This is a genomic window from Mesorhizobium sp. Ca11 (assembly GCF_020165275.1).
Lineage (GTDB): Bacteria > Pseudomonadota > Alphaproteobacteria > Rhizobiales > Rhizobiaceae > Mesorhizobium.
Genome location: NZ_JAIUHU010000007.1, coordinates 1 through 114,773 on the forward strand (window position 1 = coordinate 1; position 114,773 = coordinate 114,773).

Annotated in this window: 98 protein-coding genes, 1 tRNA gene and 1 riboswitch (1 of these 100 running past the window's edge); of the genes, 51 read left to right on the forward strand and 48 right to left on the reverse strand. The window is 64.3% G+C overall.

What is annotated here, in order from left to right; all coding sequences use genetic code 11:
* Positions 1-93 precede the first annotated feature (93 nt).
* Positions 94-4,116 (reverse strand): SEL1-like repeat protein, encoded by a 4,023-nt coding sequence (locus LB538_RS14160; RefSeq protein ID WP_224523423.1) that lies wholly within the window; start codon positions 4,114-4,116, stop codon positions 94-96.
* A 449-nt stretch (positions 4,117-4,565) separates the two neighbouring features.
* Here LB538_RS14160 and LB538_RS14165 point away from each other — a divergent pair, with 449 nt between their 5' ends.
* The 7 genes from LB538_RS14165 to LB538_RS14195 all read left to right on the forward strand — a co-directional run bounded on the left by LB538_RS14165 (position 4,566) and on the right by LB538_RS14195 (position 13,524).
* Complete coding sequence (locus tag LB538_RS14165) at positions 4,566-5,030, forward strand: MerR family transcriptional regulator (protein WP_095766190.1); 465 nt, start codon at positions 4,566-4,568, stop codon at positions 5,028-5,030.
* A 232-nt stretch (positions 5,031-5,262) separates the two neighbouring features.
* A complete protein-coding gene (locus LB538_RS14170) occupies positions 5,263-7,059 on the forward strand; it encodes an acyl-CoA dehydrogenase (protein ID WP_224523424.1) in 1,797 nt (598 codons plus the stop codon).
* A 51-nt stretch (positions 7,060-7,110) separates the two neighbouring features.
* A complete protein-coding gene (locus LB538_RS14175) occupies positions 7,111-8,283 on the forward strand; it encodes an acyl-CoA dehydrogenase family protein (protein ID WP_224523425.1) in 1,173 nt (390 codons plus the stop codon).
* 33 nt (positions 8,284-8,316) lie between these two features.
* Entirely contained in the window at positions 8,317-9,525 is a 1,209-nt protein-coding gene (locus LB538_RS14180) for an acetyl-CoA C-acetyltransferase (protein ID WP_140845687.1), read from the forward strand.
* Positions 9,526-9,539: 14 nt separating this feature from the next.
* Positions 9,540-11,759 (forward strand): 3-hydroxyacyl-CoA dehydrogenase NAD-binding domain-containing protein, encoded by a 2,220-nt coding sequence (locus tag LB538_RS14185; protein ID WP_224523426.1) that lies wholly within the window; start codon positions 9,540-9,542, stop codon positions 11,757-11,759.
* 229 nt (positions 11,760-11,988) lie between these two features.
* Entirely contained in the window at positions 11,989-12,630 is a 642-nt protein-coding gene (locus tag LB538_RS14190) for a helix-turn-helix transcriptional regulator (RefSeq protein WP_140845691.1), read from the forward strand.
* 9 nt (positions 12,631-12,639) lie between these two features.
* Positions 12,640-13,524 carry a thermonuclease family protein gene (locus LB538_RS14195; protein ID WP_411909015.1) on the forward strand — a complete coding sequence of 295 codons (885 nt, stop codon included), beginning with the start codon at positions 12,640-12,642 and terminating at the stop codon, positions 13,522-13,524.
* Here the strand turns inward: LB538_RS14195 and LB538_RS14200 are convergent.
* Positions 13,487-15,136 (reverse strand): lysine--tRNA ligase, encoded by a 1,650-nt coding sequence (locus LB538_RS14200; protein WP_224523430.1) that lies wholly within the window; start codon positions 15,134-15,136, stop codon positions 13,487-13,489. The genes LB538_RS14195 and LB538_RS14200 overlap by 38 nt on opposite strands.
* Positions 15,137-15,348: 212 nt before the next feature.
* Here LB538_RS14200 and LB538_RS14205 point away from each other — a divergent pair, with 212 nt between their 5' ends.
* Positions 15,349-15,762: a tellurite resistance TerB family protein gene (locus tag LB538_RS14205; protein WP_095765904.1), complete on the forward strand. Its 414-nt coding sequence runs from the start codon at positions 15,349-15,351 to the stop codon at positions 15,760-15,762.
* A 78-nt stretch (positions 15,763-15,840) separates the two neighbouring features.
* Here the strand turns inward: LB538_RS14205 and LB538_RS14210 are convergent, their stop codons facing one another.
* Positions 15,841-16,692, reverse strand: a complete 852-nt coding sequence (locus LB538_RS14210) for a transporter substrate-binding domain-containing protein (protein WP_411909016.1) — start codon at positions 16,690-16,692, stop codon at positions 15,841-15,843.
* Positions 16,693-16,941: 249 nt separating this feature from the next.
* Between LB538_RS14210 and LB538_RS14215 the strand changes: the two genes are divergently transcribed.
* From LB538_RS14215 to LB538_RS14225, 3 genes are all read left to right on the forward strand, one after another.
* The gene (locus LB538_RS14215; RefSeq protein ID WP_095765903.1) at positions 16,942-17,673 is read left to right on the forward strand and encodes a LuxR family transcriptional regulator; all 732 of its coding nucleotides are present in this window, start codon (positions 16,942-16,944) and stop codon (positions 17,671-17,673) included.
* Positions 17,674-17,771: 98 nt separating this feature from the next.
* Positions 17,772-18,410: an acyl-homoserine-lactone synthase gene (locus LB538_RS14220; protein WP_095765902.1), complete on the forward strand. Its 639-nt coding sequence runs from the start codon at positions 17,772-17,774 to the stop codon at positions 18,408-18,410.
* An 11-nt stretch (positions 18,411-18,421) separates the two neighbouring features.
* The gene (locus LB538_RS14225) at positions 18,422-19,171 is read left to right on the forward strand and encodes an enoyl-CoA hydratase-related protein (protein WP_140845695.1); all 750 of its coding nucleotides are present in this window, start codon (positions 18,422-18,424) and stop codon (positions 19,169-19,171) included.
* Positions 19,172-19,291: 120 nt separating this feature from the next.
* Here the strand turns inward: LB538_RS14225 and ppk2 are convergent, their stop codons facing one another.
* Positions 19,292-20,197, reverse strand: coding sequence for a polyphosphate kinase 2 (ppk2, locus tag LB538_RS14230; protein WP_224512977.1), 906 nt, complete (start codon positions 20,195-20,197; stop codon positions 19,292-19,294).
* A 185-nt stretch (positions 20,198-20,382) separates the two neighbouring features.
* On the opposite strand from ppk2, the gene LB538_RS14235 reads away from it, so the two are divergent.
* The 3 genes from LB538_RS14235 (at position 20,383) to LB538_RS14245 (ending at position 23,571) form a co-directional block, all read left to right on the forward strand.
* Complete coding sequence (locus tag LB538_RS14235; protein WP_224523434.1) at positions 20,383-21,648, forward strand: ATP-binding protein; 1,266 nt, start codon at positions 20,383-20,385, stop codon at positions 21,646-21,648.
* Positions 21,649-21,756: 108 nt separating this feature from the next.
* Positions 21,757-22,479, forward strand: a complete 723-nt coding sequence (phoU, locus tag LB538_RS14240; RefSeq protein WP_095765899.1) for a phosphate signaling complex protein PhoU — start codon at positions 21,757-21,759, stop codon at positions 22,477-22,479.
* Between the two features lie 87 nt (positions 22,480-22,566).
* The gene (locus tag LB538_RS14245; RefSeq protein ID WP_140542054.1) at positions 22,567-23,571 is read left to right on the forward strand and encodes a magnesium and cobalt transport protein CorA; all 1,005 of its coding nucleotides are present in this window, start codon (positions 22,567-22,569) and stop codon (positions 23,569-23,571) included.
* A gap of 135 nt (positions 23,572-23,706) precedes the next feature.
* On the opposite strand, the gene LB538_RS14250 is transcribed toward LB538_RS14245, so the two are convergent.
* Positions 23,707-24,225 carry a GcrA family cell cycle regulator gene (locus LB538_RS14250; protein WP_095765897.1) on the reverse strand — a complete coding sequence of 173 codons (519 nt, stop codon included), beginning with the start codon at positions 24,223-24,225 and terminating at the stop codon, positions 23,707-23,709.
* 357 nt (positions 24,226-24,582) lie between these two features.
* On the opposite strand from LB538_RS14250, the gene LB538_RS14255 reads away from it, so the two are divergent.
* From LB538_RS14255 to LB538_RS14265, 3 genes are all read left to right on the forward strand, one after another.
* Positions 24,583-25,782 (forward strand): aspartate aminotransferase family protein, encoded by a 1,200-nt coding sequence (locus LB538_RS14255; protein WP_224523436.1) that lies wholly within the window; start codon positions 24,583-24,585, stop codon positions 25,780-25,782.
* A gap of 16 nt (positions 25,783-25,798) precedes the next feature.
* Entirely contained in the window at positions 25,799-26,710 is a 912-nt protein-coding gene (gene argF / locus LB538_RS14260; protein ID WP_224523437.1) for an ornithine carbamoyltransferase, read from the forward strand.
* Between the two features lie 124 nt (positions 26,711-26,834).
* Complete coding sequence (locus tag LB538_RS14265) at positions 26,835-27,863, forward strand: Hsp33 family molecular chaperone (protein WP_140845700.1); 1,029 nt, start codon at positions 26,835-26,837, stop codon at positions 27,861-27,863.
* 51 nt (positions 27,864-27,914) lie between these two features.
* Here LB538_RS14265 and apaG read toward each other — a convergent pair whose 3' ends face one another.
* Positions 27,915-28,307, reverse strand: coding sequence for a Co2+/Mg2+ efflux protein ApaG (gene apaG / locus LB538_RS14270; protein WP_095765893.1), 393 nt, complete (start codon positions 28,305-28,307; stop codon positions 27,915-27,917).
* Between the two features lie 343 nt (positions 28,308-28,650).
* On the opposite strand from apaG, the gene LB538_RS14275 reads away from it, so the two are divergent.
* Positions 28,651-29,796 (forward strand): ceramide glucosyltransferase, encoded by a 1,146-nt coding sequence (locus LB538_RS14275; protein WP_224523438.1) that lies wholly within the window; start codon positions 28,651-28,653, stop codon positions 29,794-29,796.
* Positions 29,797-29,878: 82 nt separating this feature from the next.
* Here LB538_RS14275 and LB538_RS14280 read toward each other — a convergent pair whose 3' ends face one another.
* A complete protein-coding gene (locus LB538_RS14280) occupies positions 29,879-31,069 on the reverse strand; it encodes an O-succinylhomoserine sulfhydrylase (protein ID WP_224523440.1) in 1,191 nt (396 codons plus the stop codon).
* A 56-nt stretch (positions 31,070-31,125) separates the two neighbouring features.
* Positions 31,126-31,203, reverse strand: a riboswitch (SAM riboswitch).
* A gap of 116 nt (positions 31,204-31,319) precedes the next feature.
* On the opposite strand from LB538_RS14280, the gene LB538_RS14285 reads away from it, so the two are divergent.
* Complete coding sequence (locus LB538_RS14285) at positions 31,320-32,414, forward strand: 2'-deoxycytidine 5'-triphosphate deaminase (RefSeq protein WP_224523443.1); 1,095 nt, start codon at positions 31,320-31,322, stop codon at positions 32,412-32,414.
* 177 nt (positions 32,415-32,591) lie between these two features.
* Here the strand turns inward: LB538_RS14285 and LB538_RS29170 are convergent, their stop codons facing one another.
* From LB538_RS29170 to chvE, 5 genes are all read right to left on the reverse strand, one after another.
* On the reverse strand, positions 32,592-32,714 hold the full coding sequence (locus LB538_RS29170) for a hypothetical protein (protein WP_263481479.1): 123 nt from the start codon (positions 32,712-32,714) through the stop codon (positions 32,592-32,594).
* Between the two features lie 186 nt (positions 32,715-32,900).
* On the reverse strand, positions 32,901-33,896 hold the full coding sequence (gene araD1, locus LB538_RS14290) for an AraD1 family protein (RefSeq protein WP_224523445.1): 996 nt from the start codon (positions 33,894-33,896) through the stop codon (positions 32,901-32,903).
* A gap of 197 nt (positions 33,897-34,093) precedes the next feature.
* The gene (gene mmsB / locus LB538_RS14295; protein WP_224523446.1) at positions 34,094-35,389 is read right to left on the reverse strand and encodes a multiple monosaccharide ABC transporter permease; all 1,296 of its coding nucleotides are present in this window, start codon (positions 35,387-35,389) and stop codon (positions 34,094-34,096) included.
* Positions 35,386-36,918 (reverse strand): multiple monosaccharide ABC transporter ATP-binding protein, encoded by a 1,533-nt coding sequence (gene mmsA / locus LB538_RS14300; RefSeq protein WP_224523448.1) that lies wholly within the window; start codon positions 36,916-36,918, stop codon positions 35,386-35,388. Before mmsA ends, mmsB begins: the two co-directional genes overlap by 4 nt.
* A 187-nt stretch (positions 36,919-37,105) precedes the next feature.
* Positions 37,106-38,176 carry a multiple monosaccharide ABC transporter substrate-binding protein gene (chvE, locus tag LB538_RS14305; RefSeq protein ID WP_095765887.1) on the reverse strand — a complete coding sequence of 357 codons (1,071 nt, stop codon included), beginning with the start codon at positions 38,174-38,176 and terminating at the stop codon, positions 37,106-37,108.
* A gap of 293 nt (positions 38,177-38,469) precedes the next feature.
* Here chvE and LB538_RS14310 point away from each other — a divergent pair, with 293 nt between their 5' ends.
* Positions 38,470-39,459, forward strand: a complete 990-nt coding sequence (locus tag LB538_RS14310) for a LysR family transcriptional regulator (protein ID WP_224523451.1) — start codon at positions 38,470-38,472, stop codon at positions 39,457-39,459.
* A 102-nt stretch (positions 39,460-39,561) separates the two neighbouring features.
* On the forward strand, positions 39,562-39,897 hold the full coding sequence (locus LB538_RS14315) for a protamine-2 (modular protein) (RefSeq protein WP_095765885.1): 336 nt from the start codon (positions 39,562-39,564) through the stop codon (positions 39,895-39,897).
* Between the two features lie 249 nt (positions 39,898-40,146).
* Here LB538_RS14315 and LB538_RS14320 read toward each other — a convergent pair.
* Positions 40,147-40,220, reverse strand: a tRNA-Gly gene (locus LB538_RS14320).
* 137 nt (positions 40,221-40,357) lie between these two features.
* Between LB538_RS14320 and LB538_RS14325 the strand changes: the two genes are divergently transcribed.
* The gene (locus LB538_RS14325; RefSeq protein ID WP_181166832.1) at positions 40,358-40,627 is read left to right on the forward strand and encodes a DUF6460 domain-containing protein; all 270 of its coding nucleotides are present in this window, start codon (positions 40,358-40,360) and stop codon (positions 40,625-40,627) included.
* Between the two features lie 12 nt (positions 40,628-40,639).
* On the opposite strand, the gene LB538_RS14330 is transcribed toward LB538_RS14325, so the two are convergent.
* Positions 40,640-41,542 (reverse strand): histone deacetylase, encoded by a 903-nt coding sequence (locus LB538_RS14330; RefSeq protein WP_224523453.1) that lies wholly within the window; start codon positions 41,540-41,542, stop codon positions 40,640-40,642.
* Between the two features lie 123 nt (positions 41,543-41,665).
* Between LB538_RS14330 and LB538_RS14335 the strand changes: the two genes are divergently transcribed.
* Positions 41,666-43,000, forward strand: coding sequence for an MATE family efflux transporter (locus LB538_RS14335; RefSeq protein ID WP_224523454.1), 1,335 nt, complete (start codon positions 41,666-41,668; stop codon positions 42,998-43,000).
* On the opposite strand, the gene LB538_RS14340 is transcribed toward LB538_RS14335, so the two are convergent.
* Entirely contained in the window at positions 42,993-44,084 is a 1,092-nt protein-coding gene (locus tag LB538_RS14340) for a quinone-dependent dihydroorotate dehydrogenase (RefSeq protein ID WP_224523456.1), read from the reverse strand. The two genes, LB538_RS14335 and LB538_RS14340, sit on opposite strands and share 8 nt — an antisense overlap.
* The gene (locus tag LB538_RS14345; protein WP_224523457.1) at positions 44,081-44,428 is read right to left on the reverse strand and encodes a DUF952 domain-containing protein; all 348 of its coding nucleotides are present in this window, start codon (positions 44,426-44,428) and stop codon (positions 44,081-44,083) included. The genes LB538_RS14340 and LB538_RS14345 overlap by 4 nt, the downstream gene beginning before the upstream one ends.
* A gap of 112 nt (positions 44,429-44,540) precedes the next feature.
* On the opposite strand from LB538_RS14345, the gene LB538_RS14350 reads away from it, so the two are divergent.
* Positions 44,541-44,972 carry a hypothetical protein gene (locus LB538_RS14350; protein WP_224523459.1) on the forward strand — a complete coding sequence of 144 codons (432 nt, stop codon included), beginning with the start codon at positions 44,541-44,543 and terminating at the stop codon, positions 44,970-44,972.
* A gap of 127 nt (positions 44,973-45,099) precedes the next feature.
* Positions 45,100-45,759, forward strand: a complete 660-nt coding sequence (locus LB538_RS14355; protein WP_095766186.1) for a response regulator transcription factor — start codon at positions 45,100-45,102, stop codon at positions 45,757-45,759.
* A gap of 97 nt (positions 45,760-45,856) precedes the next feature.
* On the opposite strand, the gene LB538_RS14360 is transcribed toward LB538_RS14355, so the two are convergent.
* Together LB538_RS14360 and LB538_RS14365 are read right to left on the reverse strand one after the other, a co-directional pair.
* Positions 45,857-47,116 carry an MDR family MFS transporter gene (locus tag LB538_RS14360; RefSeq protein ID WP_224523461.1) on the reverse strand — a complete coding sequence of 420 codons (1,260 nt, stop codon included), beginning with the start codon at positions 47,114-47,116 and terminating at the stop codon, positions 45,857-45,859.
* Positions 47,117-47,221: 105 nt separating this feature from the next.
* Complete coding sequence (locus LB538_RS14365) at positions 47,222-47,878, reverse strand: O-methyltransferase (protein ID WP_224523463.1); 657 nt, start codon at positions 47,876-47,878, stop codon at positions 47,222-47,224.
* Between the two features lie 84 nt (positions 47,879-47,962).
* On the opposite strand from LB538_RS14365, the gene LB538_RS14370 reads away from it, so the two are divergent.
* Complete coding sequence (locus LB538_RS14370; protein WP_224523465.1) at positions 47,963-48,601, forward strand: TetR family transcriptional regulator; 639 nt, start codon at positions 47,963-47,965, stop codon at positions 48,599-48,601.
* Between the two features lie 13 nt (positions 48,602-48,614).
* On the opposite strand, the gene LB538_RS14375 is transcribed toward LB538_RS14370, so the two are convergent.
* Entirely contained in the window at positions 48,615-52,100 is a 3,486-nt protein-coding gene (locus tag LB538_RS14375; RefSeq protein ID WP_224523468.1) for a PAS-domain containing protein, read from the reverse strand.
* Positions 52,101-52,334: 234 nt separating this feature from the next.
* Here LB538_RS14375 and mscL point away from each other — a divergent pair, with 234 nt between their 5' ends.
* Positions 52,335-52,757, forward strand: a complete 423-nt coding sequence (gene mscL, locus LB538_RS14380) for a large conductance mechanosensitive channel protein MscL (protein ID WP_224523470.1) — start codon at positions 52,335-52,337, stop codon at positions 52,755-52,757.
* 111 nt (positions 52,758-52,868) lie between these two features.
* A complete protein-coding gene (locus LB538_RS14385; protein WP_224523472.1) occupies positions 52,869-54,035 on the forward strand; it encodes a pyridoxal phosphate-dependent aminotransferase in 1,167 nt (388 codons plus the stop codon).
* Between the two features lie 11 nt (positions 54,036-54,046).
* Here LB538_RS14385 and hemA read toward each other — a convergent pair whose 3' ends face one another.
* Positions 54,047-55,324 carry a 5-aminolevulinate synthase gene (gene hemA, locus LB538_RS14390; protein ID WP_224523475.1) on the reverse strand — a complete coding sequence of 426 codons (1,278 nt, stop codon included), beginning with the start codon at positions 55,322-55,324 and terminating at the stop codon, positions 54,047-54,049.
* Between the two features lie 278 nt (positions 55,325-55,602).
* Between hemA and galE the strand changes: the two genes are divergently transcribed.
* Together galE and LB538_RS14400 are read left to right on the forward strand one after the other, a co-directional pair.
* On the forward strand, positions 55,603-56,598 hold the full coding sequence (gene galE, locus LB538_RS14395; RefSeq protein ID WP_224523477.1) for a UDP-glucose 4-epimerase GalE: 996 nt from the start codon (positions 55,603-55,605) through the stop codon (positions 56,596-56,598).
* 98 nt (positions 56,599-56,696) lie between these two features.
* Complete coding sequence (locus LB538_RS14400) at positions 56,697-57,953, forward strand: D-amino acid dehydrogenase (RefSeq protein ID WP_224523478.1); 1,257 nt, start codon at positions 56,697-56,699, stop codon at positions 57,951-57,953.
* Positions 57,954-58,159: 206 nt separating this feature from the next.
* Here LB538_RS14400 and LB538_RS14405 read toward each other — a convergent pair whose 3' ends face one another.
* From LB538_RS14405 to LB538_RS14435, 7 genes are all read right to left on the reverse strand, one after another.
* Complete coding sequence (locus LB538_RS14405) at positions 58,160-59,512, reverse strand: FGGY-family carbohydrate kinase (protein ID WP_224523480.1); 1,353 nt, start codon at positions 59,510-59,512, stop codon at positions 58,160-58,162.
* On the reverse strand, positions 59,509-59,823 hold the full coding sequence (gene rhaM, locus LB538_RS14410) for an L-rhamnose mutarotase (RefSeq protein WP_181181204.1): 315 nt from the start codon (positions 59,821-59,823) through the stop codon (positions 59,509-59,511). Before rhaM ends, LB538_RS14405 begins: the two co-directional genes overlap by 4 nt.
* The gene (locus LB538_RS14415; RefSeq protein ID WP_224523482.1) at positions 59,823-60,824 is read right to left on the reverse strand and encodes an ABC transporter permease; all 1,002 of its coding nucleotides are present in this window, start codon (positions 60,822-60,824) and stop codon (positions 59,823-59,825) included. The genes rhaM and LB538_RS14415 overlap by 1 nt, the downstream gene beginning before the upstream one ends.
* Positions 60,821-61,798, reverse strand: coding sequence for an ABC transporter permease (locus LB538_RS14420; protein WP_095765870.1), 978 nt, complete (start codon positions 61,796-61,798; stop codon positions 60,821-60,823). Before LB538_RS14420 ends, LB538_RS14415 begins: the two co-directional genes overlap by 4 nt.
* On the reverse strand, positions 61,795-63,336 hold the full coding sequence (locus LB538_RS14425) for a sugar ABC transporter ATP-binding protein (protein WP_224523483.1): 1,542 nt from the start codon (positions 63,334-63,336) through the stop codon (positions 61,795-61,797). Before LB538_RS14425 ends, LB538_RS14420 begins: the two co-directional genes overlap by 4 nt.
* Before the next feature lie 184 nt (positions 63,337-63,520).
* Positions 63,521-64,516 carry a rhamnose ABC transporter substrate-binding protein gene (gene rhaS / locus LB538_RS14430; RefSeq protein ID WP_224523485.1) on the reverse strand — a complete coding sequence of 332 codons (996 nt, stop codon included), beginning with the start codon at positions 64,514-64,516 and terminating at the stop codon, positions 63,521-63,523.
* Between the two features lie 54 nt (positions 64,517-64,570).
* Positions 64,571-65,380 (reverse strand): DeoR/GlpR family DNA-binding transcription regulator, encoded by an 810-nt coding sequence (locus LB538_RS14435; RefSeq protein ID WP_040986229.1) that lies wholly within the window; start codon positions 65,378-65,380, stop codon positions 64,571-64,573.
* Positions 65,381-65,568: 188 nt separating this feature from the next.
* Between LB538_RS14435 and LB538_RS14440 the strand changes: the two genes are divergently transcribed.
* The 3 genes from LB538_RS14440 (at position 65,569) to ggt (ending at position 71,028) form a co-directional block, all read left to right on the forward strand.
* Entirely contained in the window at positions 65,569-67,671 is a 2,103-nt protein-coding gene (locus LB538_RS14440) for a bifunctional rhamnulose-1-phosphate aldolase/short-chain dehydrogenase (RefSeq protein WP_224523487.1), read from the forward strand.
* An 89-nt stretch (positions 67,672-67,760) separates the two neighbouring features.
* A complete protein-coding gene (gene rhaI, locus LB538_RS14445) occupies positions 67,761-69,053 on the forward strand; it encodes an L-rhamnose catabolism isomerase (RefSeq protein ID WP_224523488.1) in 1,293 nt (430 codons plus the stop codon).
* Between the two features lie 238 nt (positions 69,054-69,291).
* Positions 69,292-71,028 carry a gamma-glutamyltransferase gene (gene ggt / locus LB538_RS14450; protein WP_224523490.1) on the forward strand — a complete coding sequence of 579 codons (1,737 nt, stop codon included), beginning with the start codon at positions 69,292-69,294 and terminating at the stop codon, positions 71,026-71,028.
* 4 nt (positions 71,029-71,032) lie between these two features.
* On the opposite strand, the gene LB538_RS14455 is transcribed toward ggt, so the two are convergent.
* From LB538_RS14455 to LB538_RS14465, 3 genes are all read right to left on the reverse strand, one after another.
* Positions 71,033-71,380, reverse strand: a complete 348-nt coding sequence (locus tag LB538_RS14455; protein WP_224512899.1) for a hypothetical protein — start codon at positions 71,378-71,380, stop codon at positions 71,033-71,035.
* Positions 71,381-71,593: 213 nt separating this feature from the next.
* Positions 71,594-72,949, reverse strand: coding sequence for a sigma-54-dependent transcriptional regulator (locus LB538_RS14460; RefSeq protein ID WP_224523492.1), 1,356 nt, complete (start codon positions 72,947-72,949; stop codon positions 71,594-71,596).
* Positions 72,946-74,811: a sensor histidine kinase gene (locus LB538_RS14465; protein ID WP_224523493.1), complete on the reverse strand. Its 1,866-nt coding sequence runs from the start codon at positions 74,809-74,811 to the stop codon at positions 72,946-72,948. Before LB538_RS14465 ends, LB538_RS14460 begins: the two co-directional genes overlap by 4 nt.
* Positions 74,812-75,048: 237 nt before the next feature.
* Between LB538_RS14465 and LB538_RS14470 the strand changes: the two genes are divergently transcribed.
* A complete protein-coding gene (locus LB538_RS14470; RefSeq protein ID WP_224523495.1) occupies positions 75,049-76,383 on the forward strand; it encodes a dicarboxylate/amino acid:cation symporter in 1,335 nt (444 codons plus the stop codon).
* A gap of 132 nt (positions 76,384-76,515) precedes the next feature.
* A complete protein-coding gene (locus LB538_RS14475; RefSeq protein WP_224523496.1) occupies positions 76,516-77,097 on the forward strand; it encodes a histidine phosphatase family protein in 582 nt (193 codons plus the stop codon).
* A 262-nt stretch (positions 77,098-77,359) separates the two neighbouring features.
* On the opposite strand, the gene LB538_RS14480 is transcribed toward LB538_RS14475, so the two are convergent.
* The 3 genes from LB538_RS14480 to LB538_RS14490 all read right to left on the reverse strand — a co-directional run bounded on the left by LB538_RS14480 (position 77,360) and on the right by LB538_RS14490 (position 79,254).
* On the reverse strand, positions 77,360-78,103 hold the full coding sequence (locus tag LB538_RS14480) for a pseudouridine synthase (RefSeq protein ID WP_224523497.1): 744 nt from the start codon (positions 78,101-78,103) through the stop codon (positions 77,360-77,362).
* A 97-nt stretch (positions 78,104-78,200) separates the two neighbouring features.
* A complete protein-coding gene (locus LB538_RS14485) occupies positions 78,201-78,683 on the reverse strand; it encodes a hypothetical protein (RefSeq protein WP_224523498.1) in 483 nt (160 codons plus the stop codon).
* A gap of 130 nt (positions 78,684-78,813) precedes the next feature.
* Entirely contained in the window at positions 78,814-79,254 is a 441-nt protein-coding gene (locus LB538_RS14490; protein WP_095765859.1) for a hypothetical protein, read from the reverse strand.
* Positions 79,255-79,607: 353 nt separating this feature from the next.
* Between LB538_RS14490 and LB538_RS14495 the strand changes: the two genes are divergently transcribed.
* Complete coding sequence (locus tag LB538_RS14495) at positions 79,608-80,627, forward strand: NAD-dependent epimerase (protein ID WP_224523500.1); 1,020 nt, start codon at positions 79,608-79,610, stop codon at positions 80,625-80,627.
* Between the two features lie 127 nt (positions 80,628-80,754).
* On the opposite strand, the gene LB538_RS14500 is transcribed toward LB538_RS14495, so the two are convergent.
* Positions 80,755-82,065: an MFS transporter gene (locus LB538_RS14500; RefSeq protein ID WP_140687893.1), complete on the reverse strand. Its 1,311-nt coding sequence runs from the start codon at positions 82,063-82,065 to the stop codon at positions 80,755-80,757.
* A gap of 245 nt (positions 82,066-82,310) precedes the next feature.
* On the opposite strand from LB538_RS14500, the gene cyoA reads away from it, so the two are divergent.
* The 7 genes from cyoA to LB538_RS14535 are packed head-to-tail and all read left to right on the forward strand — an operon-like array spanning position 82,311 to position 89,179.
* Entirely contained in the window at positions 82,311-83,492 is a 1,182-nt protein-coding gene (gene cyoA, locus LB538_RS14505; RefSeq protein ID WP_224523502.1) for a ubiquinol oxidase subunit II, read from the forward strand.
* A gap of 10 nt (positions 83,493-83,502) precedes the next feature.
* The gene (gene cyoB, locus LB538_RS14510; protein WP_224523504.1) at positions 83,503-85,500 is read left to right on the forward strand and encodes a cytochrome o ubiquinol oxidase subunit I; all 1,998 of its coding nucleotides are present in this window, start codon (positions 83,503-83,505) and stop codon (positions 85,498-85,500) included.
* Positions 85,501-85,509: 9 nt separating this feature from the next.
* Positions 85,510-86,136: a cytochrome o ubiquinol oxidase subunit III gene (gene cyoC / locus LB538_RS14515; RefSeq protein WP_224523506.1), complete on the forward strand. Its 627-nt coding sequence runs from the start codon at positions 85,510-85,512 to the stop codon at positions 86,134-86,136.
* Positions 86,133-86,507: a cytochrome o ubiquinol oxidase subunit IV gene (cyoD, locus tag LB538_RS14520; RefSeq protein ID WP_224523508.1), complete on the forward strand. Its 375-nt coding sequence runs from the start codon at positions 86,133-86,135 to the stop codon at positions 86,505-86,507. Before cyoC ends, cyoD begins: the two co-directional genes overlap by 4 nt.
* Positions 86,504-87,310 carry an SURF1 family protein gene (locus tag LB538_RS14525; RefSeq protein WP_411909017.1) on the forward strand — a complete coding sequence of 269 codons (807 nt, stop codon included), beginning with the start codon at positions 86,504-86,506 and terminating at the stop codon, positions 87,308-87,310. The genes cyoD and LB538_RS14525 overlap by 4 nt, the downstream gene beginning before the upstream one ends.
* Entirely contained in the window at positions 87,310-88,656 is a 1,347-nt protein-coding gene (locus tag LB538_RS14530) for an ATP-binding protein (protein ID WP_411909018.1), read from the forward strand. The genes LB538_RS14525 and LB538_RS14530 overlap by 1 nt, the downstream gene beginning before the upstream one ends.
* A complete protein-coding gene (locus LB538_RS14535; protein WP_210239569.1) occupies positions 88,646-89,179 on the forward strand; it encodes a response regulator transcription factor in 534 nt (177 codons plus the stop codon). Before LB538_RS14530 ends, LB538_RS14535 begins: the two co-directional genes overlap by 11 nt.
* Before the next feature lie 15 nt (positions 89,180-89,194).
* On the opposite strand, the gene doeB is transcribed toward LB538_RS14535, so the two are convergent.
* The 10 genes from doeB to LB538_RS14585 all read right to left on the reverse strand — a co-directional run bounded on the left by doeB (position 89,195) and on the right by LB538_RS14585 (position 98,969).
* A complete protein-coding gene (doeB, locus tag LB538_RS14540) occupies positions 89,195-90,199 on the reverse strand; it encodes a N(2)-acetyl-L-2,4-diaminobutanoate deacetylase DoeB (RefSeq protein ID WP_224523510.1) in 1,005 nt (334 codons plus the stop codon).
* 4 nt (positions 90,200-90,203) lie between these two features.
* Positions 90,204-91,382: an ectoine hydrolase DoeA gene (gene doeA, locus LB538_RS14545; protein WP_224523512.1), complete on the reverse strand. Its 1,179-nt coding sequence runs from the start codon at positions 91,380-91,382 to the stop codon at positions 90,204-90,206.
* Positions 91,383-91,418: 36 nt separating this feature from the next.
* The gene (locus LB538_RS14550) at positions 91,419-92,411 is read right to left on the reverse strand and encodes a cyclodeaminase (protein WP_224523514.1); all 993 of its coding nucleotides are present in this window, start codon (positions 92,409-92,411) and stop codon (positions 91,419-91,421) included.
* Positions 92,408-93,406, reverse strand: a complete 999-nt coding sequence (gene eutB / locus LB538_RS14555) for a hydroxyectoine utilization dehydratase EutB (RefSeq protein WP_411909019.1) — start codon at positions 93,404-93,406, stop codon at positions 92,408-92,410. The genes LB538_RS14550 and eutB overlap by 4 nt, the downstream gene beginning before the upstream one ends.
* Before the next feature lie 5 nt (positions 93,407-93,411).
* Complete coding sequence (eutA, locus tag LB538_RS14560) at positions 93,412-94,188, reverse strand: ectoine utilization protein EutA (RefSeq protein ID WP_224523912.1); 777 nt, start codon at positions 94,186-94,188, stop codon at positions 93,412-93,414.
* Between the two features lie 5 nt (positions 94,189-94,193).
* Positions 94,194-94,853, reverse strand: coding sequence for an ectoine/hydroxyectoine ABC transporter permease subunit EhuD (ehuD, locus tag LB538_RS14565; RefSeq protein ID WP_095765847.1), 660 nt, complete (start codon positions 94,851-94,853; stop codon positions 94,194-94,196).
* Complete coding sequence (gene ehuC, locus LB538_RS14570; RefSeq protein WP_095765846.1) at positions 94,853-95,512, reverse strand: ectoine/hydroxyectoine ABC transporter permease subunit EhuC; 660 nt, start codon at positions 95,510-95,512, stop codon at positions 94,853-94,855. The genes ehuD and ehuC overlap by 1 nt, the downstream gene beginning before the upstream one ends.
* A gap of 205 nt (positions 95,513-95,717) precedes the next feature.
* Positions 95,718-96,569, reverse strand: coding sequence for an ectoine/hydroxyectoine ABC transporter substrate-binding protein EhuB (ehuB, locus tag LB538_RS14575; protein WP_095765844.1), 852 nt, complete (start codon positions 96,567-96,569; stop codon positions 95,718-95,720).
* 95 nt (positions 96,570-96,664) lie between these two features.
* Entirely contained in the window at positions 96,665-97,450 is a 786-nt protein-coding gene (gene ehuA, locus LB538_RS14580) for an ectoine/hydroxyectoine ABC transporter ATP-binding protein EhuA (RefSeq protein ID WP_263482391.1), read from the reverse strand.
* A 133-nt stretch (positions 97,451-97,583) separates the two neighbouring features.
* Positions 97,584-98,969 (reverse strand): PLP-dependent aminotransferase family protein, encoded by a 1,386-nt coding sequence (locus tag LB538_RS14585; protein ID WP_095765842.1) that lies wholly within the window; start codon positions 98,967-98,969, stop codon positions 97,584-97,586.
* Between the two features lie 82 nt (positions 98,970-99,051).
* Between LB538_RS14585 and LB538_RS14590 the strand changes: the two genes are divergently transcribed.
* The 7 genes from LB538_RS14590 to LB538_RS14620 all read left to right on the forward strand — a co-directional run bounded on the left by LB538_RS14590 (position 99,052) and on the right by LB538_RS14620 (position 109,661).
* Positions 99,052-99,537 (forward strand): Lrp/AsnC family transcriptional regulator, encoded by a 486-nt coding sequence (locus LB538_RS14590; protein ID WP_224523516.1) that lies wholly within the window; start codon positions 99,052-99,054, stop codon positions 99,535-99,537.
* Between the two features lie 415 nt (positions 99,538-99,952).
* Positions 99,953-101,446 (forward strand): NAD-dependent succinate-semialdehyde dehydrogenase, encoded by a 1,494-nt coding sequence (locus LB538_RS14595; RefSeq protein ID WP_224523518.1) that lies wholly within the window; start codon positions 99,953-99,955, stop codon positions 101,444-101,446.
* A gap of 34 nt (positions 101,447-101,480) precedes the next feature.
* Positions 101,481-102,860, forward strand: coding sequence for an aspartate aminotransferase family protein (locus LB538_RS14600; RefSeq protein ID WP_224523520.1), 1,380 nt, complete (start codon positions 101,481-101,483; stop codon positions 102,858-102,860).
* Positions 102,861-102,882: 22 nt separating this feature from the next.
* Positions 102,883-103,983 carry an alcohol dehydrogenase family protein gene (locus tag LB538_RS14605; RefSeq protein WP_224523522.1) on the forward strand — a complete coding sequence of 367 codons (1,101 nt, stop codon included), beginning with the start codon at positions 102,883-102,885 and terminating at the stop codon, positions 103,981-103,983.
* A gap of 366 nt (positions 103,984-104,349) precedes the next feature.
* Positions 104,350-106,899: a caspase family protein gene (locus LB538_RS14610; protein WP_224523524.1), complete on the forward strand. Its 2,550-nt coding sequence runs from the start codon at positions 104,350-104,352 to the stop codon at positions 106,897-106,899.
* A 424-nt stretch (positions 106,900-107,323) separates the two neighbouring features.
* A complete protein-coding gene (locus tag LB538_RS14615; RefSeq protein ID WP_140844080.1) occupies positions 107,324-108,415 on the forward strand; it encodes an OmpA family protein in 1,092 nt (363 codons plus the stop codon).
* Between the two features lie 85 nt (positions 108,416-108,500).
* Entirely contained in the window at positions 108,501-109,661 is a 1,161-nt protein-coding gene (locus LB538_RS14620) for a caspase domain-containing protein (RefSeq protein WP_224523526.1), read from the forward strand.
* 15 nt (positions 109,662-109,676) lie between these two features.
* Here the strand turns inward: LB538_RS14620 and LB538_RS14625 are convergent, their stop codons facing one another.
* Complete coding sequence (locus LB538_RS14625) at positions 109,677-110,237, reverse strand: DUF6931 family protein (RefSeq protein ID WP_224523528.1); 561 nt, start codon at positions 110,235-110,237, stop codon at positions 109,677-109,679.
* Positions 110,238-110,498: 261 nt separating this feature from the next.
* On the opposite strand from LB538_RS14625, the gene LB538_RS14630 reads away from it, so the two are divergent.
* Positions 110,499-111,032, forward strand: a complete 534-nt coding sequence (locus tag LB538_RS14630) for an OmpA family protein (protein WP_224523530.1) — start codon at positions 110,499-110,501, stop codon at positions 111,030-111,032.
* A gap of 320 nt (positions 111,033-111,352) precedes the next feature.
* On the opposite strand, the gene LB538_RS14635 is transcribed toward LB538_RS14630, so the two are convergent.
* The 3 genes in view from LB538_RS14635 to LB538_RS14645 are tightly spaced (at most 11 nt apart) and all read right to left on the reverse strand, a layout consistent with a single transcriptional unit that may run on beyond the window.
* A complete protein-coding gene (locus tag LB538_RS14635) occupies positions 111,353-113,794 on the reverse strand; it encodes a M23 family metallopeptidase (protein WP_224523533.1) in 2,442 nt (813 codons plus the stop codon).
* Positions 113,791-114,279 carry a DUF1036 domain-containing protein gene (locus LB538_RS14640; RefSeq protein ID WP_224523535.1) on the reverse strand — a complete coding sequence of 163 codons (489 nt, stop codon included), beginning with the start codon at positions 114,277-114,279 and terminating at the stop codon, positions 113,791-113,793. The genes LB538_RS14635 and LB538_RS14640 overlap by 4 nt, the downstream gene beginning before the upstream one ends.
* Before the next feature lie 11 nt (positions 114,280-114,290).
* Positions 114,291-114,773, reverse strand: the 3' end of a protein-coding gene (locus LB538_RS14645; RefSeq protein WP_224523537.1) for a serine/threonine-protein kinase. The gene runs 2,061 nt beyond the window's last position; only the last 483 of its 2,544 coding nucleotides appear in the window; its start codon lies beyond the right edge, outside the window; the stop codon is at positions 114,291-114,293.

Here is a 114,773-nt window from a genome sequence, read left to right on the forward strand (position 1 = left end):
TAAAACCCCCCCCCCCGCGCCGAAACAAAAACCATCTCAATCAGTTAACAGGCAAATGTGTGGCAGGGCGTCGCATATGCGACGCGTCCACCGTTATTTGTGCGCCAGGAGCGCCTTGACGAGCGGCGCGTCGATCTCGCCCGTCGGCTTCATCTTGTTGTCGGTCTGGAAGGCCATGATGGCGGTCTTGGTCTTGCCGCCCATAACGCCGTCGGCGCCGCCGGCATCATAGCCGTTCTTGTTGAGGATCAGCTGGATGTTCTTCACCGCCTTCTTCATATCGATGCCGGCGGTCGTCTGCGGAGTGCTGTCCTGCCAGGACTCCGGAACGTCGGCCGAGTTGGCGGCCGCGTTGAGCGGCTTGGCCTTCCACAATTCCGTGGCGGCGCGCGCCCGCTCGAGCTGTTCGGGCCTGAGCGCATTGGCGATCTCGTCGCGCTTGGCCGCAGCGTCCTTGTCGCCGGTCTTGGCGACGAGCGCGAACCACTTGTAGGATTCCTCCAGGTTCTGCTTCATGCCGACGCCCTTGGCAGCCAGGATGCCGAGGTTGAACTGGCTGTCTTTGACGCCGAGGTCGGCGGCTTCCTGGAACCAGTGCGTCGCCGATTCATTGTCGGTCACGCCGTCCGCCGCCATGGCGAACAGCACCGCCAGATTGTGCATGGCGCTGGCATTGCCCTGTTCTGCGGCGAGCTGGTAGTAGGTCTTGGCCTTCTTGATGTCGCGCGCGACGCCGATGCCTTTTTCGTAGAAATTGCCGATGCGGTATTCGGCCGGCGCGAAGCCGAGCTCGGCCGACTGCTCGTACCATTTGGCGGCCGCCTTCATGTCTTCCTTCACGCCGCGCGATTCCGCATAGCGCGAGCCGATCTCGAACAGCGCCTTGGCGTCGCCGCCGGCGGCCGCATCGTGCAGCGCCACCGGACCGATTTCGGAAGGAATGTCGAATTTGGCCGCGGCGGCCTGGTTCCCGGCCGTCGGCACGGCGCCTGTCGTATCGGCGGAAGTGGCCGTCGGTGTGCTGGCGGCGGCGCCCTCGGCTGCCGGACTGGCCGTCATGGGGTCCTTGGCCATCGGCTGCGTGTCGCCATCCGTATCCGCCGCGGAGACGGCTGCGGCGGCGGGTTCGGGCGGCGTTGCCGAAGCCATGGGAGCCGGCACCGGCGCGGTAGGCGCAGCAAGCGCCACTGGCGCGGGCGCCGGTTCGGCGGGCATGGCTGCGGCATTTTCGGGACTGGAAGACGTAGAAGCGGCGAGTGCCGCGTCCTTGACGGGCTCGGCCTGCCTGACGGGCCGGGCCGGGCCGCTTTCGTCCTGTGCTGTTTCCGTCTCGACCGTCTGCGGAGAGACGACCGGCGCGGGCTGGTTGTTGGCCGTCTCGACCGGATCTGACAAAAAGGCCTTGCCCAACTGCAGGCCGGCCAGCGCCATCATGATCGCGGCCGCCGCCATCAGGATCGGCTTGCGCCGCGCCTTGAGCAGGTCGCCTATCCTCAGCGCCTTCACCGGGCCGGTCAGGGTCGATTGCCGCTTCAGCGTGTCGGCTTCCGCGGCTGCGGCCTGGGCCGCGCGGCGGGCCGCGGCGATGAAATCGGACTTGGCGGCATCGCTCTCGTTGCGCTTGACCGGCTGGCCGCCGCGCTCGTCGCGCACGCGTTTCATGATAGCGTTGAGGTCCGGCGCGCCGGAACCGGGCTCCAACGGCCGGTTGGCGGCCTTGGGGTCGAGCGGCTCGTCGATGTCGACGCTTGGCACGTCACCGACCGGCGCAGAGCCGGCAAGCGGCTGCGTGTCCGCATCTTTCTTGCCCTTGAAAGCGCGCGCCAGGCCGCTGAACATCGATCTCCTGCGGCCGGCCGTCTCGCTCTTGTCGCCGATCGCATCCGGCCCGAGGGCCGCCATGGCTGCTGCCGCCGCGGCCTCGGCAGGCGTGCGCGGCGCGTCTGGCTCATCGCGCATGATCGCAGCCGCACGGCCTTCGAGACCGGCCATGTCCCCCGTGAGCGGCAGCGGCTGGTCGATATCCATCGAAGGCGCGTCCTGCACCGCGATCTTGCCGCCGCGGCCGCCGCGCTTGCCGGCCGGCTGCGGATCCACCAGTTCGCTGACCGCTTCGCTGGTCTCGTCCGATTCGAGCGAGCCGAGCCTGTCGACGATCTTGAGCAGCGTATCGTGGATCGCCTCGAATGTGCGCGAGTTGCGTTCGTCGGAGCGGCGGGTGAGCGCTTCGAGCGTCTTCAGGTCCTGGGCGAGGCCGGCAACGGCGGTCGCGTTGCTCTGGGCCGTGCTGGACGTCGAGTCGGCAAGCGATCTGACGGCGCTCTCAGCCGCCTCGCGCGCCACGGTCAGGATGGAATCGCGCGTGCCCGCCAGCGACTTCTCGATCTCGTTGAGGCGCGGGCTGATGTCCTCGAATTCGGGCAGCGGCGTGCCGGGCTTGGAAAGATGCGCCGACAGGCCGGCGACCTGCGCCTCCAGGCTGCGGATCAGCGCCGGATCGATGCCCGCGACCTGCTGCGCGGACATTTCCAGCCGGCTGGAAATATCCTCGAGCCGGCTTTCCAGCCCGCGGATCGCCGCGTCGTTGGCGGGATCCGGCGTGCGTGTCTCGATGCGCTTGGCCAAAGCGGTGAAGCGGGCGTCGATCACCTCCATGATGCCGGCGCTCTCATCCTGGCGCATGCGCTGGTCGAGCCGGTCCGCGACCTCGTCCAGCCGACGCTCTAGATCGCGAAACAGCATATTGCCCTGTTCCATCGCATCGCCCTGGCGGCGCTCGATTAACATGGACAGTGCCTCGAAGCGCTGTTCCAGGCCTTGGAAGATATGATCGGCGTCGGGCATGGCCTGCGCGCGGTCCATCTTGTCGGTGATCAAGGCAATCTGCTTGCCGAGCCGCTCCATGGCCTGCTCGGGCAGGTCTGCCCTGCCGGCCAACTGATCCACACGGCTGGTAAGAAGGTTGAGGTGATCAATGACTTCCGCGCCGGGCCGCGACTGCGCAACCTCTTCGATCTGCGCCGCCAGGGAGGCCATGCGCTTCTCGATCCGGCCGAAGGTCTCGGGGTCGAAGGCATTGGCCTGCGCGGCCACCGTCGAGGCGACGATGGCGCGGGAAATCTCGTCCAGCCGCTCGTCGATCATGGCCAGCGTCTCGCCGCCGCGCATAGTCTGCTGGCTGGCGAAACGGTCGACCGCGCCGGCAAGCGTGCGCACCTTTTCCTCCAGCGAGCGCAGCGAAAGCGATTCCGGCAGGTTGTTGACGGCGCTGCTGATCTGTTCGAGCCGGTCGGTCAGCACCGAAAGGCTCGGGCCTTCCGCGCGCTTGCGCTGATCAGCGTCGACGCGGTCTTCGAAGGCGCTCCAGCGGCGGTCGAAATCGTCCCAGCGGCGGTCGACCTTCTGCACGCTTTCCTCGCGTGCCAGCGTGTCCAGCGCGCCCTTCACCTGTTCCAGTTCTAGCCGCAGCAGGTTGACGCTGCGGTCGTCGCTCTTTTCGGCCAGTGTCTGGATGGCGCCCGAAAGCCGCTCGAATTCGAGACCGAGCTCGGCGCTGCTCTTATCCGGCAGGCCGTTGGCGCCGCCCTGCATAGCGCGGTCGATGTCCTGGCGAAACGCCTCGAATTCGCGCTGCAGGCCGGCGGTCATCTGGTGACGCAATTCCTCGCGCAGCCCGCGCAATTCGACGGCGATCTTGCCGACCATGGCGACGCTGTCTTCCTGGCCGCGCACCCGGTCGATGTCACGCGCGATCGCCTGATAGCCCTGGTCGAAGGCGGGCGCGGCGGGCGCCGGACTTTGCGGCGCGCGCGGTTGCGGCCGCTGATACTGTGAGCCAGGATTCTGCGCCGCCGGGTTCTGCTGCGGCCGGTCCAAGGGTCTTTGCGCGGCATAGGTGTCTTCGTACCAGCGCGGCTGGCCGTAAGGCTGCCTGCTTGGATAACGCGGCTCGACTGGCGGCCGCCGCAGGTCGGGGCGATCGGGCATGTCGGCGCGCGTGCGGTCCAGCCGCTGCTCGAGGGTTTCGAGCGAGCGGTTCAGTTCTTCGAGCGAGGCGTGCGGCCGGCGTTGCCTGCCGGCATTGAGTGTATCGAGATAGGACCGCTTGCTGTTCATCGATGCGCCCGTGTTCAGAATGGCCGGCCGGAGGCCGGTCTCCCATTAGCCTGCCGGGAACGAAGCGAGCCGAGCGGTTTTGCTGCGGAGGAAGACGGGCTTCCCGGGTTTTCACCCACGCTTCGAAAACCGTGAAAAATTCTCTACAGGATAAACACGGGTGACCGACATGCGCACATTTCGCCCAACGTGGTAAACAAGGCGTTAACCAAGCTTAAGAAGCCGCGCATAATCGTGAGCCGCCTGGCGGTGCGGCATAAAGCTCCGCTTCGACAACGCCCTTGCGTCACCTTGCGGCTGTCGATATAGAATTGACGTAAACGTAAAAGGTGCGAAGCCGTGCCTCTTGCGATTGACTTGTTGCAACCACGATTGGAAGCACGCCCCCGCTTCCACTCAGGCGACGCTTGGTCCGCGACCGCGACGCCGCCAGGGGAAAGCCAGTGACCATGAAACTTGTTTCGCCCGGCGAAGCCGCGGCCAATACCAATGAGATCCCGGTCGAAGCCGGCGAGGAATTCGTCCGCATCGGCGAGATGGCCAAGAAATACGGTGTGACGCTGCGCACGCTGCGTTTCTATGAAGACAAGGGCCTGCTCAATCCGCATCGCGACGGCTCGACCCGTCTCTATACGCGCCGCGATAAGGCTCGCCTGAAGCTGATCCTGCTCGGCCGCAAGGTCGGGTTCTCGCTGCGCGACGTCAAGCAGATGATGGATCTCTACGATCCGACCGGCACCAACACCAGGCAGTTGCGGCTGGCCCTCGACAAGTCGGAGAAGCAACTCGCCCGCCTGCAGAAGCAGCGTGCGCTGATCGACGACGCCATCGGCGAGTTAAGCAACTCAATGTCCGTCGTGCGCCAGATGCTCGTCGAGCGCACCGCGGCGCCGCAGGCAAGCGCCGCCGGGTGAACGCACGCGTTCAACGGCGACAATCCAAAACTGAAAGCCGCGTGGCCATAGCCGCGCGGCTTTTTTGTCGCCAGGATGCCTGACCACTCACAAAATTTTTGACTGCGACGAAGTTGACGTTTACGCAAACGTCAATATTTGCTATCGGGGCATCGACATTGGCCCCGGCCTCCTGTCCAGGACGTGGACAGCAACTTGCCGGCCGGCCGGGACTGCAAGGGTGGAGGAAGGCATGACGATCTACAGGGCGCCGATCCAGGACACGCTGTTCGTGCTCAACGATGTGCTGGGGTACCAGCGCTATTCCAATCTTCCGGGTTTCTCGGATGCGACGCCCGACGTGCTTGAGGCGATCCTCGCCGAAGGCGCCAAGCTGGCCGAAAACGTCATGCATCCGCTGAACCGCGTCGGCGACATGGAAGGCTGCGTGCGCCATGACGACGGCTCGGTAACGACGCCGAAGGGTTTCAAGGACGCCTACGACCAGTATCGCGAAGGCGGCTGGATGGGGCTTGCGGCACCCGTCGAGTTCGGCGGCCAAGGCCTGCCCTACACGGTGCACCAGGCTGTTTCCGAATATATGGTTTCCGCCAACATGGCGCTGATGATGTATCCCGGCCTGACGCAAGGCGCGATCGCGGCGATCGTCACCCACGGCACGGAGGAGCAGAAGGCGACATGGCTGCCCAGGCTGATCGAGGGCACCTGGACCGGCACCATGAACCTGACCGAGCCGCATTGCGGCACCGACCTTGGCCTGCTGCGCACCAAGGCCGTTCCCAACGGCGACGGCAGCTACAGAATCTCCGGCCAGAAGATCTTCATCTCCGCCGGCGAGCACGACATGGCGGACAACATCGTCCACCTGGTGCTTGCCCGCGCCGAAGGCGCGCCGGAAGGCGTCAAGGGCATCTCGCTGTTCATTGTGCCGAAATTCAAGCTCGATGCCTCGGGCAATCCCGGTGAGAGGAACACCGTCTCCTGCGGCTCGATCGAGGAGAAAATGGGCATCCATGGCAACTCGACCTGCGTCATGAATTATGACGAGGCGGAGGGCACGCTGCTCGGCGAATTGAACGGCGGCTTGAAGGCCATGTTCACGATGATGAACGAGGCCCGACTCGGCGTCGGCCTGCAAGGGCTTTCGGTCTCCGAGATCGCCTACCAGAACGCCGTCTCCTACGCCAAGAACCGCCTGCAAGGCCGCTCGCTGTCGGGCGCCAAGGCGCCGGACAAGAAGGCCGATCCGATCATCGTCCATCCCGACATCCGCCGCTCGCTGATGACCATGAAGGCCTTCAACGAGGCCGGCCGCGCGCTGGCGCTGTGGACGGCGATCAAGTCCGACGTCGCGCACCGTTCCGGTGACGACAAGGACCGCCAGGCGGCCGACGACTACACCGGCCTGATGACCCCGGTGGTCAAGGGCGTGCTCACCGACAAGGGTTTCGACCATGCGGTCATGGCGCAGCAGGTGTTCGGCGGCCACGGCTACATCGAAGAACACGGCATGAGCCAGTTCGTGCGCGACGCCCGCATCGCCATGCTCTATGAAGGCGCCAACGGCATCCAGGCGCTCGACCTCGTCGGCCGCAAGCTGGCGCAGAATGGCGGTCGCGCCGTGCAGGCCTTCTTCAAGGAAGTCGGCGAGTTCTGCGAGGAAAACCGCACTGATGAGAAGATGGCGCCCTTCACCAAGGCGCTGAAGAAGGGCCTCAACGACCTGCAGGCGGCCACCATGTGGCTGGTGCAGAACGCCATGGCCAAGCCCGACAATGCCGGTGCGGCCTCGAGCGACTACATGCATCTCTTCGGCCTGGTGGCGCTGGGCTACATGTGGGCGCAGATGGCGAAATCCGCTGAGGCGAAGCTCGAGGACGGCGCCAACGGCGCTGGCGCGTTCTACGACGCCAAGCTCACGACCGCGCGCTTCTTCATGGAGCGCGTCATGCCGGAAACGGCGGCGCGTCTCGCCCGCATAACGAGTGGCGCGGACACGCTGATGGCGCTGCCGGCGGAAGCGTTCTAGGTTTGGCGGGCCGGCACCGCCGGCCACAAGTGTCGGAACGCGGAGGAAATCGTGGCGACAAATCCAGCCGAAATTCTTGGTCTTCCAAAGCCCGCCTGGGCGGCGGACGAGGTCGGCATGCTCTACGATATGGCATCGCGCTTCATGGCCGAGGAGATCGCGCCGCGTTACGACGAGTTCGAGAAGAACGAGATGTTCGACCGCGAGAGCTGGCTGAAGGCGGGAGCGGCGGGCCTGCTCTGCGCTTCCATGCCGGAGCAATACGGCGGCTCGGGCGGCACCTTCGCGCATGAGAGTGCCATCATCGAGGCGATCGGCCATGTCGGCGTCGACGGCTTCGGCATCGGCCTGCACAATTCGATCGTAGCACCCTACATCCTGCATTACGGTTCCGAAGAGCAGAAACAGAAATGGTTGCCCAAGCTCGCGACCGGCGAGCTGATCGGCGCCATCGCCATGACGGAGCCCGGCGCCGGCTCCGACCTGCAGGGCGTCAAGACCCGCGCCGGGAAGGACGGCAACCATTACAAGATCAGCGGCTCGAAGACCTTCATCACCAATGGCCAGCTCGCCAACCTGATCATCGTCGTCACCAAGACAGATCCGGACAAGGGCGCCAAGGGCACGTCGCTGATCGTCGTCGAGACCGATGAGGTGGAGGGCTTCGAGCGCGGCCGCAACCTCGACAAGATCGGGCTGAAGTCGAACGACACATCCGAGCTGTTCTTCAACGACGTGCGCGTGCCGACCTCCAACCTGCTTGGCGACGAGGAAGGCAAGGGCTTCGTCCAGCTGATGCAGCAATTGCCGCAGGAGCGGCTGCAGATCGGCACCGGGGCGATCGCCATGATCGAGCGGGCGCTGGCGCTGACCATCGACTACGTCAAGGAACGCAAGGCCTTCGGCAAGGCGGTTATCGAGTTCCAGAACACCCAGTTCAAGCTGGCCGAATTGAAGACCGAGGCCACGATCGGCCGCGTCTTCTACAATGACTGCGTCGCCCGCCATATCGATGGCGGTCTCGATCCGGTGACCGCCTCGATGGCCAAATACTGGCTCAGCGATCTGCAGGGCAAAGTCGTCGACGAATGCCTTCAACTGCACGGCGGCTATGGCTACATGAATGAATATCCGATCGCCCGCATGTACCGCGACGCCCGCGTCCAGCGCATCTATGGCGGCACCAACGAAATCATGAAATTGCTGATCGGGCGCTCTCTGTGAGCGCGGCGGCCGGCAAAGCCAAGGAGCACGAAAATGACTGAGGCTTACGTCTATGACGCCGTGCGCACGCCGCGTGGCAAGGGCAAGAAAGATGGCTCGCTGCACGAGGTGCCGGCGGTGCGGCTCGCCGCAAGGACGCTTGAGGCGCTGCGCGACCGCAACGGGCTCGACACCGGCAATGTCGACGACATCATCTTCGGCTGTGTCGATCCGGTCGGCGAGGCGGGCTCCGTCATTCCGCGTGCAGCCGCCTTCGAGGCCGGCTACGCGACCTCGGCGCCCGGCATGCAGATATCGCGCTTCTGCGCCTCGGGTCTCGACGCCATCAATTTCGGCGCCGCCAAGATCGCGCAAGGGGCGGATGAGATCGTCATTGCCGGCGGTGTCGAATCGATGTCGCGCGTCGGCATGGGCATGTCGGGCGGCGCCTGGTTCATGGACCCCTCCGTCGGCCTGCCCGGCTGGTTCGTGCCGCAAGGCATCTCGGCCGACCTGATCGCCACCAAATACGGGTTTTCACGCGATGACGTCGACGCCTACGCCGTCGAGAGCCAGAAGCGAGCCGCCAAGGCCTGGGGCGAGGGCCGTTTCAAGAATTCGGTGATCCCGATCAAGGACCAGAATGGTCTCACCATCCTCGACCATGACGAGCACATGCGGCCTACGACCGACATGCAGTCGCTAGCCTCGCTCAACCCGTCCTTCGTCATGCCCGGTGAAATGGGCGGCTTCGACGCGGTCGCCGTGCAGAAGCATCCCGAGGTCGAGGAGGTCAACCACGTCCACCATGCCGGCAATTCCTCGGGCATCGTCGACGGCGCCGCCGCCGTGCTGCTCGGCTCCAAGAAGGCCGGCAAGGCGATGGGACTGAAGCCGCGCGCGCGCATCCGCGCCTTCGCCAATATCGGCTCGGAACCGGTGCTGATGCTGACCGGTCCGGTCGACGTCACCGAGAAGCTCCTGAAGCGCGCCAAGATGAAGCAGTCGGACATCGACCTGTTCGAGCTCAACGAGGCCTTCGCCTCCGTCGTGCTGCGCTACATGCAGGCCTTCGACATCCCGCACGACCAGATCAACGTCAATGGCGGCGCGATCGCGATGGGCCATCCGCTCGGCGCTACCGGCGCCATGATCCTGGGCACGGTGCTGGACGAGCTGGAGCGCCGCGATCTCAACACCGCGCTGGTCACGCTCTGCATCGGCGCCGGCATGGGCACCGCAACCATTATCGAACGCGTCTGACGGGGAGAGAAGAGATGAGCTACACCAATTTTACCCTCGACGTGGACGCCGACGGCATTGCGCTGGTCACCTGGGACATGCCGGACCGCTCGATGAACGTCTTCACCGAGGAGGTGATGCGCGAGCTGAACGCCATAGTCGATCATGTGACCGCCGATGCCGCCATCAAGGGAGTCGTCATCACCTCGGGCAAGGACAGCTTCTCCGGCGGCGCCGACATCACCATGCTGCAGAAGATGCTGGCGACCTTTGCCGTCGACAAGGAGAATGACCTTGAGAAGGCGGCCAAGGCGCTGTTCGACAATGCCGGCTATATGACCGGTCTTTTCCGCAAGATCGAGACCTGCGGCAAGCCTTGGGTGTCGGCGATCAACGGCACCTGCATGGGCGGTGCCTTCGAGATGTCGCTCGCCTGCCACGGCCGCGTCGCCGCCGATTCCGACAAGGTGAAGATGGCGCTGCCCGAGGTGAAGATCGGCATCTTCCCCGGTGCCGGCGGCACCCAGCGCGTGCCGCGGCTGACCGACCAGCAGCAGGCGCTACAGATGCTGACCACCGGGCAGAACTTGACGCCGCAAAAGGCGAAGGCGATGGGCCTGATCCACGAGATCGCCGAGCCCTCGAAACTCATCGAGGCCGCCAAGGCGATGATCAAGAACGGCCTGAAGCCGGTGGCGCCGTGGGACGAGAAGGGCTTCAAGCTGCCGGGCGGTCCGATCTATTCGGCGGCCGGCGCCAATCTCTGGCCGCCGGCGATCGCCATCCTGCGTCGCGAAACCTACGGCAATTATCCTGCCGCGGCCGCGATCCTGAAATGCGTCTATGAAGGCCTGCTGGTGCCCTTCGACACGGCGCTCAGGATCGAGCAGCGCTATTTCACCGAAATCATGCAGTCGAAGGAAGCGGCGGCGATGATCCGCTCGCTGTTCGTCTCGCTGCAGGAATTGAACAAGGGCGCGCGCCGCCCTGCCGGCGTGCCGGACACCAAGTTCAAGAAGATCGGCATTCTCGGCGCCGGCTTCATGGGCGCCGGCATCGCCTATGTCACCGCACGAGCCGGCATTCCCGTGGTGCTGCTCGACCGCGATCTGCCGTCGGCCGAGAAGGGCAAGGCGCATTCCGACAGCCTGATGGCCGATCAGGTCAAGAAGGGCCGCGCCAAACCCGAGGACAAGGACAAGCTTCTGTCGTTGATCACCCCGACGGCGGACTATGCCGACCTTGCCGGCTGCGATCTCGTCGTCGAAGCGGTCTTCGAAGATTCGAGCGTCAAGAAGGAAGCCACGGAGAAGGCCGAAGCGGTGCTGAAATCGTCGGCGATCTTCGCTTCCAACACGTCCACCATCCCGATCACCGCCCTGGCGAAGAATTCGGCGCGGCCCAAGAACTTCATCGGCATCCACTTCTTCTCGCCCGTCGACAAGATGATGCTGGTCGAGATCATCCTCGGCAAGAAGACAGGCGACAAGGCCTTGGCCGTCGCCTTCGACTTCGTGCGCGCCATCAAGAAGACGCCGATCGTCGTCAACGACACGCGCGGCTTCTACGTCAACCGCTGCGTGCTGCGCTACATGTCGGAAGCCTATAAGATGCTGATCGAGGGCGTTCCGGCGCCGATGATCGAGAACGCCGCCAAGGCCGCCGGCATGCCGGTTGGCCCGCTGGCGCTGACCGACGAGACGGCCGTCGACCTTGCCCAGAAGATCATGAAGCAGACCATCAGGGATCTGGGCGAGAAGGCTGTCGACCCCAGACAGATGGCGCTGATCAACACCATGGTCGACACGCACGGCCGCTTCGGCCGCAAGAACGGCAAGGGTTTCTACGATTATCCGGCCAAGCCCGCGAAGAAGAAGCTGTGGCCGGGTCTGAAGGATCTCTATCCGCAGCTGAAGCCCGAAAAGGTCGATTATGAGGAGCTGAAGCAGCGCCTGCTGGTCACCATCGCGCTGGAAGCGGCGCGGGTGATGGAAGAGGGCATCGTCACCGATCCGCGCGAGGCCGATGTCGGCTCGATCCTTGCCTTCGGCTTCGCGCCCTTCACCGGCGGCACGCTGTCCTACATCGACGGCATCGGCGCCAAGCGTTTCGTCAAGATCGCCAAGGGGCTGCAGAAGAAGTATGGCGCCGAGTTCAAGGCGCCGAAGCTTCTGCTCGACATGGCCGAGAAGGGCGAGACCTTCTACCAGCGCTTCGACCCTTACCGGAAGGGCGAGGTCCGAGAGGCGGCCTGATCAACCCAAGATGTATGTCTGGGGGCGAATGGCGCGCACCATGGCCACGGCGTCCAGCCGTGGCCCCTACAGGGTCGGCGACGAAAGCCGGCTCGATTAGTGTGCGGAACCACGCACATCTGTGCCTGCGTATCACTTTCCATCCCGGTCCACCGCTACCGGTGGACAATGGTGTGGTCGCGCGCTAGACAGGCATGAGGCATTTTTTCCTGTTTGAAGGAGAGCGCGCGTGCTCTCACACGACCGCGTATGGGCCGCCATTGACGCTCTCGCCGAGCGCTATTCGCTATCGGCTTCCGGTCTTGCCCGGCGCGCGGGCCTCGATTCGACGGCCTTCAACAAGTCGAAGCGCCTGTCTTCCGATGGCCGGCCGCGCTGGCCCTCGACCGAATCGCTGGCCAAGATCATCGAGGCCACCGGCGCGTCGCTCGAGGAATTCACCGGACTGGTCGAAGGGCGCGGCGGCGCCGCCATAGCCCAACAGCGCAGCGCCGTCCCGTTGCTTGGTTTCGCCCAGGCCGGCGCGGGAGGCTTCTTCGACGATGCCGGCTATCCGGCAGGGCAGGGCTGGGATCTGGTCGAGCTTCCGGCGCGGGCGACCGAGACGTCCTACGCACTGCAGGTGCAGGGCGATTCCATGCTGCCGCTCTACCGCAATGGCGATGTTCTGATCGTGGAACCGGGCGCGCCGACGCGCAAGGGCGACCGTGTCGTCGTCAAGACCACCGCCGGCGAGGTAATGGCCAAGGTGCTCGACCGGCAAACGGTGAAATCGATCGTGCTGGTTTCGCTCAACCCCGCCCATCCGGACCGCGACATCCCGACGCGCGATATCGAATGGATGGCGCGCATCGTCTGGGCGAGCCAGTAGGCCGGGCTTATGCGGCTTCTTCAGACAGCCCTGGCGGTTCTGGCAATTCCCGTAATGGCGGCGCTCGTTGTTGCCGGCGGACAGACGGTCAAGGGTCACGAAAGCGCCGTCACGGTCGATCAGATCGATCCCATTGCCGATGCGCTTCCAACCGGCGGCGATACCCTTTCCGGTTCCGATACGGAGCGAGAGCCCGCGACCTCGGCCATTCCGGCGCCGGCCGCTCCGCGCCCACCGAAGCCTGCCGCTCATTCGAGGGCCATCGATCCCGACGTCGTGGCGCCGCCGGAACTGTCGGACCAGGAACTCGAACGGGTGGAGCCGCGCGCACCGCTCAGCGATCTGGCGCTGGCCGGGCCGCCCAAGCCGCCCAAAACGAAGATGCCAGGCGATTGGAACGGCACAAAATTGTTCCAGCCGGTCGCCACCGCCGCCGGGCTCATCGAGTCGAAGGGCTACGCGGTCGCCGTGTCCGGCGTGGACGTCGTCAAGGCCGACGAAACCTGTAGCGACGCGGGCAAGAGCTGGGCCTGCGGCACGCGCGCCAGAACAGCCTTCCGCGCCTTCCTGCGTGGCCGTGCGGTCGCCTGCACGGTGCCGCCGGACGGCGGTCGCGACATCATTACCGCCGAATGCCATATCGGCAACCGGGACATCGGCCAGTGGTTGGTCGAGAATGGCTGGGCGCGCGCGGCGCAAGGCGGTCCCTATGTCGAGGCCGGGAACAAGGCCCGCGCCGCAAAGAAGGGTATTTTCGGCCCGGCGCCAGAACTTGACGGTCTGCCGGCGCTGCCGGCCGCGTCAGGGCCGGCGCCGGTCGCGCCGGATTCGATCCTGCCGGCTGATGGCGGCGCGGTTACGCCGCCAGTTGACCAGCCAGCGCCCGCTCAATGAGCGCGCGTGTTTCGGCGATGCCGTAAAGCGCCGCGAAGGAACCAAAGCGCGGCCCGCGTTCCTGGCCGATCAGCACCTGGTAGATCATCTGGAAGAAGGCGACCGACACGCCGGGGCCGCCTTCCGGGCTCTGCTTGGAATGATCCTGGTAGCGCTCGATCTTGCGCGCGACATTGAGCGCGGCGTTCTGGATCGCTTCGCCATCGGCGCCCTGCGGCAGCGCGCCGAGCGCGTCGGAGAGCTTGGCCAGCGCCTCGCGCTCCACCTCGTCGGCGGCGCGGTAGACCTTGGTCGGCTTCACGAAGTCGTCGAAATAGCGGATCGCGTAGCCGGTCAGCCGGTCGAGCTCCGGATGCGTCTTCGGCGTCACGCCCGGCGCATGCCGCGAGATGAAGCCCCACAGCACCGCCTTGTCATGCGCGTTGGAGGCGCTGACCAGGTTGAGCAGCAGCGCGAAAGGCACCGGCAGGTCGATGGCCGGCGGGTTGCCGTCATGCATGTGCCATACCGGATTGCCGAGCCGCTCCTTCCAGTCCTGGCGCGGATAGGCGCCAAGGAAAGCGTAATACTCGTCCACCGCCTTCGGGATGACGTCGAAATAGAGCTTCTTCGCCTGCCGCGGCCGCTGATACATGTAGAGGCCGAGGCTCTCCGTCGGCGCGTAGGTCAGCCATTCGTCGATGGTCAGGCCGTTCCCCTTCGACTTCGAGATCTTCTGGCCTTCCTCGTCGAGGAACAGCTCGTAGACGAAATGCTCCGGCGCGCGTCCGCCGAGGATGTTGCAGATGCGGTCGTAGATCGCCGCGTTGGTCTGGTGGTCCTTGCCGAACATCTCGAAATCGACGCCGAGCGCCGCCCAGCGCATGCCGAAATCCGGCTTCCATTGCAGCTTCACACGGCCGCCGGTGACAGGCAGCGTCGTCTCGGTGCCTTCGTCGTCAAAGGTGATGGTGCCGGCCTTGGCGTCGACATTTATCATCGGCACGTAGAGCACGCGGCCGCTCTTCGGCGAGATCGGCAGGAACGGGCTGTAGGTCGCCTGGCGCTCCGGCCCGAGCGTCGGCAGCATCACGCCCATGATCTCGTCATAGCGTTCGGCGGCGCGCCGCAGCACCTCGTCGAAACGGCCGGCCTTGTAGTACTGCGTTGCGCTGGCGAATTCGTAGTCGAAGCCGAACGTGTCGAGGAAGCGGCACAGCATCGCATTATTGTGGTCGGCGAAGCTCGCATAGTCGCCGCCGAACGGATTGGGCACCGAGGTAAGCGGCATATGCAGATAGGGCTCAAGCGCGGCGCGGTCCGGCACGCTCTCCGGGATCTTGCGCATGCCGTCCATGTCGTCGGAGAAGCACAGAAGCTTGGTCTTGACCTTGTCTTGCGTCAGCACCCGGAAGGCATGCCGCACCATGGTCGTGCGCGCCACCTCGCCGAAGGTGCCGATATGCGGCAGGCCGGACGGGCCATAGCCGGTCTCGAACAGGACGGTCTCGGGGAAGTCCTTGCCCTTGTAGCGGGCGATGACTTTCTTCGCTTCCTCGAACGGCCAGGCCTTGCTCTCGGCCGCCGCGGCAAGCATCTCGGGAGTGAGATCGATGATGTTTGATCCCGTCATGTCAAAGTTCCAGTCATGGCCGTCTTCGCGGCGGATAAGGATTTGTCGACCGGTCTCTAGGCGTGACAGGCTGGAGCGTCAACGATTTGCGGCGCTTTTCCTTGCGACACCGCGATAGCGCTCCTACGTTCGGGGCCCATCATCCAGTGCATGTCATCCAAAAGTGTGTCACGGTTTTGGAAAGATGACACGCGCGCCCTCAGGAGTTTTGAATGCCTTCATTGACGCCGCACGAAGCCCTGATCCACCTGATGGTCATCACATCGGCCTCCGATCGCGACATGACCGATGTCGAGCTGGAGCGGATCGGCGACGTCGTCCGCTCCTGGCCGGTGTTCGTCGACTTCAACCAGGACAGGCTGGTTGCAGTGGCGCAGGCGTGTCAGAAGGCGCTGCATGAGAAGGACGGGCTGGAAGGCGTGCTGGCGCGCGTCGCCGAGGCGCTGCCGGAGCGGCTGCGCGACACCGCCTATGCGGCTGCTTTCGAGGTTGCCGCCGTCGATCTCGAAATGCGCATGGAGGAAGTGCGCGTCCTCCAGCTCATCCGCCTCAAGCTCGACCTCGACACGCTGACCGTCGCCGCGATCGCCCGCGCGGCCAAGGCGCGCTTGCGCTCGCTGACATGAAGCAATCCAGGAAAAGTCTGAGCGGTTAGGCTCGGCGACTTCGCCGCAGCCTTCTGTTCGGAATTGCTGGATAACCGGCTAGAAAAAACTCACCGGGAAATAGCGCAGGTAGAACTCGGCGAAGGTGCCCTTGATCGAGATTTCCTGCAGCGCGTAGTCGAAGGCGGCGGCAAGCGCTGTGTCGTTCTTGCGGGTGGCGATCGCCATGCCCGAGCCCAGATATTCCGGCGCCAGATAAGGACCGCCGGCGAAGCGGCAGCAGCCGGCGGCGTCCGAGCCGCCCAGCCAGAAAGCAAAGCGCATGCCATCGCCGAAGGCGGCGTCGACCTTGCCGGCCTTGAGGTCGGCATAGAGGTCTTCCGGTGTGTCGAAGGTCACCACCTGCACGGTGTTGAAGTAGTCCCGCAGCATTTTCTCATGCGCCGAGCCGGCGACGACGCCGACCCGCTTGCTTCGCAGTTTGTCGAGGATCGGCTCGGCGAAGGCCTTCGCCTTGGGCATGATGAAGCGAGCCGGGAATTGCATGTAGGAGCGCGAGAAGGCGTATTTCTCGCGGCTGTCCGGTGTCGCGGCGATGCCGGCGATGATCGCCTCGCCTTCGCCTTTCTGGAGAGCATCGTCCAGTTCGTTCCACGGCAAAGCCTGGACCTGGCACTTTTCGGCGACGCCCAGTTCAGCGCAGATCGCCCGCGCCAGATCGATGTGGAAACCCGACAGGCGGCCGGCGCCGTCGAGGAAGTTGAACGGCGGAAAATCGGTGGTGGTGAGGAATCTGAGCCGCGGCAGCGCGGAGAGATCGGGTTTCGGCAGCCGCTCCTTGGCGTCCCATAGCACCGGCACCTGCGGCTCCGCCGCCTGAGTCGGTCCGGCAAAGGGCAGCGCGCCTGCCAGTGCCGATATCAGGGCCAGAAATATCCACCGCAATTTCACGATAAGGCTCCGCCCAGACAGCTTTCTTGGCTTTTCGTATGAAAAGGGGGGCAGGCACAACGGTTTTTGATTTCAAGCAGCCAAATTCAGCGTATGCTTTAGCACGTTTGCAAGTGACCTTGCGTGCCGGAAGGGGGGAGCTGCCGGTTTTGCTGAGGAGATTGCGACGCGGGGGTTGATGACGAATGGGGGTTCGGGCATCTACCGTCGGTAATGAAAAAGCAGAAGCAACATGGGGTAGATGTTGCGATGGGCCTGTTCGACAGAACTCTGGAATACATAGACCAGTTGCAGCATGCTGGCACCGCGGCCGCGGTCTGCGAGAGGCTGCTCGGCATCACTTCGAGCTTCGGCCTGACCGCCTTGATGGCGGGAACCGTGCCGCAGCCGGGCACGCCGCGCGGGCGGCAGAAACAGCATGTGATGCTTTGCGATTGGCCCGGCGAATGGCTGGAGCGCTATGTAGCGCGCAATTATGTCGATCACGACCCGGTCGTCAGTCACATGAAGCAGCTTCAGGCGCCGTTCCAATGGCGGGACGCTTCCAAGAACGCCCTGATCGACAAGAACAGCGACGAAGTCATGGGCGACGCCCGCGAGTTCAAGCTGCGCGACGGCTTGGCGTTTCCGCTGGTCACGCTCGACGGCCAGATCGTGATGGTCTCGCTGGGCGGCGAATCCGTTGAACTGTCGGATGCGGAATTCGGAATGGTCTCGCTCGCGTCGACCTATGCGATAGGCCGCGCCATGCAACTGCACACCAAGGCCGACAGCGTCATCGATCACATAGAATTGACGGCGCGTGAGCGGGAGTGCCTGCAATGGGCCGCCGTCGGCAAGTCCGAATGGGAGATCTCGCAAATCCTCGGCATCTCGGAACACACTTCCGAGAAACACCTTCTTAACGCCAAGAGCAAACTCGGCGCAGCCAACCGGGTACAGGCAGTCGCGGAGGCGATTAGGCGCGGCTATATTAGCTAGGTCGGCCGTGCCGACCTGGAAATTCTTGCCTGCGCATTCGCGTAATATTTTAAGGGACATCACGGCCGTATCTTCCTCTTAAGCCCAGGAGACGGCTAATGCTTTTTGCCCTTACCACTCAGGAACTGATGGAACGCCCCGATCTTTGGGAGGCGGTCCATCGCTTGCGCTACAAGATCTTCGTCGAGGAGATGGGTTGGACCGATCTCGACCGTCCGGACCAGCTCGAGATCGACCAGTTCGATCATGACGAGGCCGAACACCACCTCGTCATCCGCAACGGCGAACTGGCTGGTTACCAGCGCATGCTGCCGACCACACGGCCGCATCTTCTGACGGATGTTCTGTCGGATCTCTGCGAAGGACCGTCCCCCTCGGGGCCGAATGTGTGGGAACTGACCCGCTACGCGGTGGCTCCGGGTTTTCGCGACGGCAAACGCGGCGTCTCGACGGTCGGCACCGAGCTGATCGCCGGCTTCGTCGAATGGGGCCTGAAGCGCAACGTCAACCAGGTCATCATCGAGTTCGAGCCGATGTGGGTGCTGCGCGCCCTGCAACTGCACTTCCTGGCGACGCCGCTCGGTTACCAGCGCACCTATGGCAACCAGCAGGTCGTGGCGACGCTGCTCACCTTCACCGAGCATACGCTCGATGTCGTGCGGGCCCGCCGCAACCACCACCTGCCGGTGCTGAATAGGGGCTATCCCGGTCTGCTCGGCCTCAAGCAGGCTTCGTGATGGAGGCGGTCATGAGTTTCCATCCCGAACCGGAACTGCGCGGCCATACGCTGGTCGTCACCGTGTCCTCGCATGACGGCCGGCCGGTGCTCGACAGGCACGCCTATGCGAGCCTTGCCAGGACCTTGCGCGATGCGGCGGTCAACGACGAGGTCCGCGTCGTCATGCTGCGCGGCCTTGCCGGATGCTTCTGCCTTGGCGGCGACTTCTCGGAGTTCCTCGACGCCACCAAGCACCGAGAGCTGATCGCCGCCGTCACCGACATGTTCCGCATGTTGGCGACCTTCCCCAAGCCGGTCCTTGCCTGCGTCGACGGCGATGCCGTCGGCGTTGGCTGCACCATCCTGTTCCATTGCGACATGGTGATCGCTTCCAGGGGCAGCACCTTCAGGGTGCCGTTCGTCGATTTTGGCCTGGTGCCGGACGCGGCGACCAGCATTCTGGCGCCCCAGAAGCTTGGCTATGCCGGTGCATTCCGCTTCTTCTGCCTGGGCGATACGCTGGGCGTCGAAGACGCCAAGGCGCTGGGCCTGGTCGGCGAGATCGTGACGCAAGGCAGCGCCGAGGAAGCAACGCTGGCGAGGGCCAAACAGCTGGCCAAGAAGCCTGTTGCGGCATTGCTGCAGACGCGCAGCCTGCTCAAGGGAGATACGGACGTGTTGTGCGACCGCATCGACCACGAGATCACGCTGTTCCAGCAGGCGCTTCAGGATGACACCACGCTGAAGCGGCTGCAGCGGATTGCTCGCCTGGCCGCCTGAGCGCCCGGCATGAAACCTCAGCGCCGCGCGAGCCGAAAGGCGCGCGGCGCTGTAACTCGTCCGGAACCGCGTTACCCCCGCGGGTAGGGCAGGCCAGCGGTTCCAGACGAAGAACAACAACTAGTCTTTAAGGAATTCCGGCCCCTCGCCGATGATCTTCTTGTCGGGCTTGCCGACGGCGTCGAGGTCCCTTCCGTCATAAGGCAGGGAAAGCAGGATACGCTGGATCACCGCGAGCCGGGCGCGTCGCTTGTCATTGGCCCGCACGACGACCCAGGGCGAGAACTCCTTATGTGTGCGCTCGATCATCTGGTCGCGCGCCCTGGTGTAGTCGTCCCACTTGCCGACGCCGGCGATGTCGATCGGCGAGAACTTCCAGTTCTTCAGCGGCGACCAGCGGCGGTCATGGAACCGTTCGAGCTGCGTTTCGCGGCCGATATTCAGCCAGAATTTGAAGAAATGCATACCTTCGTTGCAGATCATCCGCTCGAAATGCGGCGTCTCGTCGAGGAATTTCTCATGCTGCTCCGGCGTGCAGAACCCCATGACCGGCTCGACGCCGGCGCGGTTGTACCAGGAGCGGTCGAAGGTGACGAATTCGCCCGAAGTCGGGAAATGGTCGACATAGCGCTGATAATACCATTGCCCCGCCTCGGTCGGCGTCGGCTTGGGCAGCGCGACGTTGCGGGCCGTGCGCGGGTTCATATATTGCCGCAGCACGAAGATCGTGCCTCCCTTGCCGGCCGCGTCTCTACCCTCGAAAAGCGCCATCACCCGCTTGCCGGTGGCTTGCAGCCAAGCCTGCGCCTTGACCAGTTCGATCTGCAGCTCCTCGAGCTCCTTTTCGTAGTCCTCGCTTTTCATCTTCTTGTCGTAAGGATAGCCGCCTGCGGTAAGCTTGTTGTCCTCGATCCAGTCGGGCAGCACCGGATTGTCGATGTCGAACTCGCGCTCCTTGCCGCCGATCTTGATCTTGATCGGCGCCGTGGCCGGCACCGCTTCGGCCGTTTCCTTGGCTTTTTTCATCCGGACGAACCTTTCCAGTTTGCGGACTCATGCTATGGAGCCTGTGCAGCGCAAAGACGCTGCAGCATTTTGATCTTGCGCATGAACCTTCGCGAAAATCGATCCTGATTTCCAGGGGCCCATGCGTCAGGCCGGTCCAGCGAGCCGGCTGACCGGTCGAACGGGATGCGGGGTGGCGCGGGCCTATGGCAGAGACGGGCGCGGGACAAGACAACAAGGGGCAAGCCTTGGCCGGGCGGCTGGCGCGCAACCGCTGGCTGCTTGGCGCAGGCGTTCTCGCGGTCCTTGCCGTTTATTTTTTCGCCGGCTCATCCGCCTATGTGCTGCTGCTGGCCCTGGCCGCGCTGGCGGCCGCGGCGATGCTGCCGGCAGATGCCGAACGCCAGCCGGCCGATGCGGGGGCAGCGATCGAGGCCAGCGGGCTGCAGAGGCTCTCCGGCGAATATCTGGCCGCCGCGGTCGCCGACCCGCTGATCATCTTCGACCATTCCGCCACCATCGTTCACGCCAACGCTGCCGCCTTCGCCGCCTTTGGCGGACTGGCGCCCGGTATGTCGCTGTCGCTCAAGTTCCGCGCCCCGGAAATGCAGGCGCTGCTCGACGGCATCCTTGCCGGGGAAGTCGCTTCCGATGCGGTCGACTACACCGAAAAGCTGCCGGTGGAACGCACATATCGGGTCAGCGCGTCCACGGTCGGTCATGCCACAGGCCTTTACGTGCTGGTGTTCAAGGATCAAAGCGAGACGCGTCGCATCGATCGCATGCGCGCCGACTTCATCGCCAATGCCAGCCATGAGCTGCGCACGCCGCTTGCCTCGATCGCCGGCTTCATCGAGACGCTGCGCGGGCCGGCCCGCAACGATCCGGCGGCGCGCGACCAGTTCCTGCAGATCATGCAGAACCAGACCGGCCGGATGGCCCGCCTGATCGACGATCTGCTCTCACTGTCGCGGTTGGAGATGAAACCCTATCTGGGACCGGGCACGGAAGTCGATCTTCGCCAGACGATCGACAGCGTCATCGATTCGCTGGGGCCGCTGGCCAGTGAGAACGGCGTCGTCATCGAGCGGGAGTTCGCCAACGCGCCGCTTGTCGTCCCCGGCGATCGCGACGAGCTGTTCCAGGTCTTCGAGAATCTCCTCGAGAATGCCTGCAAATACGGCCAGTCAGGCGGGCGCGTCACCGTATCGGTCGCCGGCGGCGAGGATGGCCAGCAGCCGGGCTTCGACGTCACGATAAGGGATTATGGTCCGGGCATTGCCGAAGAGCACATCCCGCGCATCACCGAGCGCTTCTACCGCGTCGATGTTGAAAACAGCCGCGCCCAGAAAGGCACCGGGCTTGGCCTTTCGATCGTCAAGCATATATTGACCCGTCATAACGCAAAATTGTCCATCAAGTCGGAAGTCGGCAAGGGCGCGGCGTTCACGGTTCATTTGCCGGCTCGCTGATCGTATATCGGTTACCAACCGGGATTTTCTTCTTTCTGTCATGCGGTTCACGTATCAGCGACGGATTGAGGGAACGCACCAGCCGGCACAAGCCGGGAAGGCATATCCATGCAGTCCGTTCATATCGCCAGTGCCTATGATGAAGAGCTGAAATTCCTGTCGAAGCGCATCGCCGCGATGGGCGGCCATGCCGAGCGCATGGTCGAACAGGCGGTCGCGGCCCTGGTGAATGTCGACCATGGTCTCGCGCAGAAGGTCATCCAGGACGATCTCGTCCTCGACGAAGGACAGCGCGAGATCGACGACAAGGCCATCATCATCATCGCCAGGCGCCAGCCGATGGCGACGGATCTGCGCGAGATCGTCGGCGCGATCCGTATCTCGGCCGATATCGAGCGTGTCGGCGACTTGGGCAAGAACGTCGCCAAGCGCGTGGCCTCGGTGGACGGCCGCCAGCCGAATAGCCTTTTCCGCGGTATCGAGGCGCTTGCCAATCTGGCGCTGACGCAGCTCAAGGAAGTGCTCGACGTCTACGCCTCGCGCTCGGTCGAGAGGATTGGCCTCGTGCGCGACCGGGACGACCAGATCGACGCCATGTACACTTCGCTGTTCCGCGAGCTCTTGACCTACATGATGGAAGATCCGCGCAACATCACGCCCTGCACGCATCTTCTGTTCTGCGCCAAGAACATCGAGCGCATCGGCGACCACGCGACCAATATCGCCGAGACGATCTATTACATCGTCACGGGCGACCAGATGCCAGCCGACCGGCCGAAAGGCGACAAGACCGACAAGGTCGTGCTTCCCGGCCCGGTGCCGGCCAAGTGAACCGCCGCCTCTCGAATGGCTTCCTGATTTAGGATAAGCTCCTCCAGGGACAGCGATTTTGTCAGTCGCAGTCTCGGGAGGTTTGCGATGGAACAAGTTCGAAACCTGACCCCGGCCCCAACGTCGGGCATCATTGCATCCAGCGTCTATTCGGGCGGCAAGCGCATCGCCGACATCGCCATCGAACAGGCCGGCGAATGGGCGGCAAAACCCGGCCATGTCGTCTGGATCGGCCTGCTCGAGCCCGATCGCAACCTGCTGCTCCGGGTGCAGGCGCAATTCCACTTGCATGATTTGGCGATCGAGGATGCCGAGCATCCGCATGCGCGCCCGAAGATCGAGCAATATGGCGACGCCCTCTTCATCGTTGCCCGCACCGCGCAATTGATCGACGGCCGTGTCACTTTCGGCGAGACGCATCTGTTCGTCGGCGCCGGCTATATTGTCAGCGTCCGGCACGGCCCGTCGACCTCTTACGCCGCCGTGCGCCAGCACTGGGAGAGCTGCCCGCATTCGCTCGCCAAAGGCGAGGATTTCGTCCTCTACGCCATCCTCGACTTCATCGTCGACAACTACATGCCGGTGCTGGAGCAGATCGAGGACGAGGTCGAGGCGATCGAGGACAAGGTGCTTCTGAAGCCGATGACCGGTTCCGATATCGAGCGGCTTTACATGCTGCGCCGCGATCTGCTGCGGCTGCGCAATGCGGCGCTGCCGCTGGTCGAGGTCTGCCGTCGGCTGACCAGCGCCGACCTGCCGCAGATACATGCCGCCATGCATCCGCTGTTTCGCGACGTGACCGACCACATCCGCACCGTGCAGGAAAAGATCGACTCCCTGCGCGAGGTTCTGGCCTTCGCCTTCGAAGCCAGTCTGCTGGTCGGGCAGAGCCAGGAAACCGCAATATCCAAGAAGCTCGCCTCATGGGCGGCCATCCTGGCGGTGCCCACGGCCTTCGCCGGAATCTACGGCATGAACTTCTCCGACATGCCGGAACTGAAGATGGAATACGGCTATCCGGCCGTCCTGGTGGCGATCGCGCTCATCTGCGCGTTCCTGTACTGGCGGTTCAAGAAGAATGGATGGCTGTGAAGGGAGGGAGTAGGGGAGTAGGGAGCGAGTAGCGAATAGGGAGTAGCGAGTAGGGGAAATAAGTTGCCCTTTTCGTGAAACTCTATCCAATTCTATTCGCTATTCGCTATTCGCTATTCGCTATTCGCTATTCGCTCAGCGCGCCCTGCGCCGCTCGCCCGCCGGCTGGAACGCCACCCGGGAATGATACTTGCAATAGGGCCCCGTTTCGGCGGCGTCGTTGCCGCAGAAGTTGAAGTCTTCCGACAGCGGATCGCCGTTCGGCCATTTGCAGGTGCGTTCGGTCAGCTCGACGAGCTGCAGATGCCGCGAGATCGGCACGACCACGTTCTCGACCGGCCGGATATAGTGGCGCGCGACCGGCTCGGCGTCGAACTGCACCTGCAGCGCGGTGGCGCCGATGGTGGTGGTCACGTGACGCGTGGCACTTGCGGCGCGGGTCACCGATTTCTGCATCGAGGCGCCTTGCGTCGCCTTCTTCTGGCGCGCCGGAGCGGCCGTTGCGCGGCCGCGGCCCGACAGCTTCAGGCGATGCACCTTGCCGATGACGGCGTTGCGGCTCACCCCGCCGAGCTGTGCGGCGATCTGGCTGGCGCTCAGACCCTCCGACCACAATTTCCTGAGAAGTTCGACCCGCTCGTCAGTCCAGTTCATGAGACCGCGCTCCTGCTGAGGCGTACGGCAGTCAGAATCCTTTCCCGCCCCCGGCTCTCGCCGGGCAAACAACACCACATATACCGGGTGATTAGGTCCGCCGCACGAAATCTAGTTATTTCTCGACTACAAATACCTTATGCGCTGACTCGGTGACAAGAGTCCCCAGGGCAACACGATTCGGTTTTTTCGGTTTTCCCCAACTTGCCGGCCTACTTATGAACCGGCGTGGCGTCAGGGGCTTGCCACGCGCTTCTGCGTGACGTTTTCGTTGACTTCATGGCCGAAAAACATGATAAGCCGCAAAGGCCGCCGCATTGGCGGCTTTTTTGATTTCCGGTTCCGGAGACGCATATAATGAGCGGTTCGGCGCTTTACGAGACCTTTGCCCGCGCACCCCTGGCGTTCGACCGTGGGGAGGGGACCTGGCTGGTCACCGACAAGGGCGAGCGATATCTCGACTTCGCCGGCGGCATCGCGGTGAATTCGCTGGGCCACGGCCATCCGCATCTGGTCGCGGCGCTCACCGGGCAGGCCGCCAAGCTGTGGCACGTCTCCAACCTCTATGAGATCCCGGAACAGCGCCGGCTGGGCGAGCGGCTGACTGAGGCGACCTTTGCAGACAAGGTGTTCTTCACCAATTCCGGTGCCGAGGCACTGGAATGCGCCATCAAGACGGCCAGGCGCTATCAATTCGTCAAGGGCCATCCCGAGCGCTTCCGCATTATCACCTTCGAGGGTGCCTTTCACGGCCGCACGCTGGCGACGATCGCCGCCGGCGGCCAGTACAAATACCTCGAAGGCTTCGGCCCGAAGGTCGAGGGTTTCGACCAGGTGGCTTTCGACGACATCGACGCCGCTGAAAAGGCGATCACGCCGGAGACCGCGGCGATCCTGATCGAGCCGGTGCAAGGCGAGGGCGGCATACGCCCGGTGCCGACGCAATCGCTGAAGCGGCTGCGGCAACTCTGCGACAAGCACGGCCTGCTTTTGATCTTCGACGAGGTCCAGTGCGGCATCGGCCGCACCGGCAAGCTGTTCGCGCATGAATGGTCAGGCGTCACGCCCGATCTGATGGCGATCGCCAAGGGCATCGGCGGCGGCTTTCCGATGGGTGCCTGCCTTGCCACCGACGAGGCGGCGACCGGCATGACGGCCGGCGTGCACGGCACCACCTTCGGCGGCAATCCGCTGGCGATGGCCGTCGGCAACGCCGTGCTCGACGTGGTGCTGGCCGACGGCTTCCTCGAGGACGTGCAGCGCAAGGCGCTGCTTCTGAAGCAGGGCCTTGCGGCGGTGGCCGATGAATTCCCCGACGTCATCGAGGGCATCAGGGGAACCGGCCTTATGCTCGGCCTGAAATGCGCCATGCCCAATGCCAAGGTGAACATGGCGCTGCGCGATCAGCACCTGCTTGCCGTGCCGGCGGGCGACAACGTCATCCGCCTCCTGCCGCCGCTCACCGTCACCGACGAGGAGATCGGCGAGGCGCTGGAGCGCATTCGCGGCGGCGCCAAGCGCCTGACCGACGCGATTGCCGCCGAAGCCGCCAAATAATTTCTGGAACCTGCCGATGAGTGTTCGCCACTTCACCGATCTGTCCGCCGTTTCCGCGGGCGACCTGCGCATCATGCTGGACGATGCGGTGGCGCGAAAGACCAGGCTCAAGGCGGGTGAGCATTCAAAACCGCTCGATGGCAAGGTGCTGGCCATGATCTTCGACAAGCCGTCGACGCGCACGCGCGTGTCCTTCGATGTCGGCATGCGCCAGCTCGGCGGCGAGACCATCATGTTGACCGGCACCGAGATGCAGCTCGGCCGTTCGGAGACGATCGCCGACACGGCGAAAGTGCTGTCGCGCTATGTCGACGCCATCATGATCCGCACCACCTCGCACGACCGGCTGCTGGAGCTCACCGAGAACGCCACCGTTCCGGTGATCAACGGGTTGACCGACGACACGCATCCCTGCCAGCTCATGGCCGACATCATGACCTTTGAGGAGCATCGCGGTCCGGTGTCCGGCAAGACCTTCGCCTGGACCGGCGACGGCAACAATGTGCTGCATTCGCTCCTGGAGGCCTCGGCGCGGTTTAGCTTCAACCTCAATGTCGCGGTGCCGGAAGGCAGCGAGCCTTTCGAGAAATATGTCGACTGGTCGAAAGCCAATGGCGGCAAGGTCCGGTTTTCCAGGTCCGCCGAGGAAGCCGTCGACCAGGCCGACTGCGTCGTCACCGACAGCTGGGTCTCCATGGGCCAGGAGCATCGCGCCCGCGGCCACAACGTCTTCCTGCCCTATCAGGTCAATGCGTCGCTGATGGCAAAAGCCAAGCCCGATGCATTGTTCATGCACTGCCTGCCGGCGCATCGCGGCGAGGAGGTCACCGACGAGGTGATCGACGGGCCGCATTCGGTGGTCTTCGACGAGGCCGAGAACCGGCTGCACGCCCAGAAGGCGGTGCTGGCCTGGTGTCTGGGCGCGTGAGAAGGGCTGGACCTGACCGCTTCCGGCCCGATCGGGCTCAACTTGATCTGGGGACATGTGATGCCTATTTGCGGGCCATCACGTAAATCGAACGCGCTTCGACGCATGCGGCTCACCGGGCGGCATGGCTGCGCCCCGGAGTATTGTCATGTTGGAAACCCAGACCTTGGCTGAGCATAAACCCCAACTCGGTGAATTCGGCTTCGCCGGCGACGATCATGTCGTGCCTTATGAGGTCGCGCCGCTCGATGTGCGCGGCCGCACCGTGCAGCTCGGGCCGATGCTCGACGCCATTTTGAGCCGCCACGATTATCCTGAGCCGGTCGCCCGCCTGCTGGCGGAAGCCTGCGTGCTCACCGTGCTGCTCGGCACTTCGCTGAAGTTCGAAGGCAAGTTCATCCTGCAGACCCGCACCGACGGTCCGGTCGACATGCTGGTGGCCGATTTCACCACGCCGCATGCGCTGCGCGCCTATGCGCGCTTCGATGCCGACCGGCTGCAGGCGCTGACCGCCGCCGGCGAGACCTCGCAGCAGACGCTGCTCGGTGACGGCGTCTTGGCCTTGACGATCGACCAGGGCGCGCATACGCAGCGCTACCAGGGCATCGTCCAGCTCGACGGCACCTCGCTCGAGGACGCCGCGCGCACCTATTTCCGGCAGTCGGAGCAGATCCCGACCGATATTAAGATGTCGGTCGCCAAGCTGGTCACGCCCGGTCCGGCCGGCGCGCGCGAGCAATGGCGCGCCGGCGGCATCCTGGCGCAATTCCTGCCGCAATCGCCGGAGCGCATGCGCGTTCCCGATATTTCCGGCGGCGACGGCGATCCGCGTGACGTTGCGGACCAGCCGGCCGACAATTCCTGGCAGGAGTTGCTGGCGCTGCTCGGCACGATCGAGCCGACCGAGTTGATCGACCCGACAGTGGGCGCCGAGCGGTTGCTCTACCGGTTGTTCCACGAACATGGCGTGCGCGTTTTCCGCGGCGTCCCTGTCGCCGACCAGTGCTCCTGCTCGCGCGACAAGATCCGCGGCATTCTCGAAGGCTTTTCGGCTGAGGAGATCAAGGAATCGACCGAGGAGGGCGGCATCCATGTCGCCTGCGAGTTCTGCTCGACCCAATACGACTTCGACCCGGCTGAATTCGCGAAGTGAGCCCTCTTCCTTCTCCCCGTGAAACGGGGAGAAAGAGGCTGTCGCCGACGTCTAATTTACCGTGCGCCTTGTCCCCGGCATATCGAGCGAGAAAGCCGGAATGGCGATATCGAACGTCTCGCCGCGGCCGTTGCGCATCGTGTAGTGGCCGACCATGATGCCTGACGGCGTCGAGAGCGGGCAGCCCGAGGTGTACTGGTAACTGTCGCCGGGATTGAGTTCCGGCTGGTCGCCGACGACGCCGGCGCCGCGCACCTCCTCGACCCGGCCCTGGCCGTCGGTGATGTGCCAGTAGCGCGACACAAGCTGCACGAACTCGTCGGAGCGGTTGTCGATCGTCACCTGATAGCCCCAGACATAGCGGTTCTCGGACGGATCGGAGCGGTCCTCCAGATAGAAGGGCCTGACCAGCACTTCGATGTTGCGCGTCACTGCGCGATACATGGGCCACTCCGGTTGCCGCCGCGGAAAATATGTCACGCTCCGCTCTTGATAGACGCAGCGTCGACCATCCTGCCAGCCTTGTAAGTGCAGGTGCCGAAAAACAATGTCATTTAGGTGACACATCACAATGTTGGTGTGCACAAACCGTGCCGGGCGACTCGGGCGCTCTGTAACAGTTGAAACGGCCGCGTGCGGCCTAAAGCAATTCCAGGAAGGCGCGAGCGGTTAGGCTCGGCGCCTTCGCCGTAGCCTTCCGTCCGGAATTGCGTGAAAACAAGGAGATGGAGTGGGTCGCCGTTTGCGTGAAACGGTGAAACTCTCTATCGGGGGTGACCAGATCTCGATGGAACTGACTATCGCAGCCGGCCTGGCTTCGTCAGCGCTTCTTTCCTTCAATCTCGCCAGCATCCTGCTCGCCTCGTCGCGGCTGAAGCGGCGGCATGTCATCGCGCCGCCCTCCAGCGCGCGGCCGCCGGTCTCCATCATCGTGCCGTCGCGTGGCGTCGAGCCGTTCACGCCGGAGACCTTGCAGCGCGCCTTCTCTCTCGATTGGCCGCGCTATGAGCTGATCTTCTGCGTCGCGCATGCCGAAGACCCGGTGGTCAAGCTGATCGATGCGGCCATCGCACGCCACCCCAAAATTCCCGCGCGGCTGCTGATCGGCGACGATCGGGTCAGCGCCAATCCCAAGCTCAACAACTGCGTCAAGGGCTGGCAGGCGGCGCGGCACGATTGGGTGATCCTCGCCGATTCCAACGTGCTGATGCCGAGAGACTATGTCCAGCACCTGATGGCGGCATGGCGGCCGGATACCGGCCTCGTCTGCTCGACGCCGATCGGCTCGCGGCCGGACGGGTTTTGGGCCGAAGTCGAATGCGCCTTCCTCAACACGCTGCAGGCGCGCTGGCAGTATGCCGGCGAGGCGCTTGGCCTTGGCTTCGCCCAGGGCAAGAGCATGCTGTGGAACAAGCCGATGCTCGATGCCAATGGCGGCATCCAGGCTTTGGCCGCCGAGATCGCCGAGGACGCGGCGGCCACCAAGCTGGTCAACGGCCTGGGGCTCAACGTCAACCTCGTCGCCTCGCCGTTCGAGCAGCCGCTCGGCCAGCGCAGGCTCGCCGAGATCTGGTCGCGCCAGACGCGCTGGGCGCGGCTGCGGCGGGTTACCTTCCCACTGTTCTTCGCGCCGGAGATCCTGACTGGCGCTGCGGTGCCGCTGCTGCTGGCGCTGATTGCAGCGGCAAGCGCCGGCGTCAGCCTGCCCACGACGGCCTTGGGCGTGCTGGCGATCGCCTACCTGCCGGAATGGCTGCTGGCCTTTGCGAAGGGCTGGTATTTGTCGCCGCGCAGCATCATCGCGATGATCGTGCGCGATGCCCTGTTGCCGGCCATCTGGGCGCGCGCCTGGTTCGGCGGCGCCGTCGAATGGCGCGGCAACGCCATGATCATCCGCACCAAGGCGATGACCGAGCTGGAGGAGCTCGCCTAGAGCAATTCCAGGAAAAGTGTGAAACGGTTTTCCGTCCGGAATTGCGGCTCTGGAAGGCTCGGGCCGCGGCGTTCTCAGCCTTCTATTTTGCTGCCTTCAGCGCCTGTTCCACGTCTTCCAGCAGATCGTCGCTGTCCTCCAGGCCAACGGAGAGCCTCAGCGTGCCTGGCCCGATGCCGAGCTCGGCGCGGGCCTCGTCGCTCAGGTTCTTGTGCGTCGTCGTCGCCGGATGGGTGATCAGGCTCTTGGCGTCACCGAGATTGTTCGAGATCAGCACGATGTCGAGCGCGTTCTGGAAGGCAAAGGCCGCCTGCTTGCCGCCTTTGACGTCGAGGCAGATCAGCGTCGAGCCTCCCGACATCTGCTTCTGGACGATATCCGCTTGCGGATGATCGGCGCGGCCCGGATAGATGACGCGGGCGATCTCCGGCCGCTCGGCCAGGAAATCGGCGATCTTGCCGGCGCTCTCCGTCTGCTGGCGCACGCGTAGCGGCAGCGTCTCCAGGCCTTTGAGCAGCGTCCAGGCGTTGAAGGGCGACAGGCTCGGGCCGGTGTGGCGGAAATAGTCGTGCAGGTTCTCGTCGATCCACTTCTTGTCAGACAGGATGACGCCGCCCAGGCAGCGGCCCTGGCCGTCTATATGCTTGGTCGCCGAATAGACGACGATATGGGCGCCGAGCAGCAAGGGCTTCTGCTGCAGCGGCGTGGCGAAGACATTGTCGACGATCAGCCTGGCGCCGATCGAATTGGCGAGCCTGGCGACGGCGGCGATGTCGACCACCTCCAGCGTCGGGTTGGTCGGGCTTTCCAGGAAGAACAGCTTGGTGTTCGGCCTTACCGCCTTTTCCCAATTGGCGATGTCGGTTCCGTCGACCAGCGTCGCCTGGATGCCGTAGCGCGGCGCCAGCGTCTCGACCACCCAGCGGCAGGAGCCGAACAGGGCGCGCGCCGCGACGATATGATCTCCGGCCTTGGCGCTGCAGAGCAGCGCGGCGGTTACTGCGGCCATGCCGGAAGCGGTGGCGCGGGCGTCCTCGGCGCCTTCCAGCGCGCACATGCGCTTTTCGAACATGTCGACGGTCGGGTTGGCGTAGCGCGAATAGATGAAGCCCGGCTCTTCGCCCTTGAAGCGGGCTTCCGCCGCTTGCGCCGTCTCGTAGACATAGCCTTGGGTGAGATACATCGCCTCGGATGTCTCGCCGAAACCGGAACGCAACGTTCCGCCATGCACGAGTGCCGTCTGAGGTTTCCAGTTGCGCTTCTTGGTGCTCATAGCCCTGCTTTCAGACACAAAAAAACCGGCCGCGAAGTCGCAACCGGTCCATATAGCCTTGCGGCTCGACGGTCCTTTAGCGACTTGTTTAACGTGGCTGCAAGCCGACCGGCCAAATCACCACGGGATAACGACCCTTTAGACCCGCGCCGCGCTTGCGTCAATTGCCGGCTTCATTAAGAGGTTTGTACCAGCCCGGCGGCAAGAGTCTGCTTAGATCCTCGCCCGGCCTTGTGAACGGAGCCAGCCTTTGCGGCAAACAGGCATTCTTCCGGATCAGGACATCGCAGCGCTGTTCGAGGCGAAGGCGCTGAAGTCGCCGCGCGCGCTGGACGCCGACCAGATCCAGCCGGCCAGCCTCGATCTAAGGCTCGGCGACAAGGCGTTTCGCGTGCGTGCCTCGTTCCTGCCGGGTCCGGATCATCGGGTCGTCGACAAGCTCGAGCGGCTGAAGCTGCACGAGATCAGCCTTGCAGAGGGCGCGGTGCTGGAAACCGGCTGCGTCTATATCGTGCCGCTGCTCGAGAGCCTGGCGCTGCCTTCGAGCGTGTCGGCCTCGGCCAATCCGAAGAGCTCGACCGGCCGTCTCGACATCTTCACGCGCGTCATGACCGATCGCGGCCATGAGTTCGACAAGATTGCCGCCGGCTACCGCGGGCCGCTCTATCTCGAGGTCAGCCCGCGCACCTTCCCGATCGTCGTGCGCGCCGGCTCGCGGCTGTCGCAGATCCGCTTCCGCACCGGCAACGCGGTGCTCTCGGAGAATGAGCTGCGCGACCTTCACCGCGCCGAGATGCTGGTCGCCACCGAGCCGCCCAATATTTCAGGCGGCGGCATCGCGCTCTCCATCGATCTCGACGGCGACAAGGACGGCCTTGTCGGCTACCGCGGCAAGCACCACACCGGACTGGTCGACGTCGACAAGCGCGCCGCCCAGGATGTCGTCGATTTCTGGGAGCCGATCTACAAGAGCGGCGCCGGCGAACTGGTGCTCGATCCGGACGAATTCTATATCTTGGTCAGCCGAGAAGCTGTGCACGTGCCGCCGCTCTATGCCGCCGAGATGACACCCTTCGATCCGCTGGTCGGCGAGTTCCGCGTCCATTATGCCGGCTTCTTCGATCCGGGCTTCGGCCACTCCGCCGCCGGCGGCAGCGGTAGCCGCGCGGTGCTTGAAGTGCGCAGCCACGAGGTGCCTTTTATCCTCGACCACGGCCAGATCGTCGGCCGTCTCGTCTACGAGCATATGCTGAAACGCCCGCAGGCGCTTTACGGCACCGAACTCGGCTCGAACTATCAGGCGCAGGGCCTGAAGCTCTCCAAGCATTTTCGGGCAGCGCGGTGAGGTCCAAGTGGGGAGATGTCCGGAAGGGGACGCGCCGTCCCATCTGTTCTTCGTCATTCTAGGGCGGAGCAAGGAGCGAAGCGACGCGCGCAGACCCTAGAATCCATGCCGTGACGCCTGAGCGCCGCCACGGTGCCGAACGCTCACCAGCCAATTCCGCGAGAGAACTCGAACCATTCAGGATGATCTTCTGGAGCCTTGGCCGGTCTTGTGCCCGGGCATGCGGTGGGTAAGGTCATTGGCGACACCGAAATAGCGTGCCACCTTCTGGCTCGCGGTCATGTAAACATAGCCTGTCATGTTGCGATCTTAGCTGGCGCTGCGCCAACGGTTATTCTGGACGGCAGCAGTCTACGCCCAATGTCACGGCAGTCATTCTAGGGTCTGCGCGCGTCGCTTCGCTCCTTGCTCCGCCCTAGAATGACGAAGTGGAAGAGGCAGCTTCCTTCGCGCCCCTCTGGCCTGCCAGCCACCGGGAGATCGGCGCTACAGCGCCTTTACCGCCACCTTGACCGGCTTCTCGATCTCCAGCGGATTGCGCAGCGGCAGGCCGAAATCCGGCGCCTCGATCTCGAACATATCGCCGGCCTCGGTCCTGATGCCATCGGCGAAGGAGAGCGTCGCGGTGCCGAACATATGCACATGCACGTCACCCGGCTGGCGGAAGGCCGAATATTTGAAATGGTGGTGCTCGAGATTGGCGATGGTGTGCGACATGTTCGCTTCGCCCGACAGGAACGGCTTTTCCCAGAGCAGCTTGCCGTCGCGCCAGATGCGCGATGCGCCACGGATATCGGCGGGCAGCTCGCCGATCAGGATTTCGGGGCCAAACGAAGCGTTGCGCAGCTTGGAATGGGCGAGGAACAGATAGTTCACCCGTTCGGTGACGTGGTCGGAGAACTCGTTCGACAGCGTGAAGCCGACGCGGAACGGCGCGCCGTCATCGCCGATGACATAGATGCCGGCGATCTCCGGCTCCTCGCCGCCATCCTGCGCGAAGGCCGGCGACATCAGCGGCGCGCCGGGGGCCACCGCCATCGTGCCGTTGCCCTTGTAGAACCATTCCGGCTGCACGCCGACCTGTCCCTTGGCCGGCTTGCCGCCTTCGAGGCCCATGCGGAACATCTTCATGGAATCGGTGAGTTCCGCCTCGCCGCCCTCGCTGAGCTTCTTGTGCATGGAATCGCGCGTCGCCGCGGAACCGAGATGCGTCAGCCCCGTGCCGGTGAGGTGCAGATGCGCCGGGTCCGGATGGTTGATCGGCGAGACCAGCCTGCCCCTCTTATAGGCGGCATCGAGATCGACCGTCTCGCCATAGCCCTTGCGCTCGATCAATGCCTCGAGGCCCGTGCCTGTCCGCGCGGCCTCCATCGCCAGCGAATAGACGCTGCGCGCGCCGTTGATGACCCTGGTCTTGCCGCCGCCATTGCGGGCGACGACGCGGATCGTCTCGGCGTCGTCGAGGATCTGGGAGATCAGCATGTTTGAACCCTCTCTCATCTTGCCTGGCTGCCCGCGGGCAAACCTTGATCGGCGCGGCGCGGAGAAATCCGTGCCACGGTTGAAATTCTTCGTCCGGATTGCGCTCGCGAGCCCGGTCCTTGCCTGGACTTCTTGGCGCCGACGGGTTGCCGGCAGCTTCGCGATCTGAAACCCGTATGCCTCCTTAAGTCAGGTCTTCAGGCCTTGTTCTTGTTGTAGACGTCGAAGATGACGGCGCCGAGCAGCACCAGGCCTTTCACCACCTGCTGCCAGTCGACATTGACGCCCATGATCGACATGCCGTTGTTCATCACGCCCATGATGAAGCCGCCGACGACGGCACCGATCACCTGTCCGACGCCGCCCATTGCCGAGGCGCCGCCGATGAAGACGGCCGCGATGACGTCGAGCTCGCTGCCGAGACCGGCAGCCGGCACGGCCTGGCCGAGGCGCGCCGCGATGATCAGGCCGCCCAGCGCCGAGAGCACGCCCATATTGATGAAGACCAGCAGGGTCAGCCTTTCGGTGTTGATGCCCGAAAGCTGCGCGGCCTTGGCGTTGCCGCCCATGGCGTAGATCCGGCGGCCGATGGTCATGCGCTTGGTGACGAAGACGAACAGCGAGATCAGCACGCCCATCACCAGCAGCACGACCGGCAGGCCCCTGTAGCTGGCGAACTGGAAGACCAGGAACAGCGCCAGCGCGCTGCCCACCAGCGTCTTGACGACGAACAGCGGGAAGGGCTCCGCCTCATAGCCGTGACGCTCGCGCTTGCGCCGCGTCCTGAAGCCGAAATAGGCATAGGCGAGCACCGCGATGAGGCCGAGCACGACCGTCGTCATGTGCAGCGTCAGTCCGCTGCCGACGATCGTCTTGCCGGCGGCATTGACCGTCGGCGGGATCAGCGTCAGCGGGCCGATCACGTCCGGAATGAAGCCGGAACTCAGCGCCTTGAAGCTGTCCGGCAGCGGACCGACCGAGGAGCCACCGCCGAGCAGCGCCTGGCAGATGCCGCGGAAGATCAGCATGCCCGCCAATGTCACGATGAAGCTCGGTATCTTGTGATAGGCGATCCAGTAGCCTTGCGCAGCGCCGATGAGCGCCCCGACGATCAGGCACACGATCGAGACCACCAGCGGATTCGAGAATATCCCAAGCGGCCAGATCACCATCATCATCGCCGCCAGCGCGCCGATGAAGCCGGCGACCGATCCGACGCTGAGGTCGATATAACCGGCGACGATCACCAACAGCATGCCAAGCGCCATCACGATGATGAACGAGTTCTGCTGCACCAGATTGCTGAGATTCACCGGTTTGAACAGCGTTCCCGACGTCGTGTATTGGAAGAACAGCATGATGACGATCAGCGCGATGATCAGGCCGTATTCGCGCAGGTTCGTCGTCAGCGCCGAGACGGCGACGCGCGGACCCTGCTGCTTGACGTCCTCGGCGAGCCCGCTTTGCGGCGCGGGAGCGCTTTCTGTGCTCATGATGCTTTTCCTTCTCCGCGAACGATAGCGCGCATGATTTTTTCCTGGCTTGCGTCGCTTGCAGCCATTTCGCCGACTATACGCCCTTCGTTCATCACATAGATACGGTCGGAGATACCGAGCAGTTCGGGCATTTCCGACGAGATGACGATGATCGCTTTGCCCTCGGCGGCAAGGCGCGCGATGATCGTATAGATTTCGTACTTCGCGCCGACGTCAATGCCGCGGGTCGGCTCGTCGAGGATCAAAACCTCCGGATCGGCGAACAGCCATTTCGACAGCACGACTTTCTGCTGGTTGCCACCCGAGAGGTTGCCGGTCAGCTGGTAGACGCTGGAGGCGCGGATGTTGGTCTTCTTGCGGTAGTCATTGGCGACGCTCATCTCGCGCATGTCGTCGATGACGCCGCGGCTGGAAACGCCGGAGAGGTTGGCCAAAGTCACGTTGTGCTTGATGTGGTCGATGAGGTTGAGGCCGTAGGTCTTGCGGTCTTCGGTGACATAGGCGATGCCGCTCGCCACCGCCTTGCTCACCGATGAGAGGTCGATAGGCTTGCCGTGCAGCGACACCTCTCCGGTGATGTGCCGGCCGTAGGAGCGTCCGAAAAGGCTCATCGCGAATTCGGTCCGGCCGGCGCCCATCAGCCCGGCGATACCGACAACCTCGCCCTTGCGCACATTGAGGTTGATGTTCTTGATCACCTGCCGCTCGGCATGGATCGGGTGGTAAACCGACCAGTCCTTTACCTCGAAGATGACGTCGCCGATCTTCGGCTCGCGCGGCGGGTAGCGGTCGTCGAGCGAGCGGCCGACCATCGAGGTGATGATGCGGTCTTCCGAGATGTCCTTCCTCGGCAAGGTCTCGATGGTGCGCCCGTCGCGGATCACCGTCACCTTGTCGGCGACGCGGTTCACCTCGTTGAGCTTGTGCGAGATCAGGATCGAGGTAATGCCCTGGCGCTTGAACTCGAGCAGAAGGTCGAGCAGCGCCTGGCTGTCCTTCTCGCTGAGCGAGGCCGTCGGCTCGTCGAGGATAAGGAGCTTCACTTCCTTGCTCAGCGCCTTGGCGATCTCGACCAGCTGCTGCTTGCCGACGCCGATATTGGTGATGAGCGTCTTGGGGTCTTCCTTGAGCCCGACCTTCTTGAGAAGGGCGCCGGTACGCGTCTCGTTGGCGTCCCAGTCGATGACGCCGTAGGTGGCGTGCTCGTTGCCAAGGAAGATGTTTTCCGTGATCGACAGCATCGGCACCAGGGCAAGCTCCTGGTGGATGATGACGATGCCGATATGCTCGCTGTCGTGAATGCCTTTGAAATTGCATTCCTGGCCGCGGAAGATGATCTGGCCCTCATAGGTGCCGGATGGATAGACGCCCGACAGCACCTTCATCAGTGTCGACTTGCCGGCGCCGTTCTCGCCGACGACGGCGTGGATCTCACCTTCCTCGACGCTGAGATTGACGTTCGACAACGCCTTCACGCCGGGGAACGTCTTGGTGATGTCGCGCATCTCCAAAATCGTCGAGGCCATCAGGATCTGCTCCCTGGCGCAGGCCTTCCACTCGCGGAAAGCGTCTTGCGCGAAATCAACATGCCACAGTTTCGCTCATGCCTTGGCGGCATATGGCGCTGCGGTAGCCGGCAAAAACAATACCGGGGTCGCTTGCGAACGAAAAGGGGCCCTGCAGTCGCGCAGGACCCCTTCCTTTGAGACCGGATTACTTCAGCTCTTCAGCCTTGATGTAGCCGGAGTCGACGACCAGTTCCTTGTAGTTCGACTTGTCGACCTCATGCGGCGTCAACAGGATCGAGGGAACAACCTTGACGTCGTTATTGTAGGTCTTGGTGTCGAGGCCGTCCGGCTTGCCGCCGGAGAGCACCTTGTCGACCAGCTGCACGGTGGCCTTGGCCAGCTCGCGGGTGTCCTTGAACACGGTCGAGTACTGCTCGCCCGAGATGATCAGCTTGACCGAGGCGGTCTCGGCGTCCTGGCCGGTCACGATCGGCCAAGGCTGGGCTTCCGTGCCGTAGCCGACGGCGCGCAGCGAGGCGGTGATGCCGCGCGACAGGCCGTCATAGGGAGACAGAACGCCGTCGACGCGGCTGCCGTCCGAGTAGTTGGCCGAGAGCAGGTTGTCCATGCGCGCCTGGGCGGTGGCGGCAAGCCAACGCAGGGTGCCGACCTTGTCCATGCCCATCTGGCCGGACTTGATCTTGATCGAGCCGTCGTCGATCAGCGGCTGCAGGACGGACATGGCGCCGTTGTAGAAGAAGAAGGCGTTGTTGTCGTCCGGCGAGCCGCCGAACAGCTCCACGTTCCACGGCTTGGTGTTCGGGAAGCGCTCCTTGAGGCCCTTGACCAGCGAGTTCGCCTGGATCACGCCGACGCCGAAATTGTCGAAGGTGGTGTAGTAGTCGACATTCGGGGTCTTCTTGATCAGGCGGTCATAGGCGATGGTGACGACGCCGGCATCATTGGCCTTCTGCAGCGCGTCGGCCATGGTGGTGCCGTCGATCGAAGCGATGATCAGCGCCTTCGGGCCTTTGGTGATTTCGTTTTCCAGCTGGCTGAGCTGGTTCGGGATGTCGTCCTGCGCATATTGCAGGTCGACGGTGTAGCCGAGCGCTTCGAGCTGGGACTTGACGGCGTCGCCGTCATTGATCCAGCGCTGCGAGGTCTTGGTCGGCATCAGCACGCCGACGAGACCCTTGTCGGCGGCGTGCGCCGAATAGGTCGTGGCGGCAATGCCAAGGGCCGCGATGGCGGCCAGCGTCTTGATGATCTTCACGATTACTCTCCCTGGTTGATGGACGCGACACCTCGGGGCTTCGCGGGCCGCGCAGTCGAACAGGTGCGCTGGCGCGCCACTGTCGGCTTTATCGATCTCCGGTATCCTCCCAATCGGCCCCGCGGCGCAGTTTCAATCGATACGATTTCGCTCGTCGCCGACCCCTGCGCATCGGAACGCGCGGAGGGTGGGTCGCTTTGACATAACTGTCAAATGCGATCTTTGCTGGTTGCTATATCGATACTGGTATGGCTTAAGCGATCGATAGAAACTCGCACAGGAGACCGAAAATCATGGCGGCGTTGCGCGATCCCGATGCGATTTCAGGTGGTTACGAGAAATTGCCGGGAGATGGCGAGACGTTGCTGCGCAGCGGCCTCAGTCTCCGCCACATGCGCATGATTGCCGCCTTGGACGATCACGGGCGGGTGAGCGCCGCCGCCCAGGTCATGAACATCTCCCAGCCGGCCGCCTCGCGCATGATCGCCGAGATGGAAGCGGTGCTCGACGTGAAGTTGTGCGAGCGGCTGCCGCGCGGCGTGACGTTGACTCCTTACGGCCAGGCGCTCGCCCGGCGCGCCCGCTCCATCCTGCTGGAGATGCGGGAGGCCGATCGTGAGATTTCCGAGCTCAAGGCCGGCAAGGGCGGCTCCGTATTCCTCGGCGCGGTCACGGCGCCGGCGATCGAGCTGGCCGTGCCGGCGATCCGTGAGATCCGCCGCATCTATCCGCGCATCGAGATCACCATGCAGGTCGAGACCTCGAACGTGCTGGCCCGCGAACTGATCGCCTCGCGCCACGACTTCATCATCGCCCGCATCCCGGACGATCTCAATCCGCGGCTCTTCGAATCGCGCGTCATCGGCGTCGAGAAGGCCTGCCTCATCGTGCGCCGCGGCCACCCGCTGGCGAGCGGCAAGATGGTGCGGCTGGAAGACACCGCGGCCTATGACTGGGTGTTCCAGTCCGGGGGCTCGCCATTGCGCCAGGCGATGGAAAGCAACTTTTTGAACCGCGACATTCCGCTGCCCGACCGCATCCTCAACACCTCTTCGCTGCTGCTCACCTTGGTGATGGTGGCGCAGTCCGACGCCATCGCGCCGGTCTCGATCCAGGTCGCCAAGTTCATCCAGGGCGGCGATGGGCTGGCCGGCGCCATCGATGTCGTGCAGACCGAGTTCGACATCGAGGTCCGGCCTTACAGCCTGATCACGGTCAGGAACCGCGCGCTCTCGCCCGCCGCCAAGATGCTGCACGACTTCATTTTGCGCGAGGTGGGCTAATGGAACGAGAAAGCTACTTGCACGTTCAAACCGATCGGTCGCTCCCTGGAGCCCGTTGCGGGTGAGGAAGGGCTGCCGTGCCCAACAGCTCGGGAGGTTTTTATGGAACGTCGGTTGTTTCTCACCGGAATGCTTGGCGTTGCGGGGGCGGCAGCGCTTGCAAGCCTGGCCGGTCCCAGCAAGGCCGTTGCCGGTATTCCCGCCGGCAACGGAATTCTGGATGAATTGGATAAGCCGGATCCGGCCATCTACGAGGAGGATGACCAGGCCGATCTGCTGCAGCCAGCCCAGTACTACCGCCGTCGGTATTACCGTGATCGGTACTACCGCCGCCGCCGGCGCCACGTTTGGAGAAGGGTCTGCCGGCGCTACTGGCGCCATGGCCGGCGTCATGTCCGCTGCTGGCGCCGCCGCGTCTGGATCGGCTTCCGGCTCTAGAGCATGATCATCTAGGTCGATAGCGACCATGTATCCGGGCTGCCGGGTGAATCGCTGACTGGGGTCTTGCATGGGTGTGCAAGACCCCAACGCTCGCTTTACAAACAGCCGAATTCACCCTCGCGCAAACTGCCCGGCCTGAGGGTCGACCCGATATAATTCCGCCCCGCGATCGCCGGCAGCCGACCTGAATCGGACGCGCAATTTGGCCCCTTGGTAAGGCCTCCCTCAAACCCTTTCGTTGCAGGCTGGAGCGGGTAGCGGGAATCGAACCCGCGCGTTCAGCTTGGGAAGCTGACAAGCTACCATTACATCATACCCGCGTCGGCCACCTCGTTATCATGATGGCAGGGCGTCAAGCAATCGGCAAAGCGGAACCGCGGCTCCATTGCTTGATGCCTTTCCGCGGAATGCGTATCTCTGATATCGCGCCGCCGAATCGGGCAGCTCGAACCGGAGAATGGCCTTGTCCGCACTGACGCGCTTTCTTGGCGACACGCCGCTCAGGGTGTTCCTGAAGCTGCTCGTGGTCTCCTTCCTCGTCGGCCTCGTCATGCATGCCTTCGGCTGGTCGCCGATGGATGTCTTTTACGGTATCCGCCAGTTCTTCGTCGATTTGTGGAATCTTGGCTTCCACGCCATCGACCGCTTCCTGGGCTACATCCTGCTCGGCGCCGCGATCGTCGTGCCGGTGTTCATCCTGCTCAGGATCGCCAGCTACAGGAAATAGCTCGGCGCGGCCTCACGCATATCGCGACGCCACCTCGAACAGGATAGCGTGGCGAGCGGCCAGCGCCGGCACGTCCGTCGAGTAACCGCCGCCGATGACGCCGCACAGCGGCACGCCCTGCTTGCGAAAATGGCCGATGACCATGTCCTCGCGGGCGGCGATACCGTCGTCGGTGAGCGCCAGCCGGCCGAGCCTGTCCTCGGCATGGACATCCACGCCCGCATTGTAGAAGACGATGTCCCAGCGCCTTTGCCCGGAGAGTTCCGGCAGGATGGCGGCGAGCTGTTCGAGATAGGGATCGTCGCCGGTGCCGTCCGGCAAGGCGACGTCGAGATCGGAGGCGATCTTGCGCACCGGGTAGTTGCGCTCGCCATGGATGGAAAAGGTGAAGGCACGCCGCTCGTCATTGAGAATGTCGGCCGTGCCGTCGCCTTGGTGCACGTCGAGATCGACGACCAACATGTTTTCGACGGCGCCTTCGGCCAGCAGCGCCAGCGCGGCGACGGCGACATCGTTGAAGGTGCAGAAGCCGGCGCCTTGCGCACGCCTGGCATGATGGCTGCCGCCGGCGGCGTTGCAGGCAATGCCATGTTTAAGCGCCAGCCTGGCAGCCAGCACCGTGCCCGCGGTGGCGAGCTTCGCCCTCAATGACACGCGCGGACCGATCGGAAAGCCGATCTCGCGCTCTATTTTCGCCGGTACCTGGCAGGCGATCACCTGGTCGACATAGTCGGCCGCGTGCGCAAGCTTCAGCAGTGCAGCCGGTACCGGTTCCGGCATCGAAAGCGCGCCCGGCGCGGCTAGACCGCGTAAGCGCAAAGCCTCCATCAACAGCGGATATTTGCTCATTGGAAAGCGATGGTTGACGGCGAAGCCTGCGTCATAATCGGGGTGATGGACGATCTGCAGCGGCATGAATTGGTGGCTGCGCCAGGTTTGCAATTCGGTTGGCAGCCCGGCGGATATGGTTGCGTGATGCCGGCAAACTGGGGCACATCGGGTCCTCGATCAAGCCGCAATCGGACAGGCAGCAATCCCTTGGACGCGACTCAAGCCAGCGCCAGGTCTTTCGTCGTCACCAACCGCTCGGTGCTGGCGATCGCCGTGCCGATGACGCTTGCCTATCTGACGACGCCGCTGCTCGGCATCGTCGACACGGCGGTGGTCGGCCAATTCGGCGACGCGGCCCTGCTTGGCGGCCTGGCGGCGGGATCGCTGGTCTTCGACGTTGTCTTCACCAGCTTCAACTTCCTGCGCTCCGGCACCACCGGCCTCGTCGCCCAGGCCTTCGGGCGCGGCGATGCGCTGGAGGAGCAGGCAGTGCTGTGGCGCGCCGTGCTGATCGCGGTCGTCGCCGGCGTCATACTTGCCGTCCTTGCGCCGCTCTTTGCCGTCGCCGGCCAATGGTTCATGGGCGCCGAGCCGCGCGTTAGCGAAGCGATGTCGGTCTACATCCGCATCAGGCTGCTCGCCGCGCCCTTCTCGCTGATCAACTACGCCATACTGGGCTACGTGCTGGGGCGAGGCGAAGGCGGGCTCGGGCTGATGCTGCAGGCGGTGCTCAACGGTATCAACATCGCGCTCTGCTTCCTGCTCGGCCTCGAGCTCGGCTGGGGCGTTGCCGGCGTCGCCTGGGCGACCGTCACCGGCGAGTTCCTGGCCATGCTGCTTGGCCTTGCCATCGTGCTCAACCGTTTCCGCAAGCTGGAGCGGCCGTCGCGCCGGCGTATCCTCGATTTGCCGGCGTACCGGCGCATGCTGTCGCTCAACCGCGACATCATGATCCGCTCCTTTTCGCTGCTTGCCGCCTTCGCGCTGTTCACCAGGCAGGGCGCGCAGTTCGGCACGGTGACGCTCGCCGCCAACGCCGTGCTGATGAATTTCTTCCTCATCGCCGGCTATTTCCTCGACGGCTTCGCCACCGCCGCCGAGCAGCTCGCCGGCCGCGCCATCGGCGCGCATGCGCCTGCCCCGTTCAGGCAGGCGGTACGGCTGACGCTGATCTGGGGCTTTGGCCTCGCCGGTATCGCCACGCTCACCCTGCTGACCGCCGGCGCCAGTCTGGTGGCGTTGGTGACGACGTCTCCGGAGGTTCGCGCGGTCGCCGACACCTATCTGCCCTGGGCCGCCTTCACGGCGCTGAGCGGCGTGCTGGCCTTCCAGATGGACGGTGTCTTCATCGGCGCCACCTGGTCACGCGACATGCGTAACATGATGTTGTTGTCGTTCCTCATCTTCAGCGCTGCGCTCATCACCCTGGCGCCGGCCTTCGGCAACAGCGGCCTTTGGGCATCGCTGCATGTTTTCCTGCTGGTGCGCGGCTTGAGCCTGCTGACGGTGCTCAGGCTCAGGATGAAGACAGCTTTCAGCTGATCGGTTTTGAAGCCCAGCGCTCGCAAGCCGAGTCGCGCAGGTCCCTGATCGACCCAAGCCGCTCGCGTTCCATGAACCGCGCCATGCCGGCGACGATGCGCCCGGGCAGCGCCGGCCCGGCATAGATCATGCCGGTGTAAAGCTGGACGAGGTCGGCTCCGGCGCGGATCTTCTCCAGCGCCGTCTCGGCGGAATCGACCCCGCCGACGCCGATGAGGACAATGCTTGGGCCGAGCAGCTTGCGCATACGGGCGAGCACGGCGGTGGAACGCTCGAACAGCGGCTTGCCCGAAAGGCCGCCGGTTTCATTCGCCACGCCGCCGCTTCGCAATCCTGTCCTTGCAAGCGTCGTGTTGGAGATGATGACGCCGTCGATCTTCTTCTCGGCGATCTCGGCGGCGATGTCTTCGAGCTCCGCCTCGACGAGGTCCGGCGCGATCTTGAGGAAAATCGGCGGCTGCGCGGGGGCCGCGGCACGGGCGGCCATCACCCGTGACAAGAGCTCACCGAGCTGCTCGCGCGCCTGCATGTTGCGCAGGCCCGGCGTGTTGGGCGAGGAGATGTTGACGGTCAGATAACTCGTATGGGGCGCGAAGCGGGCGACGCCGCGCTCATAATCGGCGATGCGGTCGGCGCTGTCCTTGTTGGCGCCGATGTTGACGCCGACGATGCCTGGCCGCCCCTTGCGCGCGGCAAGGCGCTTTTCGGCGGTCGCATGTCCCTCATTGTTGAAGCCCAGCCGGTTGATCACCGCCTCGTCCGCCGTCAGCCGGAAGATGCGCGGCTTCGGATTACCGGCTTGCGGCAGCGGCGTGATGGTGCCGACCTCGGCAAAGCCGAAGCCAAGCCCAAGCAGCGCGTCCGGCACTTCGGCGTTCTTGTCGTAGCCGGCGGCCATGCCGAGCGGGTTGGGAAAGTCGAGGCCGCAAAGGCTGATCTTGAGCCGCGCGTCATGCGTCGGGCGCCGCGGCGCCGTCGCGCCGACTGGCAGCCCGCAGCGCAGCGCCGCGATCGACAGGCCATGCGCGGTTTCCGGATCGAAGGAGAAAAGCAGCTTTTGGCCGATCCGGTCGAGCACGCTCATTCGCCCTCCAGCGTCGGGAATTCGTGGCCGCCGGCGCCGAGCGGCAACGGCTTTACCCAGAGAACCGCATCAAGGTCGAGCTCGGCGTAGAGATGCGGGAACAGGGCGCCGCCGCGCGAGACCTCGTATTTCAGCGCATTACCCAGCCTTGCAGCGTCGATCGCGATCAGCAGCAGGTCCGTCTGCTCGGCGAAGTGCTTGGCCGCCGTTTCGCGAACCTGGCCGGCGGTGGAGAAATGGATGAAGCCGTCGGCGATGTCGATCGGCGCACCGGTGAAGCGCCCCTTCCTCTCGGCTTCGCGCCAAAGCGCCTCGGGCGCGATCTTGTAGATAATCTGAGACATTGTCGCGCTATAGTCCTAACCGAAGGTGCGGGGAAGGCTCGAAGCTCGACTCTTCCCCATTTCCGGCGCAAACCTGTGATAGCCCGCCTTCACTGGCTCATGGAGGAACAACATGCGTCTGCAGCACATCGTGATCCCCGCGGCGCTTTGCTCGCTGGTTGCCGCTTCCGCCTATTCCGAGGAGACCGACCATTACCGTCTGGAGAAGTCGGCCAACGGCTATGTCCGCATGGACACAAGGACCGGCGCCATGTCGATCTGCGAAGAGCGCGCCGGCCAGCTCGTCTGCAAGATGGCCGCCGACGAGCGGGCCGCCTACCAGGACGAGATCGACCGGCTGGACAATTCGGTCAAGGCGCTCGACGCGCGCGTCGCCAAGCTCGAGAATTCGCTCTCCGCCCGGCTGGAATCGCAACTGCCCAGCGAAGAGGATTTCAATAAGACGATGGGTTACATGGAGCGCTTCTTCCGGACCTTCAAGGACATCGTCAAGGACCTGGACAAGGAAGATGGCGAAGGCAAGCTGAACCAGCAGAAGACCTGATTGCAAAGCCGCCTTGGGGAAAACCCCGCGCGCGGCCTTTGTCGCTTGAAAACGCGCCGCGCCGCCGCATAATCATTCCGGTCCCCGCAAGAAGCACACAATGATGATGGGATCGGGGGAGGACTATTTGCCGTCGGGCCACACTTTCGTCATTGCCGACGACCATCCGCTTTTTCGCGGCGCGCTGAAGGAGGCGCTTGCCGGCATCGGCGACGTTGCCGCCATCCACGAGGCCGGCGATTTCGAAAGCGCCAAGGCGCTGGTGCTTGCCAATGAAGATATCGATATGGTGCTGCTCGACCTGTCGATGCCGGGCGCCAGCGGCCTCTCCGGCCTGATCTCGTTGCGCGGCATCCATCCGGCGGTGCCGCTGGTGGTGGTATCGGCGCATGACGATCCCGTCACCATCCGCCGCGCGCTCGATCTCGGCGCTTCCGGCTTCATCTCCAAATCGGCCAGCATGGACGAGATCCGCGGCGCCGTGCAGGCGGTGCTTGCCGGCGACATTGCCGCGCCGGCCGGCATTGAGCTCGGCGTCGAGCGCGACCCGGAAATCTCCGACCTGATCAAGCGGCTCCAGGCGCTGACGCCGCAGCAGACGCGGGTGCTCGGCATGCTGGCGGAGGGCCTGCTCAACAAGCAGATCGCCTATGAGCTCGGCGTCTCCGAGGCCACCATCAAGGCGCATGTCTCGGCCATCCTGCAGAAGCTCGGCGTCGACAGCCGCACCCAGGCGGTCATCCAGCTGTCGAAGATCGGCGGCGACCCGCTGCAGCCGGTCGGCTGATCGCAGGCACCTCAGGCGAAGCTTTTCACCCTAACTGAACCCGACCAGCGCGGATCGATCATGCGGTCGCTTCGCGTCGGGTCGATGGCTGCGCCCCTCAGCGATAGTTTTCGACGGCCGAGCCCAACTGCGACGCGGCATCATCCTCGGTCGGGCCTGAAGGATTCCGCGCTCGCCCGATCGCGGCGCCGAGGCCCAGCGAAGCGATCGCCACCAGTGGAATGCCGGCGATCCAGGGCAGGCGCGGCGCGAGCGCATAGAGCGCCGTGCCGATCGACGGTCCAAGCGAGTCCTTGAGGTCGACCGCCACAGACGAGGCGGCCATATAGGAAGCGCGTCGCGGCGATGGTGCGAGCGCGTTGACGGCGGTCGGCACGAGCGGCCCGACCAGCATCTGTCCCACCGAGCAGAAGCTGACTGCGGCGACCAGCGAAAGTATCGCCGGCGAGGTCGCCAGCAGGGCAAAGGCGGCGATGGTCGAGATGCCGGCGCCGGCTGCCAGCCAAAGCGCCGATCGCGTCTCGGCGAAGCGGCTGACCAGCATCTGCAAACCGACCGTCAGGGCGGCCGCATAGGCAAACAGCGCGCCGACACCGGACGGGGTGAGCGTGCCGGCATCCTGCGCATAGAGCGGGATGACCGCTTCGATCCAGTTGCCGGAAATCTCGAACAGCACGACCCAGGCGAGCAGCTTTGCCAGGCGGCCGTCGTGGAAGGCCGGCAGCAGCGCCGACAGGCCTTCCTCTTCCTCCGTTTCCCCATGGTCGGCTGCGGCATGGCCGCGCGTCTCGGCGAATGCGGCAAGCATGACGATGCCGCCGAAGAGCAGCATACCGCCGCCGGCCAGGAACACGCTGCCAAGCGAAACGAGCGCCAGCAGCGCGCCGCAGGCCGGGCCGAGGATCTGTCCGGCGCTCGAGCTGACGCGCGCCATGCCGAACCAGCGCGGATGCGCCGACGGTTCCGTCACATCGGCGATAGCTGTGAGGATGGTCGGGTGGAGCACCGACTCGCATATGCCGGTCAAAAGCAGCACGGCCGCGGTGGCGGCGACGCCATGAGCGAAGAACAGCGCGACGAAGCCGCAGCCGACGCCGAGCGACGACAGGATCAGCACCGGCCGCCGGCCGACCCGGTCGGCGATGCCGCCGATCAGCGGCGCTGCGACCAATTCGCCGCCGGCATAGCAGGCAAACAAAAGCCCGATCGCGCCGATCGGAATGTTCGCCTCGCCGCTCGCCCAGAGCGGAAAGAAGGGCACCAGCGCGCCGTCGGCGAAACCGGCGCAGAAGAACAGGAACAGGCCGAGCAGAGCCGGGCGCGGCAGCCCGCGCCAGGACGATGGGAGGAAGGTCATGGATGTCACCTACGCGTCAAAGGCCCGAAGGCCGGGATTGCGCGTTGGTTGACGTAAACGCCTACGGCTGCCTCAGAAGCAGCATGGGGTAGTTTCGAGCAAGCCTTAGCCGAGCCGCATCGACAGCTCCACGTCGTCGCCGAACGGCGTCGACATATAGCCGCCGGCCGGCGCGCGCACCCGTTCCAGATAGTCGGGCGAGAAGTCGGCATTGTCGGCGATGACCAGCGCGCCGGGCCTGAGCCGGCTCTCGACCAGGCTCAGTATCTCCGGATAGAGCGCCTTGGCGCCGTCGAGCAGCAGGAGGTCTATCCGGTCAGGCAGGTCGGTGCTGAGCGTTTCCAGCGCGTCGCCCTCGCGGATCTCCACCAGGTCGATGAGGCCGCCTTCGGTCAGATTGGCCTTGGCCCGGGTTACCTTCGACGGCTCGAATTCCGTCGTGATCAGTCGGCCGCCGCCATTGTCGCGCAGTGCCGCGGCAAGATAGAGCGTCGAGATGCCGAACGATGTGCCGAATTCGACGATGATGCGCGCGCCGGTGCTGCGCGCCAGCATGTAGAGCAGCGTGCCGGTCTCCGGCGAGACCGCAAGCCACAGGTCCTTCAGGCTGCCGTAGAACTGGCGATACTCGGTCTTGCTGTGGAGCAGGCGCGTCCGTTCGTCGCGCGAGTACTGGGCGATCGCCGGGCTGGTCGCCGCGTCGGCTTCCTTGAACAGGCGGGCGAGCAGCGGTGCCAAAGGGGTTGCGGTCAAGGTGGTCATGGCTGTCTCCGGCGGGGTTCTTGTGTTGCTTCCAAAAATACGAATAATCCTTCAGGTTTCCAATTCGCATTTCGGCGCGCGACCATGATCCAACGCTCAAGCCCTTCAATTTCCACTCGAAAACAGCCCAAACAGGCGCGCGCCACGGAGCTGGTCGCGGCGATTTTAGAGGCGGCTGCTCAGGTTTTGGCTGCTGAAGGCGCGCAGCGTTTCACCACCACGCGCGTTGCCGAAAGGGCGGGCGTCAGCGTCGGTTCGCTCTACCAGTATTTCCCGAACAAGGCGGCCCTGCTGTTCAGGTTGCAGAGTGACGAATGGCGCCAGACGACAGAGCTTTTGTGCGGCATTCTCGAAAATACCGGGCTATCCCCGCTCGAGCGGACAAGAACGCTGGTCCACGCCTTCATCCGCTCCGAATGCGAGGAGGCGGCGGTGCGCGGCGCGCTGAACGACGCCGCGCCGCTCTATCGGGATGCGCCGGAGGCTGAGGAGGCGAGGGCGGCGGCGAGCCGGACCGTCGAGACCTTCATGCGCGAGACGCTTCCTGACGCGCCGGATAGCGGCCGCGCCCTGGCCGGCGACCTGATCATCAAGACGCTGAGCGCCGTGGGGGCGGATTTCTCGGAAAAGGAGCGAACGGCCGATGAGATCGAAGCCTATTCCGATGCGCTGGCCGACATGTTCTGCGCCTATCTCCGAAGCCTCGGGCATCGCGGCTGGTAGCAGTGCTTTGTCTCTATTCGGCGGCCGGCGCCAGCGGCCTGACGCGCGCCATCATCGAGCGCAGCACGGCCGGCTTCAGCGGCTTGTTGATCACCGGAATGTCGAGCCGGCCGGCAGCCGCGCGCACCTCGCTGGAGCGGTCGGCGGTGACCAGCACGCAGGGCAGGTCCTGCCCGTAGGCGGCGCGCAGCGTGGCGACCGCATCGAGCCCGGTGCTACCGTCGAGATGATAGTCTGCCAGCACGAGGTCCGGCTTCGGCGCGCCGGGCTTCAGGAGATCGCCTGATCCCGAAGCCGTCTCGACACGGCATCCCCAGCCTTCGAGCAGCAGCCGCATGCCGTCGAGGATGCGCGCGTCATTGTCGATGCACAGCACATTGAGCCCGGCAAGCGTCGAGGCAGAGCGGGCCGGCGCCTTGCCGGCCTCGCGCGGCGGCGCGGCGACCGCCGCGACCGGCAGAATCACGGAAAAGCGCGTGCCCTTGCCGGGGTTGGAGTAGATGCGGATTTCGAGCCTCAGCACCCTGGCGATGCGGTCGACGATGGAGAGCCCCAGGCCAAGGCCTTCGGCCTCGCGCGCGCCCTCGTCGAGGCGCGTGAACTCGTGGAAGACGGTGCTGAGCTTGTCGCCGGCAATGCCGATGCCGGTGTCGATCACCTGGATCTCGGCCAGCTCGCCGCGTCGCCGCACCCCAACCAGAATGCGGCCCTGGCGCGTGTATTTGATGGCGTTGGAAACGAGATTCTGGATCAGCCGGCGCAACAGGTTCCGGTCGGTCATGACGCCGAGCGAGGATGGGATGATCTTCAGATCGAGCTTCTTTTCGGCGGCAAGCGGGCGAAAATCGTTGCCGATCTGACCGAGCAGTCCGCCCAGGTTAAAAGCGGTATTGTCCGGCTTCATCGCGCCGGCATCGAGCCGCGAGATGTCGAGCACCGCGCCGAGGATGGTCTCGACCGATTCCAGCGAGGATTCGATGTTCATCGCGGCCTTGCCGGCCGGTCCCTTGCCCGCCTTCTCGATCAGCGACGAGCAATAGAGGCGGGCGGCGTTGAGCGGCTGCAGGATGTCATGGCCGGCGGCGGCGAGGAAGCGCGTCTTGCCGAGGTTTGCCTCCTCGGCCAGCATCTGCGCCTGCGCCAGTTCCTCGTTGACGCGGGTGAGCTCGACGGTGCGGGTCTTGACCCGTTGCTCCAGCGATTCATTGGCCCGCTTCAGCGCCAGGTCCTGCTCGACCCGGCCGGAGATGTCGGCATACGTGGCGACGATGCCGCCGTCGGGCATCGGGTTGGAGCGCAGCTCCAGGATGCGGCCGCTGGTCTTCAGCTCCATCTGCCACGGGCCGGCGAAGCTGGTCAGCCGGTTGAGCATCGTGACGCGCTGGTCGGCGGGAATATCGCCGCGCTCGGCGAGATGATGGAGGATCCGGTCGAGCGAGACGCCGACCTGGCCCATCTCGTCCGGCAGGTCGAACAGCAGCCGGTATTGCCGGTTCCAGCAGATCAGTCGGAAATCGCGATCGAAGACGGTGATGCCTTGCTCCATCTGGTCGAGCGCGATCTGCAAAAGGTCGCGATTGTGCTGCAGCGCCTCGGTGGCGTCGTCGAGCAGCTTGAAGGCATCCTTGGAGTCGCGATCGTTGCGGCGAAAGAGCAGCGACAGGATCAGCCGCGCCGAGGACGAGCCGACGGCGCTCGCCAGCAATTGCTCAGAGAAGCGGATAACATCCATGCTGGCCTGTTCGGTGCCGTGCAGGGAGACTTTCGCGTCCCTCTCGAAGGATTGGAACGAGCGCTCCGTGCGCTCGACGCCGAGATAGCGTGAAATCGTATCCTTCAGGTCGTTGACGGTGACGGCGGTGCGGAAGCGGCGCAGGCTGGGCATCGGGCCTGCCTCGCGCGGCACGAAGATCGCCGCCTGGATGCGCTCCAGCGGCACGGACGCGCGGGAGAGGGAGCCGAGGACGAAAAACAGCGCATTGACCGAGAGGCTCCACAGCACGCCATGGTTCAGCGGCTCGCCGACGGTGCCGAACAGCGCCTGCGGCCTCAGCGCCTCGAAGCCGAACAGCCCGTGGACGACGATATCGGTAGAGGGGGCGACGAGTGAAGGCAGGAGCAGCGTGTAGCCCCAGACGGCGATGCCGGCGAACATGCCGAGGGCTGCGCCCCGGCCGTTGGCGCGGCGCCAGATCAGCCCGCCGACCAGCGCCGGCGCGAATTGGGCAATCGCGGCAAACGACATCAGGCCGATCGAGGACAGCCGCGCGCTATTGGTGCTCTCGCGATAATAGAGGAAGGCGATGAACAGCATGATGAAGATCGAGGCGCGGCGCACATTGAGGATCAGCGTCGACCAGTCCTCGTTCTCCGAGGAACTCGTCTTGAGCACGCGGCGCACGAACAGCGGGATGACGAGATCGTTGGAGATCATGATCGACAGCGCGACGCTCTCGACGATCACCATCGCGGTTGCCGCCGACAGGCCGCCGACGAAGGCGGCCATCGCCAGCACGTCATGGCCGCTGAACAGCGGCAGCGACAAGACATAGAGGTCGCTGCTGGTCTTGTCGCCGACCAGCGACAGGCCGGCAAAGGCGATCGGCAGCACGAAGAGGTTGATCGCCACGAGGTAGAGCGGGAACACCCAGGTCGCCGTGCGCAGTTCCGCCTCGCTGCGGTTCTCGACGATGGTGACGTAGAACTGCCGCGGCAGCATCAGCACGGCAAAGCCGCTCAGGCCGGTCAGCACCAGCCAGGTGGCCAGCGAGGTGCTGTAGCTCATCGCCTGGCGAACCTGGCCGTTTCCGGCAAGCCTGGCGAACATGTCGCCGGGCCCGCCGAAGATCACGAATATCACCATCAGGCCGATGGCGAGAAAGGCGGCGAGCTTGACCACGGTCTCGACCGCCACCGCCAGAACCAGTCCGTCCTGATGTTCCGTGGCGTCGGCATGGCGGGTGCCGAACAGCACCGCGAACAGCGCCAAAAGCATCGCCACCACCAGCGAGATATCGCTGACGAACGGATCGAAAGAGGGGGGCGAGCCCGTATAGTGCTCGACCATCAGGCTGACGGAACCGGAGATCGCCTTGAGCTGCAGCGCGATATAGGGCACCGCGCCGATGGTCGCGATCAGCGTCGCGATCGCCGCGACGGTGAAGCTCTTGCCGTAGCGGGCGCCGAGGAAGTCCGCGATCGAGGTGATCTTCTCGCTTTTCGCCAGCCTGATCATGCGATTGAGCAGCGGGAAGCCGAACACGAAGACCAGCACCGGACCGGTATAGATGCCGAGGAATTCGAGGCCGCGCTCGGAGGAAAGGCCGACCGAGCCGAAGAAAGTCCAGGAAGTGCAGTAGATGGCGAGGCTGAGCGCGTAGATGAAAGGCCGCGCCCGGCCGAGCCCGGCTGCCACCGAGCGCCGGTCGCCGACGCTGGCGATGGCGAAAAGCAGCGTCACATAGGCGATCGCGATGATGACGACGAACCAGCCTTGCACGGTCCGCACTTCCTCCCTGCCGGTTCCTCATCCGGTCGTTAAGACGCAACCACAGCTTGGAGCCCAAGTCCATCGCGGCTTTTGGCGCATATGCGGCTGGCGAGGCAGGTAAGCACAAACCGGTGTCTTCGCCCTTTTTCCGGTTTTTCAACCGGGTGTTTTTGTTATTGTGGCTTCGGATCGGTGCCGGAGAGCCGGGGCGGCAGCACGGCCGGTCATGGCAAGGAGGGCCGAATGCTGAAAGAATTCCAGGAATTCATTTCCAAGGGCAATGTGATGGACTTGGCCGTCGGCGTCATCATCGGCGCCGCCTTCGGCAAGATCGTCGACTCGCTCGTCAACGACATCATCATGCCGATCATCGGCGCGATTTTCGGCGGGTTGGACTTCAACAACTACTTCTTCGGGTTGTCATCGAACGTCCATTCGGCCACGCTGGCCGATGCCAAGAAAGAAGGCGCCGTCTTCGCCTATGGCAGCTTCATCACGGTCGTGCTGAATTTCCTGATTCTTGCCTTCATCATCTTCCTGATGGTCAAGGCGGTGAACAATCTGCGCAGGCGGCTGGAGCGCGAGAAGCCGGTTGCTGCCGCGGCACCGCCGCCCGCCGACGTACAGTTGCTGACCGAAATCCGCGACCTGCTGGCGAAAAGGTAACTCCTCAACGGGCGCCCTGGACCAAAACCCCGGCCGCTTGCGGCCGGGGTTTTCTGTTTGCGGCTGTCGTAAAAGAGGCTAGCAGTCGCGAAAAACCGGACGGATTCTTGCATGACCCTGATCGAGACCTTGCGCGCGGAAGCCCGCGCGGCGCCCGAAAGCGGCATCGTCGCTGTCGTCAATCACGGCCGCCTGCGCGAAGGCCTGATCCCGCTCTGGGCTGGCGAGGGCGATCTGCCCACGCCTTCCTTCATCAGCGATGCCGCCGCCAAGGGACTGGCCGATGGCGAGACGTTCTACACCTGGCAGAAGGGCATTCCCGAGCTCAGGCAGGCGCTCGCCCGCTACTACGCCAGGCATTTTGGCAAGACCTTCGCCGAGGAGGAGTTCATCGTCACCGGATCCGGCATGCACGCCATCCAACTGGCCATCGACGCGATCGCCGGCAGCGGCGATGAGGTGATCTACCTCTCGCCGGCTTGGCCGAATTTCGCCGCGGCCGCCGGCGTGGCGGGCGCCGTTCCGGTGCCGGTCACCCTCGACCAGTCCGGCAATGGCTGGTCCTGCGATGTCGAAAAGATCGCCTCCGCGATCACGCCGCGCACGAAGCTGTTGTTCATCAACACGCCGTCCAACCCGACCGGCTGGACCGCCGACAGGCAGACGCTGAAGGCAATCCTCGATCTCGCCCGCCAAAAGGGCCTGTGGATCATCGCCGACGAGATCTATTCGCTGTTCCACTACGGCCATGGCCGCGCGCCGTCCTTCCTCGACCTCGCCACGGCCGACGACCGTATCCTGTTCGTTAACAGTTTCTCCAAGAACTGGGCGATGACCGGTTGGCGTGTCGGCTGGATCAAGACCCATCCAGCCTTGCAGCAGGTATTCGAAAACCTGATCCAGTACTCGACCTCGGGCGTCGCCCAGTTCATGCAGCGCAGCGCGGTCGCTGCCCTCGACGAGGGCGACGGCTTCATCACCGAACAAGTGGAGCGTGCACGCGCCGCTCGCGATCTCGTCTGTGACATACTCGGCGCGACCGGCAAGGCGCGTTTCACCGTGCCGCAGGGCGCGTTCTATCTGTTCTTCAGGGTCGACGGCATCACCGATTCCCGAACCGCCGCCTTCGACATCGTCGATAACGCCAATGTCGGCCTGGCGCCTGGCACCGCCTTCGGCCCCGGCGGCGAAGCCTTCCTCAGACTATGCTTCCACCGCCGCCTCGATCAGCTCGAGGAAGCGGCGCATCGCCTGGCGAGGTGGATGAAGACGGTGTGAGAAAGGCGGCTTCAGCCGCCCGACTTCGGCACCAGCAGCGGAATGATCCGGTCGCTCTTGGCGACGGCGGGACGGCCGGAGCTGGCATAGGGAATGCCCAGCGCATCCCAGGTCTCGACCACCGCATCCTGCAATTCGGCGATCAGCGCGTCCGAATGGAAGGGTGTGGGCGTGATGCGCAGCCGCTCGGTGCCGCGCGGCACCGTCGGATAGTTGATCGGCTGGATGTAGATGCCGTGCACGCCAAGCAGCCGGTCGCTGGCCATCTTGCAAAGCTCGGGGTCGCCGACCTGCACCGGCACGATATGCGTGGCTGAGTCCATCACCGGCAGCCCGGCCGCGGCAAGCACCTGCTTGGTGCGCGCCGCCTGGCGCTGCTGCGCGTCGCGCTCGGCCTGCGAGCGCTTGAGATGCCGGATCGAGGTGGTGGCGGCCGCCGCGATCGCCGGCGGCAGCGCGGTGGTGAAGATGAAGCCCGGCGCATAGGAGCGCACCGCGTCGATGACGGCGCTGGTGCCGGCGATATAGCCGCCAAGCGTGCCGAAGGCCTTGGCCAGCGTGCCCTCGATGATGTCGATGCGGTCGGCCAAGCCTTCGCGTTCGGTGATGCCGCCGCCGCGCGGCCCGTACATGCCTACGGCATGGACCTCGTCGATATAGGTCATGGCGTTGTAGCGCTCGGCGAGCTCGACGATCTCTCTGATCGGCGCGATGTCGCCGTCCATCGAATAGACGCTTTCGAAGACGATCAGCTTGGCGCGCTCGCGCCCCGCGGCCTGCAAGAGGCTCTCTAGATGCGCCACGTCATTGTGGCGGAAGATCTTCTTCTCCGCGCCCGAGCGCCGCACGCCTTCGATCATCGAGGCATGGTTGAGCTCGTCCGAGATGATCAGGCAGTTGGGCAGAAGCCTGGCGATGGTCGAGATCGAGGCCTCGTTGGAGACGAAGCCGGAGGTGAAGACCAGCGCTGCCTCCTTGTCATGCAGATCGGCGAGCTCCTGCTCGAGCTCGACCAGCGGGTTGGAGGTGCCGGAAATGTTGCGGGTGCCGCCGGCGCCCGAGCCCATCTTGGCGGCCGCGTTCTGGAAGGCGGCAATCACGTCCTCGTTCTGGCCCATGCCGAGATAGTCGTTGGAGCACCATACGGTGATTTCCTGGGCGCGGCCGTTGGAACGCCAGATGGCGCGCGGGAACTTGCCCACGATGCGCTCCAGGTCGGCGAAAACGCGGTAGCGACGCTCGGCGTGGAGCTGCTCGATCGCATCCTCGAAGAACCGCTGATAGTTCATGTCGACTTCCCAATTTTGGGCCGGATCATAATCACTGCCCCATGCCGCGTCCACCGCGCCCAACCGGTCAAAATGCCACGCCCGTGCCCTGTTCCTAACGATGCCGGATCGTGGCCTATTCCCTGCTGTTTGAAGCAACTTGGTTTCAGTACGATGCCTCGGGCGCGACGAACTGTTACGGACTTAACACATAGGGAGGCTAGTGGGCTTGCGGCGGGTTTTCCAGCGCGGTGGCTGTTGAGACAGTTTCCGACAAATCTTGATCAGCGAGGTAGATGATGACGGTTTTGGTGACAGGCGGTGCCGGTTATATCGGCAGCCACATGGTCTGGGAACTGCTGGACGCCGGCGAGAGCGTCGTGGTGCTCGACCGGCTTTCCACCGGTTTCGAATGGGCGGTCGCCCCGGAAGCAAGGCTCACCGTCGGCGATGTCGCCGATCGTGATCTGGTCGGCCGGATCATCCGCGACAACAAGGTCGACGCCATCATCCACTTCGCCGGCTCGATCGTGGTGCCGGAATCGGTCGCCGACCCGCTTGGCTATTACGAAAACAACACCTGCAAGACCCGCACGCTGATCGAAACGGCGGTGCGCGAGGGCGTGCCGCATTTCATCTTCTCCTCCACCGCCGCCGTCTATGGCGGCGCCGGGCTGGAGCCGGTGCGTGAGGATGCCCGCCTTGCGCCGGAATCGCCTTACGGCCTTTCCAAGCTGATGAGCGAATGGATGCTGCGCGATGCAGCGTTGGCGCACGACATCCGCTATACGGCGCTGCGCTATTTCAACGTCGCCGGCGCCGATCCGAAGGGCCGCACGGGACAATCGACGCCCGGTGCCACGCATCTGATCAAGGTCGCCTGCGAGACCGCGCTCGGCAAGCGGCCCTTCATGCAGGTCTTCGGCACCGATTATGCGACGCCGGACGGCACCTGCATGCGCGACTACATCCATGTCAGCGATCTCGCCGCCGCGCACCGGCTGGCGCTGCAGCGGCTGCGCGACGGCGGCGGCAGTCTCGTCGCCAATTGCGGCTACAGCCACGGCTATTCGGTGCTCGAGGTGATCGACAGCGTGCGCCGCGCCTTCGGCCATGACTTCGACGTGCGCATGGGGGACCGCCGGCCGGGCGACGCCGCAGCCGTGGTCGCCAATTCCGAGCTTGCCCGCAAGGAATTCGGCTGGACGCCGCAGCGCGACGATCTCGACCTGATCGTCAACGACGCGCTGGCCTGGGAACGGATCCTGACGACCAGGAACTCCGTTCGAAACTGATCTGTTGGGCCAAGGGCTCGTCCGGCGCGTTTGGACGCGGTATTGAGCCTCATGCGGCGGCGCGCGGGGGGCCGCCCCATGATCTTTGAGGGAACGGCATGAAGGTCTTGGTTCTCGGCGCCGGCGTGGTTGGCACGGCGGCCGCCTATTATCTGGCAAGGGATGGTCACGAGGTGACGGTGATTGAGCGCCATGAAGCGGCGGCGCGGGGCACCAGCCAGTCCAATGCCGGCCTGGTGTCGCCGGGCGACGCCACCGCCTGGGCTTCGCCCGCGGCGCTGAAGACCTTCCTGCGCGCGCTCTGGAACCATGACCTCGGCATCAAGGTCAGGCTGCGCCTCGATCCCTATTTCTATGCCTGGAGCCTGCGCTTCCTGCGCGAATGCACGGTGACCCGGCTGCGCGCCAACACCAACGTCAAGTTGAGGCTCGCGCTCCATTCTCGCGAGTGCATCAATCAATTGTCGGAGGAAACCGGCATCCATTATGACGAGCGCAAGAAGGGCATTCTCTACTTCTTTCGCTCGCAAAAGAGCCTGGACACCGGCACCGACAATTACCGCTATCTGGGCGAGCACGGCCTGCCGATCGAGATCGTCGACCGCGAGCGTCTGGTCGAGCTGGAGCCTGGTCTTGCCGGCGTGAAGGAAAAGATCGCCGGCGGCATCTATTCGCCGATCGACCAGACCGGGGATTCCAAGCAGTTCACCGACCGGCTCGCCGCCTATGCAGCCGAGAGGCTCGGCGTGAAATTCCTGTTCGGCACGACGGTCGAGGGCCTCGACATCGAGGGAGATCGGGTGCGCGCGGTGATGACCTCGGCAGGACCGGTCACCGGCGATGCCGTCGTCATCTCCATGGGGCCGGAAAGCGGCCTGCTCGGCCGCCGCTACGGTATCGACCTGCCGGTCTATCCGGTGAAGGGCTATACAGCGACGATCCCCTTGGAGGACGAGAGCAAGGGGCCGACCATGGGCGGCGCGGACGAGGACCGGCTGATCGGCTATTCCAGGCTCGGCAATCGCCTTCGCATGTCCTCGACGGCCGAATTCACCGGCTTCGACCGTAGCTTCAAGCCGGGCGATTTCCGGACCATCCTGGAAACCGGCAAGGATCTTTTTCCCGGCGCCTTCGACGAGAAGAAGGCCGTGCTCTGGGCCGGCCTGCGGCCGATGATGCCGAATTCGGTGCCGGTCATCGGCCAGGCGAAATACCGCAATCTCTATCTCGACACCGGCCACGGCCATGTCGGCTGGACCATGGCCTGCGGCTCGGGGCAGTTCCTGTCGGATGTCGTCGCCGGCCGCAAGCCGCAGATCGATCCCAAAGGATTGCTGTACGGGACGGCGCGCTGAAGGCTTTGATTGCCGAGGTCGGCGCTGCCCCTCATCCGCCTGCCGGCACCTTCTCCCCGTTGAACGGGGAGAAGAGAGCTGTGGCCATGCCGACACGCATTTCCGCGGCGTTGAAAATTGGCGAAATCGCCGGTGACGGCCTCTTTCTCCCCGTCACTATACGGGGAGAAATGCCCGGCAGGGCAATGAGGGGCAGAGCCAACCTGTCAAGTAGAGCGGCGCCAAGCCCGAGCATATCCGCCCCAGGACTGATCGGTCGGTGGTTCTGAGCGCTCACCCTTGCTCATCGCGATGACGCGATCTGAGGCTAACAAGGCCGCGCCGATGCTGGTCCCGGTCGAGGTCTCTGACGCAATGACCGGTCGCTCGGTAGCTGCCGCCAGCATTCTGATGAAAAGCGGGTTCTGCGCGAAAGGTCCCTCGACGGTCGTCGGTCCGTCGCCGCCGATCAATTCCAGGCAGGTCGCGGTCGTCAGCGCCAGATAGAACGAGATGGCGGCGAAGCGCTGACCGGCGCTTAAGTCCTCGGCATTGACCCACTGTGCGCCGCGATGCGGAAACGGTCCCGAACCCCGCTGAGTGGCAGGCAGGAGCAGCACCTGCCGCGCCAGAACGGCGGCAACATCGTCTTCGCTCCATTCCTGGCTTTGGCCGTCGGTCAGAAGCGAGAACTCGCGCCCACCCATGAAGCGCGCCGAAGGCACCGGATCGCCGAGCGCGTTGACATTGACCAGGGTGTCGCGCGCCGGGTCGAGCTCCACCTTCCTGCCGCCCACCGCCATCGACACCACCCATGTGCCGGTCGAGACGACGGAGAAGGGCGGTGTGTCGGATAAAAGGTGCGGCAGCAGCGAGGCGTTGGAATCGTGCAGTCCGCAGAACACGGGCGTCTGCGGGTCGAGCCCTGTCCGCCGCGCCAGCTCCGGCAGGATCGGGCCAAGCCGATCCTTTGCCGGTCGCACCGGCGCCATCAGCCGGCGCCAGTCCATCCGGTCGACCAGCGACGAGTAATCGGACGTCCAGGGATTCCAGAGATCGGTGTGGCAGCCGAGCGAGCTCACCTCATTGGCGGCGACGCCGGTCAGCCGCAGCGCCCAATATTGCGGATACATCAGCATCGCGGCGGCCGTGGCGAAGTCCGCCGGGAAACGTTTCTGCTGCCAGAAGAACTGTGCGCCGAGATTGAGGCCGATCGGCAGTCGCGGCGTGCCGGTTTCGCCGAAGGGCGGACGCACGGCGTCGTAATCGGCCCTAAGCTGGTCGGGGCCGTCGAATTCATAGTCGAGCACAGGCAGCACCAGTTCGCCCGAGTCGTCGACCAGCGCGCCGGTCGCGCCATGCGTGGTGATCGAGATCGCATCGATCCGCCGTTCGCGGTTGAGATCGGCGAGGCTGTTCAGGATGAACGTCCACAGCGCCTCGACATCGTGATGCGGGTAGGGCGCCTGCCGCACCGGCGCGTTGGCGAAGCGGCGCAGCCCAATCTCGCTCAGTGTCGCGAGATCGACCAGCGCCACCTTGGCGTTGGTCTTGCCGATATCGATGACGGCGACGATCATGCCATATGGAACACGGTTTCCAGCGGCGCCGCCACCGGCTCGTTGTCGGGTTTGGTCTCCATGACGTCGGCCATGTGCGCCCACCAGCGCTGCATCACCGGGTGCTTCGGAAGATCGGCCATGCCGTGGTCGTCGCGGCGCCACAGCACGCCGAACAGGATGTTGGTCTCCTCGTCGAGATGGATCGAATAGTCGGAGACGCCGGCCTCTCTCAGCAGCGCGACCAGCTCGGGCCAGATCTCGTCATGCCGGCGCTTGTACTCGGCCTTCATGCCAGGATTGAGCTTCATCTTGAAGGCGTATTTCTCCATCAGGCGAAGCGCCCCTCGCGCAGCCGCCGCCAGACGATCGGCAGGGCGATGACGATGATCAGCAGCAGGCCGATGAAGATCGACATGACAATGCCGGGCACGTTGAGCAGTCCGAGGCCGAACGTCACCAGCCCCATGATGAAGGCGGCAAGCACGACGCCCAGGATGCTGCCGGCGCCGCCGAGGATCGAGACGCCGCCGAGCACCACCATGGTGATCGCCTCAAGCTCATAGCCCTGCGCGATCGACGGCCGCGTCGAGCCAAGCCGCGAGGTGATCAACACCGAGGCTATGCCCGACATCAGCCCGGTCAGGCAAAACAGGATGAATTTGATGCGGTCGACGCGCACGCCGGAAAAATGGCAGGCGACCGGGTTGTTGCCGATGGCGAAGACGCGGCGGCCGAAGCTCGTGCGGTGCAGCAGGAACCAGTAGATGAGCGCCGCGACGAGGAACAGCGCCAGCTCGAACGAGAAGACCCACCAGACATAGCCCTGGCCGAAGAAGGCGAAGCTCTCCGGATAGCCTTTGTAGGCCTGGTCGCCGAGAATGATGAAGGCGATGCCGCGAAACAGGCTCATCGTGCCGATGGTGACGACGATGGAAGGCAGGCCGAGCCGGGTGACAAGCAGCCCGTTGCAGGCGCCGCAGCCGAGTCCCACGAGGACGCCGATTGCCACCAGCACCGGTGTTCCCGCGCCGGCCTGCACCGCCATGCCCATCATCGTCGAAGCTAAAGCCACGATCGCCGCGACCGACAGGTCGATCTCGCCCGAAATGATCAGCAGCGCCATCGCAAGCGCGATCAGCCCTTTTTCGGTGAAGTTGAAGGTCAGGTCCGACAGCGACCACGGATCGAGGAAGTAGGGCGAAGCAAAACTGTTCACCGCGAAGATGAGGACCGCGATGACGACGAGCAGCGCCTCCCAGGAGAAGATCGCCGAGGAGAGTGGCTTGTCCAACCGGTCGGGGATGTGGCGCGGGGCAGGGGTGTCGGTCATGCCGCTTCCGCCTTTCTCAGGATGATCCGGCCCTGCCGGCGCTCGCCGCGCGCGTTGAGCACCACGGCCAGGATGATGGCGCTTCCCGAAATCGCCATCTGCCAGAAAGGCGAGATGTTGATGACCGGCAGCGCGTTGGAGATGATGCCAAGGAACAGCGCACCCAGCACCGCGCCGCCGACCGAGCCGATGCCGCCGGCGATCGAGATGCCGCCGATCACGCAGGCGGCGATGATGTTGAGCTCATAGCCGTTGGCGACCTCGACTGAGGCGATGACGTAGCGCGAGATCCACAGATAGCCGGCGAGCCCGCCGATCATGCCGGAAATGCAGAACACGATGAATTTGGTGCGGCCGACATCGATGCCGGCATAGACCGAGGCGGTCGGGTTGACGCCGATGGCGTGAATCGAGCGGCCGATCTGCGTGCGCGTCATCACCAGAAAGAACAGCGCGATCACGATGATCGCGATCCAGGACAGCACCGGCAGGCCGAGGAAGGCGGCGCGCTGGAAATTGATGAAGTCCGAGCTCATCTGGTCGGCATTGACCCAGGCGCCGCCCGAGACGACGAAGGTGGCGCCTCGATAGATCGTCAGCGTGCCCAGCGTCACCACGATCGACGGGATGTTCAGCCGCCACACCAGGAAGCCGTTGATCGCGCCAAGCGCCAGTCCGATGGCAAGTGCGATCACGATCAGCACCGGGATCGGGATCGCCGGATGCGCGGCGTTGAGCATCGCCACCACCATGCCGGTGAAGCAGAGGTTGGACGCCATCGACAGGTCGATCGAGCGCGTCAGGATCACCACCATCTGACCCAGCGCCAGGATCATCAGGATCGAGGTGTCGTTGAAGACCTGACGCAGATTGGCGGGGACGGCGAAGCCGGGGAAGCGCGTCGAGATCAGGCCGATCAGCACGACGATGCCGGCAAGCAGCCAGATCTCGCGGTATTTGAGGAAGCTCTTCATGCCGCGATCCCCGCCGCCGTTCGAACTAGCGTCTCGGCGTCGAGCCCCTTGTTGTCGTAGGTCGCCGCGATGCGGCCTTCGCGCATGACCACGACGCGGTCGGACATGCCGAGGATTTCGGGCAGTTCCGACGAGACCATGATCACCGACAGGCCTTGCGCGACCAGTTCGGCCATGAAGCCGTGCACGGCGGCCTTGGAGCCGATGTCAATGCCCTTGGTCGGCTCGTCGAGAATGATCACCTTGGGCGCTGTGGCCAGCCATTTGGCGATAACGACTTTCTGCTGGTTGCCGCCGGAAAGCGTGCCGACATCCTGGCTCAGCGATGAGGCGCGCAGGTCGAGCCGCTCGGTGTAGGAGCGCGCGAGCGAGAACTCTTCCGCCAGCCTCAGCACGCCGGATTTCGAGGTGCGCTTCAGCGACGGCAGCGACACGTTCTGGAAGATGGGCAGGCCGATCACCACGCCCTGCTTGCCGCGCTCTTCCGGCACATAAACGATGCCGGCCTCGATCGAATCCGCCGCCGATTTCGGTGCGATCGTCTTGCCGTCGAGTGAGATGGTGCCCCGGCTGATGCGCGTGATGCCGGCGATCGCTTGCATGACCTCGCTGCGCCCCGCGCCGACCAGCCCGTAGAAGCCGAGGATTTCGCCCTTGCGCAATTCGAAGCCGACGTCGTCGAACTCGGTCGGATGCGACAGGCCGGAAACCGACAGCACCGGCGCCCCGATCTTCGGCTCGCGCTGCGGAAAGATATGATCGACGTTGCGGCCGACCATCATGCGCACGATCTCGTTCTGGCCGGTGTCCTTGAGCAGGCCTTCGCCGACCATCTCGCCGTCGCGGAAGACGGTGTAGCGGTCGGCGATGCGGTAGATCTCGTCGAACTTGTGGCTGATGAAGAGCACCGCCTTGCCTTCGCTCTTCAGGAATTCGATCAGCAGGAAAAGCTCCTCGATCTCCTTCATCGAAAGTGCCGCTGTAGGCTCGTCCATGATGACGATGCGCGCGTCGATCGACATGGCGCGTGCCACCGCCACCAGATGCTTATTGGCGATGCCGAGGTCCTTCAGCCGCGCGTCAGCGTCGATATGGCCGGCGCGCATCGTCTCCAGCACCTCGCGGGCGTTCTTGCGCATGGTGCGCCAATCGATGGTGCCGAAGCGGGTGCGCGGCGCATGGCCGAGAAAAATGTTTTCGGCGACCGAAAGATCATCGAACAGCACTGTCTCCTGGTGGATGGCGGTGATGCCGTGGCCGAAGGCGGCATGCGCGCTGGGCAGCGTCGTGGTCAGGCCGTCGATGCCGATCTCGCCTGAATCGGGCTGGTAGATGCCGGTCATGATCTTGACCAGCGTCGACTTGCCGGCGCCGTTCTCGCCGATCAGCGCCGTCACCTGTCCGGGATAGAGCGACAGGCTGACATTGTGCAGCGCGCGCACGCCCGGGAAACTTTTCGAGATGCCTGAGAGCGTCAGGCGAGGAGCGGAGGCGGGGAGCCGCTCCTTTACCGTGCCGTCATGGGCCGTCGTGTCCATAGTCGTATCAAGCCCGGTCAATCTATTGCGTGTAGACTTCCCCTCACCCGACCTCCGCTTCGCTCGGTCGACCTCTCCCCGAGGGGAGATGAGATTTCCGAGCTTGGCTCCAGGCTCTTCTCCCCACCGGGGAGAAGGTGGCCGCGAAGCGGCCGGATGAGGGGGCAGCGCCATCAGTCCGAGATCAATAGATCTTGGAGAACTTCTCGATGTTCGTCTTGTCGAACTGGAAAGGCGGAGCCATCGCGGCCGAGTTGGTGTCGTCGAGCGTCACCTTGCCGACGCGGCCGATCGACAGCGTGGCGCCGGGCTTGGCTTCTTCCTTCTTCACCGCCAAGTCATGGGCGAGATAGATCGCCGAATAGCCGAGGTCGATCGGGTTCCAGAGAGCGACAGCCTGCGAAGCGCCGTTGTCGATGAACTTCTTGAACTCCGACGGCAGCGCGAGGCCGGTGACGTTGACCTTGCCGATCAGGTTCTCGTCAGTGACGACCTGCGCGGCAGCGACGACGCCCACCGTGGTCGGCGCGATGATCGCTTTGAGGTTCGGGTAGGACTTCAACAGGCCCTTGGCTTCATCCGTGCTCTTGGCCGAGTCGTCATCGCCATAGACAGTGGCGACCAGCTTGATCTTCGGGAACTTCTCCGGCAGCACCTTCTTGGCCGCTTCGATCCAGGCGTTCTGGTTGGTCGCGGTCGAGGAGGCCGACAGGATGGCGACGTCGCCGCCCTCCGGCAGATAGTCGGCGGCGAGCTTGATGATGGTCTCGCCGATCAGATTGGTGTCGGACGGATTGAGGTGAAGCTGGCGGCCTTCCTTGGCGACGCCGGAGTCCCACGAGATCACGGTGATGCCGCGGTCCATCGCCTTCTTCAGCACCGGCACCAGCGCGTCTGCATCATTGGCTGAAACGGCGATCGCATCGACCTTCTGCGCGATCAGCGAATTGATCACCTCGATCTGGGCTTCGGCGGTAGCCTTAGTCGGACCGGTATAGATGACATCGACATCGCCCAGTTCCTTGGCCGCTTCCTCGGCGCCCTTGTTGGCGGCGTCGAAGAAGCCGTTGCCGAGCGACTTCACCACCAGCGCGATCTTGACGTTCTCGGCATAGGCGGCATTCACGAACATGGCGGCGGAAAAGGCCGCCGTAACCAGCAGTTTCTTCAAAAAGCTCATCGAATATCCTCCCTTGAGCGTTGCATTCCATCGCCGCTGCGGGCGCGAGTTTCCTCAGGCCTGCAGTGAAGATTCCTCCTTGTCGCTTGACTGTCCGCGGGCGACGATCAGCGCCACGCCCGCCGTTTCCAGCATCTTGGCCTCGCGGTCCTCGATGCCGTCGTCGGTGATCACGGTTGCGATGCGCGACAGCCCGCACAGGATAAGGCTCGAGCGCATGCGGAATTTCGAGGAATCGACCAGCACCACCAGTTCGTCGGCCTGGTCGATCAGCTTCTGCTCCGCCTGGATCAGAAGCGGGTCGCCTTCCATCAGCCCGAGCGGCCCCAGCCCCTGCGCGCCCATGAACATGCGTCGCGCATAGAAGTTGCGCGTCACGTCATTGTCGAAGGGCGACAGGATGATGTTCTGCTCGCGGTAGATCGTACCACCCGACAGCATCACCGTGTTCTTCGAGTGCTTGAGCAGATGCTCGGCGATCGGGAAGGAATTGGTGAAGATCGGCATGCGGCGTCCGGTCAGGAAATGCACCATCTGGAAGGTGGTGGTGCCGCCATTGATGATGATCGGCTCGCCGTCCGTGCAAAGGTTCACCGCTTCGCGGGCGATCGCCCGCTTCTGCGCGGCGTTCAGCGTTTCGTTGACCGAGAAGGGCCGGCCGGCAAGGCCGATGAACTGCGGCGGCGAGATCGCCTCGGCGCCGCCGCGCACCCGGCGCAGGCGCTTCTGCACATGCAGCGCCGCGATGTCGCGCCGGATCGTCGCTTCGGAAGAGTCCGTCAGCTCGACCATCTCCTGCACCGTCACCACAGGCTTTTCCTGGACGGCGGACAGAATGATCCTGTGGCGCTCTTTCTCGTGCATGGTTCCTCCCTGCCCAAGCATCAGGCCTTAGAAAACGCGCAGTGTCAATCATTTCCGATCATATATTTTCATTGTGCAGTGCAATATGATCGATATTGATCGTTTGTGATTGACAGGCGCGGCGCTTGCGTAGACATTCCCGGACGAGAAATGAGGGGCGCGGCATCGCGCTCCAAGGGAGGATACCTATGCTCGACAAGCGCTCCGGCTCGCGCCTCGCCAATCTTTGGGATGATGCAAAGGCCGAAGGGATGAGCGGTCCTGAGCTCTTGGTCTATCGCTCGAACACGCTGGGATCCGACAAGCGCGTCACCAACTATGGCGGCGGCAACACCTCGTCCAAGGTCTGGCAGAAGGACCCGCTCACCGGTGAGGAGGTCGAGGTGCTGTGGGTCAAGGGCTCGGGCGGCGACAGCGCCTCGATCAAGCTTGACGGTTTTGCCACCCTCTACATGCAAAAGCTGCGGGCGCTGAAGGGCCTGTATCGCGGTGTCGAGCATGAGGACGAGATGGTGGCCTATCTGCCCCACTGCACCTTCAACCTCAATCCGCGCGCGGCCTCGATCGACACGCCGCTGCATGCCTTCGTGCCTAAGGCTTGCGTCGACCACATGCATCCCGACGCCATCATCGCGGTCGCCGCAGCCAAGGATTCCAAGGCGATTACCAAGGAGATATTCGGCGACGCCATAGGCTGGCTGCCGTGGAAGCGGCCAGGCTTCGAGCTCGGCCTGTGGCTGGAGAAATTCTGCCTCGAAAACCCTGATGCCAAGGGCGTCGTGCTGGAAAGCCATGGCCTGTTCACCTGGGGCGACACGCCGAAGGAATGCTACGAGACGACGATCTCGGTGATCAACCAGGCGATCGACTGGTTCGAGCGCAAATCCGAGGGCAAGGCGATCTTCGGCGGCGAGGCGGTCCAGCCGCTCGACGCTCCCGCGCGCCGCGCCATCGCGGCCAAGCTGATGCCGCGGATCCGCGGCCTCATCTCCGAAAAGAGCCATAAGCCCGGCCATTTCGACGACCAGCCCGCCGTGCTCGAATTCGTCAATTCGAAGGACTTGCGGCCGCTGGCGGCGCTCGGCACCTCATGCCCCGATCACTTCCTGCGCACCAAGATCCGGCCGCTGGTGATCGAGTTCGATCCCGCAAAGCCGGATGTCGATGCCGTCATCGCGCGCCTGGCCGACGACATCGCCGAATACCGCGTCGGCTATCAGGCCTACTACGACGCCTGCAAGCATCCGGACTCGCCCGCCATCCGCGATCCCAATGCCGTGGTCTATCTGATGCCGGGCGTCGGCATGTTCACCTTTGCCGGCGACAAGGCGACGGCACGCATTTCCGGCGAGTTCTATGTCAACGCCATCAATGTCATGCGCGGCGCCTCGACCGTCTCGTCCTATGTCGGCCTGCCTGCACAGGAAGCCTTCGACATCGAATACTGGCAGCTCGAGGAGGCCAAGCTGCAGCGACTGCCGAAGCCGAAAGCGCTCGCCGGTCAGATCGCGCTGGTCACCGGCGGCGCCGGCGGCATCGGCCGCGCCACCGCCACCCGGCTCCTGCGCGAAGGCGCCTGCGTGATGCTGGCCGACATCGACGAGGCCGCGTTGGCCAGCGCCAATGACGAACTTTCGAAAGCCTACGGCAAGGATTTCGTCCGTCCGGTGCGGATCGACGTGACGTCGGAAGATCAGGTCGCCTCGGGCTTTGCCGAGACGTCGGTCGAATTCGGCGGCATCGACATCCTGGTGTCCAACGCAGGTCTGGCCTCCTCGGCGCCGATCGAGGAGACGACGCTGGCCTTGTGGAACAAGAACATGGACATCCTGTCCACCGGCTATTTCCTCGTTTCGCGCGAGGCCTTCCGCCTGTTCCGCGCCCAGAAGATCGGCGGCAATGTGGTTTTCGTCGCCTCCAAGAACGGGCTCGCCGCCTCGCCGAACGCGTCCGCCTATTGCACGGCCAAGGCTGCCGAGATCCATCTGGCCCGCTGCCTCGCGCTGGAAGGGGCGGAGGCGCAGATCAGGGTCAATGTCGTCAATCCGGACGCCGTGCTGCGCGGCTCAAAAATCTGGACCGGCGAGTGGAAGGAACAGCGCGCCGCCGCCTACAAGATGTCGACCGACGACCTCGAGGAGCATTACCGCTCGCGCTCGATGCTGAAGCGGTCGGTCTTCCCGGAGGACATCGCCGAGGCGATCTACTTCTTCGCCTCCGACATGTCCGCCAAATCGACCGGCAATATCGTCAACGTCGACGCCGGCAACGCGCAGAGCTTTACGCGCTAAGCTTCCTTCTCCCCGTTCCACGGGGAGAAGGTGCCGGGAGGCGGATGAGGGGCAGCGCCAGCCGAACGCATTCTTGGGAGGAATAGCTTTTGTCCGAAGTGATCATTTCAGCAGACCTCGTCGCTAAGCACAACGCTACGCGCGAAGCCGACCTCGAGCGCGACTACGCCGCGCTAGGCGAGCGCCTTGACCGGCGCGGTATCGCCATCGATGCGATCCGCGACAAGGTCGAGAAATTCGGTGTCGCGATCCCGTCCTGGGGCGTCGGCACCGGCGGCACGCGCTTTGCCCGCTTTCCCGGCGCCGGCGAGCCGCGCGATATCTTCGACAAGATCGAGGACTGCGCCGTTATCAGCCAGCTGACGCAGGCAACGCCCACCGTCTCGCTGCACATCCCGTGGGACAAGGCCGATCCGAACCGGTTGAAGCAGGCGGCGTCCCGCTTCGGCCTCGGCTTCGATGCCATGAATTCCAACACCTTCTCCGATGCCAAGGACCAGAAGCTCTCCTACAAGTTCGGCTCGCTGTCGCATGCCGATGCCGGCACGCGCCGCCAAGCGGTCGAGCACAATCTTGAATGCATCGAGATCGGCAAGACGCTTGGCTCCAAGGCGCTGACGGTGTGGATCGGCGATGGCTCGAACTTCCCCGGCCAGGTCAATTTCGCGAAGGCCTTCGAGCGCTATCTCGTCGCCATGCGCGAGATCTATGCCGGCCTGCCGGATGACTGGAGACTGTTCACCGAGCACAAGATGTATGAGCCGGCCTTCTATTCGACCGTCGTGCAGGACTGGGGCACCAACTACATCATCGCCAAGGAGCTCGGCGACAAGGCCTTCTGCCTGGTCGATCTCGGCCACCACGCGCCCAACGTCAACATCGAGATGATCGTGTCGCGGCTGATCCAGTTCGGGAAGCTCGGCGGCTTCCACTTCAACGATTCCAAATATGGCGACGACGATCTCGACGCCGGCTCGATCGACCCCTACCGGCTGTTCCTTGTCTTCAACGAGCTGGTGGATGCCGAGCTCACCGGTGCCAAGGGCTTCGATCCCGCGCATATGCTCGACCAGAGCCACAACGTCACCGATCCGATCGAGAGTCTGATGCTGTCGGCGGTCGAGGTGCAGCGCGCCTATGCGCAGGCGCTGCTGGTCGACCGCAAGGCGCTGGAAGGTTTTCAGGATGCCAATGATGCTTTGATGGCGACGCAGACGCTCAAAGTCGCCTATCGCATAGATGTCGAGCCGATCCTCGCCATGGCGCGGCTGAAGAAGGGCGGCGCCATCGATCCGGTCGCTGCCTATCGCGAGGCGGGCTACCGGGCGAAGGTCGCGGCGGAGCGGCCGGCAGTCGCGGGTGGCGGCGGCGGGATTGTCTGACAGGCAGCGCCACTCCCCCTCATCCGGCCGCTTCGCGGCCACCTTCTCCCCGAGGGGAGAAGAGATCAGCGCCGCCGCACGCTCCTCTCCCCTTGGGGAGAGGTCGGATTGCCCGAATTGCCCTTGCAATTCGACTTGGCAATCCGGGTGAGGGGCCACTCGCGCTGCTTCAATTGTTATTGGACTAATTCGCTGTGGCGGTCTTTCCTAGGCGTCCCCCAACGCCAGGAGCACCGCCATGCCCTTGACCCGCCGGACGCTGATCGCCGTCAGCCTTTCGCTCACCTTTGCCTTCACGCCGACCACCGTCTTCGCCGCTTCGCCAACTCCCGCCAAAGGCGAGCACGGCATGGTGGTGACTGCCCAGCATCTTGCAACCGAAGTTGGTGTCGACGTGCTGAAGAAGGGCGGCAACGCGGTCGATGCCGCGGTTGCCGTCGGCTATGCGCTCGCCGTAGTCTATCCCAATGCCGGCAATATCGGCGGCGGCGGCTTTATGACCGTGCGCATGAAGGACGGCCGCACGACCTTTCTCGATTTCCGCGAGCGCGCGCCGCTCGCGGCGACCAAAACCATGTATCTCGACAAGGACGGCAAGCCGATCAAAGGCGCCAGCCTCGACGGCTATCTCGCGGTCGGGGTGCCCGGCTCGGTCGCCGGCTTCGAGATGGCGCGCGAGAAATACGGCACGCTGCCGCGACAGGAATTAATGGCGCCGGCGATTGCATACGCCAAGGACGGCTTCGTGCTCAACCAGGGCGACGCGGCTTCGTTCGCCGGCGGCGCCGACCGGCTGGCGAAGGACCCGGCTGCCGCCGCCATCTTCCTCAAAAAGGACGGCAAGCCTTACGGTGTCGGCGAGAAGCTCGTTCAGCCGGACCTTGCCGCCTCCCTTTCGGCGATCTCGGAAAAAGGCCCGGACGCCTTCTACAAAGGCGCCATCGCCGATGAAATCGTCGAGGCGAGCGGCGCGAAAGGCGGCATCCTCGCCAAGCCCGATTTCGAGCAATATGCCGTGCGTGAGCTGAAGCCGGTGACCTGTTCCTATCGCGGCTACGAGATCATCTCCTCGCCGCCGCCGAGCTCGGGCGGCGTCATCATCTGCGAGATTCTCAACGTGCTGGAGGGCTACCCGCTCTCTTATCTCGGCGCCGGCTCGGCCGAGACGGTTCACGTCATGGTGGAAGCCATGCGCCACGCCTATGTCGACCGCAACTCGGCGCTCGGCGACCCTGATTTCATCGACAATCCGGTCTCGAAGCTGGTCGACAAGGCCTATGCGAAAGACATCCGCGACAAGATCGACCCGTTCCGCGCCGGCGTCTCGAAGGAGCTGATGCCGAAGGGCTTCGGCGAGTCGAAGGAAACCACGCATTACTCGATCATCGACAAGGACGGCAACGCGGTGGCCGTCACCTACACGCTGAACGGCTCCTTCGGCGCCGGCGTCGTCGCCGACGGCACCGGCATCCTGCTCAACAACGAGATGGACGATTTCACCCAGAAGCCGGGCGTGCCGAACCTCTACGGCCTAGTGCAGGGCGAAGCGAACGCCATTCAGCCGAAGAAGACGCCCTTATCCTCCATGAGCCCGACGATCGTCACGAAGGACGGCAAGCCGTTCATGGTCATCGGCAGCCCGGGCGGCTCGCGCATCATCACCATCACGCTGGAGGCGATCATCAACGTCATCGACCACGGCATGGACATCCAGCAGGCGATCGACGCTCCGCGTATCCACCATCAATGGCTGCCGGACACGGTCTATGTCGAGCCATTCGGGCTGTCGCCGGACACAGAGAAGCTGCTTGCCGGCATGGGCTACCACCTCGATCTCAGCGACCAAACCTGGGGGCAGGCGGCTGGCATCCTGGTCGGTGGCAAGAGCCTGGCACAGATCGAGAAAGGCGGCGGCGCGCGCTACAACGGCGCCATCGACAGCCGCGCTGCCGCCGGTGAGGCGCTGGGATATTAATTGATCAGATGACCAGCGTGATGGTCGAAGCGATCAGCATCACGGCGGCGATGGCGACGAACAGCGCATAGATGCGCGGCCGGTCGAGTAGCAGCGCATTGCCGGAAATCCAGGCCGCCGTGGCGCCGCCGAGCGCGAAGAGGAAGCCGTTGCGATGGCCGAAGGACATGGAGGCAGCCATCAGGCCGCCGATGATCAGCGCGCCGAAGACGATGATGACGGCGACCGCGTATTTCTCGAAATCATTGCCGCCACCCATCGCCGGCCCCATCGCATTGAGATTGGGCAGGTCGTCAGGGTCGAAGGGACTGGTCGAGCCATATTCGTCTTGGCCGAGGGATTCGCGCATCATTCGTTCTCCGCTGGGCGGCAACAAACCATCAACGCCTGCCGAGCGCAACCCGGCAAAACCGCCACGGCGATGCATTCGCTGCCCGGCTGATGCCGACGTGCCACGGTTTCCCGGTCGGTTTCAACGGCGCAGCGGCGTTGCGGTTCCCACAGCATGATGCCGAAAGGTGCGAAGGGGTTTTCCGACGATATCAGCTCCATCTCTGGCCCTGATCTACCTGGAAAAATCACTGCGCACGATGCCGTGCCGCTGCAGCTTGTCATAGAAGGTCTTGCGCGGGATGCCGAGCGCCTCGATGGTGCGCCGGACGTCGCCGTCATTGCGGCCAAGTGTCTCGCGGATGATCTCGGCCTCGTAGCGATCAAGCCGTTCCGGCAAGGGCACGGAGGTGTCGCGTTCCGTTGCCGCGGGGGAAGGCGATCCGGCAACGTCCTCGAGCCCGAGCACGAAACGTTCGGCGAAATGAGCGAGCTCGCGCACATTGCCCGGCCAGTCATGGTCGCTGAGATGGCGCCGGACCGAGGCGGAGATTGCCGGCACGGCGCGCCTGAAGCGGGCCGCCGCCCGCTCGGCGAAGTATCCGAACAACAACGGCACGTCGTCCCTTCGCTCGCGCAGCGGCGGGATCGACAGCGTGACCACATTGAGCCGGTAATAGAGATCCTCGCGGAAAGCGCCGCGCTGGCTGGCATCGCCGAGATCGACCTTGGCTGCCGCGACCACCCTCAGGTCGACCGGCCGCACCTCATTGGTACCGAGCGGCGTCACCTCGCGCATTTCCAAGACGCGCAGCATCTGCACCTGTGTCGAGGCCGGCATGCTTTCGATCTCGTCGAGAAACAGCGTGCCGCCGCTTGAATGCTCGATGCGGCCGACGCGCTTCTTCTGCGCACCGGTGAAGGCGCCGGCCTCATGGCCGAACAATTCGCTCTCGATCACCGTCTCCGGTAGCGTGCCGCAGTTGAGCGCGACGAAATTTCCCTTGGCGCGGCGGCTCCAGCGGTGCAGCAGGCTCGCCACCACTTCCTTGCCGGAGCCGGTCTCGCCGGTCACCAGAACATCGACATCGGTGTCGGCGATCTGCCGCAGCGTCCGGCGCAGCCGCTCCATGGCTGGCGTCTGGCCGATCAGCGGCAATCCCTCCTGCGCCTGCTCGGCCGCCTCGCGCAGGGCGCGGTTCTCCATCACCAGCCGGCGTTTTTCCGCCGCGCGCGCAACGCTCTGCGCCAGCCGGTCGGCGGCAAAAGGCTTGGTGATGAAGTCGTAGGCGCCGTCCTTGATCGCCTTGACGGCCATGGCGATGTCGCCGTGACCGGTGACCAGGATGACAGGGATATCGGGGTCGAGCCGCAGCACGCGGTCGAAAAGCTGCAGCCCGTCGATCTCCGGCATGCGGATATCCGACACCACCACGCCGGCGAAATTCCTGTCGAGCGCTGCCAGCGCTCTCTTCGCCACCGAGTAGGCCGACACCGCAAAGCCGGCAAGCTCCAGCGTCTGTCTTGTCGCCTTGAGCAGATCGCTGTCGTCGTCGATCAGGATCACCGGTGCTGGGTCGTGCCTAGTCATGCCGCGCCGGCTTTCGACAAATGGATGGTGAAGCGTGTGCCTTGGCCGCTGCTCGAAACCTCGATGCGTCCGCCATAGTCGGCGACGATGTCCTTGGAGATAACGAGGCCGAGCCCGAGGCCCCTTTCCTTCGAGGTGTTGAAGGGCGTGAACAGGGATTTCAGGATCGCGGGCGGGATGCCCGGCCCGTTGTCGGACACGACCAGCGCCACGTCTTCGGCGGTTTCGGTGGCGGAGACTTCGACCCGCGCGCCATCACGGCCATCGAGCGCCTCCAGCGCGTTCTGGAACAGGTTGATCAGCACCTGCTCCAGCCGCAACCGGTTGCCCATCACCTTCAGCGCCGGCGGCGGCAGCGTGATCGCCAGCGCGTCCAGCCGGCCGGCGAAGCGGCTCCTGAGCAGCACCACGGCGCCTTCGATCACGCTGCGCAGCTCAACCGGTTCGGCGGCGGTGCGGCCCTTGCGGGCAAAGGCTTTCAGCTCTTCTGTGATCGAGCCGATGCGCTCGGTCAGCGCGGCGATGGCGCCAAGGTTCTCTTCAGCCGAGGCGCTCTGCTTGCGCTCCAGGAAGACGCGCGCATTGTCGGCATAGGCGCGGATCGTCGCCACCGGCTGGTTGATTTCATGCGCGACGCCGGCAGCGACCTGGCCAAGCGTGGCAAGCCGGTTGGCCTGCACCAGCTCCTGCTGCATGACCTGCAGCTTCGCCTCCGTGCTGCGATGGTCGGCGATCTCGGCCTGCAGCCGGTCGCGCGCCAGGCTGAGGTCCTGCGTGCGCTCGACGACGCGGCGCTCGAGCTCGGCCCGCGCGGCCTGTTCGGCGGCAATCCGCATCTGGCCGGCTTGCCGCCGCCACAACAGATAGGCGGCAAAGGCAATGAGCGGGACGAGGACGCCAAGCGTCAGCAGCCGCATCTCGCGCTGGGCCGCCGCGATCGGCGCTTCGGCCGGAACGAGATAGTCGAGCCGCCACGGCGTCGACGGCACCGCGGTAGACAGCCGCAGATACTCGGCGTCGCTGCGCCCGGGCGTGATGGCATGGACCAGCGCGACATCGGAGCTGAGCGGTTGTGGCTTCGTGACCGGCAACGGCACCAGCGGCGCATCGCCGAATTGCTGGCTGGCGCGGATGGCGGCGCTGACCGAAACCGCCAGCGGCGCCGTCGTCATGAAGCGCCAGGAGGGCACGCTGGTGATCAGCACCACGCCATGCTCGTCGCTCACATAGGCCGGGCGGTTGGCCTCGTGCCAGTCGGCCTCGAGCTGGTCGAATTCCATCTTGACCACGACAACGCCGAGCGGCCCCGAAGCGCCGTCGACACGGCGCGAGATGTAGAGACCCGGACGCTTGCTGACATTGCCGAGCGCGAAATATTCGGCCGTGCCGGTTTCCATTGCGCCCGAGAAATAGGCGCGAAAGCCGTAGTCGTTGCCGACGAAGCTCACCGGCTCGCGCCAATTGCTGGAAGCGATCGCCAAGCCGTCCGTGCCGGTGACATAGAGCACCGAGGCCTTGGTGCCGGACACCAGCCCTTCGAGCTTGCGGTTGAGCATATCGATCGCGGCAGGGCTGCGTTGCGTCAGCGCGTCATGCACCTGCTGGTCCTCCGACAGAAGCAGCGGCAGCGCGCGCGGATTTTCTAATACAGCGCGCAACAGCGCGACCTTGAGGTTGGCGTCGGTGCGCCCTTGCGTGGCTAAAGCCCCGATCTCGGTCGAACGGCCGTAGAGGCCGGCGCCGTAAAGCGCCGCGAGCACGATCAGCAGCGCCACCGCCGCGAACAGCAGCCAGGCGCGACGCGCCCGCCCGGCAAGCAGTTCGGGCGTGGCAGCAAGAACAGCGGCAGAGCGTTGCAGCATGCCGCATCTGTGCATGATTTCGCACAAAGCGCAAATCGATCTATGCGGATAACCGCACTAGCCTTCTCCAAAGGCGCTGTCACAGAATCGAAAAATCAAACAAAATCAACAAAGAGAGACACCCGGCACCATCTGGCACGCGCGTTGCAGATGCTTCCGCAGCAGCCGCGAGGCTGTGGAGGTCAACAGCCCCCTGGGAGGTCGAGCGTTTCGATCGGGGGCCGAACGGAGGATATCATGCAGACAGCAATCGCTGCCGCCGAACCGCGCGGCAAGGTTCCCCTTTACCGGCATCTCTATGTCCAGGTCCTGGTGGCGATCGCCGCCGGCATCCTGGTAGGCCATTTCTATCCCGACCTGGGCGCCTCGCTGAAGCCGCTCGGCGACGCCTTCATCAAGCTGGTCAAGATGGTCATTGCACCGGTGATCTTCCTCACCGTGGCGACCGGCATCGCCGGCGTTTCCGACCTGCACAAGGTCGGCCGCGTCGCCGGCAAGGCGATGATCTATTTCCTCGTCTTCTCGACACTGGCGCTCATCGTCGGCCTCGTCGTGTCGAACGTCATCCAGCCCGGCGCCGGCATGCACATCAACCCCGCGACCCTCGACCCATCGAAGGTGGCGACCTTCACCGAGAAGGCGCATGACACGACGATCGTCGGCTTCCTGATGAACATCATCCCGGACACCATCACCGGCGCCTTCGCCCAGGGCGACATCCTGCAGGTGCTGTTCTTCTCGGTGCTGTTCGGCATCGCGCTGGCGATGGTGGGCGAACGTGGCCGCCCGGTCGTCGATTTCCTGCAGGCACTGACCGCGCCGGTCTTCCGCCTCGTCGCCATATTGATGAAGGCCGCCCCGATAGGCGCTTTCGGCGCCATGGCCTTCACCGTCGGCAAATACGGCATCGGCGCAATCGCCAACCTCGCCTTCCTGATTGGCACTTTCTATCTGACGTCGTTGCTCTTCGTGCTCGTCGTGCTCGGCGCTGTGGCATGGTATAACGGCTTCTCCATCCTGGCGCTGATCCGCTACATCAAGGAGGAATTGCTCCTGGTGCTCGGCACCTCGTCCTCCGAGGCGGCGCTGCCCGGCCTGATGGCCAAGATGGAGCGCGCCGGCTGCAACCGCTCGGTGGTCGGCCTGGTCATCCCGACCGGCTATTCCTTCAACCTTGACGGCACCAACATCTACATGACGCTGGCAGCGCTGTTCATCGCCCAGGCGACCGACACGCCGCTCACCTTCGGCGACCAGATACTGCTTCTGCTGGTCGCCATGCTGAGCTCTAAGGGAGCCGCCGGCATCACCGGCGCCGGCTTCATCACCTTGGCCGCCACGCTCTCGGTCGTGCCCTCGGTGCCGGTCGCCGGCATGGCGCTGATCCTCGGCGTCGACCGCTTCATGTCGGAATGCCGCGCGCTCACCAACTTTGTCGGCAACGCGGTCGCGACCATCGTCGTGGCCCGCTGGGAAGGCGAGCTCGACCAGAAGCAATTCGCCGCCGCCATGGCCGGCCAGTTGCCGGAAGAGGCAGACCTTGCGCTCTCGGGCGGCCTGCAGCCTGCCTAGCCAACCAGCATCCTCCCGATGCCGAGCAGGCCGTGGCAAGCGCTGCGGCCTGTTCTTTTTGTCGGCTGCCGCATAGGGTGGCGCGGCGCGGCACTCCTGCCGATGCATTCCCGTTGCATTCAGGGGCGGTCGATGAGCAGTGCGTTTCCCGAGATCTATGTCGTTCGCCATGGCGAGACGGAGTGGAGCGCATCGGGCAGGCACACCGGGCGCACCGATATCCCGCTGACGGCGAAAGGCGAAGAGGCTGCGCGCGGCATCGCCTATCGGCTCGAGGGGCTAACGTTCCAGGCGGTCTGGTCAAGCCCCTCGCAGCGCGCTTTCGACACCTGCCGGCTCGCCGGCTTTGGCGAGCGCGCGGTCAAGAAATCCGACCTGCAGGAATGGGACTACGGCGCTTATGAAGGCGTGACGACCAAGGAGATCCTGTCCAAGCGACCCGGCTGGCAATTGTTTCGCGACGGCTGTCCGGGCGGCGAGACGGCGGCCGATGTCGGTGCCCGCTCGGACGCCATCATCGCCGGGCTGCGCGCGGTTGCCGGCAATGCGCTCATCTTCTCCAGCTCGCATTTCCTGCGTGTGCTCGCGGCGCGCTGGGTCGGCCTGCCGCCGGAAGGCGGCGAGCATTTTGTCCTCGACACCGCCAGCCTAAGCGTTCTCGGCTACGAGCACGATCTGACCGAGCCGGTCATCCGGCGGTGGAACCAGAAGTAGCCGCAGCTCGATAGCAGCTCAGGCGTCTCTGGAGATTAGGCGAAACCCTTCAGCCTCGTCATTCTAGGGCGGAGCAAGGAGCGAAGCGACGCGGCGCAGACCCTAGAATCCATTCCGTTACCAATGAGCGTTGCCGCGGTGCAGAGCGACCCCTGTCTTGCACCGCCTTTACCCTTTGCGCCAGGTCACGGAATGGATCCTCGGGTCTGCGCGTCCGCTTCGCTCCCGCTCCGCCCGTGGATGACGAAGCTGAGGCGTTTCGCTAGACTCTGACCATCGCCAGCTCCTCGGCCGTCAAATGCCGAGCCTTGCCCTTGGCCAGTTCGCCAAGCTGCAGCCGCCCGATCGCCACCCTGACCAGCCTCAGCACCTCGATGTCGAAAGCGGCGAGCAGCCTGCGGATCTGCCGGTTGCGTCCTTCGTCGAGCACGATCTCCAGCCAGGCTGTCCGCCCGCCGCTGCGCAACAGCGCGATCGAGCTTGCCGTGAGCAACTCGCCATCGACGACGGCGCCCTGACGAAAGCGCTCCAGCATCGCCTCGTCGGCCGCGGCCGCGATCTGCACGTGATAGGTCTTGGCGACATGCGAGGCGGGGTCGAGCAGTCCGTTCGCCCAGCGCGTGTCGTTGCTCAGCAAAAGCAGCCCTTCGCTCGCCTTGTCAAGGCGGCCGACCGGCGACACGAAGGGCAGGTCGAGCCCTTCCAGACAGTCATAGACCGTGCCGCGGCCTTCGGGGTCGTCGCGGGTGGTGACCAGCCCGCGCGGTTTGTTGAGCATCAGATAGACCTTGCGCTCGGCAACGACGCGCTTGCCGTCGACCCTGATGCTGTCGCGGTCGGGATCGATGCGCAGCAAGGCATCGCGCACCGTCTTGCCGTTTACTTGCACGCGACCCTCGGCGACCAGATTCTCGGCCTGCGTGCGCGAGCAGAAGCCAAGCTTGGAGAGCGATCGGGCGAGGCTGACCTTTGGGGTTGCGGATCGTCTGTCGGGTTGGCGTGCCACTATCTCTGTCTTCGAACATCTCAAAGCGCCGCAACCGATGCCACGCCTGGCGAGATGGGCGCAAGCGGCTCCGTCACTTACTTCGGGCCGTCCAACGTCACTCCCGCGGGGCGCTCAATCGCCGGTAGGAGACGCCGTCGAATGTTGCCGTCACGAAATTGTTGACCGACATCTTGCGCTTGCGCCCGTCGCTGCAGGCATAGAGCGGCCAGCCGGCCTCGCTGCATTCGATGGCCATGCAGATGCGGGCCACGCAGTTGCCTGTGGTCAGCCGGAAACCGCCCTTGCCGGCAAAGCCCTGCAGCAGGCTGCCATCCGAGGAACGCCATGTCCGCTGCTGGAATTCAGGCCGCAGCAGCCGAAGCTCGAGCGGCGCGGCTAAACCGGCTTGGGCGGCGGAGGCCGAATATTGAAGCCGGTAACGCGCCATGCCGGTCGTGTATGCGGTGATAAGATCGGGTTGGCCCGAATAGGCTGCTGCGAGGTCGGTGCGGTCGAAAAGATGGGACGCGCGCGGCTCCGCCCCTGACGGTCTCGTCAGGGCAGCGATGGCGACAAGGGCCAGGCAGACGCGCAGCATCTCGATTTCCAGCAGCCATCCCCGATCCGGCGTGCCGGGTTGCCCGGTGCCTGCGCATACAATCTTTCCAATCGGATTTTCGCGCAAGCGCCCGTTTTCGGGGCGCCGTAACGGATCGCCCTCGCTTTCGTCAGCTATTGGCGGCCGACGGCAGCTCGAACAAGGTGGCGCCGTTCTCGCGTCCTCGGTCGACATAACCGATCACGCGGAACCATTTCGCGACGTCGGGCCTGTTCAGCCAGCTGCGCGAATGGACGGGAAGGTTGCCGGCCAGCGCCTGGACATGGCGGATATGGCGCTTGCAGAAGCGGACCGTCGTGGCGTTGAAGAAGTCCTCCCGCGCGGCAAAGAGCGTGTCGGCGGCGTCCGCGTGCTCATGCCAGGCGATGATCGCCACCGTCCTGTCGTCCTGCACGAGCGCATGCGCCCGGCCTTCCTTCAGGTTCATCATCAAATTGTCATAGGCGCTTTTGCTGTCCTTGCCGGCTGCCACATATTCGTCCGACATTCGCTTGGACAGGCCGCGGAAAACATCTTCCAAGTCTCCGACCGTCGCCGCGCGTGCTCTCATTTCTCCTCCTGACAGCCCGCCAGCAGTTTGCCCCAAGGAACAGGGATCACCAAGAAAACCAAATCCCCGATCCACGGCGTACGCGCAATCCTATTCCGCACGGAAGTGCCCGACCGCTGATCACGCTCGCATATCAGCGTTGGCTTGAGATCGCTTTTCCGCTGTCGGAACCCGGCGGTGGCTGCGTGCGCTCTGGCAACGCGGACATCCGGCTGGCGGCCGATCTTGCCGCTAGCCTCACGCCGGCGACGACGGCGAGAGAAAGCGTATCGTTGAATTCATTGCAGCCCTGCCATAAAAGGCGCAAGTTCTCGATGGCCTGCAAGGTCTGGCTGCAGCGTTAGGGGTATGCATTGACGTCGAGCAGGCCGATCCTGATCACCGGCGCAGCCGGCTTCATAGGTTTTCACCTTTGCCAGAGGCTGCTTGCCGAAGGCCGGCAGGTTGTCGGCCTCGATTCCATGAACGAATATTACGACGTCACCTTGAAGCAGGCGCGGCTCGAGCGGCTGAAGGCGTTCCCAAACTTTCATTTCGAGCATGTCGATCTCGCCGACCGCGATGGCATCTCGGGGGTCTTTGCGTCGGTCGCGCCGCAGATCGTCGTCAACCTCGCCGCGCAGGCGGGCGTCCGCTACTCGCTGGTCAATCCGCATGTCTATGCGCAAAGCAATCTAAACGGCTTCCTCAACATCCTGGAAGGGTGTCGGCAGGCCTCGGTCGGCCATCTCGTCTATGCATCGTCAAGCTCGATTTATGGCGGCAGCACGCGCATGCCGTTCTCGGTGCATGATTCCGCCGACCATCCCCTCAGCCTCTATGCCGCCAGCAAGAAGGCAAACGAGCTGATGGCCCACACCTACAGCCATCTGTTCGGGCTGCCGACGACGGGCCTGCGCTTCTTCACCGTCTACGGTCCGTGGGGTCGGCCCGACATGGCCTTGTTCATCTTCACCAAGGCTATCCTCGCCGGCCAGCCGATCGATGTCTTCAACCATGGCAACATGCAGCGGGATTTCACCTACATCGACGATATCGTCGAGGGAGTGGCCCGCGTCATGCAGCATCCAGCGACGCCCAATCCCGATTGGACAAGCGCTGCGCCGGACCCCGCGACGAGCACCGCGCCGTTCAGGATCCATAACATCGGCGACAGCTCGCCTGTCGAGCTCAGCCGGCTGATCGACGTTCTGGAAGACGCTCTCGGGCGCAAGGCAATCCGCAACCTGATGCCGCTGCAGCCGGGCGATGTGCCTGCGACTTATGCCGACGTCGCCTCACTCGAGGCGGTGATCGGCTTCAAGCCCAGCATCCCGATCGAGATCGGCGTCCCGCGCTTCGTGCAATGGTATCGGGATTTCTACCAGGTCTGATTGCAGGTCAGAGCAATTCCAGGAAAAGTGTGAGCGGTTGAGTTCGGCGCCTTCGCCGTAACCTTCCGTCTGGAACTGCGTCAAAAACAAAGGGTTAGAGCGGCGACTATCCGAGCTCGCCGCTCGTTCAGTCGGCCCGGCGTGCCTGCCTGTCGATCCAAAGCGCGATCAGCGTGCAGGCGGCGCCCGAAAGCAGATAGGCGCCGGCGGCGATGAGGCCGAAATTGCCGGCCAGCAGCAGCGCCGCGAGCGGCGCGAAGCCGGCGCCGAACATCCAGGCCAGGTCCGACGTCACCGCCGAGCCGGTATAGCGGTGCTGGCGTGAGAAGCTCGATGCGACGACGCCCGAGGATTGCCCGAAGCTCAAGCCCAGCAGGATGAAGCCGAGCACCATGAACACCGTCTCGCCGACGGTGCCGCCGTTGAGAAGTTGTGGGGCAAAGCCGCTGAAGGCTGCGATGGCGACGGCGCCGCCACCGAGCAGGGCGCGGCGTCCGACACGGTCGGCCAGCGGACCCGATGCAACGATCGCCGCGATCCCGAACAGCGCGCTCACCGCTTCGATGACCAGGAAACGTTCCGGACCCTCATTGGTGAACAGGAACACCCAGGACAGCGGGAACACCGTTACCATATGGAACAGGGCGAAGCTCGCCAGCGGCGCGAAGGCGCCGACGACGACGTTACGGCCTTCCGTGCGAACCATCTCCCTGATGCGCGTCGGTTGCAGGTCGCCGCTCTCGTAGAGTTTCGAGAATTCGGGCGTGACCACGATGCGCAGCCTGGCGAACAGCGCCACGACGTTAATGGCGAAGGCGACGAAGAAGGGATAGCGCCAGCCCCAGGCGAAGAAGTCGTCGGCCGAGAGGTTGGCGACGAAGAAGGCAAATAGCGAGCTTGCCACGATGAGCCCGATCGGCGCGCCGAGCTGCGGGATCATCGCATAGATGCCGCGCCGGTTCTGCGGCGCATTCAGCGCCAGGAGGGAGGGCAATCCGTCCCATGTCCCGCCGAGCGCCAGGCCCTGCAGGAAGCGGGTGAGCGCCAGCAGCCAGGCGGCGACCGCGCCGACGTCCTCATAGGAGGGCAGGAACGCCATGGCGACCGTCGAGGTGCCGAGCAGGAACAGCGCGATCGTCAGCTTGGCGCCGCGGCCATAGGCGCGGTCGATCGCCATGAACAGCACGGTGCCGAACGGGCGCGCGATGAAGGCCAGCGCGAAGATGGCGAAGGAGTAGAGCGTTCCGACCAGCGGGTCGTGGGTTGGGAACACAAGCTTGGGGAACACGATCACGGAAGCGATCGCATAGACGAAGAAATCGAAGAATTCCGACGTCCTTCCGATGATCACGCCGACCGCGATATCGCCAGCGCTGACCTGGCCGTGATGCGAGCCGATCAGCCTGCTGTCCGTTTCGGAAGTCGAAGTTTCAGCCATCGTTTCCGTCGTCACCAAACTCAACTTCGGAACGCGATTGTCGTCGTCCCGACGCTATGTTGTCGTCATCCAGATGCGACGTTGTCGTCATCCAATTATGCGTGCACACTTTCGCGAAAGCCATACCGGCTGGGCATTGGACAAATTGTCCAATGTCGTCGCTGTGCCCGCGGCAGTAGCCGTTGGTCCATATCGCATCGCAACCTGCAGAGATCCTGCTGCAGGGCCATCGAGGGCAGCGTTTGATGAGACGATCCGGAGCCTTGCTTCTTTTTCCGCTCGCCGTGCTGCTGAGCGGCTGCGACCTGGTCGTGCTGGCGCCCGCGGGCGACGTGGCAGCGCAGCAGCGCGACCTGCTCGTCGTCTCGACCCTGCTGATGCTCATCATCATCCTGCCGGTCATGGCGCTGACCGTGTTGTTCGCCTGGCGCTACCGGCAATCCAGCACCACGGCGATCTACACGCCGGACTGGGACCATTCGACCAAGCTGGAGCTGGTGATCTGGGCTGCACCCCTGCTCGTCATCATCTGCCTCGGCGCGCTCACCTGGCTCGGCTCCCATCTGCTCGATCCCTACCGGCGCATCGACCGGATCGAACCAGGACAGCCGGTCACCCAGAACCACAAGCCGCTCAGGGTCGACGTCGTCGCGCTGGATTGGAAATGGCTCTTCATCTATCCGGATTACGGCATTGCCTCCGTCAACGAGCTGGCGGCGCCGGTCAACCAGCCGATCGATTTCCGCATCACCTCCTCGACGGTGATGAACTCCTTCTACATTCCGGCCCTTGCCGGACAGATCTACGCCATGCCCGCCATGGTGACGAAGCTGCACGCGGTCATCAACCGTCCGGGCACCTATTCCGGCTTCTCGGCCAACTACAGCGGCGCCGGCTTCTCCGGCATGCGCTTTGCGTTCCACGGGCTCTCCGATCAGGCGTTCGGTGAGTGGGTGACGCAGACCAAAGGCGCGCAGGCTACGCTCAGCCGCGAGACCTATCTCGAGCTCGAGCGTCCGAGCGAGAACGAGCCGGTCCGCCACTATGCCTCCGTCGATCCCGACCTCTATGGCGAGATCCTCAATCTGTGCGTCGAGCGCGGCAAGATGTGCATGAACGAGATGATGTCGATCGACGCCAAGGGCGGCCTTGGGCTGGCCGGCGTGCGCAACACCTTGCCGCTGCAATATGACAAGCTTGCCCGGCGCGGCGCGGTGTTCGGCAACGATCCGTCCTATGTCGCCAGCATCTGCACGGCGGAGGAAGCAGCCGCCGCCTCGCGCTCGGCCCGCGATGCCGGCGCGAAATACTGGCCAATGCGCGATCTTTCCCCGCTGCGCGGGGCAGGGCTGCTCAGTCCAGGGGCCGGCAGCCGCCGCGCCGATGCCGGGACCCCGTCGCTCGGCCTGCTGCGCTTCGAATTGTGAGGGATGGCGGATGCCTGAGTCGCTGACCAAATTCATCTTCGGCCGCCTCACTCTGGAGTCGCTGCCGCTGCACGAGCCGATCGTCGTCGTCACCTTCATCGTCGTGGCGTTGGGCGGCCTCGCGGTGCTCGGCGCGGTCACCTATTTCAAGCTTTGGGGTTATCTGTGGCGCGAGTGGTTCACCAGCGTCGACCACAAGAAGATCGGCATCATGTACATGGCGCTCGGCCTCGTCATGCTGCTGCGCGGCTTCTCCGACGCCATCATGATGCGCCTGCAGCAGGCCATCGCCTTCAACGGTTCCGAGGGTTACCTCAACGCTCATCACTACGACCAGATCTTCACCGCCCATGGCGTGATCATGATCTTCTTCGTGGCGATGCCTTTCGTCACCGGGCTGATGAACTTCGTCGTGCCGCTGCAGATCGGCGCGCGCGACGTCTCGTTCCCTTTCCTCAACAATTTCAGCTTCTGGATGACGGTCGGCGGCGCGATCCTGGTCATGGCCTCGCTGTTCGTCGGCGAGTTCGCCCGCACCGGCTGGCTGGCCTATCCGCCGCTCTCCGGCATCAATTACAGTCCCGACGTCGGCGTCGATTACTACATCTGGGCGCTGCAGGTCGCCGGCGTCGGCACGACATTGTCCGGCATCAACCTGATCTGCACCATCATCAAGATGCGCGCCCCAGGCATGACCATGATGCGCATGCCCGTCTTCACCTGGACCTCGCTCTGCACCAACGTGCTGATCGTGGCGTCCTTCCCGGTGCTGACGGCGGTGCTGACGCTGCTTGCGCTCGACCGCTATATCGGCACCAACTTCTTCACCAACGATTTCGGCGGCAATCCGATGATGTATGTAAACCTCATCTGGATATGGGGCCACCCGGAGGTCTACATCCTCATCCTGCCGCTGTTCGGCGTCTTCTCCGAGGTCACCTCGACCTTCTCCGGCAAGCGCCTGTTCGGCTACACCTCGATGGTCTACGCCACGATAGTCATCACCATCCTGTCCTATCTCGTCTGGCTGCACCACTTCTTCACCATGGGCTCCGGCGCCAGTGTCAATTCCTTCTTCGGCATCACCACGATGATCATCTCGATCCCGACCGGGGCGAAGATATTCAACTGGCTGTTCACCATGTATCGCGGCCGCATCCGCTTCGAATTGCCGATGATGTGGACGGTGGCCTTCATGCTCACCTTCGTCGTTGGCGGGATGACCGGCGTGCTGCTTGCCGTGCCGCCCGCCGACTTCGTGCTGCACAACAGCCTGTTCCTGATCGCGCATTTCCATAACGTCATCATCGGCGGCGTGCTCTTCGGCCTGTTCGCCGGCATCGCCTATTGGTGGCCCAAGGCCTTCGGCTTTAAGCTCGATCCGTTCTGGGGCAAGGTCTCGTTCTGGTGCTGGGTGCTCGGCTTCTGGTTCGCCTTCATGCCGCTCTACATCCTCGGCCTGATGGGCGTGACGCGCCGCATGCGCGTCTTCGACGATCCCTCGCTGCAGATCTGGTTCGTTATCGCCGCTTTCGGCGCGGTGCTGATCGCCTGCGGCATCGCCGCCTTCCTGGTCCAGATCTTCGTCTCCATCCGCAAGCGCGAAGCGCTGGCCGATCACACCGGCGACCCCTGGGACGGCCGCACCCTCGAATGGTCGACCTCCTCGCCGCCGCCGGCCTACAACTTCGCCTTCACGCCAGTTATTCGCGACAACGACGCCTGGTTCGACATGAAGAAGGCCGGCTACCGGCGCCCGCTGTCCGGGTTCAAACCGATCCACATGCCGAGCAACACCGGCACCGGCGTCGTCCTGGCGGTGTTCAGCGTCGCGCTCGGCTTCGGCCTGATCTGGTACATCTGGTGGCTGGCGGCGCTGAGCTTCGTCTGCCTCATCGCAACCGCGATCGGCCACACCTTCAACTACCACCGCGACTTCGACATCCCGGCTGCCGAGGTCACGCAAACCGAAGAGGCGAGGACGACGCTCCTTGCCGCCCAGGGCTAGGAATTGAGCATGGCATCGAGCGCGATCACGGCCGTCGCGGAACCGGTCTTCCACCTGGAAGAAGAGCACGCGCACGCCGAAGGCGGCAGCACCATGCTCGGCTTTTGGCTCTACTTGATGAGCGACTGCCTGATCTTCGCCATGCTGTTCGCGGCCTATGGCGTGCTCGGCGGCAATTACGCGGCGGGTCCGGCGCCGAAGGATCTGTTCGATCTCGGTCTGGTGGCGGTCAACACCACCATGCTGCTCTTGTCCTCGATCACCTATGGCTTTGCCATGCTGACCATGGACAAGGGCCGTGTCGGCGCGACGCAGGCCTGGCTCGTGGTGACCATGCTGTTCGGCCTGGCGTTCCTCTCCATCGAGCTATCCGAATTCGCGCACATGATCCATGAAGGCGCGACGCCGCAGCGCAGCGCCTTCCTGTCGTCCTTCTTCACCCTGGTCGGCACGCATGGCCTGCACGTGACCTTCGGCATCGTCTGGATGGTGACGCTGATGGTGCAGGTCGCGAGACACGGCCTCATCGAGGCCAACCGCCGCCGGCTGATGTGCCTCTCCATGTTCTGGCACTTCCTCGACGTTGTCTGGATCGGCGTCTTCACCTTCGTCTACTTGATGGGGATGCTCAGATGAGCGCTCATGATCATGCCGATCGCGACCATACCCATGGCGGCGCCGCGCACGGCTCGCTGAGGGGCTACCTGATCGGCTTCGTCCTGTCAGTGATCCTCACCGCCATCCCGTTCTGGATGGTCATGACCGGCGCCATGGACGACAAGCAGGCCGCGGCCATCATCATCATGGCCTTCGCGGTGGTACAAATCGTGGTGCACATGGTCTTCTTCCTGCATATGAACCCCGCCTCGGAAGGCGGATGGTCGATGCTGGCGCTCATCTTCACGGTGGTTCTCGTCGTCATCGTGCTGAGCGGCTCGCTCTGGGTGATGTACCACCTCAACGCCAACATGATGCCCGGGCTCCACGAGATGCGGGAGATGCCATGAGCCCCATTTCGGGCGTGGGCGTGTGGCGCGCGGGGAGGACCAGAGCCGAGGCAAAGGACATGACCGGCTCTCATGCGGCCTCGAAGGGTTCTACGTCGCGATTCCTGGCTGTGGTGCTTGGGATTCTCGGCGTTCTGATGTTTCTCGGGCTCGGCGTCTGGCAGTTGGAAAGACGGGTCTGGAAGCTCGACCTGATCGCCCGCGTCGACCAGCGCATCCATGCTCCCGTCGTCGATGCGCCCGGCCCGCAGGACTGGAGCGGGTTGAGCGCACCGGACTACGAATATCGCCACGTGCGGTTGACCGGGCGCTTGCGGGGCGGCGCCAACACGCTGGTGCAGGCGGTGACCGAGCTTGGCGGCGGCTATTGGGTGCTGACGCCGATGCGCGACGACCGCGGTTTCACGGTCCTCGTCAACCGCGGCTTCATCCCGCAGGAGCGCAAGGTGGAGTTCGAGCGGGAGAATGCCGCGCTCGCCTCGCCGGCGACGGTTGAGGGGCTGCTGCGCATCAGCGAGCCCGGCGGCGGTTTCCTGCGCAGAAACGATCCGGCTGCCCATCGCTGGTATTCGCGCGACGTCGCGGCAATCGCCAAGGCGCGCGGCCTGGCGGATGTTGCGCCCTATTTCATCGATGCCGAGGCATCCGGCGCTGCTGGCTGGCCGCGCGGCGGGCTCACCGTCGTCACCTTCCGCAACAGCCATCTCGTCTATGCTTTGACCTGGTTTGCCCTTGCAGGGATGCTGGCGACAGCGCTTGCCGGGCAGGTCCTCACCGGCCGCCGGAACTGGGATGCAGCGTGATGAATATCGCGTGGCCCCATCACGACAAGCCGTTCCTGATGCTTCCTCCAACGCGGCAGGGAGGCGCCGCCTCGAACGCCGACGTCACGAACAGGAAGAACCTGCTCCTGCTCATCCAGCTGCGCTGGCTGGCAGTGGCGGGGCAGGTGCTGACCATCCTGGTCACGCAATACTGGTTCGCCATCCCGCTGCCGCTCACCGAGATGGCGGGCGTGGTGCTTTTCCTGGTCGGCCTCAACATCTTCAGCCTGCTCGCCCTGCGCGGCAACCGCCGGATCTCCAACGCGCAGCTCTTCGTCGCGCTGATTTTCGACATGGCGGCGCTGACGACGCAGCTCTACCTGAGCGGCGGCGCCTCGAATCCGTTCGTGTCGCTCTATCTCCTGCAGATCACGCTCGGCGCCGCGCTGCTGGCGCCATGGTCGACCTGGCTCCTGGTGGTGGCGGCTTCGGCCTGCTTCGTCTTCCTCATCTTCGTTTTCCAGCCGATCGCGCTCCCGCATCATGGCGGCAGCGATCTCCTGGCGCTGCATCTGCGCGGCATGTTCATCTGCTTCGTGCTCGCGGCCGGGCTGATCGTGATCTTCATGACGCGCATCAACCGCAACCTGCGCGAACGCGATGCCTATCTCGCCGACCTGCGCCAGCGTTCGGCCGAGGAAGATCACATCGTGCGCATGGGCCTGCTGGCCTCGGGTGCCGCGCATGAACTGGGCACACCGCTCTCGACCATATCAGTCATCCTGTCCGACTGGCGCCAGATGCGCGGCGTCAAGCGCAACCGCGAGCTTTCCGAGGACGTGGCCGAGATGCAAGCGCAGATCGAGCGCTGCAAAGGCATCGTCACGGGCATTCTCATGTCCTCCGGCCAGGCGCGGGGCGAGGGCACCATCCGCACTACGATCCGCCGGTTCCTCGACGATCTCGTCGAGGAATGGCGCGTCAGCCGCCAGCCTATCAAGCTGGACTACGGCAATGGTTTCGAGCCGGACGAGCCGATCGTGTCCGACACGGCGCTGAAACAAGTGATCTTCAATGTGCTCGACAATGCGCAGGAAGCATCGCACGATTGGGTCGGCATCACTGCCGAGCGGCAGGATGAGAAGCTGGTGCTCTCCGTCGAGGATCGCGGCCCGGGTTTCGACAAGGATATTCTGGCAACGCTCGGCCAGCCCTATATGTCGAGCAAGGGGCGTCCGGGCGGCGGCCTAGGCCTCTTCCTGGTGTTCAACGTGGTGCGCAAGCTTGGAGGCGACGTTTCGGCGCGCAACATGGCCGAGGGCGCCCGTGTTACCCTTTCGCTGCCGCTGGCGGCGCTGACCTATGGAGACGATCGTGAAATCTGATCGATCCTTGTTCGTCATCGAGGACGACGCGACCTTTGCGCGCACGCTCAAACGCTCGTTTGAAAAGCGCGACTACGACGTCGTGGTCTGCCACGACCGCGAGGCGCTGCTGGTCGCGCTGGAAACGGCCGTTCCGGCCTACGCCGTCGTCGATCTCAAGCTCGGATCGGGATCGGGCCTCGAATGCGTCAAGCTTCTCAGCGCCCGCAATCCGTCGATGCGCATCGTCGTGCTGACGGGATTTGCCAGCATCGCCACGGCGGTCGAGGCGATCAAGCTCGGCGCGGGGCACTATCTGGCCAAGCCCGCCAACACCGATGACATCGAAGCCGCCTTCGGCCGCGCCGAGGGTGACGTTTCGGTGCCGCTCACCAGCCGCCCCACCTCGATCAAGAACCTCGAATGGGAGCGGATCCACGAAACGCTGGTCGAGACCGGCTTCAACATCTCCGAAACCGCGCGCCGGCTGGGCCTGCACCGGCGCACGCTCGCCCGCAAGCTCGAGAAGCGCGTGGTGCAGTAGGGCGCCGCACCAAGATTATTCGCGAACGGCCACGGCCACCACCGAGACGCAGTCGCCAGCCTTGACCAGGCCCGGGAAATGACGCGCGGCGAGCAGTCCCGACATCCTGGCCCTGATTTCCTGCGGCGCCTGCCCGGTGCGCCCGACCGGATGGATGCGCGCGACCACGTGGCCGTCCTCAACTGGTTCGCCGAGATCGACCATCGTCTCGATCATGCCGTCATCCTCGGCGAAGGCGAAGCAATCGCCGGAAGGCATGTCCAGCCACTGGGTTTTGCCCTTCTCGACCGCGCCATCGACTATGCCGGCGTGGCGCAGCACGTTGAGGATGCCGCGCCGGGCGATCCGCACCGTCTCGGCGCGCGAGGTTCCGCCGCCGCCGAGCTCGGTAGTGACAAAGACCTTGCCCATCTCCTCGGCGGCCGTGTCATACATGCCGACCGCGTCGATCTCGGTCATGCGCATCGAGAACGGCGCCGAGAAAGCCTCGACGGCGGCGAAGGCCTTCTTCTCCTGCGCCTTATCCGGCAGCGTGTGTGCCGCGCAGAACGGCACGAAGTCCAGCGTCTTGCCGCCGGAATGGAAGTCGAAGACGATGTCCGCGCGCGGCAGCAGCTCGCGCTGGAAATAGTCGGCGATCTTCTCCGTCACTGTGCCGTCCGGGCGCCCAGGGAAAGAGCGGTTCATGTTGCCCTTGTCGATCGGCGAGGTGCGCGTGCCGGCCCGGAAGGCCGGATAGTTCATCGCCGGCACGATGATAACCGTGCCGGCGACATTTTTTGGATCGAGGGTGCGGGCGAGTTCGTAGAGCGCAAGCGGCCCCTCATACTCGTCGCCGTGATTGCCGCCGGTGAGCAGCGCCGTCGAGCCCTTGCCGTTGCGCAGGACGCAGACCGGGATCATCACCGAGCCCCAGGCGGAATCGTCGCGGCTGTAGGGCAGGCGCAGGAAGCCATGCTGGACGCCGTCGCGCTCGAAATCGACGGTCGGCGTGATCGGCGAGGGACGCAAAGCGGACATCGGCTCAGTCCTTCACGAACAGCTTGCGCGGCACGTTGGCCAGGCACTCGACGCCGGTGTCGGTGATCAGGATCGACTCGGTGATCTCCAACCCCATCGTCTCCAGCCACAGTCCGGTCATGAAATGGAAGGTCATGCCGGGCTTGAGCTCGGTGCGGTCGCCGGGGCGCAGGCTCATGGTGCGCTCACCCCAGTCCGGCGGATAGGAGATGCCGATCGGGTAGCCGGTGCGGTTGTCCTTGACGATGCCGTATTTCTTCAACACGGCGAAGAAGGCGTTGGCGATATCTTCGCAGGTGTTGCCGGGCTTGGCGGCCGCGAGGCCGGCTTCCATGCCTTCCAGCGTCGCCTTCTCGGCGTCCAGGAAGGCCTGGGTCGGCTTGCCGAGGAATACTGTGCGCGACAGCGGACAATGGTAGCGATTGTAGCAGCCGGCGATCTCGAAGAACGTGCCTTCGTTCACCTTCATCGGCTTGTCGTCCCAGGTGAGATGCGGCGCCGAGGCGTCCGCTCCCGACGGCAAGAGCGGCACGATCGCCGGATAGTCGCCGCCGATGCCGGCGACGCCGCGCGTTCCGGCATCGTAGATCTCGGCGACCAGGTCGCATTTGCGCATGCCGACCTCTATTTTGTCGACGATCCGCTGGTGCATCGCCTCGACGATACGGGCAGCGTTGCGCATATACTCGATCTCGGTCGGGCTTTTCACGGCACGCTGCCAGTTCACCAGCGCCGTGGCGTCGGCGAAGCGGGCATTGGGCAGGTGCTTCTGCAGCGCCGCGAAGGCGGCGGCCGAAAACCAGTAATTATCCATCTCGACGCCGATGCTGAGCTTGTCCCAGCCGCGCTCGGCCAGCACGCTGGCGAGGTAATCCATCGGATGCCGCTCGGTCGACTGCACATAATGGTCGGCGTAGCCAATGATGTTGTCATGCGCGAGATACGCGGTGCGCTTGGCGCCGTTGGCGTCCTGGCCGCGGCCGTACCAGACCGGCTCGCCGGAAGGCGGCACGATGACGGCCTGATGCACATAAAACGACCACCCGTCATAGCCCGTCAGCCAGGCCATGTTGGAGGGATCGCTGACGATCAGCAGATCGACGCCTTTAGCCTCCATGGCTTTTCGTGTCTTGGCGAGGCGCTCCGCATATTCGCCGCGCGAGAATTTCAAATTTGGCTGCATTTTGTTGTCCTCGTTTGTTGGGCCTGGCGGCCAGCATCAACTTTCGAAATTGAGCCCGGCATTGGCGGCGCGCGCACGGTCGCGAGCCAAAGTGGCGATTGCGGTGTCCTGCACGCCGGTACCGGTGAGGTCGGCGATGGTGATGTCGCTGGCCGAGCGCCGTCCGGGCTTGCTGCCGGCGATGACCTGGCCGAGCTCCGTGACCTCGGCGTCGGCGGCGAAGACCGCCGCCTCGATGGCGTGGTGGAGCTCGCCGAGGCGCCGTGTCTGCTTGGCGCTGTCGGCGACATAGAGATCGGCCATGCGCAGGATCGCCGGCGCGATCTCGTTCTTGTGCTCGGCGTCTGAGCCCATGGCGGTGATGTGCTGGCCGGCGGTGACGAAGCCGGCCTTGACCAGCGGTTCGGTCGAAGGCGTGGTGGTGACGATGATGTCGGCGCCCGCTGCCGCGTTCGCCGCATCCGGCTCGGCGCGCACGAGGATACCGAGCTTCTCGCGCAAGCGCGCGGCGGTGGCTTCAGCCCTGGCGGCGTCGCGCGCCCAGATGCGCGCTTCCTCGATCGGCCTGACGAGACGCAGCGCTTCCAACTGCAGGCCGGCCTGCAGGCCGGCGCCGAAGATCGCGGCCACGCTGGAGTCTTGGCGCGACAAATGCTTGGCCGCGACCGCGCCGGCGGCGGCTGTGCGGATGTCGGTGAGATAGCCATTGTCGAGCAGCAGCGCCTCGACCACGCCGGTCTTGGCCGAAAGCAGCACCATCATGCCGCCGCCGCTCGGCAGGCCGAGCGTCGGGTTGTCGAAGAAACCGGAGCTTATCTTGACGGCGAAGCCGTCTATGCCGGGCACATAGGCGGACTTCACGTCGACCTCGCCGCGATGCTCGGGAATGTCGAGCCGCAGGATCGGTGGCATCGCCACCGGCAGCGTGGCCAAGGCGCGAAAAGCGTCCTCGACGCAGGCAACGGCGTCCAGATCGAGCGTCACGATCTTGCGCAGATCACTCTCGGTGAGAATGGTTATGCGGCTCATGCTGCGCGCTCCGCGATTGTCTCGCCGCAGACGATGCGGCGGTGCAGGTCCATGTCGATGTTCTTGCCGGAGAGGATGAGAACAGTGGGGCCGCTCACTTTGACCTTGCCGGCAAGCAGCGCGCCGATGCCGACGGCCCCGGCGCCTTCGACAATCTCGCGCTCCTCTTCATACGCATGGCGGATGCCGGCCGCGATCTCGTCCTCGGCAAGCAGGACGACGTCGTCGAGCAGTCCACGACACATGGCAAAGGTCAGCTGGTTGTCGAGCCCGATGCCGCCGCCAAGCGAATCCGCCAGCGTCGGCAGTTCCTCGACCTGCACCGGCCGGCCGGCGTCGAGGCTGGCCTTCATCGCAGCACCGCGCGCCATCGAGATGCCGATGACTTTGGTGCGCGGGCTCACGCCTTTGACCGCCGCCGCCACACCGGCCGCCAGCCCGCCGCCGGAGAGCGGCACCAGCACGCTTGCCGCGTCCGGAACCTGCTCCATGATTTCGAGCCCGAGCGTGCCTTGCCCGGCGACGATATCGGGATGGTCGAAGGGCGGCAGCATGACCAGCCCTTCTTCCGCCACCAGCCTGTCGACTTCCTGCTGGGCGTCGTCCTGGCTGTTGCCGACGATGCGGATATCCGCGCCGAGACGACGGATGGCGTCGAGCTTGTTTTCCGGCACCAGCCTCGACATGCAGATCACCGCGCGGATGCCTTCGAGCTTCGCCGCATGCGCCAGCGCGCGGCCGTGATTGCCGGTCGAGGCGGCGACGACGCCGCGCGATTTTTCGTCCGCGCTCAATGCTGCGATCGCATTGGAAGCGCCGCGCAGCTTGAACGCGCCGGTGGTCTGGTGATGCTCCAGCTTGAGACAAACAGGATGGCCCGCGCGATCCGAAAGGCTTTGCGACAGCACAATGGGGGTCCGCTCGACCTTGCCGGCAATGCGTTCGCGCGCCGCGCGAATATGCTGAAGCTCAACAGTCATTTCGATCACGGGCATTTCGTTCACTGGGCCAGCGGCTTCGTCCACAGCCGGCCGAATTCGGGCCGGGGCGTCTCGTCGCCGCACAGCCGCAGGCAGTTCCAGGCGCTGGCCTGGTTGCTGGTGACGACCGGACGTCCGATCGCCTCTTCCATAACTGGAACCGCGAGCGCGGCGCGCAGCGCGGTGCATGAGACGAACAGCGCATCGGCCTGCGGATGCATGACCTTGCGCGCCAGCTCGACCAGGGAAGCCGGCGTGATGCGCGCCATCTCGCGGTCGTCCTCGAAACCGAGGCAGGTGAAGCTTTCGATATCGAAGCCATGCGCGGCGAAATAGGTGGCCATCGGCCGGCTGGTCTCGAGGGTGTAAGGAGTCAGGATGCTGATGCGCTTCACCCCGAAAGCGTTCAGGCCGCGCACGCCGGCCATCGGCGGGGTGACGACGGGCGCGCCGGGCTTGGCTGAATGGATCGCCTGTTCGATCTCGGCGTCGCCGATCACCACCGACGCAGAGGTGCACGAATAGCATATCGCATCGAGCGGCTCGTCCGGCAGAATGAGCGCCGCGCCCGCCGAAAGCGACGGCTGCATCTTGCGCAAGTTTTCGGGCGTCGTCGGATTGGCGTAGGGGATGCGCGCGACATAGACGCCGATCCGCCCGCTCGCCACCATGCGGCGGAAGTCCACCTCGCTGGTGTGGTCGGTCGCAAGCGCAATCAGTCCGACGCGCTTTTCCAGCGGACGCGAGTCCAGCGTGGGGCGCGCCGCTTCGAGGCGAATCTCGGGCAATGCTTTCACGACTTTCATCTTTCGATCCTGCCGTAGCGATGCTCCAGCCAGCGCAACAGCACGACGGAGCAGAGGCTGATGACGAGGAAGAAGGCGCCGACCAACGTCATTGGTTCGATGTAGCGGTAATAGGTGTTGGCAACGCTCTTGGCCTGGTTCATCAGTTCCAGCACGGTGATCGCCGACAGCAGCGGCGTCTCCTTGAACATGGCGATGAAATAGTTGGCCAGGGCCGGGATCATCGGCGGGATCGCCTGCGGTAGGATGATATGCGTCCAGGTGTGGCGGCCGCCCAGATTGCAGGCCTTGGCAGCTTCCCACTGGCCGCGCGGCACATTGTCGATGCCGGCGCGGTAAACCTCGGCCGTGTAGGTGCCGTAATGCAGGCCGAGCCCGATGACGCCCGCCACCAGCGGCGGCAGCAGGATGCCGATGTCGGGCAGCACGTAGAAGATGAAATAGAGCTGCACCAGGAGCGGCGTGCCGCGGATGAACTCGGCGAACCAGCCGACGCTGCGCGCGACGATGCGGTTCTCCGAGCGCCGCGCCAGCGCGATCCCAAGCCCCACGATCGCCGCCAGGACCGAGCCGAGCACCGTCGCCAAGATGGTGATCTTCACCCCCTGGATAAGGGTCGGCATGATCTCCCAGACGAAGTTCCAATCCCATTCCATCAGACGCGCACTCCGTCGAGGCCGCGCGCCATGCGGCGCTCCAGCGTGCGAATGCCCCAGGAGATAATCAGCGCCAGCGCGAAATAGATGACGAGAACGGAGAGGAAGGGCATCAGCGTGCTGCCGGTCTGCGAGCGCACCACCTGCGCCTGGAAAGTCAGGTCGGCGAGCGAGATAAGCGAGACGACCGAGGTTGCCTTGAGCAGCTCGATCGCGTTGTTGCCGAAGGTCGGCAGCATGACCAGCAGCGCCTGCGGCAGGATCACATGGCGCATGCCTTGCCAGCGGCCGAGATTGAGCGCCGTGCAGGCCTCGTATTGCTCGCGGCCGACCGACAGGATGGCGCCGCGCACGACTTCCGCCGCATAGGCGCCGACATTCAAGCCCAGCGCCAGCACGCCTGCCTGCAGCGGCGTCAGCGACAGGCCGGCGAAAGGCAGCACGAAATAGGCCCAGAACAACTGCACGAAGATCGAGGTGCCGCGGAAGAATTCGATGTACGTCGTCGCCAACGCGCGGATGATGAAGAAGCGCGACACGCGCCCCATGCCGGCCAGGAAGGCCATGATCAGCGCAAGCACCGACCCCATCAGCGTCAGCTCGATGGTGACAAGAGCTCCCTGCAATATCAGGCCGAGATAGCCGGACCACTGGGTCATAAAACTAGCAGTTTCCCAACATTGATGTGCTTGGCGCCTCCCATCGACAGAGAGATGCCGGTTACCCTCCGTAGCTGCAGCGCAGCTGCTGCGTAGGATGGGCAGGCAGATGAGGGGCGGAACCAGCCTTACAGAACTTGGCGCTGCCCCTCATCCGGCTCTTCGAGCCACCTTCTCCCCGCAAGCAGGGAGAACGCAAAGAGCATTATTTCGCCGCGCAGAGCTTCTCGCGCGTCGTCGACATCGCCGCCTTGGCGGAGAAGCCGTAGGGCTCGATGATCTTGGCGAACTCGCCGGACTTCTTCATCTTGGCGAGCTCGACGTCATAGGCGTCGCGCAGTGCCTCGTCGCCTTTCTTGAAGGCCGCGCCATCGCAATAGACCGGCGCGCCCTGCACCGGCGCGATCACTTCGAGGTTCGGGTCGTTGGCCTTCTTCATCAGGTCGTTGATCGAGAGCACAGGCAACGAATAGGCGTCGATACGGCCGTCCTGCACCATCTTCAGGCCGCTCTGGCCGTCCGGCACGACGATGACGCGATCGCGCGGCACGCCGGCAGTGAGCGCCAGCTTCTCCTCGGTGCCGCCGCCCGGCGCACCGACCGTGGCGGAGCTGTCCTTGGCGATGTCCTCGTAGCTCTTGAAGCCCTTCGGATTGCCCTTCTTCACCAGCATCGCTTCGGCATCGCAAAGCACCGGCTCGGAATAGGCGACTGCCGCGCAGCGCTCCGGCTTCATGAACAGACCGGCGGTGACGACGTCGAAGCGGCCGGCCTGCAGGCCGGGGATCATCGCGCCGTATTCGGAGATGGAAGCGACGATGTCGTTGACGCCGAGACGCTTGAAGATCTCGCGCGCCACGTCGGGTGCCGCGCCCGATACCTTGCCGTCGGCCGCGACCGCCGTATAGGGCGGCTCGTTGGCGATGGCGACGCGGGCGAAGCCTTGCTGCTTGAGCTGCTCCAGCTTGGCGTCATCCGCCGACCGCGCGCCGGGGGCGAGCAACATCGCGGTGATCGCGAGGCCGGCGACGCCAGCCAGAATGCCAAGTTTCTTCATCGTTCCCAACTCCTTGTTTGTCTTCTTGGTTTGCCTTGGTTCGGGACGGCCTTTGGCCGCCCGTGGACGGCTTGCGCCGCCCGTCTGCATTGCGGTCAGACGCGATGTCCGGCCGCGATGATCTTCTTCAGGAAGCTCTGCGTTCTTTCCTGTTTGGGATGGCGAAAAATCTCATCGGGCTTGCCTTCCTCGACGATCCTGCCGCGGTCGAAGAACAGCACGCGGTCGGCGAAGTCGTGGGCGAAGCCCATCTCGTGGGTGACCAGAAGCATCGTCATGTCGGTCTCGGCGGCGAGCTTGCGCATGACGTTGAGCACTTCCTCGACGAGCTCGGGGTCGAGCGCCGAGGTGACCTCGTCGAACAGCATGATCTTGGGCGACAGCGCCAGCGCCCGGGCGATCGCCACGCGCTGCTTCTGGCCGCCGGAGAGCTGCGCCGGCATCGCCTTCGCCTTGTCCGCAAGCCCGACCATGTCGAGCAGTTCCATCGCCCGCTTCTCGGCGGCGGCGCGCGCGACGCCCTTGGTCAGCATCGGCGCCAAGGTCACATTGTCCATGACGCATTTGTGCGGGAAGAGATTGAACAGCTGGAAGACCATTCCGATCTTCTGGCGCATCCTGGCCAGATGCCGCTCGTCGGCCAGCAGCAGCTGGCCGTTGCGCTCCATGTGATAGAGCTGCTCGCCGTCGACCTGGATATGGCCGCCGTCGATCTTCTCCAGCGTCATCAGGATGCGCAGGATCGTCGTCTTGCCTGAGCCGGACGGGCCGATCAGCGCCAGCTTCTCGCCAGGCATGACCTCCATCGACAGGCCGTCCAGCACCTTGAAGGCGCCGAAGCTCTTCGAAATCGCATCAACCTTGATGATGGGCGCGGGCAATCCATTCCCCCGTTCTGGAGCCTATGCCCTTAACGATGCGAAACGCGCCAAATCATGTCAATTGGGAAAATAATATCATGACAATATTTCCGACGCGGCACAATTTCAGGGCAATCTGAGCTTCCTTTGTGCATCAGATGGCGAGCAGGAGATGCTCCGGATCGCCGAGCAGCAGTTTGGCGACAACGCTCAGGCCCGCCCGCAGTTCCCCCTCGGTGGTCGATCCGAGCGAGATGCGCACGGCCGGATGCCAGGGCGTGTCGGCGATGCGGAACGAGGTGCCCGGCGCGATCGCCACCCCCCGCAGGCGCGCCTGCGCGACAAAGCTCTCCTCGGCCCGGTCGCCCGGCAGCTCGAGCCACAGATGCAGCCCGTCGCGATGACAGCGATAGTCGACACCCGTGAGCACTTCCGCGGCGATCTCCTGGCGGCGCCTCAGCGCGCCACGCTGCCAGTTGACCAGTTCCATCGCGGTGCCGTCGGTCACCCAGCGCGTGGCGATCTCCGCCACCATCGGCGTCGCCATCCAGTTCGAGACGAGATGGCGGTTGGCGACAGCCGCGACATAGCGGTCCGGTACCGCGAGATAGCCGATGCGCAGGCCTGGCACGACGATTTTGGTGAAGGAGGTGACGTAGAGCGTTCGCTCCGGCGCGAAGGCGGCAACCGCCGGCGGCCTGCCTTCGACCAGCGGCCCGAGCACGTCGTTCTCGATGATGGCAATGTCGTGCTTGCGCGCGACCGCCGCGATCTGCTCGCGCCTTGTGGCGTCCATGAGCGTCGCCGTCGGGTTGATCACAGACGGCTGGACGAACACAGCGCGGATGTCCGAGAGGCGGCAGGCCTCGTCGAGCGCTTCGGGGACCAGCCCGTTGCCGTCGATCGGCAGGCCTTCGAGGTTGAAGCCGAGATAGCGCGCGAGCGGGATCAGCGTGTGGTGGCCGATTGCTTCGGTAGCGACTGTCGAGCCGGGCGGCGCGACGCTCATCAGCGCCACCGTCATGCCGGCGGTGGCGCCGTTGGTCAGGCTGATGTTCTGCGGCGAGGCTTCAAGGCCGCAAAGTTTCAGCCATTCGACCGCGACCGCGCGGTGGCGCGGGAAAACCATGTTGGGCCGGAACGACAGCGCCGAGCTCGACGGCAGGTTCTCGGCCAGCCAGCCCAGCGCCTGCTTCAGTTTCTCCAGATGCATCGGCTCGCAGACCGGCTTCAGGATGGAGAGGTCGATGACCTCGCCAAGCCGTTCCGGGATATAGGGCGGCTCGGGCTCGCGGCGCTGCGTCTGCACGAAGCTGCCGCGGCCGACCTCGCCGGAAATCAGTCCCCGGCGGATCAACTCCTCATAGGCGCGGCTGACGGTTTGCACCGAAAGCTTCAGATCGTCCGCCAGCCGGCGATGCGTCGGCAGCCGCGTGCCGTTGGCCAGCCGCCCATCATGGATGGCGCGCGCGAACTGGTCGGCCAGCGAGAGATAGGCCGGTCGGCGGATGAGAGCAGGATCTGGCTGCCAAAATGTCATGACTTATTAGAGATCGAAATCAGTGCAATTGACAATCGAAATAATGCATCGTCATGGTGTCCGCAACGAAAGGCGGACCCGCATGGCGGCAGCGAAACTCGACCCGATCGACCTCAGGATTCTCGACGCCATCCAGCGCGACGGGCGTATCACCAAGCTGGCGCTGGCCGAGAAGGTCGGCCTGTCGCCAACGCCGTGCTGGATGCGGCTGCGCAAGCTGGAGAAGGCCGGCATCGTCTCCGGCTATCACGCCGCGATCGCCATGCGTGTCATCGCGCCGGTGGCGACGGTGCTGATGGAGGTGACCCTGGCCAATCATCGCCAGGCTGACTTCGACCGCTTCGAGCGGGTGGTGCGCGATATCCCGGAGATCATTGCCTGCTGGTCGGTGGGCGGTGGCGTCGACTACGTGCTGAAAGTGATGGCGCGCGACATCGACGCCTATCAGCGGCTGGTCGACGGCCTGCTTGAGCGCGAGATCGGCATCGACCGCTACTTCACCTACATCGTCACCAAGACGGTCAAGGATGAGACCGTGCTACCGGTGGCCGATCTGCTGCCGGAATAAGGGTGAGTCGGTCTCACGATCAGCGTGGAGATTAGCCGAAACGTCCGTCACTTCGTCATTCACGGGCGGAGCAAGGAGCGAAGCGACGCGGCGCAGACCCGAGGATCCATTCCGTAAAGCCAAGGCGTTGCAACGGTGCAGAATTCTGCTCCGCTGCGCCCTTCGATCAAGGTCACGGAATGGATCCTCGGGTCTACGCGTCCGCTTCGCTTCCGCTCCGCCCATGGATGACGAAGTTGTGGGAGGCGGCCAATTTCACCGGTTGGTGGCATCCGGCGGCTGGTAAGCTAGAGAGATTGACCTGCTCCCGGACAAATAGAGACAATCTCTCTACATCGGACCGCCGAAACAGCCTCTTTGTCCCGATTGCGCGAGTAGTCTCTCCATATCGCCTCGGCACCGGGAGACCCGACTGATGTCCGCACATTTTGCCCGTACCAACCACCATGACGCGCTCGACCGCCTCGCCGATCGCCGGCTGCTGCGCGCGCTCGCCTATGTCGATGGCCATTGGACGGCGAGCGAAGCGGCGGCAAGCTTTGAGGTTACCGATCCGGCCACCGGCGCTACCGTCGCCTTCGTAGCCGCGCTCGATGCCGCCCAGACGACAAAGGCGATCAATGCGGCGTCGCGCGCGTTTTCCGCCTGGCGCTCGGCGCTGCCGCAGGAGCGCTCGAAAATCCTGCGAAAATGGTTCGATCTGATCATCGCCGCCAAGGACGATCTGGCGCTGCTGATGACGCTCGAGCAGGGCAAGCCGTTGAAGGAATCGCTTGGCGAGATCGACTACGCCGCGTCCTTTATCGAGTGGTATGCCGAGGAAGCGAAACGCCTCAACGCCGAAAGCGTCACCAGCCATCTGCCGAATGCCGAGATGTCGGTGCGCCGCGAGCCGCTCGGAGTCGTCGGGGTCGTCACGCCCTGGAATTTTCCGTCGGCCATGCTCACCCGCAAGGCGGCCGCGGCGCTCGCCGCCGGCTGCACGGTTGTGGCGCATCCGTCCTCGGAGACCCCGCTGTCGGCCCTGGCGCTGGCGGAACTCGGCGAGCGTGCCGGGCTGCCGGCAGGCGTCTTCAACGTCGTCACCGGCGATGCGCGCACGATTGTCGGCGCGATGTGCGCCGATGCGCGGGTCCGCGCGATGAGCTTCACCGGCTCGACCGAAGTCGGCCGGCTGATCGCCGCGCAGAGTGCTGCGACGATGAAACGGCTGGTGATGGAACTCGGCGGCCATGCGCCGCTGATCGTCTTCGACGACGCCGACATCGACAAGGCGGTGACGATCGCGCTCGATGCCAAATTCGCCACCTCCGGCCAGGATTGCCTCGCCGCCAACCGCATCTATGTGCAGCGGCCGATCTATGATCGCTTCTGCGCCGCTTTCGCCCGCCGCATCGAGCAGCTCCGCACCGGCAATGGCTTATCGGCAGACGCCGATATCGGACCGCTGATGCATGAGCGCGCGGTCAAGAAGGTCGAGGAGCAGGTGGCCGACGCGCTCACCCACGGTGCGCGCTGCCTGACCGGGGGCAGGCGTCACGCGGCCGGGCAGCTGTTCTACCAGCCGACGCTGCTCGCCGATGTGCCGGACGAAGCGCTGATCATGCGCGAAGAAACCTTCGGCCCTGTCGCGGCTGTGACGCCGTTCGACGACGAGGCGGAAGTCGTCACCCGCGCCAACGCCACGGAATACGGCCTGGTCGCCTATGTCGTCACCGAAAACGGCGCGCGCCAGGCGCGCATGGGCAGCGCCTTGGAGTACGGCATGGTCGCCATAAACCGGGTCAAGATCACCGGCGCGCCGATCCCTTTCGGCGGCGTCAAGCAATCAGGCATCGGCCGCGAAGGCTCCCGCCACGGCCTCGAAGCTTTTACAGACCTCAAATACCTTTGCCTCGATGTAGCCTAAGCTACGCAGGCCTCATTCTCGTCAGGAGTCAAAAATGCTCGAACAGTCCAACGAACTCTCCGCTTGGGACCGCGACCACTTCTTCCATCCCTCGACGCATATGGGCACGCACGCGCGCGGTGAATCGCCGGCCCGCATCATGGCCGGCGGCGAAGGCGTCACCGTCTGGGACAACACCGGCAAGAAGAGCATCGATGCCTTCGCCGGCCTCTATTGCGTCAATGTCGGTTACGGCCGCCAGAAGATCGCCGATGCCATCGCCGAGCAGGCGAAGAACCTCGCCTACTACCACGCCTATGTCGGGCATGGCACCGAGGCCTCGATCCGGCTCTCCAAGATGATCATCGACCGCGCGCCGAAGGGCATGAGCCGAGTCTATTTCGGTCTCTCCGGCTCCGATGCCAACGAGACCAACATCAAGCTGATCTGGTATTACAACAACGTTCTCGGCCGGCCGGAGAAGAAGAAGATCATCTCGCGCTGGCGTGGCTATCACGGCTCGGGTGTCATGACCGGTTCGCTTACCGGGCTCGAGCTGTTCCACAACGCCTTCGACCTGCCGCGCGCGCCGATCCTGCACACCGAGGCGCCCTATTATTTCCGCCGCGCCGACCGCTCGATGAGCGAGGAGCAGTTCTCGCAATATTGCGCCGATAAGCTGGAAGAGATGATCCTTGCCGAGGGCCCGGACACGGTCGCGGCCTTCATCGGCGAGCCGATCCTCGGCACCGGCGGCATCGTGCCGCCGCCGGCCGGCTATTGGGCAAAGATCCAAGCCGTGCTCAACAAATACGACGTGCTGCTCGTCGCCGACGAGGTGGTGACCGGCTTTGGTCGTCTCGGCACCATGTTCGGTTCCGACCATTACGGCATCAAGCCGGACCTGATCACCATCGCCAAGGGCCTGACCTCGGCCTATGCGCCGCTCTCCGGCGTCATCGTCGCCGACAAGGTCTGGCAGGTGCTGGTCAAGGGCTCGGACAAGCTTGGCTCGCTCGGCCATGGCTGGACCTATTCGGCGCACCCGATCTGCGTTGCCGCCGGTGTCGCCAATCTCGAGCTGATCGACGAGATGGACCTGGTGCGGAACGCCGGCGAGACCGGAGCTTACTTCCGCGCAGAGTTGGCCAAGGCAGTCGGCGGACACAGGAATGTCGGCGAGGTGCGTGGCGATGGCATGCTGGCCGCCATCGAGTTCGTCAAGGACCGCGACGACCGCGTCTTCTTCGATCCGGCGCTGAAGGTCGGGCCGCAGATCGCCACCGCGCTCGCCGCCAGCGGCGTCATTGGCCGCGCCATGCCGCAGGGCGATATCCTCGGTTTCGCGCCGCCGCTCTGCCTGACGCGCGAGGAAGCCGACATCGTCGTCGCCAAGACCGCCGACGCCGTGAACAGCGTATTGGCCAGCATCTGAGAAGTGACATCCGAGAAGCGACATGAATGCCATGACCAGAACTCTTCCCGCCACCATGGCCGCCGTGCAGCTTACGGGCCATGGCGGCCTTGAGAAGCTCGTCTACCGCACGGATGTGAAGGTGCCGGCACCTGCCGCCGGCGAGGTGCTCGTCAAGGTCAGCGCCTGCGGCATGAACAACACCGATGTCTGGGTGCGCCAGGGCGCCTATGGCACGGAGGAAGATGCCGAGGCGGTGTCGACGTGGCGCCGGCAAGGCAACACTCTGACCTTCCCGCGCATCCAGGGCACCGACACTGTTGGCACGATCGTCGCCGTCGGCGACGGCGTGTCCGCGGAGCGCATCGGCGAGCGCGTCATGGTCGATTTCTCGATCTATAATCGCGACGACGATTCGCTGGCCGACATCGACTATATGGGCCACGGCCGTGACGGCGGTTATGCAGAATACCAGGCGCTGCCGGCCGAGAACGCGCATGTCGTCGACACCGATCTGAGCGATGTCGAGCTAGCCACCTTCTGCTGCGCCTATCTCACCGGCGAGCAGATGCTGGAGCGGGCGGCGCTAAAAGCTGGCGAGCGTGTGCTGGTCACCGGCGCCTCCGGCGGTGTCGGCTCCGGCATCGTGCAACTGGCGAGGGCGCGGGGCGCCATCCCCTATGCCGTCGTCGGCAAGGGCAAGGAACAGGCCGTGCTCGACATTGGCGTCGAGAAGGTGATCACGCGCGGCGTGGCCGACCTGCTCACCGCCGTCAACGAAGCGACTGGCGGCCAACCCATCGACGTGGTCGCCGACCTCGTCGGCGGCGCCATCTTCAACGACCTCCTACGCATCCTGCGGCCCGAAGGCCGCTACACGACTGCCGGCGCGATCGCCGGGCCGGTCGTGCAGCTCGACCTCCGCACCATGTATCTGAAGCAGCTCCAACTCCACGGCTCGAGCCAAGGCACCCGCGCGGACTTCCGCCGCATCGTGCGCTACATCGAGGAAAAGAAGATCAAGCCGCTGGTCGGCGGCGCGTACAAACTGTCGGACTTCCACCGCGCCCAGACCGACTTCATGGCCAAGGACTTCGTCGGCAAGCTGGTGGTGGTGCCGGACGCGATGTGGAGCGGCGCCTGACCCAGGAAAGAGGCCGGCTTGGGCTCGGCGGGTCGCCGTAGCCTTCCGTCCGGAATTGCGTAAAGCAAAGAGATAGGACGTTTTCGCCGTTTCCATGAAACGCTGTGGCGTCGCAGACACGCAGCGCTGCGCGGAGGCGTGGCTCGCAGATGGTGACACTGCATCGACAGACGGCGACGCGCTTACCCAGGTCATTGCGGCGCCGAGGTCTCTGGGTTATTTTAGCAGCTGGTTGAATGCGCGATCTGCCTTGCCATCGCAGGCGCGTTCCTTGCCGTCTTGGCAGATTGTGAAGTCTTTAACAGACCGCGATGCCGCAAGCTGCGTTCTTGTGGCCGACAGGTGATAGCAGTTAGGGATTTTACCATGCTGCGATGCTGCGCGCTGATAGCAGCCTTGATCCTCGTGGGCCTCGCGACGGTGCAGGCGCACGCCGATCGAAGGGTTGCGCTTGTCATCGGCAATTCCGAATATCGCGAAATCCCTGCGCTGAAAAATCCGGACAAGGATGCCGACGACGTGTCGAGCACGTTCCGGCTGGCCGGCTTCGATGTGTTCGTCGCCAAGGATCTCACCAAGCTCCAGTTCGAGAAGGAATTTCGCAATTATCTCGCGGCGGCGGACAGCGCCGATCTGGCGGTCGTCTACTATTCGGGTCACGGCTTTCAGATCGGCGGCGAGAATTTCCTGATCCCGGTCGATGCGTCGCTCAAGGATGCGGCGGACATCGAGGTGCAGGCGGTCAAGCTCGACGACGTCCTGCAACAGTTGCGCGCCAAATCGAAGATCCAGGTGATCATCCTCGATGCCTGCCGCAACAACCCGTTCCCGCGCAAGGATTACTGGCTGCGCGACCAGTTGATCGCGGCCGGCGGCACCGGCCTCGCGCAGGTGAAAAGCTCGCTGAACACGCTGATCGCCTTCGCCACGGAACCCGGCGCCGTCGCCTATGACGGGTCCGGCGATCTCAGCCCGTTTTCATCCGCCTTCTCGCGCCGCGCGCTGGCGCCGAACCAGGAGATACGCTCGGTCATGGCGGCCGTCCGCCGCGATGTGGTCGAGGCCACCAAGGGCGCGCAGGTTCCCTGGGAAAATTCCTCGCTGATCGACGAGGTGGTGCTGATGCGCCGCGCCAGCCGGCCGGCTTTGCCGCCGGTGCTGGAAAAGACCGTGCCGTCAGGCGTCGGTCCGGTCGCGCTCGACCTGCCGGTGCCAGTCGATGTCGATGGCGGCGCGGTCACCATCAGCATCGAAAGGCCGCCGGCGCTGGGGCGTCTGATCCTGGACGGCAAGCCGGTCGCGACGGGCGAGCCGATAGAGGGCAAGGATCTGCCGCGGCTCGCGATGGATGTGCCGAAAGGCGCCGACGCCGAGGACCAGGTCGATATGTTGGCCTACGCCGCGCATGACGAGTGGGGCGGTGGATCGCAGGGCATACTGGTGTTCCGGGTCAAGAACGGCGATGGCGCCGCGGGCAAGCAGCTTGTCGCCTCGCTCGAGTCGAAACAGAAGCAGCAGGTGCTGGAGCGCGGCATCCACATCGCCGGCGCCGCCGAGGCGATCGAGAACCGCGACGTCAAGATTCCGGTCGGTGTCGGCCCGGTGCCGCTGAAGCTGGATTTCCCGACCAACGATCCGTCCGTAAGCGTGAAGCTTGCGAGCTATCCGGCAACCGGGACGCTGTCCCTGCCGGACCGGACCTTGTCGCCGCAATCGAGCCTGATGGCCGACGAGGTCGATAAACTGCGCTATGAACCGCAGATAGGCGCGGTCAAGCCATTGATAGTCGGCGTCGAAATCAGAGCTGACAAAACATCGTCGAAGCCGGCGACGATGAAGCTGTCGCCAAGCGTCGATCCCTGCGACACGCAGGCAGGCGAACCCTTGGACCTGCAGGGCGTCGTTCCCGGCCTGTTGCCGAACGAGATCGGCGCCGGCGCGGTGGAGGCCTGCCGGGCGGCGGTGAAAGCCTATCCCGATGTCGCGCGGTTCCACTACGAACTCGGGCGCGCGCTGCTCGCCGCCGGTAAAGTTGACGAGGCGAAGAAGGCGATTGAGGAAGCCGCCGACAAGGGACATGTCCGCGCTGTATTCGAGCTGGGCTACCTCAACGCGACCGGCACGGGTATGCCCGCCAACCGCAAGCAGGCCAACACTTTCTATGCCGCGGCGTCCGACAAAGGCGATCCCTATGGAATGACTTCATGGGGCCGCGCCTTGTTCAACGGCTACGGTGTCGATCGCGATACCGGCAAGGGGCTGGACCTGCTGCTCAAGGCGGCGGCGATGGGCCATACCTATGCGATGAATGACCTTGCGGCGATCTTCACCGAAGGCCGCAACGGCGTGCCGGCCGATCCGGCTCGCGCCGTGGCCTTCCTCAAGGCCGGCGTCGAGCGGCAGGACATGTATTCGATGAACCTGCTTGGTCGCAATTATCTCTCCGGCACCGGGGTCGAGAAGGATCCCAAAACCGCACTCACGCTGTTCCAGAAATCGATGGATCTCGGCCAGCCCTATGCCCCCGGCAGCCTTGCACGCATGTACAGGGACGGTGTCGGCGTGCAGCAGGATCTGGCAGAGGCGCAAAGGCTGTTCGAGCTGGCGACCGATCGCGGCGATCAGTCGGCCGCATATGATCGCGCGGCGCTGGAGATGCAAAGAGGCGACAAGGCCGACCAGGCGGTGGCCGCGCGCTATCTTGCTTTCGCGGCCGCGCTCGATCTTCGCAACGAGATTCCGGACGCAAAGGCGACGCTCGCGAAATTTGGAGCCAAGGCGAAGACAGCGGCTCTGAAACAGATGCGTGGGGAACTCAAATCCAAGATTTCGGCGGACGGCTCGTTGGACGATCAACTGGTCAAGACGGCCAGGGCGGTCTGGGAACAAGCCAATCCGCGCCGGGACCTGTTCTGATCAGCAAGGAGGCAATGTTGTGGGCTGGGCATCGAAACACGCAATCGTCGCAACAATCCTGTCCGGTGCTCTCGCAGTCGCGGGCTGCACGACCGTGACGCCCAGGGTCGAGCCGGCCCCGACGGAGAAGCATAGGACGAAGGCTGTTCGCACGACGACCGCGCCAAAAGTCGTCGAGCGCAAGAAGGTCACCGCCAAGAAACTGATCAAGCCCGTTCAGACCGAAACCGCGCCTGTCATTGCACCGATAGGCGGGGGAGGGGGCAGTGGCGGAGGCGGCGGAGGCGGTTGGGGATGAGGACTCGGGAGCTGCGGCCGAGTCGTTTATCAAGTCCGCCGTAACCGCTCGCCAAGCCGGGGCAAGTGCTCTATGCTCCGATCACATGCCGGTATCGAGATCGGGTTGTCCTGGCGGGGGCGTTCCATGTTCGAAGTCGTCGCATTCTGGCGAAAAATGCGAGCCAAGGCCGCGGCTTTTGGCTTGGTCGTAGTCGCGCTGCTGGTCTTCGGATCGCAGGCTGCGAGCGCCGCGCCGAACTGGACGCTCGATCCGTCCGCTTCGGTGCTCACCTACCAGTCGGTCAAGAAGAACACGATCGTCGAGACCAATAAGATCAGGAACATCACCGGCACGCTGAGTTCCGCCGGCGACGCCAGGATCAGCTTCGACCTCAATTCCGTCGATACGGGCGTCGACCTGCGCAACGTTCGCATGCGTTTCCTGTTTTTCGAGACATTCACCTATCCGACGGCCGAAGTGACTGCGAAGGTGGACCCAGCGGCGTTCGCCGATTTGCCTACCAAGCGCCGCGTGAAGACGACACTGCCGTTCCGCCTCAGCCTGCATGGCGTCGACAAGGATCTCGAGGCAAGCGTCGTCGTCACCATGATCAGCGACGCCCAGGTTTCCGTCGCTTCGGAAGCGCCCGTCGCGGTCCATGTCGAGGATTTCGGCCTCCTGCCCAACATCGACAAATTGCAGCAGGCGGCCAACGTGACCAACATCGTGCCCACGGCGTCGGTGTCCTTCGATTTCGTCTTCACCGCCGACGGCGCCAAGCCGGCCGCCGTGCAGACCGTTGCGGCCTCGACCGCCGAGGTCGGCCCCGTCGCCACCGATGCCGCGAAAGCCAATTTCAGCGACGAGGAATGCCTCAACCGGTTTGCCGTGCTCTCGCGCACCGGCGCCATCTATTTCCGCCAGGCGAGCGCGAGGCTCGACGCCAAGAGCCGCCCGCTGCTGGCGGAGGTCGAGGGCGTCGTCGGCAAATGCCCGGCCCTCAAGGTCGAAGTGTCCGGCTATACCGATTCCGACGGATCGCCCGAGGCGAACAAGGCGCTCTCCGAGCGGCGCGCCCAGGCGGTCGCCGATGCGCTTATCGCCGACGGCGTGCCGCGCAACCAGATAAGCTCGGCCGGTTATGGCGAGGACAAGCCGGTCGCCGCCAACGACACGCCCAAGAACAAGGCGCTCAACCGGCGGATCGAATTCTCCGCCAGCAAGCTCACCAACTGAGGTGACGGTGGGTCCTGGTCCGATCGCCTTTTGCGGTGGCCTGCTTCGCGCCGCGGGAGTTGTGGCGCTTGCCCTGATTCTGACGATGGCCGCCGCAAATGCCGAGCGGCGCGTCGCGCTCGTGCTCGGCAACTCGCAATATCAGCACGCGGCGCCGCTCGCCAATCCGGCGCGGGATGCGCAGGCCATGGCCGATCGGCTCAAGGACCTCGACTTCGAGGTGGTCTCCGGCTTCGACCTCACCAAGCAGCAGACACAGACTACGGTCGCGCAGTTTGCCAAGCAGGTGCGGGGCGCCGACATCGCGCTTTTCTTCTATGCCGGCCATGGCCTGCAGGTCTCCGGCAAGAATTATCTGCTTCCGGTCGACGCCGCGCTCGAGGACGAGACCTCGCTCGATTTCGAGGCCGTTTCGGTCGATTTCGTCCTGCGCCAGATGTCGCGCGAGACCAGCATAAGACTGGTTTTCCTGGACGCTTGCCGCGACAATCCGCTTGCCGACGTGCTGGCGAAGACCGCCGGCATCAAGAGCGCAAGCAGCGGCCTCGCTGAAATCCCGATCGAGAATGGCGGCGCCGGCACGCTGGTTACCTTCGCCGCAAGTCCGAACCAGCTCGCCTATGACGGTTCGGGCGACCACTCGCCGTTCACCACGGCGCTGCTCCAGCATATCGGCGAAGCCAACGTCTCCATCACCGAAGCGATGAACAGGGTGACCAGCGATGTCTTCAAGGCCACTGCCGGCAAGCAGCGCCCCTGGATCAACGTCTCGCTGACCACCAAGGTCGTCCTGCACAGGATCGATCTCAATGCGCCGCTGATCGTCGGCGAGGCAGGCCCGCCGCAGGCCGAAGCGGGCTCCGGGACGCGCAACACCGGCGCGGCGTCCGGCCAGACCGACGAACAGCTTGCGCTCAATGCGCTGCGTGAAAGAATCCCGAAGTTGGGAACGGACGGGCCGATCTTTTTCGATCGCCCGGTCAAGTTTGGCGACCCGGCGATCGACGGCAAGAGCATAGCCCAACTGATCAAGGGACAACCGCTTTTCAGTCCGGTCGAAGGCCTCGACAAGTCGGTCTGGCAAGGCAAGCACTGCGACGGCTGCCACGAGTGGAACGAGACCCGCCTTTGCGAGCAGGCGAAGAATTTCGCTGCCAACGACGTCTCCGTGCTGCGCCTGCAGCATCCGCTCGGCACGCGCTTCAAGGTCGCTTTGGCCAGGTGGGCGCAAGGCGGCTGTAAATGATTTTCCTGGAGTTACCTAATACGCGTCGACCGATTGCCGCTGCGCCTCAATCTCCACCATCTGGATGCCCATATCGACGAAGGCCGAAAGCACGCCAAAGCGGTCCGCGGTCGAGACGCGCGCCAGCCCCGCCAGGATCCCGGCATTGACGGCGTGGGCGGCGGGAAATCCAGTCGACAGCATATCGAAGGCCGGGTCGCGCCACGCCGCGGACAGAGCGATCCAGGCAGCCGGCGTCGTCGGCGACGGATCGACGGCGTCGCTCAGCGCCGTTCGATGGCGGGGATTGCCAGGCTCGCAGACCCAGTCATTGACGAGCGCCAGCAATTCGAGGTCCCTATCGGCAAGGAGTTCTGAGAGATGGCTCAGGCATTCGTGCCCCCACCAGACCGCGGCGCGTTCCGGCAGGAGATAGGCACAGAACGTGACAGCCTCCTCCGGCACGCGCCCGGCGAGCAGGGCGCGGCAGAACTCGAGCGGGGATTGATTGGCGGCCGGCGATTTCATGTCCCGGGCGATCGCGGGACAGGCAAGAAAGAGATCCCTTGCGGTTCTGTATCCGAGTTCGTTGGCCATGGCTGCCAAACCCCGAGAGCCAGCTGATAACCACTCAAGCCTTTAGCCGAGAGCCGGTCAAGCCTTAGAGCCGGATGAACCCGTCTCTAAATCAAAGAACTAGAGCATGATGCCGCCCGAAACCGCTTCATATTTTTCGGCATCATGCTCCAGCTTTTAGCAGGTGGCGGCCATCGGCAACGTGCGCTTGTTCACAGACAATCGCTTCAAGATTTGATATGGTGCGCGCCAGCGAAACCCGCTCAAACAGGAGTGACGGTCATGCGGTGGGGCAGCTCAGCCTTGGCATTGGCGACCGTGCTTTTTTCAACGCACGTTTATGCCGATCCGCTACAGAAATCGGAAGACATCGTGAAGTTCTTCGCCGGCCAGGGTAATCTTGGCGCGTCGCGCGGTATCTGCGTCGGCACCGAGGAAGAGTGCAAAAGCAAAGCCGACAAGAACGAGGCGCCCCAAAAGGGCAGCCTCGACATGATGATCAATTTCGCCCTGGATTCGGCCCAGCTCGACCAGACCGCCCGCACGGAGCTGGACGAGTTCGCCAAGGCGCTGAAGGACAATAGGCTGAGCACGTTCAGCTTCGTCGTCGAAGGCCACACCGACGCGACCGGTACGGATCGCTACAACCAGGACCTGTCGCAGCGAAGGGCGCAATCGGTGGCGGCCTTCCTGACGGCGAACGGCGTTCAATCTACCCGCCTCGAGCCGATCGGCCTGGGCAAGTCGCATCCGCGCGTCGCCAATCCCTACGATCCGGTCAACCGCCGGGTGGAAATGCGGATCAGGACGCAATAGGCGGCCGCCCCTGTCTCCAAACGGCTCATGGCGAGACAGCCGGCCCGCCGACCGGCCGGGCTTTGTCTCGGTCAGTTCTTGAGCGCACCGCCTACCGCGATGCCGGTGCCGAAGATCAGCGCCTTGGTGATTTCCGTGAAATCAGCGCAAACGCCGGGAATTGGTTGAAGCCGCCCCAACCTCGTCATTCTATGGTCTGCGCGGCGTCGCTTCGCTCCTTGCTCCGCCATAGAATGACGATCGCGATGGGCGTTTCGGCTAATCTTCAATGCATGCCATCTGCCAACGCAAAGAGAGGTCAAAATCCCTGTGCAGTGCCGTTAGCCGGGCTCCAGCGTATTCTGGATCGAACCTATCAGCGCGGTGATCGCCTGCTTGTATTTTTCGAATTCCGGAGACGTCTGCCGGATTTCGGTCGTGGTCGTCGCCGGCTGGCCTTGGTCGGTCACCACGCGCGGCGCTTTCTGCCCCATTTTCCGCTCGGCCCAGTCCACGACATAACTGGCGGTCTTGCCGGTAAGGAACGGGTTGGCCTGGATGACGGCTGATCCCAGAACCGCGGTCAATTGCGACGAGCCCGGTGCCGCCAGCACCTGATGCGCCCCTTCCATGCCGAGGAAATGGCAAAGATAGAGGCGACCGGCGGTGATCTGGTGGCCGCGGGCGCGCAGATAGGCTTCGCCTTCGCGCGCCAGGTTGCGCACCATCTCGCGCGACAGCGTCGCGTCGTAGCGGAGCGCCAAAAGGTCGGCGGTCGAAAGCGAGCGGGCGAGATCGGGACGATAGGTGTTCATCATGCGGATCCAGGTCTTGGAGATGAACTGGCCGGCGCCGGTCGCGGACGAAAGCGGGTTCTTGGCACGGGCGCTGCCGCCGCTTTCGACGTGCACGATCCGGTCGGTCAGCGTCTCGACGGCGGAATCCCCTGAGCCGCCGGAGCTGACGGAAACGGCGGTGGCGACCGAAGTGACCGTGCCCAGCGGATCGATCGCCACGCCATTCTGATAGAGTTCGAAATGCAGATGCGGGCCGGTCGAAAGCCCTGTTGTGCCGATATAGCCGATGACGTCGCCGGCCTTCACCTTGGTGCCGACCCCGCTGGCGATGGCGAATTTCTGCATATGCGCATAACGCGTCTCGCGGCCGTTGGCATGCGTGATCTTCACCAGATTGCCGTAGCCGCCGCCATCGCCCTGAAAGGAGATCGCGCCGTCGAAGGCGGCCACGATCGGTGTGCCGACCGGAGCCGCCCAGTCGACGCCCTTGTGGATTCGAACCGTGCCGAGGATCGGATGCTTGCGCGGGCCGAAGGTCGAGGTCATCACTCCGGCGACCGGTGTGACCATGCCGTTGGTGACGGTCAGCGATCGCACCTGATCGTCGCCCGTCACGCAGGCATACTGGCCGTCGCTCTGCTGGAAGACGAAACAGTCGAGGCTCTTTTGCGCGCCCTGGACGCCGACATAGAGAACCCGTCCGGAGATTTCGCCCTGGCCGCGCGGCGTCTGCGAATAGATCAGCACCAGGCGCTGGTCCTCGCTGGCAAAGGCGTCGAGGTCCTGCCCCCGCGACAGATACATGATCGCCTCGCCGATGACGCTGGTCGGCACCTTGTTGCGTGCTGCCGTCGAATAGATCGCGTCGAGCAGGCGGTACTGCCGCTTGGGCCCGCCCTGGTCCGAGGCGCCGGAATAGTTGAAGAGGTCCTCGCGAACCCACGGATCCACGCCCGACACGAAGGCGCCGGCCGCATTACGCGTCAGCGTGCCGACATAGACATTCTTGGCGTAGATCGAGACCTGCATCAGCGACATCGTCGTCGTCTCGCGGTTCGGACGGAACCCGCGCATGGCCACCACAAAGCCGGGCTCCAGCCCGTCGCGGTTGAACAGCGTCTTCAGCGCCTCGCCCGCAAGCTTCGCGTCGTCGGCGGAGAAATGCGCGTCGAGCGCCACGCTGTCCAGGCTGCGGTCGTTGAGGATCTTCACGAAGGTATCCTCGGTCGCCTCGAAGCGCTGGTATTCGCTGGCGACGGTCGCCACGGTCGTGTTGTTCTCGACCGCGGTCTTCTTGAAAGCCGGGAGCGCGGCTTCCCCCTGGTCGATGGTCTCGCCCCAGCCGGCCTCGGGATCGTCGGCGTCGGCCTTGGGCGCCGGGCCGGCGTCGCTCTCGTCAGGCGCCGCCTGGAGGTCGTTCTCGAGGTCGCCCTGCGGATCGCCCTGTTGATCGTCTGGCGCCGCGGCCGGAGCGGGCGGTGCCGGTTGCGCGTCGTCGGGCGTCGCCGCCGAAGGCTTGGAAGCGGCCTGCCGCTGGGCCTGGAAGAAGGCGAAATCCTCCTGCGTCGACGGGATCGTCGTCATGAACTTCTCGCTGGCGCTCAGCATCACGTCGGACAGCATCTCGATTTGCGGCGAAGCCCCGGAACTGTCGAGCTCAGCCGGACGCGCGACGGTCTTGCCCTTAGTCGCGGTGTCGGCATCGGGCGCCAGCGTGATCCACATCGGATCGCCGGCGAGATCAATGATCGCCGGCACATAGACCGAGGCATCGGGCGGCACGTCTTCCATGCCCTCGACGGGATGCAGCTCCTCGTCCTCGTCGCCGAACGACCAATAATCCTTGGTCAGGTAGAAGCCGGTGGCCAAAGCGACGACGGCGATCGTTGCGGCCCCTGCAAGGATTCCGCGCCAGAGCTTGCGCCGGCGCTCGGCCAAGCGCGCCAGCTTCTTCTGTTTGAAGCTCGTGTCGATCGAGTGCGTCACGGGCTGCTTCCGGTCAGGAAGTAGGTCCAGCGCACCTGCTCCTGAGTATCGACCTCGACGAAGCGCGCCGCGATATGGCCGCGCTGCCAGCACTCTTCGATGCCACGGATCGAAAAGCGCCGCCGGTCGATGCACATCTCGGTCGATCCGTTGAGGATCGCGTGGCCGAAGACGTCCGTCGCGTAGAGATAGATATAGCGGTTGGTGAGCTCCTCGCGGATGACGTTGACGCACTGGTTGGCGCCGATGGTCCACCAGCCGTCCGTCTGGTCGGCATTGTCGACTTTCTGTCCGACCGCGAGATTGACGACGTCGAGCGTCTGGTTGCAGACGGTGAATTCGGCATGCGCCTTGCCGGGCGAAAGGATCGAGAACAGCGCCGCGCCGAGCAGCGCCGCAAGCGTCATGCGGCTCGGCAATCGGAGCCGGCTACGCTGCTTGCGTGGCGAGGGCTGGTGCAAATAACGCAGGCGGCGAAGGTCCATCGGCGTTCATGCTATCCGCCAAGCCGGAAATAGGTGGCCGTGGCGGAGAACTGCGATCCATCGGCCTCGATCTCCTCGAGGATCCTCGGCAAAAGCTCCGAGGCCGGCGTCGGTCTGGAGAACATGGCAGCCTGGATGTCCTTGGGGCCGGTGATCACCAGCATGATCTGCGGCACCGCCTTGCCGGCTGCTTTGTCCGCGGCAGCGAGACCGATCGGGATGTTGAAGGTCACCTTGTCGGTCTGCGGCACCATGCGGTCGTCGAGATTGAAGGCGATGCCCTTGTGGTCGATCAGCATGATGTTCGAGACAAGCCCGCCGCCCGTATACAGCGCGCCGCTGACCGGCGATCCGTCCGGGACCGATGTCCGGTCGAGGACAAGCTGTGGCTTTGCAGCCGAGCTTCGGTCGAGGAAGCGAAGGAAGGTGGGCACGCCGCACTGCGGCGGGGTGATCAGGCGCACGCTGATGTCCGGCTCGACGTGAAACCTGGA

Excerpts from the sequence above, each read along its gene's own strand:
- LB538_RS14160 (WP_224523423.1), bottom strand. The coding sequence starts at position 4,116 with ATGAACAGCAAGCGGTCCTATCTCGATACACTCAATGCCGGCAGGCAA.
- LB538_RS14165 (WP_095766190.1), top strand. The coding sequence starts at position 4,566 with ATGAAACTTGTTTCGCCCGGCGAAGCCGCGGCCAATACCAATGAGATC.
- LB538_RS14170 (WP_224523424.1), top strand. The coding sequence starts at position 5,263 with ATGACGATCTACAGGGCGCCGATCCAGGACACGCTGTTCGTGCTCAAC.
- LB538_RS14180 (WP_140845687.1), top strand. The coding sequence starts at position 8,317 with ATGACTGAGGCTTACGTCTATGACGCCGTGCGCACGCCGCGTGGCAAG.
- LB538_RS14185 (WP_224523426.1), top strand. The coding sequence starts at position 9,540 with ATGAGCTACACCAATTTTACCCTCGACGTGGACGCCGACGGCATTGCG.
- LB538_RS14195 (WP_411909015.1), top strand. The coding sequence starts at position 12,640 with ATGCGGCTTCTTCAGACAGCCCTGGCGGTTCTGGCAATTCCCGTAATG.
- LB538_RS14200 (WP_224523430.1), bottom strand. The coding sequence starts at position 15,136 with ATGACGGGATCAAACATCATCGATCTCACTCCCGAGATGCTTGCCGCG.
- LB538_RS14205 (WP_095765904.1), top strand. The coding sequence starts at position 15,349 with ATGCCTTCATTGACGCCGCACGAAGCCCTGATCCACCTGATGGTCATC.
- LB538_RS14215 (WP_095765903.1), top strand. The coding sequence starts at position 16,942 with ATGGGCCTGTTCGACAGAACTCTGGAATACATAGACCAGTTGCAGCAT.
- LB538_RS14220 (WP_095765902.1), top strand. The coding sequence starts at position 17,772 with ATGCTTTTTGCCCTTACCACTCAGGAACTGATGGAACGCCCCGATCTT.
- LB538_RS14225 (WP_140845695.1), top strand. The coding sequence starts at position 18,422 with ATGAGTTTCCATCCCGAACCGGAACTGCGCGGCCATACGCTGGTCGTC.
- ppk2 (WP_224512977.1), bottom strand. The coding sequence starts at position 20,197 with ATGAAAAAAGCCAAGGAAACGGCCGAAGCGGTGCCGGCCACGGCGCCG.
- LB538_RS14235 (WP_224523434.1), top strand. The coding sequence starts at position 20,383 with ATGGCAGAGACGGGCGCGGGACAAGACAACAAGGGGCAAGCCTTGGCC.
- phoU (WP_095765899.1), top strand. The coding sequence starts at position 21,757 with ATGCAGTCCGTTCATATCGCCAGTGCCTATGATGAAGAGCTGAAATTC.
- LB538_RS14245 (WP_140542054.1), top strand. The coding sequence starts at position 22,567 with ATGGAACAAGTTCGAAACCTGACCCCGGCCCCAACGTCGGGCATCATT.
- LB538_RS14250 (WP_095765897.1), bottom strand. The coding sequence starts at position 24,225 with ATGAACTGGACTGACGAGCGGGTCGAACTTCTCAGGAAATTGTGGTCG.
- LB538_RS14255 (WP_224523436.1), top strand. The coding sequence starts at position 24,583 with ATGAGCGGTTCGGCGCTTTACGAGACCTTTGCCCGCGCACCCCTGGCG.
- argF (WP_224523437.1), top strand. The coding sequence starts at position 25,799 with ATGAGTGTTCGCCACTTCACCGATCTGTCCGCCGTTTCCGCGGGCGAC.
- LB538_RS14265 (WP_140845700.1), top strand. The coding sequence starts at position 26,835 with ATGGCTGCGCCCCGGAGTATTGTCATGTTGGAAACCCAGACCTTGGCT.
- apaG (WP_095765893.1), bottom strand. The coding sequence starts at position 28,307 with ATGTATCGCGCAGTGACGCGCAACATCGAAGTGCTGGTCAGGCCCTTC.
- LB538_RS14275 (WP_224523438.1), top strand. The coding sequence starts at position 28,651 with ATGGAACTGACTATCGCAGCCGGCCTGGCTTCGTCAGCGCTTCTTTCC.
- LB538_RS14280 (WP_224523440.1), bottom strand. The coding sequence starts at position 31,069 with ATGAGCACCAAGAAGCGCAACTGGAAACCTCAGACGGCACTCGTGCAT.
- LB538_RS29170 (WP_263481479.1), bottom strand. The coding sequence starts at position 32,714 with ATGACAGGCTATGTTTACATGACCGCGAGCCAGAAGGTGGCACGCTAT.
- araD1 (WP_224523445.1), bottom strand. The coding sequence starts at position 33,896 with ATGCTGATCTCCCAGATCCTCGACGACGCCGAGACGATCCGCGTCGTC.
- mmsB (WP_224523446.1), bottom strand. The coding sequence starts at position 35,389 with ATGAGCACAGAAAGCGCTCCCGCGCCGCAAAGCGGGCTCGCCGAGGAC.
- mmsA (WP_224523448.1), bottom strand. The coding sequence starts at position 36,918 with ATGGCCTCGACGATTTTGGAGATGCGCGACATCACCAAGACGTTCCCC.
- LB538_RS14310 (WP_224523451.1), top strand. The coding sequence starts at position 38,470 with ATGGCGGCGTTGCGCGATCCCGATGCGATTTCAGGTGGTTACGAGAAA.
- LB538_RS14315 (WP_095765885.1), top strand. The coding sequence starts at position 39,562 with ATGGAACGTCGGTTGTTTCTCACCGGAATGCTTGGCGTTGCGGGGGCG.
- LB538_RS14325 (WP_181166832.1), top strand. The coding sequence starts at position 40,358 with ATGGCCTTGTCCGCACTGACGCGCTTTCTTGGCGACACGCCGCTCAGG.
- LB538_RS14330 (WP_224523453.1), bottom strand. The coding sequence starts at position 41,542 with ATGCCGCTGCAGATCGTCCATCACCCCGATTATGACGCAGGCTTCGCC.
- LB538_RS14340 (WP_224523456.1), bottom strand. The coding sequence starts at position 44,084 with ATGAGCGTGCTCGACCGGATCGGCCAAAAGCTGCTTTTCTCCTTCGAT.
- LB538_RS14345 (WP_224523457.1), bottom strand. The coding sequence starts at position 44,428 with ATGTCTCAGATTATCTACAAGATCGCGCCCGAGGCGCTTTGGCGCGAA.
- LB538_RS14350 (WP_224523459.1), top strand. The coding sequence starts at position 44,541 with ATGCGTCTGCAGCACATCGTGATCCCCGCGGCGCTTTGCTCGCTGGTT.
- LB538_RS14360 (WP_224523461.1), bottom strand. The coding sequence starts at position 47,116 with ATGACCTTCCTCCCATCGTCCTGGCGCGGGCTGCCGCGCCCGGCTCTG.
- LB538_RS14365 (WP_224523463.1), bottom strand. The coding sequence starts at position 47,878 with ATGACCACCTTGACCGCAACCCCTTTGGCACCGCTGCTCGCCCGCCTG.
- LB538_RS14370 (WP_224523465.1), top strand. The coding sequence starts at position 47,963 with ATGATCCAACGCTCAAGCCCTTCAATTTCCACTCGAAAACAGCCCAAA.
- mscL (WP_224523470.1), top strand. The coding sequence starts at position 52,335 with ATGCTGAAAGAATTCCAGGAATTCATTTCCAAGGGCAATGTGATGGAC.
- LB538_RS14385 (WP_224523472.1), top strand. The coding sequence starts at position 52,869 with ATGACCCTGATCGAGACCTTGCGCGCGGAAGCCCGCGCGGCGCCCGAA.
- hemA (WP_224523475.1), bottom strand. The coding sequence starts at position 55,324 with ATGAACTATCAGCGGTTCTTCGAGGATGCGATCGAGCAGCTCCACGCC.
- galE (WP_224523477.1), top strand. The coding sequence starts at position 55,603 with ATGACGGTTTTGGTGACAGGCGGTGCCGGTTATATCGGCAGCCACATG.
- LB538_RS14400 (WP_224523478.1), top strand. The coding sequence starts at position 56,697 with ATGAAGGTCTTGGTTCTCGGCGCCGGCGTGGTTGGCACGGCGGCCGCC.
- LB538_RS14405 (WP_224523480.1), bottom strand. The coding sequence starts at position 59,512 with ATGATCGTCGCCGTCATCGATATCGGCAAGACCAACGCCAAGGTGGCG.
- rhaM (WP_181181204.1), bottom strand. The coding sequence starts at position 59,823 with ATGGAGAAATACGCCTTCAAGATGAAGCTCAATCCTGGCATGAAGGCC.
- LB538_RS14415 (WP_224523482.1), bottom strand. The coding sequence starts at position 60,824 with ATGACCGACACCCCTGCCCCGCGCCACATCCCCGACCGGTTGGACAAG.
- LB538_RS14420 (WP_095765870.1), bottom strand. The coding sequence starts at position 61,798 with ATGAAGAGCTTCCTCAAATACCGCGAGATCTGGCTGCTTGCCGGCATC.
- LB538_RS14425 (WP_224523483.1), bottom strand. The coding sequence starts at position 63,336 with ATGGACACGACGGCCCATGACGGCACGGTAAAGGAGCGGCTCCCCGCC.
- rhaS (WP_224523485.1), bottom strand. The coding sequence starts at position 64,516 with ATGAGCTTTTTGAAGAAACTGCTGGTTACGGCGGCCTTTTCCGCCGCC.
- LB538_RS14435 (WP_040986229.1), bottom strand. The coding sequence starts at position 65,380 with ATGCACGAGAAAGAGCGCCACAGGATCATTCTGTCCGCCGTCCAGGAA.
- LB538_RS14440 (WP_224523487.1), top strand. The coding sequence starts at position 65,569 with ATGCTCGACAAGCGCTCCGGCTCGCGCCTCGCCAATCTTTGGGATGAT.
- ggt (WP_224523490.1), top strand. The coding sequence starts at position 69,292 with ATGCCCTTGACCCGCCGGACGCTGATCGCCGTCAGCCTTTCGCTCACC.
- LB538_RS14455 (WP_224512899.1), bottom strand. The coding sequence starts at position 71,380 with ATGATGCGCGAATCCCTCGGCCAAGACGAATATGGCTCGACCAGTCCC.
- LB538_RS14460 (WP_224523492.1), bottom strand. The coding sequence starts at position 72,949 with ATGACTAGGCACGACCCAGCACCGGTGATCCTGATCGACGACGACAGC.
- LB538_RS14465 (WP_224523493.1), bottom strand. The coding sequence starts at position 74,811 with ATGCTGCAACGCTCTGCCGCTGTTCTTGCTGCCACGCCCGAACTGCTT.
- LB538_RS14470 (WP_224523495.1), top strand. The coding sequence starts at position 75,049 with ATGCAGACAGCAATCGCTGCCGCCGAACCGCGCGGCAAGGTTCCCCTT.
- LB538_RS14475 (WP_224523496.1), top strand. The coding sequence starts at position 76,516 with ATGAGCAGTGCGTTTCCCGAGATCTATGTCGTTCGCCATGGCGAGACG.
- LB538_RS14485 (WP_224523498.1), bottom strand. The coding sequence starts at position 78,683 with ATGCTGCGCGTCTGCCTGGCCCTTGTCGCCATCGCTGCCCTGACGAGA.
- LB538_RS14490 (WP_095765859.1), bottom strand. The coding sequence starts at position 79,254 with ATGAGAGCACGCGCGGCGACGGTCGGAGACTTGGAAGATGTTTTCCGC.
- LB538_RS14500 (WP_140687893.1), bottom strand. The coding sequence starts at position 82,065 with ATGGCTGAAACTTCGACTTCCGAAACGGACAGCAGGCTGATCGGCTCG.
- cyoA (WP_224523502.1), top strand. The coding sequence starts at position 82,311 with ATGAGACGATCCGGAGCCTTGCTTCTTTTTCCGCTCGCCGTGCTGCTG.
- cyoB (WP_224523504.1), top strand. The coding sequence starts at position 83,503 with ATGCCTGAGTCGCTGACCAAATTCATCTTCGGCCGCCTCACTCTGGAG.
- cyoC (WP_224523506.1), top strand. The coding sequence starts at position 85,510 with ATGGCATCGAGCGCGATCACGGCCGTCGCGGAACCGGTCTTCCACCTG.
- cyoD (WP_224523508.1), top strand. The coding sequence starts at position 86,133 with ATGAGCGCTCATGATCATGCCGATCGCGACCATACCCATGGCGGCGCC.
- LB538_RS14525 (WP_411909017.1), top strand. The coding sequence starts at position 86,504 with ATGAGCCCCATTTCGGGCGTGGGCGTGTGGCGCGCGGGGAGGACCAGA.
- LB538_RS14530 (WP_411909018.1), top strand. The coding sequence starts at position 87,310 with ATGAATATCGCGTGGCCCCATCACGACAAGCCGTTCCTGATGCTTCCT.
- doeB (WP_224523510.1), bottom strand. The coding sequence starts at position 90,199 with ATGTCCGCTTTGCGTCCCTCGCCGATCACGCCGACCGTCGATTTCGAG.
- doeA (WP_224523512.1), bottom strand. The coding sequence starts at position 91,382 with ATGCAGCCAAATTTGAAATTCTCGCGCGGCGAATATGCGGAGCGCCTC.
- LB538_RS14550 (WP_224523514.1), bottom strand. The coding sequence starts at position 92,411 with ATGAGCCGCATAACCATTCTCACCGAGAGTGATCTGCGCAAGATCGTG.
- eutB (WP_411909019.1), bottom strand. The coding sequence starts at position 93,406 with ATGCCCGTGATCGAAATGACTGTTGAGCTTCAGCATATTCGCGCGGCG.
- ehuD (WP_095765847.1), bottom strand. The coding sequence starts at position 94,853 with ATGGAATGGGATTGGAACTTCGTCTGGGAGATCATGCCGACCCTTATC.
- ehuC (WP_095765846.1), bottom strand. The coding sequence starts at position 95,512 with ATGACCCAGTGGTCCGGCTATCTCGGCCTGATATTGCAGGGAGCTCTT.
- ehuB (WP_095765844.1), bottom strand. The coding sequence starts at position 96,569 with ATGAAGAAACTTGGCATTCTGGCTGGCGTCGCCGGCCTCGCGATCACC.
- LB538_RS14585 (WP_095765842.1), bottom strand. The coding sequence starts at position 98,969 with ATGACATTTTGGCAGCCAGATCCTGCTCTCATCCGCCGACCGGCCTAT.
- LB538_RS14590 (WP_224523516.1), top strand. The coding sequence starts at position 99,052 with ATGGCGGCAGCGAAACTCGACCCGATCGACCTCAGGATTCTCGACGCC.
- LB538_RS14595 (WP_224523518.1), top strand. The coding sequence starts at position 99,953 with ATGTCCGCACATTTTGCCCGTACCAACCACCATGACGCGCTCGACCGC.
- LB538_RS14600 (WP_224523520.1), top strand. The coding sequence starts at position 101,481 with ATGCTCGAACAGTCCAACGAACTCTCCGCTTGGGACCGCGACCACTTC.
- LB538_RS14605 (WP_224523522.1), top strand. The coding sequence starts at position 102,883 with ATGAATGCCATGACCAGAACTCTTCCCGCCACCATGGCCGCCGTGCAG.
- LB538_RS14610 (WP_224523524.1), top strand. The coding sequence starts at position 104,350 with ATGCTGCGATGCTGCGCGCTGATAGCAGCCTTGATCCTCGTGGGCCTC.
- LB538_RS14615 (WP_140844080.1), top strand. The coding sequence starts at position 107,324 with ATGTTCGAAGTCGTCGCATTCTGGCGAAAAATGCGAGCCAAGGCCGCG.
- LB538_RS14620 (WP_224523526.1), top strand. The coding sequence starts at position 108,501 with ATGGCCGCCGCAAATGCCGAGCGGCGCGTCGCGCTCGTGCTCGGCAAC.
- LB538_RS14625 (WP_224523528.1), bottom strand. The coding sequence starts at position 110,237 with ATGGCCAACGAACTCGGATACAGAACCGCAAGGGATCTCTTTCTTGCC.
- LB538_RS14630 (WP_224523530.1), top strand. The coding sequence starts at position 110,499 with ATGCGGTGGGGCAGCTCAGCCTTGGCATTGGCGACCGTGCTTTTTTCA.
- LB538_RS14640 (WP_224523535.1), bottom strand. The coding sequence starts at position 114,279 with ATGGACCTTCGCCGCCTGCGTTATTTGCACCAGCCCTCGCCACGCAAG.